This window comes from Robertmurraya mangrovi (assembly GCF_034427655.1).
GTDB lineage: Bacteria > Bacillota > Bacilli > Bacillales > Cytobacillaceae > Robertmurraya_A > Robertmurraya_A mangrovi.
On sequence record NZ_JAXOFX010000002.1, the window covers coordinates 57,672 to 173,014 of the forward strand.

107 protein-coding genes, 1 other RNA gene, 1 pseudogene and 3 other annotated features (2 of these 112 cut by a window edge) are annotated in these 115,343 nt (G+C 36.6%); of the genes and pseudogenes, 98 read left to right on the plus strand and 11 right to left on the minus strand.

Going from position 1 to position 115,343, the window contains the following annotated elements; translation table 11 throughout:
• The 8 genes from hemA to ysxE all read left to right on the plus strand — a co-directional run.
• A protein-coding gene (hemA, locus tag SM124_RS03360) for a glutamyl-tRNA reductase (protein WP_322445327.1) crosses the window boundary here: on the plus strand, positions 1 to 581 show its 3' end. It extends 766 nt beyond the left edge of the window; the window shows 581 of its 1,347 coding nt (coding positions 767-1,347); its start codon lies beyond the left edge, outside the window; the stop codon is at positions 579 to 581.
• A 15-nt stretch (positions 582 to 596) separates the two neighbouring features.
• Entirely contained in the window at positions 597 to 1,430 is an 834-nt protein-coding gene (locus SM124_RS03365; RefSeq protein WP_322445328.1) for a cytochrome C assembly family protein, read from the plus strand.
• Between the two features lie 19 nt (positions 1,431 to 1,449).
• The gene (hemC, locus tag SM124_RS03370; protein WP_322445329.1) at positions 1,450 to 2,385 is read left to right on the plus strand and encodes a hydroxymethylbilane synthase; all 936 of its coding nucleotides are present in this window, start codon (positions 1,450 to 1,452) and stop codon (positions 2,383 to 2,385) included.
• Positions 2,382 to 3,161, plus strand: coding sequence for a uroporphyrinogen-III synthase (locus SM124_RS03375; protein WP_322445330.1), 780 nt, complete (start codon positions 2,382 to 2,384; stop codon positions 3,159 to 3,161). Before hemC ends, SM124_RS03375 begins: the two co-directional genes overlap by 4 nt.
• Positions 3,162 to 3,173: 12 nt before the next feature.
• A complete protein-coding gene (gene hemB / locus SM124_RS03380; RefSeq protein WP_322445331.1) occupies positions 3,174 to 4,151 on the plus strand; it encodes a porphobilinogen synthase in 978 nt (325 codons plus the stop codon).
• Positions 4,152 to 4,184: 33 nt separating this feature from the next.
• Complete coding sequence (hemL, locus tag SM124_RS03385; RefSeq protein ID WP_322445332.1) at positions 4,185 to 5,471, plus strand: glutamate-1-semialdehyde 2,1-aminomutase; 1,287 nt, start codon at positions 4,185 to 4,187, stop codon at positions 5,469 to 5,471.
• A 197-nt stretch (positions 5,472 to 5,668) separates the two neighbouring features.
• Positions 5,669 to 6,949 (plus strand): stage VI sporulation protein D, encoded by a 1,281-nt coding sequence (gene spoVID / locus SM124_RS03390; RefSeq protein WP_322445333.1) that lies wholly within the window; start codon positions 5,669 to 5,671, stop codon positions 6,947 to 6,949.
• A 164-nt stretch (positions 6,950 to 7,113) separates the two neighbouring features.
• Positions 7,114 to 8,181: a spore coat protein YsxE gene (ysxE, locus tag SM124_RS03395; RefSeq protein ID WP_322445334.1), complete on the plus strand. Its 1,068-nt coding sequence runs from the start codon at positions 7,114 to 7,116 to the stop codon at positions 8,179 to 8,181.
• A gap of 14 nt (positions 8,182 to 8,195) precedes the next feature.
• Here the strand turns inward: ysxE and SM124_RS03400 are convergent, their stop codons facing one another.
• A complete protein-coding gene (locus SM124_RS03400) occupies positions 8,196 to 8,387 on the minus strand; it encodes a YszA family small membrane protein (protein WP_322445335.1) in 192 nt (63 codons plus the stop codon).
• 250 nt (positions 8,388 to 8,637) lie between these two features.
• Positions 8,638 to 8,876: a binding site (T-box leader), on the plus strand.
• A gap of 48 nt (positions 8,877 to 8,924) precedes the next feature.
• On the opposite strand from SM124_RS03400, the gene SM124_RS03405 reads away from it, so the two are divergent.
• The 5 genes from SM124_RS03405 to SM124_RS03425 all read left to right on the plus strand — a co-directional run bounded on the left by SM124_RS03405 (position 8,925) and on the right by SM124_RS03425 (position 20,014).
• Positions 8,925 to 11,570 (plus strand): valine--tRNA ligase, encoded by a 2,646-nt coding sequence (locus SM124_RS03405; protein WP_322445336.1) that lies wholly within the window; start codon positions 8,925 to 8,927, stop codon positions 11,568 to 11,570.
• 72 nt (positions 11,571 to 11,642) lie between these two features.
• A complete protein-coding gene (locus SM124_RS03410) occupies positions 11,643 to 12,959 on the plus strand; it encodes a bifunctional folylpolyglutamate synthase/dihydrofolate synthase (protein WP_322445337.1) in 1,317 nt (438 codons plus the stop codon).
• Positions 12,960 to 13,239: 280 nt separating this feature from the next.
• A complete protein-coding gene (locus SM124_RS03415) occupies positions 13,240 to 14,958 on the plus strand; it encodes a sensor domain-containing diguanylate cyclase (protein WP_322445338.1) in 1,719 nt (572 codons plus the stop codon).
• A gap of 156 nt (positions 14,959 to 15,114) precedes the next feature.
• Positions 15,115 to 15,969, plus strand: coding sequence for an ankyrin repeat domain-containing protein (locus SM124_RS03420; RefSeq protein WP_322445339.1), 855 nt, complete (start codon positions 15,115 to 15,117; stop codon positions 15,967 to 15,969).
• Positions 15,956 to 20,014, plus strand: a complete 4,059-nt coding sequence (locus SM124_RS03425; RefSeq protein WP_322445340.1) for an Ig-like domain-containing protein — start codon at positions 15,956 to 15,958, stop codon at positions 20,012 to 20,014. Before SM124_RS03420 ends, SM124_RS03425 begins: the two co-directional genes overlap by 14 nt.
• 32 nt (positions 20,015 to 20,046) lie before the next feature.
• Here the strand turns inward: SM124_RS03425 and SM124_RS03430 are convergent, their stop codons facing one another.
• From SM124_RS03430 to SM124_RS03440, 3 genes are read right to left on the minus strand one after another with little or no spacing between them, the layout of a single operon-like run.
• The gene (locus SM124_RS03430) at positions 20,047 to 21,615 is read right to left on the minus strand and encodes a hypothetical protein (protein ID WP_322445341.1); all 1,569 of its coding nucleotides are present in this window, start codon (positions 21,613 to 21,615) and stop codon (positions 20,047 to 20,049) included.
• Positions 21,616 to 21,628: 13 nt separating this feature from the next.
• Positions 21,629 to 22,264 carry a PulJ/GspJ family protein gene (locus SM124_RS03435; protein ID WP_322445342.1) on the minus strand — a complete coding sequence of 212 codons (636 nt, stop codon included), beginning with the start codon at positions 22,262 to 22,264 and terminating at the stop codon, positions 21,629 to 21,631.
• Positions 22,257 to 22,742, minus strand: a complete 486-nt coding sequence (locus tag SM124_RS03440) for a type IV pilus modification PilV family protein (protein ID WP_322445343.1) — start codon at positions 22,740 to 22,742, stop codon at positions 22,257 to 22,259. The genes SM124_RS03435 and SM124_RS03440 overlap by 8 nt, the downstream gene beginning before the upstream one ends.
• A 148-nt stretch (positions 22,743 to 22,890) precedes the next feature.
• Here SM124_RS03440 and SM124_RS03445 point away from each other — a divergent pair, with 148 nt between their 5' ends.
• The 30 genes from SM124_RS03445 (at position 22,891) to pheA (ending at position 50,729) form a co-directional block, all read left to right on the plus strand.
• Positions 22,891 to 24,474, plus strand: coding sequence for a hypothetical protein (locus SM124_RS03445; RefSeq protein WP_322445344.1), 1,584 nt, complete (start codon positions 22,891 to 22,893; stop codon positions 24,472 to 24,474).
• 92 nt (positions 24,475 to 24,566) lie between these two features.
• Entirely contained in the window at positions 24,567 to 25,325 is a 759-nt protein-coding gene (locus tag SM124_RS03450) for a PRC-barrel domain-containing protein (RefSeq protein ID WP_322445345.1), read from the plus strand.
• A gap of 14 nt (positions 25,326 to 25,339) precedes the next feature.
• Positions 25,340 to 26,674: a VanW family protein gene (locus SM124_RS03455; RefSeq protein ID WP_322445346.1), complete on the plus strand. Its 1,335-nt coding sequence runs from the start codon at positions 25,340 to 25,342 to the stop codon at positions 26,672 to 26,674.
• Positions 26,675 to 26,698: 24 nt separating this feature from the next.
• Complete coding sequence (locus SM124_RS03460) at positions 26,699 to 28,360, plus strand: GspE/PulE family protein (RefSeq protein ID WP_322445347.1); 1,662 nt, start codon at positions 26,699 to 26,701, stop codon at positions 28,358 to 28,360.
• Between the two features lie 13 nt (positions 28,361 to 28,373).
• Positions 28,374 to 29,414, plus strand: coding sequence for a type IV pilus twitching motility protein PilT (locus tag SM124_RS03465; protein WP_322445348.1), 1,041 nt, complete (start codon positions 28,374 to 28,376; stop codon positions 29,412 to 29,414).
• A gap of 1 nt (position 29,415) precedes the next feature.
• Complete coding sequence (locus tag SM124_RS03470) at positions 29,416 to 30,627, plus strand: type II secretion system F family protein (RefSeq protein WP_322445349.1); 1,212 nt, start codon at positions 29,416 to 29,418, stop codon at positions 30,625 to 30,627.
• Positions 30,628 to 30,740: 113 nt separating this feature from the next.
• On the plus strand, positions 30,741 to 31,247 hold the full coding sequence (locus SM124_RS03475; RefSeq protein WP_322445350.1) for a prepilin-type N-terminal cleavage/methylation domain-containing protein: 507 nt from the start codon (positions 30,741 to 30,743) through the stop codon (positions 31,245 to 31,247).
• A 1-nt stretch (position 31,248) separates the two neighbouring features.
• Positions 31,249 to 32,013 carry a prepilin peptidase gene (locus tag SM124_RS03480; protein ID WP_322445351.1) on the plus strand — a complete coding sequence of 255 codons (765 nt, stop codon included), beginning with the start codon at positions 31,249 to 31,251 and terminating at the stop codon, positions 32,011 to 32,013.
• A 17-nt stretch (positions 32,014 to 32,030) separates the two neighbouring features.
• On the plus strand, positions 32,031 to 33,023 hold the full coding sequence (pilM, locus tag SM124_RS03485) for a type IV pilus biogenesis protein PilM (protein WP_322445352.1): 993 nt from the start codon (positions 32,031 to 32,033) through the stop codon (positions 33,021 to 33,023).
• Between the two features lie 2 nt (positions 33,024 to 33,025).
• Positions 33,026 to 33,670, plus strand: a complete 645-nt coding sequence (locus SM124_RS03490) for a PilN family protein (protein WP_322445353.1) — start codon at positions 33,026 to 33,028, stop codon at positions 33,668 to 33,670.
• Positions 33,667 to 34,431, plus strand: a complete 765-nt coding sequence (locus SM124_RS03495) for a pilus assembly protein PilO (protein WP_322445354.1) — start codon at positions 33,667 to 33,669, stop codon at positions 34,429 to 34,431. Before SM124_RS03490 ends, SM124_RS03495 begins: the two co-directional genes overlap by 4 nt.
• A 64-nt stretch (positions 34,432 to 34,495) precedes the next feature.
• On the plus strand, positions 34,496 to 34,948 hold the full coding sequence (locus SM124_RS03500; RefSeq protein WP_322445355.1) for a prepilin-type N-terminal cleavage/methylation domain-containing protein: 453 nt from the start codon (positions 34,496 to 34,498) through the stop codon (positions 34,946 to 34,948).
• A 113-nt stretch (positions 34,949 to 35,061) separates the two neighbouring features.
• Positions 35,062 to 36,171, plus strand: coding sequence for a stage II sporulation protein B (locus SM124_RS03505; RefSeq protein ID WP_322445356.1), 1,110 nt, complete (start codon positions 35,062 to 35,064; stop codon positions 36,169 to 36,171).
• Positions 36,172 to 36,432: 261 nt separating this feature from the next.
• On the plus strand, positions 36,433 to 37,005 hold the full coding sequence (locus tag SM124_RS03510) for a Maf family protein (RefSeq protein ID WP_322445357.1): 573 nt from the start codon (positions 36,433 to 36,435) through the stop codon (positions 37,003 to 37,005).
• Positions 37,006 to 37,074: 69 nt separating this feature from the next.
• A complete protein-coding gene (gene radC / locus SM124_RS03515) occupies positions 37,075 to 37,749 on the plus strand; it encodes a RadC family protein (protein WP_407691374.1) in 675 nt (224 codons plus the stop codon).
• A 235-nt stretch (positions 37,750 to 37,984) separates the two neighbouring features.
• On the plus strand, positions 37,985 to 39,007 hold the full coding sequence (locus SM124_RS03520; RefSeq protein ID WP_322445359.1) for a rod shape-determining protein: 1,023 nt from the start codon (positions 37,985 to 37,987) through the stop codon (positions 39,005 to 39,007).
• A gap of 65 nt (positions 39,008 to 39,072) precedes the next feature.
• Positions 39,073 to 39,957 carry a rod shape-determining protein MreC gene (mreC, locus tag SM124_RS03525; RefSeq protein WP_322445360.1) on the plus strand — a complete coding sequence of 295 codons (885 nt, stop codon included), beginning with the start codon at positions 39,073 to 39,075 and terminating at the stop codon, positions 39,955 to 39,957.
• Complete coding sequence (mreD, locus tag SM124_RS03530; RefSeq protein ID WP_322445361.1) at positions 39,954 to 40,472, plus strand: rod shape-determining protein MreD; 519 nt, start codon at positions 39,954 to 39,956, stop codon at positions 40,470 to 40,472. The genes mreC and mreD overlap by 4 nt, the downstream gene beginning before the upstream one ends.
• Before the next feature lie 324 nt (positions 40,473 to 40,796).
• Positions 40,797 to 41,477, plus strand: a complete 681-nt coding sequence (gene minC, locus SM124_RS03535; protein WP_322445362.1) for a septum site-determining protein MinC — start codon at positions 40,797 to 40,799, stop codon at positions 41,475 to 41,477.
• A 1-nt stretch (position 41,478) separates the two neighbouring features.
• Entirely contained in the window at positions 41,479 to 42,282 is an 804-nt protein-coding gene (gene minD, locus SM124_RS03540; RefSeq protein ID WP_322445363.1) for a septum site-determining protein MinD, read from the plus strand.
• A 157-nt stretch (positions 42,283 to 42,439) separates the two neighbouring features.
• Positions 42,440 to 43,237, plus strand: coding sequence for a peptidoglycan DD-metalloendopeptidase family protein (locus SM124_RS03545; RefSeq protein ID WP_322445364.1), 798 nt, complete (start codon positions 42,440 to 42,442; stop codon positions 43,235 to 43,237).
• Positions 43,230 to 44,096: a M50 family metallopeptidase gene (locus tag SM124_RS03550; RefSeq protein WP_322445365.1), complete on the plus strand. Its 867-nt coding sequence runs from the start codon at positions 43,230 to 43,232 to the stop codon at positions 44,094 to 44,096. Before SM124_RS03545 ends, SM124_RS03550 begins: the two co-directional genes overlap by 8 nt.
• Positions 44,097 to 44,143: 47 nt before the next feature.
• Complete coding sequence (locus SM124_RS03555) at positions 44,144 to 45,619, plus strand: Rne/Rng family ribonuclease (protein ID WP_322445366.1); 1,476 nt, start codon at positions 44,144 to 44,146, stop codon at positions 45,617 to 45,619.
• Between the two features lie 132 nt (positions 45,620 to 45,751).
• Positions 45,752 to 45,831 (plus strand) — a sequence feature (ribosomal protein L21 leader region).
• A 13-nt stretch (positions 45,832 to 45,844) separates the two neighbouring features.
• The gene (gene rplU, locus SM124_RS03560) at positions 45,845 to 46,153 is read left to right on the plus strand and encodes a 50S ribosomal protein L21 (RefSeq protein ID WP_322445367.1); all 309 of its coding nucleotides are present in this window, start codon (positions 45,845 to 45,847) and stop codon (positions 46,151 to 46,153) included.
• An 11-nt stretch (positions 46,154 to 46,164) separates the two neighbouring features.
• Entirely contained in the window at positions 46,165 to 46,509 is a 345-nt protein-coding gene (locus SM124_RS03565; protein ID WP_322445501.1) for a ribosomal-processing cysteine protease Prp, read from the plus strand.
• Positions 46,510 to 46,800 (plus strand): 50S ribosomal protein L27, encoded by a 291-nt coding sequence (rpmA, locus tag SM124_RS03570; RefSeq protein WP_077214115.1) that lies wholly within the window; start codon positions 46,510 to 46,512, stop codon positions 46,798 to 46,800.
• Positions 46,801 to 47,311: 511 nt separating this feature from the next.
• Positions 47,312 to 47,854 carry a Spo0B C-terminal domain-containing protein gene (locus tag SM124_RS03575; protein ID WP_322445368.1) on the plus strand — a complete coding sequence of 181 codons (543 nt, stop codon included), beginning with the start codon at positions 47,312 to 47,314 and terminating at the stop codon, positions 47,852 to 47,854.
• Positions 47,855 to 47,921: 67 nt separating this feature from the next.
• Positions 47,922 to 49,217 carry a GTPase ObgE gene (obgE, locus tag SM124_RS03580; protein WP_322445369.1) on the plus strand — a complete coding sequence of 432 codons (1,296 nt, stop codon included), beginning with the start codon at positions 47,922 to 47,924 and terminating at the stop codon, positions 49,215 to 49,217.
• Between the two features lie 118 nt (positions 49,218 to 49,335).
• On the plus strand, positions 49,336 to 49,791 hold the full coding sequence (thrR, locus tag SM124_RS03585) for a transcriptional regulator ThrR (protein WP_322445370.1): 456 nt from the start codon (positions 49,336 to 49,338) through the stop codon (positions 49,789 to 49,791).
• Between the two features lie 74 nt (positions 49,792 to 49,865).
• Positions 49,866 to 50,729 (plus strand): prephenate dehydratase, encoded by an 864-nt coding sequence (gene pheA / locus SM124_RS03590; RefSeq protein WP_322445371.1) that lies wholly within the window; start codon positions 49,866 to 49,868, stop codon positions 50,727 to 50,729.
• Between the two features lie 48 nt (positions 50,730 to 50,777).
• On the opposite strand, the gene SM124_RS03595 is transcribed toward pheA, so the two are convergent.
• Together SM124_RS03595 and SM124_RS03600 are read right to left on the minus strand one after the other, a co-directional pair.
• The gene (locus SM124_RS03595; RefSeq protein WP_322445372.1) at positions 50,778 to 51,314 is read right to left on the minus strand and encodes a transcription repressor NadR; all 537 of its coding nucleotides are present in this window, start codon (positions 51,312 to 51,314) and stop codon (positions 50,778 to 50,780) included.
• 36 nt (positions 51,315 to 51,350) lie between these two features.
• Complete coding sequence (locus tag SM124_RS03600; RefSeq protein ID WP_322445373.1) at positions 51,351 to 52,499, minus strand: IscS subfamily cysteine desulfurase; 1,149 nt, start codon at positions 52,497 to 52,499, stop codon at positions 51,351 to 51,353.
• A 180-nt stretch (positions 52,500 to 52,679) separates the two neighbouring features.
• Between SM124_RS03600 and nadB the strand changes: the two genes are divergently transcribed.
• The 13 genes and pseudogenes from nadB (at position 52,680) to yajC (ending at position 66,268) form a co-directional block, all read left to right on the plus strand.
• Positions 52,680 to 54,248, plus strand: coding sequence for an L-aspartate oxidase (gene nadB, locus SM124_RS03605; RefSeq protein ID WP_322445374.1), 1,569 nt, complete (start codon positions 52,680 to 52,682; stop codon positions 54,246 to 54,248).
• A gap of 223 nt (positions 54,249 to 54,471) precedes the next feature.
• Positions 54,472 to 55,308, plus strand: coding sequence for a carboxylating nicotinate-nucleotide diphosphorylase (nadC, locus tag SM124_RS03610; RefSeq protein WP_322445375.1), 837 nt, complete (start codon positions 54,472 to 54,474; stop codon positions 55,306 to 55,308).
• A gap of 15 nt (positions 55,309 to 55,323) precedes the next feature.
• Complete coding sequence (nadA, locus tag SM124_RS03615; protein WP_322445376.1) at positions 55,324 to 56,430, plus strand: quinolinate synthase NadA; 1,107 nt, start codon at positions 55,324 to 55,326, stop codon at positions 56,428 to 56,430.
• A gap of 405 nt (positions 56,431 to 56,835) precedes the next feature.
• Positions 56,836 to 56,989 (plus strand): annotated as a pseudogene (gene safA, locus SM124_RS24050) (SafA/ExsA family spore coat assembly protein); the annotation flags it as partial.
• A gap of 1,884 nt (positions 56,990 to 58,873) precedes the next feature.
• Positions 58,874 to 59,863 (plus strand): phosphotransferase, encoded by a 990-nt coding sequence (locus SM124_RS03625; protein ID WP_322445378.1) that lies wholly within the window; start codon positions 58,874 to 58,876, stop codon positions 59,861 to 59,863.
• Positions 59,864 to 60,000: 137 nt separating this feature from the next.
• Complete coding sequence (locus SM124_RS03630; RefSeq protein ID WP_322445379.1) at positions 60,001 to 60,759, plus strand: YhcN/YlaJ family sporulation lipoprotein; 759 nt, start codon at positions 60,001 to 60,003, stop codon at positions 60,757 to 60,759.
• Positions 60,760 to 61,035: 276 nt separating this feature from the next.
• Positions 61,036 to 61,593, plus strand: a complete 558-nt coding sequence (locus tag SM124_RS03635) for a BofC C-terminal domain-containing protein (protein WP_322445380.1) — start codon at positions 61,036 to 61,038, stop codon at positions 61,591 to 61,593.
• 164 nt (positions 61,594 to 61,757) lie between these two features.
• Positions 61,758 to 62,369, plus strand: coding sequence for a Holliday junction branch migration protein RuvA (gene ruvA, locus SM124_RS03640; RefSeq protein WP_322445381.1), 612 nt, complete (start codon positions 61,758 to 61,760; stop codon positions 62,367 to 62,369).
• A gap of 106 nt (positions 62,370 to 62,475) precedes the next feature.
• Positions 62,476 to 63,477 carry a Holliday junction branch migration DNA helicase RuvB gene (gene ruvB / locus SM124_RS03645; RefSeq protein WP_322445382.1) on the plus strand — a complete coding sequence of 334 codons (1,002 nt, stop codon included), beginning with the start codon at positions 62,476 to 62,478 and terminating at the stop codon, positions 63,475 to 63,477.
• A 20-nt stretch (positions 63,478 to 63,497) separates the two neighbouring features.
• Complete coding sequence (locus SM124_RS03650; RefSeq protein ID WP_407691375.1) at positions 63,498 to 63,680, plus strand: DUF2905 domain-containing protein; 183 nt, start codon at positions 63,498 to 63,500, stop codon at positions 63,678 to 63,680.
• Between the two features lie 26 nt (positions 63,681 to 63,706).
• On the plus strand, positions 63,707 to 64,735 hold the full coding sequence (gene queA, locus SM124_RS03655) for a tRNA preQ1(34) S-adenosylmethionine ribosyltransferase-isomerase QueA (RefSeq protein ID WP_322445384.1): 1,029 nt from the start codon (positions 63,707 to 63,709) through the stop codon (positions 64,733 to 64,735).
• Between the two features lie 78 nt (positions 64,736 to 64,813).
• Positions 64,814 to 65,953 carry a tRNA guanosine(34) transglycosylase Tgt gene (gene tgt, locus SM124_RS03660; RefSeq protein WP_322445385.1) on the plus strand — a complete coding sequence of 380 codons (1,140 nt, stop codon included), beginning with the start codon at positions 64,814 to 64,816 and terminating at the stop codon, positions 65,951 to 65,953.
• Positions 65,954 to 65,983: 30 nt separating this feature from the next.
• Positions 65,984 to 66,268 carry a preprotein translocase subunit YajC gene (yajC, locus tag SM124_RS03665; RefSeq protein WP_322445386.1) on the plus strand — a complete coding sequence of 95 codons (285 nt, stop codon included), beginning with the start codon at positions 65,984 to 65,986 and terminating at the stop codon, positions 66,266 to 66,268.
• A gap of 44 nt (positions 66,269 to 66,312) precedes the next feature.
• On the opposite strand, the gene SM124_RS03670 is transcribed toward yajC, so the two are convergent.
• A complete protein-coding gene (locus SM124_RS03670; RefSeq protein WP_322445502.1) occupies positions 66,313 to 66,705 on the minus strand; it encodes a TIGR04086 family membrane protein in 393 nt (130 codons plus the stop codon).
• Positions 66,706 to 66,900: 195 nt separating this feature from the next.
• Here SM124_RS03670 and SM124_RS03675 point away from each other — a divergent pair, with 195 nt between their 5' ends.
• A complete protein-coding gene (locus SM124_RS03675) occupies positions 66,901 to 67,542 on the plus strand; it encodes a DUF421 domain-containing protein (RefSeq protein ID WP_322445387.1) in 642 nt (213 codons plus the stop codon).
• 224 nt (positions 67,543 to 67,766) lie between these two features.
• Here SM124_RS03675 and spoVB read toward each other — a convergent pair whose 3' ends face one another.
• A complete protein-coding gene (spoVB, locus tag SM124_RS03680; protein ID WP_322445388.1) occupies positions 67,767 to 69,329 on the minus strand; it encodes a stage V sporulation protein B in 1,563 nt (520 codons plus the stop codon).
• 191 nt (positions 69,330 to 69,520) lie between these two features.
• On the opposite strand from spoVB, the gene SM124_RS03685 reads away from it, so the two are divergent.
• The 8 genes from SM124_RS03685 to dtd all read left to right on the plus strand — a co-directional run bounded on the left by SM124_RS03685 (position 69,521) and on the right by dtd (position 79,976).
• On the plus strand, positions 69,521 to 69,817 hold the full coding sequence (locus SM124_RS03685) for a post-transcriptional regulator (protein WP_322445389.1): 297 nt from the start codon (positions 69,521 to 69,523) through the stop codon (positions 69,815 to 69,817).
• Between the two features lie 413 nt (positions 69,818 to 70,230).
• Positions 70,231 to 72,504, plus strand: coding sequence for a protein translocase subunit SecDF (gene secDF / locus SM124_RS03690; protein WP_322445390.1), 2,274 nt, complete (start codon positions 70,231 to 70,233; stop codon positions 72,502 to 72,504).
• Between the two features lie 137 nt (positions 72,505 to 72,641).
• Positions 72,642 to 73,568: a cation diffusion facilitator family transporter gene (locus SM124_RS03695; RefSeq protein WP_322445391.1), complete on the plus strand. Its 927-nt coding sequence runs from the start codon at positions 72,642 to 72,644 to the stop codon at positions 73,566 to 73,568.
• 27 nt (positions 73,569 to 73,595) lie between these two features.
• Complete coding sequence (locus tag SM124_RS03700) at positions 73,596 to 73,922, plus strand: LapA family protein (RefSeq protein ID WP_322445392.1); 327 nt, start codon at positions 73,596 to 73,598, stop codon at positions 73,920 to 73,922.
• Positions 73,923 to 74,053: 131 nt separating this feature from the next.
• On the plus strand, positions 74,054 to 76,414 hold the full coding sequence (gene recJ, locus SM124_RS03705; RefSeq protein WP_322445393.1) for a single-stranded-DNA-specific exonuclease RecJ: 2,361 nt from the start codon (positions 74,054 to 74,056) through the stop codon (positions 76,412 to 76,414).
• Positions 76,405 to 76,917: an adenine phosphoribosyltransferase gene (locus SM124_RS03710; RefSeq protein ID WP_322445394.1), complete on the plus strand. Its 513-nt coding sequence runs from the start codon at positions 76,405 to 76,407 to the stop codon at positions 76,915 to 76,917. The genes recJ and SM124_RS03710 overlap by 10 nt, the downstream gene beginning before the upstream one ends.
• 412 nt (positions 76,918 to 77,329) lie before the next feature.
• Positions 77,330 to 79,525: a RelA/SpoT family protein gene (locus tag SM124_RS03715; protein WP_322445395.1), complete on the plus strand. Its 2,196-nt coding sequence runs from the start codon at positions 77,330 to 77,332 to the stop codon at positions 79,523 to 79,525.
• A 10-nt stretch (positions 79,526 to 79,535) separates the two neighbouring features.
• Complete coding sequence (gene dtd / locus SM124_RS03720) at positions 79,536 to 79,976, plus strand: D-aminoacyl-tRNA deacylase (RefSeq protein ID WP_322445396.1); 441 nt, start codon at positions 79,536 to 79,538, stop codon at positions 79,974 to 79,976.
• An 86-nt stretch (positions 79,977 to 80,062) separates the two neighbouring features.
• Here the strand turns inward: dtd and SM124_RS03725 are convergent, their stop codons facing one another.
• Complete coding sequence (locus SM124_RS03725) at positions 80,063 to 81,856, minus strand: N-acetylmuramoyl-L-alanine amidase family protein (RefSeq protein ID WP_322445397.1); 1,794 nt, start codon at positions 81,854 to 81,856, stop codon at positions 80,063 to 80,065.
• Positions 81,857 to 82,314: 458 nt separating this feature from the next.
• Between SM124_RS03725 and SM124_RS03730 the strand changes: the two genes are divergently transcribed.
• The 5 genes from SM124_RS03730 to SM124_RS03750 all read left to right on the plus strand — a co-directional run bounded on the left by SM124_RS03730 (position 82,315) and on the right by SM124_RS03750 (position 87,406).
• Complete coding sequence (locus SM124_RS03730) at positions 82,315 to 82,491, plus strand: hypothetical protein (RefSeq protein ID WP_322445398.1); 177 nt, start codon at positions 82,315 to 82,317, stop codon at positions 82,489 to 82,491.
• Positions 82,492 to 82,602: 111 nt separating this feature from the next.
• Positions 82,603 to 82,843, plus strand: a binding site (T-box leader).
• A gap of 94 nt (positions 82,844 to 82,937) precedes the next feature.
• The gene (gene hisS, locus SM124_RS03735) at positions 82,938 to 84,212 is read left to right on the plus strand and encodes a histidine--tRNA ligase (protein WP_322445399.1); all 1,275 of its coding nucleotides are present in this window, start codon (positions 82,938 to 82,940) and stop codon (positions 84,210 to 84,212) included.
• A 31-nt stretch (positions 84,213 to 84,243) separates the two neighbouring features.
• Positions 84,244 to 86,019: an aspartate--tRNA ligase gene (gene aspS / locus SM124_RS03740; protein WP_322445400.1), complete on the plus strand. Its 1,776-nt coding sequence runs from the start codon at positions 84,244 to 84,246 to the stop codon at positions 86,017 to 86,019.
• 62 nt (positions 86,020 to 86,081) lie between these two features.
• A non-coding RNA gene (ssrS, locus tag SM124_RS03745) (6S RNA) lies at positions 86,082 to 86,266 on the plus strand.
• 372 nt (positions 86,267 to 86,638) lie between these two features.
• Positions 86,639 to 87,406 (plus strand): tRNA threonylcarbamoyladenosine dehydratase, encoded by a 768-nt coding sequence (locus tag SM124_RS03750; RefSeq protein ID WP_322445401.1) that lies wholly within the window; start codon positions 86,639 to 86,641, stop codon positions 87,404 to 87,406.
• Positions 87,407 to 87,436: 30 nt separating this feature from the next.
• Here the strand turns inward: SM124_RS03750 and SM124_RS03755 are convergent, their stop codons facing one another.
• Positions 87,437 to 87,964 carry a Myb-like DNA-binding domain-containing protein gene (locus tag SM124_RS03755; RefSeq protein WP_322445402.1) on the minus strand — a complete coding sequence of 176 codons (528 nt, stop codon included), beginning with the start codon at positions 87,962 to 87,964 and terminating at the stop codon, positions 87,437 to 87,439.
• Between the two features lie 214 nt (positions 87,965 to 88,178).
• On the opposite strand from SM124_RS03755, the gene SM124_RS03760 reads away from it, so the two are divergent.
• The 5 genes from SM124_RS03760 to SM124_RS03780 are packed head-to-tail and all read left to right on the plus strand — an operon-like array spanning position 88,179 to position 91,906.
• Complete coding sequence (locus SM124_RS03760) at positions 88,179 to 88,946, plus strand: hypothetical protein (RefSeq protein ID WP_322445403.1); 768 nt, start codon at positions 88,179 to 88,181, stop codon at positions 88,944 to 88,946.
• 6 nt (positions 88,947 to 88,952) lie between these two features.
• Positions 88,953 to 89,333, plus strand: a complete 381-nt coding sequence (locus SM124_RS03765) for a GntR family transcriptional regulator (protein WP_322445404.1) — start codon at positions 88,953 to 88,955, stop codon at positions 89,331 to 89,333.
• Positions 89,326 to 90,018 carry an ABC transporter ATP-binding protein gene (locus tag SM124_RS03770; RefSeq protein WP_322445405.1) on the plus strand — a complete coding sequence of 231 codons (693 nt, stop codon included), beginning with the start codon at positions 89,326 to 89,328 and terminating at the stop codon, positions 90,016 to 90,018. The genes SM124_RS03765 and SM124_RS03770 overlap by 8 nt, the downstream gene beginning before the upstream one ends.
• A gap of 15 nt (positions 90,019 to 90,033) precedes the next feature.
• The gene (locus tag SM124_RS03775; protein WP_322445406.1) at positions 90,034 to 90,954 is read left to right on the plus strand and encodes an ABC transporter ATP-binding protein; all 921 of its coding nucleotides are present in this window, start codon (positions 90,034 to 90,036) and stop codon (positions 90,952 to 90,954) included.
• Positions 90,947 to 91,906 (plus strand): ABC transporter permease, encoded by a 960-nt coding sequence (locus SM124_RS03780; RefSeq protein WP_322445407.1) that lies wholly within the window; start codon positions 90,947 to 90,949, stop codon positions 91,904 to 91,906. Before SM124_RS03775 ends, SM124_RS03780 begins: the two co-directional genes overlap by 8 nt.
• Positions 91,907 to 92,014: 108 nt before the next feature.
• On the opposite strand, the gene SM124_RS03785 is transcribed toward SM124_RS03780, so the two are convergent.
• On the minus strand, positions 92,015 to 93,286 hold the full coding sequence (locus SM124_RS03785) for a replication-associated recombination protein A (RefSeq protein ID WP_322445408.1): 1,272 nt from the start codon (positions 93,284 to 93,286) through the stop codon (positions 92,015 to 92,017).
• A gap of 230 nt (positions 93,287 to 93,516) precedes the next feature.
• Between SM124_RS03785 and SM124_RS03790 the strand changes: the two genes are divergently transcribed.
• The 23 genes from SM124_RS03790 to SM124_RS03900 all read left to right on the plus strand — a co-directional run.
• Entirely contained in the window at positions 93,517 to 94,197 is a 681-nt protein-coding gene (locus SM124_RS03790) for a YczE/YyaS/YitT family protein (protein WP_322445409.1), read from the plus strand.
• Complete coding sequence (cymR, locus tag SM124_RS03795; RefSeq protein WP_322445410.1) at positions 94,194 to 94,613, plus strand: cysteine metabolism transcriptional regulator CymR; 420 nt, start codon at positions 94,194 to 94,196, stop codon at positions 94,611 to 94,613. The genes SM124_RS03790 and cymR overlap by 4 nt, the downstream gene beginning before the upstream one ends.
• Positions 94,614 to 94,697: 84 nt before the next feature.
• A complete protein-coding gene (locus SM124_RS03800) occupies positions 94,698 to 95,843 on the plus strand; it encodes a cysteine desulfurase family protein (RefSeq protein WP_322445411.1) in 1,146 nt (381 codons plus the stop codon).
• Positions 95,844 to 95,885: 42 nt separating this feature from the next.
• A complete protein-coding gene (gene mnmA, locus SM124_RS03805; RefSeq protein ID WP_322445412.1) occupies positions 95,886 to 97,001 on the plus strand; it encodes a tRNA 2-thiouridine(34) synthase MnmA in 1,116 nt (371 codons plus the stop codon).
• Positions 97,002 to 97,347: 346 nt separating this feature from the next.
• Positions 97,348 to 98,013: a tetratricopeptide repeat protein gene (locus tag SM124_RS03810; RefSeq protein WP_322445413.1), complete on the plus strand. Its 666-nt coding sequence runs from the start codon at positions 97,348 to 97,350 to the stop codon at positions 98,011 to 98,013.
• Positions 98,014 to 98,082: 69 nt separating this feature from the next.
• Positions 98,083 to 100,491, plus strand: coding sequence for an SF1B family DNA helicase RecD2 (gene recD2 / locus SM124_RS03815; RefSeq protein WP_322445414.1), 2,409 nt, complete (start codon positions 98,083 to 98,085; stop codon positions 100,489 to 100,491).
• A 102-nt stretch (positions 100,492 to 100,593) separates the two neighbouring features.
• Positions 100,594 to 100,791 (plus strand): hypothetical protein, encoded by a 198-nt coding sequence (locus tag SM124_RS03820; protein ID WP_322445415.1) that lies wholly within the window; start codon positions 100,594 to 100,596, stop codon positions 100,789 to 100,791.
• Positions 100,792 to 100,843: 52 nt separating this feature from the next.
• Positions 100,844 to 101,323, plus strand: coding sequence for a PRC-barrel domain-containing protein (locus tag SM124_RS03825; RefSeq protein ID WP_322445416.1), 480 nt, complete (start codon positions 100,844 to 100,846; stop codon positions 101,321 to 101,323).
• A gap of 49 nt (positions 101,324 to 101,372) precedes the next feature.
• Positions 101,373 to 101,564: a YrzR-like zinc ribbon domain gene (locus SM124_RS03830; protein WP_322445417.1), complete on the plus strand. Its 192-nt coding sequence runs from the start codon at positions 101,373 to 101,375 to the stop codon at positions 101,562 to 101,564.
• A 48-nt stretch (positions 101,565 to 101,612) separates the two neighbouring features.
• Positions 101,613 to 101,747 carry a YrzQ family protein gene (locus SM124_RS03835; protein ID WP_322445418.1) on the plus strand — a complete coding sequence of 45 codons (135 nt, stop codon included), beginning with the start codon at positions 101,613 to 101,615 and terminating at the stop codon, positions 101,745 to 101,747.
• A 207-nt stretch (positions 101,748 to 101,954) separates the two neighbouring features.
• Entirely contained in the window at positions 101,955 to 103,028 is a 1,074-nt protein-coding gene (locus SM124_RS03840; RefSeq protein WP_322445419.1) for an AI-2E family transporter, read from the plus strand.
• 341 nt (positions 103,029 to 103,369) lie between these two features.
• Positions 103,370 to 106,003, plus strand: coding sequence for an alanine--tRNA ligase (gene alaS / locus SM124_RS03845; RefSeq protein ID WP_322445420.1), 2,634 nt, complete (start codon positions 103,370 to 103,372; stop codon positions 106,001 to 106,003).
• Positions 106,004 to 106,080: 77 nt separating this feature from the next.
• Positions 106,081 to 106,350 (plus strand): IreB family regulatory phosphoprotein, encoded by a 270-nt coding sequence (locus SM124_RS03850; RefSeq protein ID WP_322445421.1) that lies wholly within the window; start codon positions 106,081 to 106,083, stop codon positions 106,348 to 106,350.
• A 4-nt stretch (positions 106,351 to 106,354) separates the two neighbouring features.
• Positions 106,355 to 106,771: a Holliday junction resolvase RuvX gene (gene ruvX, locus SM124_RS03855; protein ID WP_322445422.1), complete on the plus strand. Its 417-nt coding sequence runs from the start codon at positions 106,355 to 106,357 to the stop codon at positions 106,769 to 106,771.
• A gap of 13 nt (positions 106,772 to 106,784) precedes the next feature.
• A complete protein-coding gene (locus tag SM124_RS03860; RefSeq protein WP_322445423.1) occupies positions 106,785 to 107,069 on the plus strand; it encodes a DUF1292 domain-containing protein in 285 nt (94 codons plus the stop codon).
• A 230-nt stretch (positions 107,070 to 107,299) separates the two neighbouring features.
• Positions 107,300 to 108,430, plus strand: a complete 1,131-nt coding sequence (gene mltG / locus SM124_RS03865; protein ID WP_322445424.1) for an endolytic transglycosylase MltG — start codon at positions 107,300 to 107,302, stop codon at positions 108,428 to 108,430.
• A 241-nt stretch (positions 108,431 to 108,671) separates the two neighbouring features.
• A complete protein-coding gene (locus SM124_RS03870) occupies positions 108,672 to 109,310 on the plus strand; it encodes an O-methyltransferase (protein ID WP_322445425.1) in 639 nt (212 codons plus the stop codon).
• A gap of 5 nt (positions 109,311 to 109,315) precedes the next feature.
• A complete protein-coding gene (locus tag SM124_RS03875; RefSeq protein WP_322445426.1) occupies positions 109,316 to 110,245 on the plus strand; it encodes a peptidase U32 family protein in 930 nt (309 codons plus the stop codon).
• Positions 110,246 to 110,302: 57 nt separating this feature from the next.
• A complete protein-coding gene (locus tag SM124_RS03880) occupies positions 110,303 to 111,574 on the plus strand; it encodes a peptidase U32 family protein (protein WP_322445427.1) in 1,272 nt (423 codons plus the stop codon).
• A 5-nt stretch (positions 111,575 to 111,579) separates the two neighbouring features.
• On the plus strand, positions 111,580 to 112,215 hold the full coding sequence (gene udk / locus SM124_RS03885) for a uridine kinase (protein WP_322445428.1): 636 nt from the start codon (positions 111,580 to 111,582) through the stop codon (positions 112,213 to 112,215).
• 272 nt (positions 112,216 to 112,487) lie between these two features.
• On the plus strand, positions 112,488 to 112,964 hold the full coding sequence (gene greA, locus SM124_RS03890; protein ID WP_322445429.1) for a transcription elongation factor GreA: 477 nt from the start codon (positions 112,488 to 112,490) through the stop codon (positions 112,962 to 112,964).
• A gap of 106 nt (positions 112,965 to 113,070) precedes the next feature.
• Complete coding sequence (locus tag SM124_RS03895) at positions 113,071 to 114,840, plus strand: peptidoglycan D,D-transpeptidase FtsI family protein (protein ID WP_322445430.1); 1,770 nt, start codon at positions 113,071 to 113,073, stop codon at positions 114,838 to 114,840.
• A 197-nt stretch (positions 114,841 to 115,037) separates the two neighbouring features.
• Positions 115,038 to 115,343 carry the start of a YrrS family protein gene (locus SM124_RS03900; protein WP_322445431.1) on the plus strand. 351 nt of this gene lie beyond the right edge of the window, so the window shows 306 of its 657 coding nt (coding positions 1-306); the start codon lies at positions 115,038 to 115,040; its stop codon lies off the right edge, out of view.

Genomic DNA, 115,343 nt, shown 5'->3' on the forward strand with positions numbered 1-115,343 from the left:
TTGTAACGAAAGAAATGATGGTTCAAGTAGAGAAGCTTCGTAAAGGGAAGCCATTATTTATGGTTGATATTGCGGTTCCTCGTGACCTTGACCCAAAACTTGCGGAACTTGAAAGTGTATTTTTATATGATATTGATGATCTTGAGGGAATTGTTGAAGCAAACCTTCAAGAACGTAAAAAAGCGGCTGAAAAAATTATGCTTATGATTGAAGGGGAAATTGTTGATTTCAAACAGTGGCTGAATATGTTGGGTGTTGTTCCTGTTATTTCAGCGCTACGTGAAAAAGCATTAGCTATTCAAGCTGAAACAATGGAAAGTATCGAGAGAAAGCTTCCGAATCTTTCAGATCGCGACCGTAAAGTATTAAATAAGCATACAAAGAGTATTATTAATCAAATGTTGAAGGACCCAATTTTACAAGCTAAAGAGTTAGCTGCTAGATCTGATGCTGATCAGGCTTTAGATATGTTCATGAAAATCTTTAATATTGAAGAGCTAGTGAAACAACAACAAGAACCGAAAGCAGCCAATCACAAGCATGTAACTGTACAGTCAGCACAGGCTTCTTTTCAATCATAAGCGAGGTTGGAGTCCATGATTGATGTTTATATGACGAGACTTCACGAGTTGACTGTTGTCTTGTATGCATTTAGTGTACTTTTATATTTTATTGACTTTCTACATCATAACCGGAAGGCGAACCGATTTGCCTTCTGGTTACTTGCATTTGTGTGGGTATTACAAACGGCCTTTTTATTTTTTTATATGGTCAAAACAGGTAGATTCCCCGTGCTAACCATTTTTGAAGGGCTCTATTTTTATGCGTGGGTACTGATTACACTCTCATTAGGGATTAATCGCTTACTTAGAGTAGACTTTATTGTTTTTTTTACAAATGTACTAGGCTTTATTATTATGGCCATTCATACATTCGCTCCGGTTCAATTTGAATCTGAAGTGATGGCACAACAGCTTGTTTCAGAATTATTGTTAATACATATTACAATTGCCATCCTTTCTTATGGAGCATTCTCCCTTTCATTCGTTTTCTCCTTATTATATTTAATTCAATATGATTTGCTGAAAAGGAAGAAGTGGGGAACTAGATTGTTAAGAATCACCGATTTATCAAAGCTTGAACACATGTCATATGTTTTAAATGTTATTGGTGTGCCGATGCTAATGCTAGCGTTAATATTAGGAGTACAGTGGGCTTATATAAAACTTCCTAATATGATTTGGTACGACCCAAAAGTAGTCGGTTCCTTTAGTGTGTTACTGGTTTATAGTATGTATCTTTATTTAAAGGTCGGAAAAGGAATGTACGGAAAGTCCTTAGCCCTATGGAATATAGCTTCTTTCTTAATTGTTTTAATTAACTTCTTCTTATTTGGCAAATTATCATTTTTCCATTCTTGGAATTCATAAACGTACATAGGAGGCTCTCATGAGAAAAATTATTGTTGGTTCTAGACGTAGTAAGCTTGCATTAACACAAACAAATTGGGTTATTGATCAATTAAAAAAGTTAGATTCTTCTTTTGATTTTGAAGTAAAAGAGATAGTTACAAAAGGGGATCAAATTTTAGACGTTACTCTTTCAAAAGTTGGCGGTAAAGGTCTATTTGTAAAAGAAATTGAGCAAGCGATGCTAGATAAAGAAATTGATATGGCTGTTCATAGTATGAAAGATATGCCGGCTGTTTTACCGGAAGGACTTGTGATTGGAAGCATTCCATTTAGAGAGGACCACCGTGACGCTTTAATTTCAAAAAATCATGTTTCTTTAAACGACTTGGAAGCCGGTTCTGTTGTAGGAACAAGCAGTCTTCGTCGTAGTGCACAATTATTAGCTCATAGGCCAGACCTTGAGATTAAATGGATTCGTGGAAATATTGATACAAGATTGGGAAAACTAGAATCAGGTGAATACGATGCTATTATTTTAGCGGCAGCAGGTCTATCTCGTATGGGTTGGGCAAAGGACGTTGTTACTGAATTTCTAGATGATGAGATGTGTGTACCTGCTGTAGGGCAAGGCGCATTATCGATTGAATGTCGTGGAAGTGATGAAGAACTTCTACAGCTACTAGAGAAATTTACTTGTCAAAAAACAAGCCAAGCGGTTTTAGCAGAACGTGCCTATTTACATAAAATGGAGGGTGGCTGCCAAGTACCAATTGCTGGCTATGCTTATATCAATGAAGACTCTGACATTGTGTTAACGGCACTTGTTGGATCTCCTGATGGAAAAATCATCTATAAAGAACAAGTAAAAGGGCAAGACCCTGAACAAGTTGGTATTCAAGCGGCCAATGCTCTTATTGAAAAAGGCGCTAAAGATCTGATTGACCAAGTGAAAGCAGAGCTTGATGGAGAATGAGCTCATGCCTTCCTTTACAAGGAAAGAAAGTTTTAGTTCCAAGGGGAAAAAAGGAAGCAAAAGCTTTTTCTAATTTAGTTGAACAGTATGGAGGGATTCCGGTTGAAATCCCTCTCATTGCTTTTCGAGCCGTTCAAGAAACAACTGAGATTCAACATACGATTGAATCATTACATACATATGACTGGATTATTTTTACAAGCAATGTTACGGTAGAAACGTTCTTTCAGTTATTAGGAGAATTTGACCGTAATCATTTTCCCAAAATCGCTGTTATCGGAGAAAAGACAGAGCAGACATTGAATCAAAAAAGTCTTTATGTTGATTTTATTCCTGACGATTACGTAGCTGAAGGATTTGTTGAAAAGTTTTTACCCATTGTTCATAAAGGCATGAAAATTCTTTTACCAAAGGGGAATTTGGCAAGAGATTATATAGCCACCACTTTAAGAGCAAATGGAGTACAAGTCGATGAACGGATCATATATGAGACTTATTTTCCTGAAGAGAATAAAAAAAAATTAGTGGACTTACTTGTCAAGAAGGACTTAAATATTCTTACTTTTACTAGTCCATCTACTGTGGACCATTTGATTGAAGTGGTTAACGAACATGAACTACATCATTCAATTGAGCCATGCATCATTGGCTGTATTGGTCCGATTACAAAGAAAAAATTAGAAGCGCATGGATTGCGTGTTCATGTGATGCCTGAGGTCTATACAGTCAAACATATGTTAGAAGATATTTGTACATATATAACAAAGAATCAGTAGGAGGAATTTATTATGGATTATCAATTCTCTCGCCATCGCAGACTACGTTCAAGTGTGAATTTGCGTGCAATGGTTCGCGAAAATCACCTTCACCTAGAAGATTTAATTTATCCTTTATTTATTGCTGAAGGAAACGACTATAAAAAAGAGATTTCTTCTATGCCAGGAGTATTCCAAGTTTCTTTAGACAAGCTTCAAGCTGAAATGGATGAAGTTGTTTCGTTAGGAATTAAATCAGTCTTGCTATTTGGTATTCCACATGAAAAAGATGAGTGTGGCCAAGGAGCTTATCATGACCATGGAATTGTTCAAAAGGCAACACGCTTAATCAAAGAACATTACCCAGAAGTGATTGTTATTGCTGATACGTGTCTATGCGAATATACAAGCCATGGACACTGTGGAGTGATTGAAAATGGTAAGGTATTAAACGACCCTTCATTAAAATTGTTAGCGGATACAGCGGTTAGCCAAGCAAGAGCTGGGGCAGATATTATCGCACCTTCTAACATGATGGATGGATTTGTAGCTGCCATCCGTGCTGGTTTAGATGAGGCTGGATTCCACGATACACCAATCATGTCTTATGCGGTTAAATATGCTTCTTCTTTCTATGGTCCATTTAGAGAGGCAGCTGAAAGTACACCTCAATTTGGTGACCGTAAAACGTATCAAATGGATCCTGCAAACCGTATGGAGGCCTTTAGAGAAGCGGAATCGGATGTACTCGAAGGAGCAGACTTCCTGATTGTAAAGCCTGGCCTTCCGTACTTAGATATCGTTCGTGATGTGAAAAATAACTTCCAATTACCTGTTGTGATATACAATGTAAGTGGAGAATATTCAATGGTTAAAGCAGCTGCACAAAACGGCTGGATTGATGAAAGAAATATCGTTATGGAAATGCTTACAGGGATGAAACGTGCTGGAGCAGATTTAATTATTACGTATCATGCTAAGGATGCAGCACGCTGGTTAAAGGAACAATAATCGAATCGACAATTCAAACTGGAGGAGATTTTCATGCGCTCTTACGATAAATCAATAGCAGCTTTTAATGAAGCAAAAACATTAATGCCAGGCGGTGTAAACAGTCCGGTACGTGCGTTTAAATCAGTTAAAATGGATCCGATTTTCATGGAAAGAGGAAAAGGGTCTAAAATCTATGATATCGACGGAAATGAATATATCGACTATGTTTTATCATGGGGTCCACTTATTTTAGGTCATACCAATGATCGAGTAGTTGAAAGTATTAAAAAGGTGGCTGAACTTGGTACAAGCTTTGGTGCCCCTTCGTTAATAGAAAGCGAAATGGCGAAACTTGTTCGTGAGCGTGTTCCTTCTATTGAAGTCATTCGTATGGTTTCGTCTGGTACAGAGGCGACGATGAGTGCCTTGCGTTTAGCACGTGGATATACGAATCGAAATAAAATCTTAAAATTTGAGGGCTGCTACCATGGCCATGGTGATTCATTGCTGATTAAAGCAGGTTCAGGGGTTGCTACACTTGGTTTACCAGATAGCCCTGGTGTCCCTGAGGGTGTCGCTCAAAACACAATTACGGTTCCTTATAACGATTTAGAAAGCGTACGATATGCTTTCGAACAATATGGAGAAGATATCGCTGGAGTGATTGTAGAGCCAGTGGCAGGAAACATGGGTGTCGTTGTTCCTCAACCAGGTTTCTTAGAAGGTCTTCGTGAAATCACAACACAATACGGCACACTACTTATTTTTGATGAAGTAATGACAGGTTTCCGTGTTGGTTACCATTGTGCTCAAGGTGTTTATGGCATTACACCTGACCTGACTTGTCTAGGAAAGGTTATCGGTGGAGGCCTTCCAGTTGGCGCATACGGAGGAAAAGCGGAAATTATGGAGCAAATTGCACCAAGTGGTCCGATTTATCAAGCTGGAACGTTATCAGGTAATCCATTAGCGATGTCTGCAGGATATGAAACGCTAAGTCAATTAACACCTGAAAGCTATGTGGAATTTGACCGTAAAGCAGCTTTACTTGAGGAAGGTCTAGCTCTAGCAGCTCAAAAATATGACATCCCTCATTACTTAACGAGAGCTGGTTCTATGGTTGGCTTCTTCTTCACAAACGAAGAAGTAACAAACTACGAACAAGCAAAAACTTCAAACCTAGACTATTTTGCAACATACTATCGTGAAATGGCTGACCAAGGAATCTTCCTACCACCTTCACAATTTGAAGGAATGTTCCTATCAACCGTTCATAGCGACGAAGATATCGAAAAAACCATTCACGCTGCTGAAATTGCTTTTTCTAAGCTTAAATAATTTGTATGGCACTCATCAAAAGATGGGTGCTTTTTTACGATTAAAACAAAACTTGTCCTACCGATATGAACCCTCTATTTAAAAGGAAATTCAACATTCCCGAAAATAAAACGTTTTTATTCATAAAAATATTATCTGTTTCATAGAGTGTTAATGACATAGTGATTATACGAAAAGGAACGAAAGGAGGAATCGCTTTGTCTCAAGAGAATGAGTCATGCCTAAGATTTTCATTAGAGGAATCCGTGTGGTTTCAAAAAGGACAGGAAGTAGCGGAGTTAATCTCAATTTCGCTTGATCCAAATATTAAAATTCAAGAAAATGATCTATATGTAACCATTAAAGGCGCTTTACAATTAACGGGAGAATATAAGCGTTATGAAGACGAGGAAGCTGTAGAAGAACTATTATCTGCTCCTAAATTTATTCAAAATGTTGAAGACCGAGGAGAGGGAGTATACGAATTCACTCACCGTTTCCCTGTTGATATTACTATCCCAAATAACCGCATTCAAAGTGTATACGACATTGGGGTGGAAGTAGAATCTTTTGACTATGTTTTTCCAGAGCGCAGCTGCATGAAGTTAACAGCTGACTTGACCATTAGCGGATTATATGGTGACCAACAGCATGCACCTGCTAATGAAATTGAAGAAGAGCAAGTCGAGGTACAAGAGGTAACCCAATCATTTGAGCAAGAAGTAGAAAGACCAGTTGAAGTGGAACTGGTGGCTGAGCAACAAGTAGAAGAGCCACAGGAAATCGAGTTTGAACTTGAGCCGCTCTATCGTTCTTCGGCTGCAGTAGCAGAGGTAGAAGAAGAAGTAGAAGAAGTTGCTCAACAAGAGGAAGTTTCCGACGTTAAGCAAGAAGTTTTAGAGGAAAAAGAAGAAGACCTATATACTCCTTTTGAGGCAGAAGCTAGAAAACTGCCAGAATCAGAAGAAGTAACCAATACATTGAATAAAGAAGAAAACTGGGAAGCTCCAACTGTAACGGTAAATGAAGGAGCTAGTTCTGAAGCTGTAACAGCTGTTTCTGAAGTTCAAGAAGTTGAGCAAAAGAAGCCGGTTAGTCCTGAGATTTCGTTCTCGGCACAACGAAAAGAAGAAAGTGCTCCGGTTGAACCTAAAGACTATAAAAAGGAAGAAAGCTTTAGTTCACTTCTTTCAGAGAAAGAAGAAGTGGAAAGTGAATCTTCTTCATCATCTTCATCTTCAGAGGAAGTAGTGAAAAAGAAGAAAAAGCCATCTTCTAAAAAAGGTTTATCTTTAACTGAATTTTTTGCTAGAAAAGAAGAAGAGGAACTTGCGAAATTAAGGATGTGCATTGTTCAGCATGGTGACACTCTTGACACGCTAGCTGAGCGTTATGATATTAGCGTTCAACAATTGCTTCGAGTGAATCGTTTAGAAGTTAATCAAGATGTATACGAAGGGCAAGTATTATATATTCCTATTGTAGTTGCCCAGAACTAACAAGGAAACAGGCTGGGTAGGTATAAAAACACCTGCTCAACTGTTTTCTTTTATTTTTACCAGTTTAGAAAGTTGAAACTAGAAGCCATAATACTTCCCTGGCATTCATAGATATGTAGAAACAGCGTTTATGAAAATAGCCTGGACGAAAGAAGTGAACTGAAATGAATACGCAAAATCGTCTTCAACAATTTGCTCCGATTTTACAAAACTACTCCGTTCAACCACACTTTATTGAAGACTTTGGAAAAGTACAAAGAGTATATTCAGATAAAGGTGTTTTTGCATTAAAGAAAATTCCTATTCATCAAGGAACTGAATTTATAAAAAATGTTCATTTTTTATATCAAAAGGGTTTTAATCGAATCGTTCCCATCTATCCAACCATTGATGGTCGTTATGCCGTATTAGATAAGAAATATTTATATTATTTAATGCCGTGGCTTCCTAATGAAGAAAAAGAGAATAGAAGTAAGCGCCATGAGCAGCTATTCCGCGAGCTAGCAAGGCTTCATACATTATCAGTCAGTGAAGTGAAGATTAATAAAGAAGAAAAGGAACAACATTACGAGGAATCTCTTCATCATCTAGAAACACAAAATGAATTTATAGAGGGCTTTATAGATGAATGTGAAACTAGATGGTATATGTCTCCTTTTGAACTTTTATTCTGTCTTTACTACAATGATATTTTTCAGGCTCTAAAGTTCTCAAGAAACAAAATGAAAGATTGGTATGAGCAAACGAAAGAGGATGAAAAAGCTAGAGCGGTCATTATCCACGGTAAAATTTCAACAGAACATTTTTTATTTGATGAGAGAGGATATGGCTACTTCTCAAACTTTGAAAATAGCAGGAAGGGTTCTCCCATTCATGATTTACTACCATTTTTATCTAGATCCTTAAATACGTATCCCAAAAAACAAGAGGACTATATTAATTGGTTTTATACGTATTTTAAATACTTTCCGTTAAAAGATGAAGAGATGCTCCTGTTCTTAAGTTACTTAGCTCACCCTGGCCCTATTTTACGGACAGTAGAGCAATATCATAAGGCGGAAAAGAAAAATGAAAGAAAGTTTGTCCAACAATTGCAGCGAGATTATTGGCTCTTAAAAAACACGGAGTATATTGTGATGCGTATCGAGGAAATTGAAAGGCAGAAGAAGCAAGCACAAGCGGAGGCTCAGGCACAAGCGCAAGCACAGGCACAAAATGGAGCCCAAAGTTAATAGAAACTTGGGCTCTATATTACTTCTAATCGGAAAGCAATGGCAATCATAATAAAGATAGCTAAAAGAAGTACATCAAATGTAGTTGGAATCAATATGGTCCGGATTCCTTGAAACACACAGAAGGGTATAATAAACTGAGCGCAAACCGCTCGTGTTGTCCTCAACCAAGGTGGCAGTGTATAAGGGTTAAATCTCCTCTTCATGATCTCCCATCCTTTCTTCTTTCTTATTTCCACCAAATTAAAATAAAAAAGTCGTTAATGGCCTATATGTTAATCTTATGATTAGGTTTCTATGATTGTGTCTAAAATTTCACTCGTGCATAAACTAAGAGTACGAATAAGCTGAGGGTGATGAATCATTTTTGTATAGAAACAAAAAAATTCGGTTATCCTTATTGACGTTAGCAACTATTTTTAGGTAGTATTATGATTATAAATTAATCTATATAAGACAAAAGCCTTGATAGGGAAGAGTACTATGCTAGCCGACTTGAAGAGAGGAAAACCATTAGCTGGGAGGTTTTCTAAGCGGATCCATAGGAAGGTCGCCCTTGAGCTTCTTTTGCGAATGATATCTTATCTAGTAGTAAAAGACGGGAAAACCGTTATCTGATTTGAGAGCCAATCCAATATTTTATTTGGGCTGGAAAAAAAGGTGGTACCGCGAAGCAAACTCCATTCGTCCTTTTATGAGACGAATGGAGTTTTTTATTTTTTCGGAAATTGGAGGAAATGAAGATGGAAAACAATGAATTAACAATGCCAACGAAATACGATCCGCAGGCAATTGAAAAGGGTCGTTATGATTGGTGGTTAAACGGTAAATTTTTTGAAGCAAAAGATGATGAAAGTAAACAGCCTTATACGATTGTAATCCCACCACCGAACGTTACAGGGAAACTACATTTAGGCCATGCATGGGATACAACTCTACAAGACATCCTGACTCGTATGAAGCGTATGCAAGGGTATGATGTACTATGGTTACCAGGTATGGACCACGCTGGTATCGCTACGCAAGCGAAAGTAGAAGAAAAGCTTCGTAACGAAGGCATCAGTCGCTATGATTTAGGCCGTGAGAAATTCGTTGAAGAAACATGGAAGTGGAAAGAAGAGTACGCACAACATATTCGTCAACAATGGTCTAAATTAGGTCTTGGATTAGACTACAGCCGTGAGCGTTTTACTTTAGATGAAGGCTTATCAAAAGCCGTTCGTGAAGTATTCGTTTCACTTTATAAAAAAGGGTTAATCTATCGCGGTGAATATATCATCAACTGGGATCCTTCTACGAAAACAGCTCTTTCAGATATTGAAGTTATTTACAAGGATGTACAGGGTGCATTCTATCACATGAAATATCCTTTAGCTGACGGTTCAGGCTTTATTGAAGTAGCAACAACTCGTCCTGAAACGATGCTTGGTGATACAGCTGTAGCGGTACATCCGGAAGATGAGCGTTACAAACACTTAATCGGTAAAACCGTAATTCTACCAATCGTTGGTCGTGAGATTCCGATTGTTGGTGATGATTACGTTGATATGGAATTCGGTTCTGGTGCAGTTAAAATTACTCCAGCACATGACCCTAACGACTTTGAAATTGGAAACCGTCATAACTTAGAGCGTGTATTAGTAATGAATGAAGACGGTTCAATGAATGCTAATGCGGGTAAATATAAGGGCTTAGATCGCTTTGAGTGCCGTAAGCAAATTGTAAAAGACCTTCAAGATGCAGATGTATTGTTTAAAATTGAAGAACATATGCACTCTGTTGGACATTCTGAACGTAGTGGTGCTGTCGTTGAACCTTACTTATCAACACAATGGTTTGTAAAAATGCAGCCACTAGCAGACGAGGCAATTGCTCTTCAAAGTAAAGAAGAGAAAGTAAACTTTGTACCTGACCGTTTCGAAAAAACTTACCTACACTGGATGGAGAATATTCGTGACTGGTGTATTTCTCGTCAATTATGGTGGGGACACCGTATTCCAGCTTGGTATCACAACGAAACAGGCGAAGTACATGTTGACCATGAGCCACCAGCTGACATTGAAAATTGGACACAAGATAACGATGTACTAGATACTTGGTTTAGTTCAGCACTATGGCCGTTCTCAACAATGGGCTGGCCTGAAGAAGATGCACCAGACTTCAAACGTTACTATCCAACAGCTTGCTTAGTAACAGGTTATGACATCATTTTCTTCTGGGTATCTCGTATGATTTTCCAAGGCTTAGAATTTACAGGCGAGCGTCCATTCAACGATGTATTAATCCACGGATTAGTACGTGATGCTCAAGGTCGTAAAATGAGTAAGTCATTAGGAAACGGTGTAGATCCAATGGATGTAATCGACCAATATGGTGCTGACTCCCTTCGTTACTTCCTATCAACAGGAAGCTCACCAGGTCAAGACTTACGTTTCAGCATGGAAAAAGTTGAAGCAACTTGGAACTTTGCTAATAAAATCTGGAACGCATCCCGTTTTGCTTTAATGAACATGAACGGCTTGAAGTTCGAGGAAATTGATTTAACAGGTGAAAAATCAGTTGCAGATAAATGGATCTTAACTCGTCTAAATGAAACCATTGAAACGGTTACTCGTCTATCTGATCGTTATGAGTTCGGTGAAGTGGGCCGTGTTCTTTACAACTTCATTTGGGATGATTTCTGTGATTGGTATATTGAAATGGCGAAGCTTCCTCTATACGGAGAAGATGAAGCAGCGAAATTGACTACTCGTTCAGTTCTAGCTTACGTACTAGATAACACGATGCGTCTATTACACCCATTCATGCCATTTATTACAGAGGAAATTTGGCAAAACCTACCTCACGAAGGAGAGTCTATTACAACAGCTAAATGGCCAGAAGTAAATGCTGAACTATCTGATAACCAAGCTGCTACAGAAATGAAACTGCTTGTTGAAATCATTCGTTCAGTACGTAATAGCCGTGCAGAGGTTAACACGCCATTAAGTAAGAAAATTAAAATGATTGTAAAAGGGAAAGATGAAGCAGTAATCGCAACGTTAGAGAAAAACCGTGGCTATATTGAGAGATTCTGTAACCCAGAAGAACTAATTATTGCTTCTGACGTAGAAACTCCAGATAAAGCAATGACAGCGGTTGTAACGGGTGCTGAAATCATTTTACCTCTAGAAGGACTAATCAATATTGACGAAGAAGTGGCTCGTCTTAAAAAAGAATACGATAGATTAGACAAAGAAGTAGAACGTGTTCAGAAGAAACTAAGCAACGAAGGCTTCGTGAAAAAAGCTCCTGAAAAAGTAATTGAAGAAGAAAAAGCAAAAGAAAAAGATTACTTAGAAAAGAGAGCAGCAGTTGAAGCACGAATTAAAGAATTAAAAGGGGAATAATGTAATTTTTAGAGACGAATCCTAACTTGAGGATTCGTCTTCCTCTTGTTATAAAAGTGGAGGTGCAGTTAGATGTTTCAAACATATAAAGAAGCTATAGAATGGATTCATGCAAGACTAAGACTAGGTATGAAGCCAGGTTTATCAAGAATGGAATGGATGATGGAAAAGTTAAATCATCCTGAAAGACGAATAAAAACCGTACATATTGGTGGAACAAATGGAAAAGGTTCTACCGTTACTTATCTGCGCTCTATTTTACAAGAGGGAGGTTTTAAGGTAGGAACCTTTACTTCCCCATACTTTGAGCAATTTAATGAAAGAATTTCAGTGAATGGCCAGCCCATTAGTGATGAGGAGATTGTTCAATTAACGAATGTCATAAAACCATTGAGTGATGAACTAGAGAAGACAGACTTAGGTGCTCCAACTGAATTTGAAGTCATTACCGCAATGTCATTTTACTATTATGCTTTTGTTAACCCAGTTGATATAGTTTTATATGAAGTCGGGCTAGGTGGCCGATTAGATTCTACTAATATTATTCATCCACTGTTATCTATCATTACAAGCATTGGACTCGATCATACGAATATTTTAGGTGAGTCGTATGCTGAAATTGCTTATGAAAAAGCTGGAATTATCAAAAATGGTGTTGGGTTGATAACAGCAGTTAAGCAACCAGAGGCGTTAGAAGTTATTCGAAATCAAGCTAGGGAAAAGAAATCTGCCATGTATTTATTAGGGGAGCAGTTTTCGGTTAATAATCATCATTCTTTAACCGGTGGAGAGTCATTTAATTTTCAATCTATTTTCCAAGCATTTGACGAGTTAGAGATTTCAATGATTGGAGAGCATCAAGTTGAAAACGCATCGTTAGCAGTTATGGCAACATTGCTTTTGAATAAATATTATTCCTTTATGGTGGAAGAAGAACAGATTAAAGCGGGGCTGAAAAAGGCTTACTGGCCAGGGCGGTTTGAAGTTATGTCTGAATCACCATTAGTAGTAATAGACGGAGCTCATAATGAAGAGGGAATTACCACACTTGTAAATGAACTCGAAAAAAGATATTCCAATAAAAAGAAAAACATCATTTTTACTGCTTTAAGTGATAAAAAACTAGACAAAATTATTATGAAACTAGACCAAGTAGCAGATAAAATTACTTTTGTTGAGTTTGATTATCCAAGAGCATCCCGTGCGGAAGATTTGTTTTCTATGAGTCAATCTCCTAACAAACATTTGGGGAAAGACTGGAAGAGTGAGTTGGAACAACAACTTACTCAATTAGACGAAGAAGAAATGTTAGTGATTACTGGTTCTTTGTACTTCTTATCTGAAGTAAAACCTTCTCTATTAAATTTATTAAATAAAGCTTTTTTCTAAAATTTATCTAGTTCTAACTGAGTACTAACATCCATAATAAATTGAGTGCTTTCGGATTTTTTAAACAAATATATTTTAGAAAAAAGCATGCCATCCGCATTTGTAGCACTTACATTTGATACTAGGGGTAAAAATCGGATTTAGGATTTTTACGTTAAAACATTTCAAAAAAACAGTCTTAAAAAATAAAACGTGATAGTCAAAAGTTTGAAAATTTGATAAAATAGAAATATTGACTATGAAATTTTGTTGAAATAACTTAAGGGAGGGAAGAAAAAATATGAAACCGCAATTTAAACGCAATATATGGATAAGTTGGTTATTAGTCGTTCCACTTGGTATGTGGTTAATTTATCATTTCTTTCCTCCCGATTTTCATAACTTATCTTTAGATTTAGTCGCATTCTTTTTACTAATGAGCTTTGTGAGTTCCATGCCAATGGTTATCAATAACACGCCGATTTTCTTAGTTCAATGGGTTTCATTGGCGGTATTCTTAACTTTTGGGTTGTTTATAGAAATGATATTTATGCAGCTTATGATAATCATATTGCTAATCAGAGTGCGAATCCCTAAGGAACAGCTTTATCGTCTCCCTTTAAATTCATTGATGTTTTTTCTAATCTCTGTGTCTAGTGGTTTAGCCTTCTATGCGGTTGGTGGAACACATGGAATGAATTTAGTTGAGGAACCAAAATCGATATTATTAGTGCTGGTTTACGCCTTTGTAATATACCTATCAAACCAAATATTACTATCAATCATCTTATATGTAATCCATAAACATAAAAGATACCTTTTAGGGAAAGACTTTATTTGGGAAACAGCCACTACTATTTTAACGCTTCCTGTAGGAATGGTTCTCTATATTTTATACCTTGATGTAGGATTGCTAGCTGTTCTATTTATAGGAGTACCATTTGCTAGTTTATCTATTATCCTAAATCTCTATTATTCTAGTGATAAAATTAATAATTATTTACAAAAAGCAACGGAGATTGGTCATGAACTGGCAGAACGGTTAGAAGAGAAAGAAGTAATGAACCTTTTTATCCAGAAAATATCAACGATGTTGCCTGTAGACTTTGCTTACATTCTTGATGTAGTAAATGAAGAAGAACTTCAGTTGATTCGTAGAGTAGAAAAGGGCGAGGAAAAAGACCCTGGAAACATTAAGCCTTTGAAAAAAAATGAAGGAATAAGTGGCCTTGTTTGGTCTACTAAGAAAGCTGCTCTATTTACGAAAAAGAAAGAATGGAAAAATATCGTTGAAGGGTATATGCCTGAATCAGTTGAAAGTGTGCTATGCGTCCCTATCGTTCGTAACAACCAAGTGGTAGGAGTACTACTTTTAGCCTCATCTCAAAAAAGAGCATATGAAAAATCCCAGCTTATGATTGTAGACATCCTTTGTTCATCTTTTGCTGTGGCAATCGAAAATGCCCGTCATTACGAGAAAACAAAGGAACACAGTGAACGCTGTGCACTGACCAAACTCTATAATTATCGCTACTTTGATAACTTACTAAGTGAAGAGTTCAATAAACTTGAAGTAGGCGAAAGAAATTTACTCTCATTGATTATCCTAGATATTGACCACTTTAAGAGTGTGAATGATACTTATGGGCATCAAAGCGGGAATGAGATTTTGTTTGAACTTGCTGGAAGACTTAGAGCACTAATCGGCTCTAAAGGTACGGTCGCACGTTACGGTGGAGAGGAATTTGTTGTACTTTTGCCTGAAATTGATAAATATGAAGCACTTGAACTAGCTGAGCTTGTAAGAAGGTCCATTGCAGAAGAACCGTTTACTTTGGCCCAGCATTTAGATTGTATTGCTGGTGATTATGTTAAAGTGAACATTACGGCTTCAATTGGAGTGGCAACTGCTCCGGAAGATGCGGATGATTCGATGGCGTTGATTAGGCATGCGGATCGGGCGTTGTATGTTGGGGCGAAGCGGGCAGGTCGGAATCGGGTTGCAGAGTATATTAAGTGAGAATTCCCTGTGTAATTTCTGACACAGGGAATTTTTATTTTGTTGCAAAATAGTAATAAATAATGGTGTTGAAGACATAGGTAAATTGGTATAATTAAATATAGGAACAAATGATTAGTAGAACATATTTTAAATAAACTAATATGAGGTGTTTGAATGCGCCGATTAATAATGTTTATAACTATATTAATCTTGTTAACAGGTTGTTACAATAAATCTAGTATTGATAGTCAAGAAGATATTTACAAGTATATTCAAGAAGGGGACACTTCAAAAGTTATTGAACTAGTTACAAAAAAGAATATTAATGAGCAGATTAAAGATAAAGAACCCATAATTCTTTACGCTGGAAGTATTGGAAATGAAGAACTTACAATTTCATTGTTAGAAAAAGCACCCGACCTTAATATGAAGAATCATATAGGGAATAACCTTCTACACATAGCTGCAGAAAATAATATGAAAAAGTTAGTTGAAAAAATAATTATTAATAAATTAATTGATATAAATGATTTAAATAATTTTTCTATGACTCCTTTATATTTAGCGTTAACCAAAAATAATAATGATTTAGCTAAATTATTGCTTAGAAATAATGCTGACCCTAATGTTGCTAATATGGAAGGGTTTACTCCCCTACATGAAGCTGCTTCTAAAAATAATGAAGAAATAGTTAAGATCCTTATAAAAAAGGGTGCTTCTGTAGATACAGCTACCTCGACTATGTTAACTCCTCTTATGATTGCAGCTCAAAATGGACAAACAGAAATAGTTAAACTGTTAATAAATAAAGGTGCAGATATTAACGTAGTAGATGTTGACGGCTACAGCGCGTTAGCCTACGCTATCCTATCAAACCAAACCGAGTCAACTAAACTATTATTATCATATAATTCCAAACAAGATATAAAGGTGTCAGGAGACCACAGTTTAATTGATTTAGCTAAAATGAATAATAATAATGAATTGGTAAAAATAATTGAGGGGAGTGGAAAAAGTGAAAAAGATTAGCCAATTGACAATTGTTTTAATATTAATACTCTCAGTCATATTACAAGGAAGTATATCGGTTCAAGAAGTAAAAGCCAATACGTCAAAATTTCATATACTTGAAATTGTAGATAACGGTGAGAGTAAATTAAGGTCTATTCTAGATGTTAATTTGTATGAAGTCACTAAAATAAGGATGAAGGAATTTGTTTCTGAGCGTAACGATATAGATGGACTCTATGATGCCATTTATATAGGAGAAGGTACATATAGTCCAGCACTTCCAACACTAGACCCAAATCCCTTTACACAAGATACATCTAAGTTAAACTTGCTTACAAGTTCAACTACAGCAAGGGAAAAATCACATAATACATTAGGTGTAATGAACGATATAACTAAATTAAAAGCTGATGAAATATTAAGATATTATGTAAATAAGGGTCTGCCCCTTATCATGCATAGTAGCATAGCTAACCAATCTTCCGAATTCCTTAAACAGGAAGATAAAAAATCTATATTAAAAGATACTTTTTTCAAATCTGAGATTCTGTCTCAAAAAAATGTGTATGTGATTGACAACTTAACGAGTTTTCCTACAAAGCAAATAGAACCTCAAATGATTAAGCCTAAAATTTCAGATGTTACTGTAAGTACAACAAATAACGAAAACCCTAAAGTTAAAACGGAAATGAAATTTAAGTTTAAGATTTTAAAAGGTAACCCAGATCAACTAACCGCTAATTTTTACATTGACCTAGACTACAATAACCGATTTTCACAAGAGGAAATTCTAGTCTCCAAGAGTGCTAGAAGCTTAACAAGACTTCAAGATGAATACGAATTATCCTATCGACTTCCAAAGGGTTACTCTGGCCCTAGGTTTTGGAAATTAGAGTTAGTCAATGAGACAGATTTAAAGGACATTAGAAAAGGTTCATTCAATTTTCAAGGTGAGAAGGTTGAAATAAAAATCCTCCAGGTGTTACCTACTAATGGATCAGGAAATTTAATTAATGTCCTAAATTCAATTCCTGATAAAGCAAACAATATAATCGAGACAAATGAATTTAAGATGATAATTGATACTGTAACTATTGATGCATTTATAAAGCCTGATTCAAGTTCAAAAAGCTATAGCAAGATTAACGATGGCTACTACAACATGATTGTATTTGGATTTAAAGATCAATATGGAGATCAGTCAATAACGCCTGCAGCAGCTCAACAGTTAAGAAAATATGTCGAAACAGGACAAGGCTTATTCCTTACTCACGACACATTCAGGAGAGACCGGAGTTCTTCAAATAATGACGTACTACTAGCAACCAACAATTGGTTAAAATATTTATTTGATTTATCTGGTCAGAATTATGAACTTAAAACTGCTACAAACAGTACGACTTTAGCGGAAAAACTAGAGAACCCTGGTAAATATTATGTAGAACATAATTTTGGCCGTAGCGGCGTAGCTACTACAACAAAGATAAAACAGGTCAATAAAGGATTAATTACAGAATATCCTTATAAACTAAGTGAAGCAATTGATGTAGCAAATACTCATTCCCAATATTTTGCTATTAATCTTGAAGATCCTGAAGTCACACCTTGGTACAATTTAACTTCAAAGCATAGGGATAATGATGATAGCTGGAATCACTATTATATCTATTCATATAAAAATATTACTTATTCCGGTGCTGGTCATACAACGAATAATTTTAGTTCTGAAGAACAAAGGCTATTTGTTAATACATTGTATAGATCATTTCTGAGTTCTAATCACCAGCCAGAAATCTTGTTGCTAGATCCTAAGGAAAATGAAAAAATTCCATCATATCAAGACATTAACATTACTTATCAAGTAGAAGACTTAGATTTAGTTGATCGTTTTCTTGATACAAAATTATATATTAATAATCAACTTGTATTAGAGAAAAACAAGATTCCTAATGGATCAATTGTTCCTTATATGTATAAACATGGGCTAGACCAAGGTGGATCGATTGATATAAGAATAGAAGTTAGTGATCAAAAAGGAGCCAAAAGGTTTAAAAACTTTAGACTTCAAGTTGAAAAAGAGGAAACAGACTTTGGATTATCTAGACAGATTACACATAACCAACTTAAAGTTGGTGAACCATATAAGATTCAGTATGCTATTAATCCAAAGGTACTTAATTTACCTGAACAGACTTTCAATACAAAACTTTTAAAGCCAATTGCTCTATATGATGATCATCTGACTGAATCACTTGTAGGCTCTAACATTACTCTTCTAGAATCAACAGATTTAGTAAATGGAGAAGCAGTGTCCTTTGTTGGTAATCAGAGTGCTAATGAACTAGAGAGTCGCATTGCAAATGGAGTATATGAAGACATACAAAAAGAATACGTTTCCATAAAAGAGATGAATTTAATTTTAGAGGATCTCATAAATAAAAATAATAATCCATTTGTAAATGGAAAAAATCTAGGTCCGGTTATAAAAGGATTCGATTCTATAGAAAGTCACGAGACTTTCTATCTCCCAATCATAGATAACTACAAAAAAGTAATGAAAATTGCTCAGTTTTCCAATCTTCATTACAATGATCGTAATGGTACCAATGCAAGGATTACTGCTAAGTTAGTTGGCTTCATCGGTGGGGTTAATAAAAAAGTTAGATTATCATTTCAAGAAGAATTTCCAGCGGGAATTAAAATTGAAACAAATGACGTTTCAGGATTAAGTTTAGTAACTCGCAATCTTTCCAATGGTAAGACATCTATTAAAGGTGAAATTCCTGACATTTTATATACACAACAACCTAATGGAAGCTATATAGCTCAACCAGTAAACTTTGATATTTTTATAACACCTACAAATTCTGGTTTGTATGAATTGAATAATTCTAATGTAATAGAAAACACAACAACAAAAAAACAATATAAATTCCCTAACTTGCTTTTTGAAGCAAAGGATGGGATGAAAGGTTTTACAGCACCGAACAAAATGACCCTTTATGTTGGTGCTGACAGCAAAAAGGTTCCTTTAGTTTTTGACCCTGATAATGCTATTGAAGAACGATTAATTAAAGAAATAAGATGGGACCTTCTAGACACGAACATTGCAACAATAGATAATTCCGGGATTATTACCGGAAGAAATGAAGGTATAACAAAATTAAAGGTTAGGGTCGAAGATATTTTCGGAACTATACACCCTTCTAGAGATTCTTGGGTGGAGATTGAAATAGAAGTAATTAACCCGGTTAAGTCTATCTCGGCCCCGGAACAGATTAACCTATATGTAGGTGAAAAGGTTGATTATCGAATTGAAGTACAGCCAGAAAGTGCCAGAAATAATCTGATATGGGATTTAGGAAATATCTCTATCATAAATGTAGATAAAACAAACGGGAAAATCGAGGGATTGAAAGCTGGGGAAACAACAATTACTCTTAGAGGAATATCTGATAATGGTGAACCTATTACTAAAACAACTAAAGTAATTGTAAAGCAGAAAGTTACGAATATAACATTAAATCCAGCTACAGTTACATTAAATGTTGGTCAATCCTATAATTTAGGTGATGTAAAAGTCACTGTATCTCCTGAGGATGCATCGGACAAAGGATTTAAATGGATAAAGGATTCTAATCAATTTATAGAGTTTAGTGGAAATACGGTTGAGGCTGTTCAACCTGGTACCACATCGATTAAAGTTTTGTCAGACGATGGAAATGCACAAACAGATTTAAGAGTTATAGTACTTTCGCCGCTACAGGGGATAAAATTTGATCCGAGTACTAAACAAGTCAGAAAAGGAAGCACTCTTAATTTGAAAGGATATTTAAAGAAACTACCTAACAATACAACGACTAGAGTTGGTAGTATCTCATTTAGAGTAGATAATAATGACCTTGCATCCGTTAACGAGGATGGTCAATTCTATGCTAAGAGATTAGGTACAGTAACCGTTACAGCTGAGCTTGAAGCTGAAGGTAAAACATTCAAAACAGAAATGGAAATAAAAATAGTAAATCAAAACGACGATAAAAATAGTAATGGAGATTTGTACTAATACTAAAGGGTGCTTCCGTAGACGAAGCACCCTTAATTTTTTTCTATAGGATCAGTTAGGAATAATAGCTGATTTACTCTAGGTAGACCTTGTGATTGATTAATAAACAGTGTTTTATTATTTGAGATTACTAGTCGTGAATCATTTATAATTCTCGAAGGTGTAAAATTTAAGTCTTCACTACCTATGCTCACAGTTCCACGGAAGCTATTGACTTCTAAATCGCCTCTAGCAAATAAACCACCTGTAATTGAAATATAGGAACCAACTGCATATAATTGAGCATCACTAGCGGTATAGAAATAGGCATTAAGTTTGTAACTTGAAAAGTCTGGATTTGAAAATTTATTAATTTTAGCAATTTTCAAGGTCTTTTCATTAAGAAGTATTAGTTCACCTGTATTTCCATTATCGTAAGAAAAACCAGTAATATTGGCGTCTATCACATCAGCATTTCCTAATACATAGACCGTAGAATCAAACGCCACATCTCCTTTTATAGTGAGATTACCTGTAATAAGTAGATTAGCTTGTACATTTAATTTTTCTGTCCCTATATTTTCAATATGAGCATCACCATCAATAATTAGCCATTGGCCTTTTTCTATTTTAAATAGTGGCTCATTTCCGAAGGTTCTACTATTAGGCTCTATAAAAATATCTTTATTAATGTAATAACTTTTATTTGAATTTGTAGCTTCCGAAGTATTGAGTATGTTTTCTACCATGTAAGAAAGTTGATTGAATTGAATGCTATTACTAGTTTCAATGTATGTAGCACTCACTCCCAATTCAATTAGCTTATCAATCATTGTCCTTGGAATATTTACCTCGATATATTTTTCATCAGGTATAAAATACCTAGGTGTATACTCTTCCTTTTCAAAACCTTTGGACAACTCGTTAACTTGTATAGTTCTCCATGCACTAGGATGTCTTGGATTCATCTCTGAGTCCCTATAACAGGATGTAGTAGAACAATACTGAATAGGACCATAAATCTCAATGTTACTATTAGGACTTGCTATTGATAACTCCGTTTTTCTAGTTTTTCTCTCGCTATTAAATATATATCTAGCTTCATCACTTAAGAATAATGCTTCGTTAGCGTAGATATCTCCATCTTTTACATAAATGGAGCCATTCATAGTAAGATCTTTTCTAGAGCCCAGAGCATACTTTAAAAAGCTTGGCATTGCTGTAACATATAGCCTCTGAGTATATTTATTACCCGCAGAGTTATAGCTAGAGGACACATCAAAAACTCTTGTATAATCTACATTTAAATCAATATTAAAATTGGTACTTACATCGATTATTTCATATTTAGCTGGATTTGATAGAATCTCTTCTATAACCTTTTGATATTCTGTTATATCCATTGTCGCAGTATACTTTGAGTTGATAGTTGACTTAATGTAGGCAATACCTTCATTAACCTCTTTAATAGCATCTAGATTATGAGTCACTTCATCTTCTCTAATCGAAGTTCGTTTTGCTCCTCCAATACTTGCCGATAATATTGATATTCCCAGTACTGTGAAAGTTAGCATCATGAGCAATACCACTAATAGAGAAGAACCATTTTCATTTTTAAACATAAAATCACTCCAGTTAAAAGCCGAATGTACTTTTTAAAATTATAGGTTCTGTCTTTAATAGATTCCTTTGTTTAGAATCTGTTAAAACTAAATTTAAAGATATGATTCCGTGTTTACATTTACCAACCGAATCGTTTTTTGTACACTGGTTAATTTCTACATAGGAATGCTCAGTAACTCCATTTGCTGTTACTGTGCTGTTACTAGAATGTTCAGTGGAAATCTCTTGAATTTTTTCGGGAACGCCACTAAGGCCGCATTCTCCGCCGCATTTTTTTATAAAGAAGTTGTTCTTAACACTGTCAAAGTATATAACTATCTGAGTGTCAATCACGTTGGAGTCTTCCACGAGATAGCGATTGACTGTTTTCTCCCTTAGTCTTGTTAATTGAATCCCTTTATCTCCAGTAGATGCATTGGAATAGTTATCTACATAGTTTGGGCTATTTTCATATTGAACATTTAATAACATGGTTGCAATATAGTCTGCATCATCTCTTAATTTACCTTCTATCCCTATCTTCTGATAGAGTTTTATACCAGTGATAAATACACTATATATAACAGTCGAAATAATTGTCATGATTACTAACGTTATTAAAACTTCAATCAATGTCATACCTTGATTATTTTTTAATAATTTATTCATTTTTTATTAACCCCTCAGCTATTGCCTCTTGATCATGGTCACCCCATTTTACTCTAACTAGGGCAGAAATTAAGTACTCAGGATGTATAGGATGTTCCGATAAAATCACTTCAGTAGTAAAGGTAACGTTGTTAATTTTATTTGAGAAGAACCCATTACAAATATCAGCATCCGAAAAGTATAAATTATCGGGAGTATTCGAGCTTTTTTCGCTGCAACTTCTTATTGTAATTTTATCAACAGAAGGAGTTTCCAAGTAGTTCTTAAAGGTTTGGAAGTCCTGCTGCTCAACGTAATGCAAAACATTTCTGGCTACATTAATCCCAACGGTCTTATTTTCGTTTACTTTTGTATATGAATAAGCTTGATTAAAAAAAGCTAGGATAGAAATAAATAAAATTCCTAGAATGGATATAGACAGTAGTACTTCAAGTAAAGTTAAACCTGCATCATTTCGAAAAAAATTACTATTTATCATTTACTCGCCTTCTTTCAAAATACCTAATATTATTATACAATATTTAAGAGTCGAGAAATGTCTATATAGGACGAAAATAGTACTTTCCACGAAATTGTAGAAAATAGATATTAGTAGGTTTTTATACTTATTTAAAAGGGGTGAAAAAATGGAGGAATTCTTAATTTCAATTGCAGCACTGGTAATTCTAGTTCCTATAGTATACTTTTTACCTCTAGGGCTCTCGAAAAAAGGGAAAATAACCCTTATTGTTACTGCGTTATTTCTAGCAAACCTTGGTTTACTTACCAGAAACCAATATCCATTGTGGCAAGTAGTACTCATATTACTATTACTATTATCCTTAATTACATATGTAATAGATAGGAGATTTGGTAAGCAGGTTTACAAAGTATTAGTAGACAAAGAGATTACTAATTTTGAAGAATTTAACAACGTTAAAACCAAGGTAGAACCGAAACAATTAGAAATCAATAATAATCTAGAGCATTCATTAAATGAGATTAATTTGGAAGAATTTGAATCAATTATCGATAAAAATGAGCAGAAAAGTAATTTTAATTCAGCAGAAAACTTTGTAGATTTAGAGGGAATTAATATTGATGAAATACAAGTAACAGATTCAGTAGAACCAAAGGTTCCTAAGCAGGATGTTGTTTTAAATATTGCTGAACTTGAAGACTCCATTGAATTTTTTAATGACAAAGAGAGTACAATTCAAGAACCAATATCCACTATTGATATTAACCACGATGAAAGTGCTGAAAATGAAGTGTCTGGTTATATGTCTGATATTGAAAAATTACTAGAAGGGGATTTGGATTTAGAAACATTACTCTTAGAAGAAAATCAAGTTAACACTTCTAATCCAGAAGGTGAAGATAGAGAGAATATTCCATTGGATATTCAGGACTCCGACTATCATATAGAAGAATTAAATTTGGAAGAAATCAGCATGGGCATCATAGCTTCCAATGTTTCTGAGTTAGATTTTGATGTAATTGAGGAAATAAATATTGATAATGGAGAGAGCATTACCGATGCACTAGAGAACATTCAGATACCCATTTTAACTGATATAGAGGAAATTAAACAGGAGCATTTAAACTCAAAGGAATATGAGAGTGTACCTATATTAACAGAAGTTGAAATTGAAGAAAGTACTTTGGAAGAAGAAGGTTACAATATTGGAGAATTAGGAAAAATTAATAATAACGAGAAAGATTCTCGAATAAAAGATGTCCCATATATTGAGGTTTTAAATCAAGTTGCTGTTAGTTTTGATTCTAATAACGCATATAACGGGGAATTGAATCAGCCTCGAAGTGAACAAAATGACGAAATACATCATGTAATGATTACAGAAGAACTGCAGGAGGAAAACTTATTTAAATCACCTGTATTCGACGAATTAGAAGATATGGAAGAACAGACAAAACAAAGGCAAAAAACTTTACTTCAACAAAAGTTATTTCAGACAATGGTAGATCAATTATATGTAGCTAGAAAGACAATGTTGCTCGAAGAGTATGAAAGTCTTATTATTCAACACTTACACCCTGATATGTCAGTTCAAGAATATTACACTTTCGCAAGCTTACTTATTCAACATTATATTACACATAAAGAAAGACCTAAGTTAAAAGTCTTGTTAGAAGATTTGATAGATAAAATGGAAGATTATCCAGTATTGGAAATGGAAATTCAATATTTATACGAACAATATTGCTGAAAAAACACGACGATTTTCCCAGAACGTGATAAAATGTTCTACAGTAAAATAATGTTTCGTGAAATTTATAGTTAGGTGTGGTGACTTTATTAATGAAGAAAAGTACTCAAATAAATGGCTTACCTATTATTAGTATTGCAGATGGTAATCAGATAGGAAAAGTAAAATCTTTAGTTATTAATCCAGAAAAAGGAACTGTAGATTTCTTAACAATCGAACATGAAGACTTCCAAGTAAGTGTAAAAGCAATTCCTTTTAAAAAAGTTGTAGGAATTGGAGAGTATGCCGTAACTGTAGATAGTGAAAATGCAGTTATTGATTTAAATGAAATACCAATTGCTAACCAACTTGTAAATAAGAAAATAAAAATTATTAATACAAAAGTAATGACTAGAAAAGGCGAGTTAGTTGGAGAAGTTATTGAGTTCTTCGTCGATCAAGACTCTGGAATCATTCTTGGTATGCAGTTAAAAGTAACGGACAAAGAAGTAGCTCTAGCTTCAGATTCTGTTGTTACTTTTGGTAAAGATATTATTATTGTTAAGGAAGATGCCTCTTTGAATTTCCTAGATTCTGTCGAAGATTTAGATAGAAAAGAAAATGTAGAGGATGAACTAACTGATGTTCTTTCAACTGAAACAGGTTACAAGGAAGAAAAAGAAATTAAGGCACTAAAAGAAAAGCAAATTGAACTGCTAAACGGAAAAAGAGTAATGAAAGATATCCTAGATAAGGATGGAAAGATAATTTTTCATGAAGGAACTGTTTTAACTTCTGAATTAATTGAAAAAGCGCAGGCTGAAGGTCCAAGTCTAGTTGTTGAACTATCTATGAATGTTGAAGTCGTTTAAAGGAGGCCATAAATGTGAGGAATCAGCACGTAACTAAGCTGTTTCTAATTCTGATTATATGTACTACTTATATCTTTTGTTTCTCACATTTTGGTGCATTAGCTTATAGCTCAATCTTAGATAAAAACGATACCTTTGAAGAAAACACCAAGATTGGACCCTTATCCGTAGAAGGGAAAACTATAGGCGAAGTAGATTTGCTACTTGCTGATGAAATAAATAAATGGCTTTCAGAAACAACTATAGTGATCCAATATCGTGAAAAAAGTGTAGCTTATGATATAACTAATTTTGAGTTTGATATTGTAACAACCATTGCCCAAACCAATCAAAAAGAACAAAATAACCTTATAGTGTACGTAGACTCCTTTGAACATTTTTTACAATCTCTTTCTCCTTCTTTAGATCTGTCTATAATTGATATAGATAGATTAACCGAGGAGCTTCTTCTAAGTGCAGAAGTGTTACAACCTGGAGCTTATAAATTTAAGCTAGAAGAATTCTTAGTTAAGGATAAATTTAACGAACAAAGTATAATAACGGAAGCAAATTTGAAACTAAAAGCAGTACCTAGAGAGATTCGTGAACTAGGAGAGGTAACTATTGAAATCCCTCCTAACTCTCAATTTTCATTGTTAAGTTATCTAAAAGAGAATAAGACTAGTAAATTATCAACCTATTCGCTTAGCTTATTGGGTACAGCAATATATCAGGTAATTTTACCTACAAATTTTTCAATTATTGAAAGACATACAAGTCTAGAATTACCGAAATATGCTAATCTTGGTTTTGAGGCCAATGTTAATGCTGATAAAAATAAAGATTTACTGTTTGCAAATCCAAATGATTATGGTTATTCAATAGATTTGTTGATAGATAATACAAGATTAATCGTTCAATTAAAGGGTCCTCAATTCCTGAATAAGTATACTATTCTTACAGAAGGTAAGGAGAAATATAAGCCAAAAACCATAAAGCAGTATACTCCTCAACTAACTGGAGATAAATTTAAAATAGTAAATAAGGGAAAAGATGGTCAGTTAATTAAGGTTTATAGAGAGTATTCCGATGAAAAAGGTGAAATTCTAAAGAGAGAATTCATTTCAGAAGACTTCTACCCTCCAATCTACCGGATAGAATCTCACCCATTAGTAGGTAAAAATCCTATTAATAGTGTGGATGATTCTATTGAGAATGAAGATGACACAGAGTTAGATTATGAAGAAGATATAGAGACAGATAGTGAAGATAATATGGTAGAGGACTTTTACGAATACCTAAAAGATCTAAAGCAAAAGGAAATGGAAGAAGATGATCTTTGGGGGAAACCAAATGAAGAAGCAAAATAATCTCTATAAAGCGGGGATATGAATATGAAACAAACCCGAAAACGACTTGGGGATTTATTAGTTGAAGCTGGTCTTATTACTGAAGATCAGCTTCAGTCTACTTTATTAGAAAAAAGCCCTAGTCAAAAGTTAGGAGACGCATTATTACAAAGAGGGCACATTACCGAACAGCAGTTAATTGAAGTGTTAGAGTTTCAATTGGGCATTCCACATATAAGTTTATACCGCTATCCTTTTGAAACAAAGCTTTTTAGTTTAATACCAAAAGACATTGCAAAAAGAAACCTATTAATTCCATTAAAAAAGGATGGGGATAAGCTTTTCGTGGCTATGGCCGATCCAATGGACTTTTTTGCCATTGATGATCTTAGATTATCAACAGGTTTTCAAATAGAAACAGCGATTGCTACTAAAGACGATATTATAAGGGCTATAAATAAGTATTATGATATTGACGAAGGCTTTGAAGAAATGCTTGGTGACCTTCCTTCTATAGAAAATGGTCAAGAAGAGAAAATTACAGATCAGGATTCACCTATAGTCCGACTAGTTAATCAATTGTTATCAAACGCTGCGGCATTAAAAGCAAGTGATATCCACATTGATCCACAAGAGACGAAGGTTGTTGTGAGATATCGGATTGACGGTGTATTACGGGTTGAACGGGTTTTACCAAAACACATGCAAAGTGTGTTAGCGGCAAGAATTAAAATAATGGCAAATTTAGATATCACAGAACATCGTGTACCTCAAGATGGAAGAATTAAAATAAACCTCGATTTTCATCCGATAGATTTACGTGTATCTACACTTCCTACTGTTTATGGAGAAAAGATGGTTATGCGTATCCTTGATATGGGAAGTGCCTTAAACGATCTAAACAAACTTGGATTCAATAAGTTAAATATGAAAAGATTTACTGAAATGATTGAGAAACCCACCGGAATAGTACTAATTACTGGGCCAACAGGGTCAGGCAAATCTTCTACCCTTTATGCAGCTCTAAATAAACTTAACAATGAAGAAGTCAACATCATTACGATAGAAGATCCGGTTGAATATCAGCTAGAAGGAATAAATCAAATCCAAGTAAACTCAAATGTAGGAATGACATTTGCTAAAGGACTAAGATCTATTCTACGTCAAGATCCTAATATTATTATGGTTGGAGAAATAAGGGATAAAGAGACTGTAGAAGTTGCTATACGAGCATCACTAACAGGGCACCTAGTGTTAAGTACACTCCATACTAATGATTCATTAGGTACAATAACTAGGCTACTAGATATGGGAGTAGAACCATTTTTAGTGGCCTCATCATTAAGTGGTATTGTAGCCCAGCGTCTAGTCCGAAAGGTTTGTAGAGATTGTGCAGAGCAACAAGCCCCCACAAAAAGAGAAATTGATATATTTGCCAAACGTGGAATGAAAGTAGATACAATTACACGAGGTAGAGGATGCTCTTCCTGTAATATGACTGGCTATAAAGGAAGACTAGCCATTCATGAAATACTTGTAATAAACGATGAAATGCGCAGAGTGATTATGAATGGAGAATCTTTTACGAGATTACGAGAGCTAGCCATGAAATATAAAACCGTTTTCTTAATTGACGATGGATTACTAAAAATCAAGCAAGGCTTAACAACAACAGAAGAAGTACTAAGAGTTGCAATACCTGAGTAGAGGTGAGTAGAAAGTGAAGGAAAAGATAGACTATTTACTTCGTGCTGGATTTGAATTAAAGGCGTCTGATATTCATTTAACAGTTGGAGTACCACCTGTTATGAGAATTAATGGAACTTTAAAGAAATATGGTAAAGACATTATAAAACCAACTGATACTGAAGAAATGGCTAAATCAATTATACCTACACATATGTGGGAACGTTTTAAGGAGAATGGGGAATTAGATTTTTCATATGGTATCCCTGGCGTCTCTAGATTTCGTGTAAATACGTATTTTCAACGCTCTTGTATTGCAATGGCTGTTCGAGTAGTACCTACGAGAATTCCAACCATTGAGGAATTAGACCTTCCTCCGGTATTAAAGAAAATTACGGAAAAGCCACAAGGTCTTGTTCTAGTTACTGGGCCAACTGGAAGTGGTAAATCAACTACTCTAGCATCAATGATTCAATATATGAATCAACATAGTAGAAAGCATATTATCACCTTAGAAGATCCAATCGAGTATTTGCATAAACACAATCATTCTATCATTGACCAACGTGAAGTGGGCTTTGATACAAACAACTTTGCGAATGGTTTAAGGGCAGCTTTAAGGCAAGATCCAGATGTAATTTTAGTTGGAGAAATGAGAGATTTAGAAACGATTCAAACGGCTATAACGGCTGCAGAGACAGGCCACTTAGTATTTGGGACGCTACATACTTCTAGTGCTCCGGCAACTATTAACCGCATTATTGATGTTTTCCCTCCATCACAGCAGCCACAGATCAGAATACAACTAGCATCAGTGTTGGTATCCATTATATCGCAAAGACTTTTCCCATCCGTTGATCAGGCTGGAAGAAAGGCAGCGACAGAGATATTAATCAATAATTCGGCTGTTTCAAATTTAATTAGAAATGAAAAAATTCATCAAATTGTTAGTATTATGCAAACTTCTAGGTCTTACGGAATGCATACATTAGAAGCGAGCATAAAGGAACTGATTCAAAACGGTTATGTTTCGAAAGAAGTTGCTGAGCCATTTCTACAGGAGAAGTTAGACTAATATGGCACGTTTTAAGTATTCGGGCAGAGACCGTAAAGGAAAAAAAGATGGCACTATCAATGCTTCATCTAAGCGTGAAGCTATGGAGAGATTAAGAGCAGAGGGAGTAAGAGTACTGGATATAACTGAAGTTCCTGAATCAGTTTTTACAAAGGATATAACTATAGGAAATCCAGTGAAACTTCAACACTTCGTTATTTATTTGCGTCAATTCTCAACTTTATTGAAGGCTGGTGTATCTGTAGTAGATTCAACTAATATACTTGCTACTCAAACTGAAAGTAAGTACCTAAGAAAGGCGTTAAAAGATGTTGAACAGGAGCTTAGAGAGGGTAATCCCCTGTCAGATGCAACCGGTAAGCATCCGAAAATATTTTCAGCTATGTTCACTAATATGGTACGTGCAGGTGAAGCTGGCGGAAATATGGATGAAACATTAGAAAGATTAGCAGAGCATTATGAAAAGCAGCATCAAACTCGACAAAAAATGATCTCCGCTCTTGCTTATCCAGTTGTAGTCGGATTCATTGCCATTGCAGTTGTTATTTTCTTATTAGTTTCTGTTGTTCCAACTTTTGTTGATATGTTTGCAGATTTCGGCGGTGAACTCCCTACAATTACCGTATTTGTTTTATCGTCAAGTGAATTTATGCAAAAGTATTGGTGGTTATTTATTCTTATTTTTATCAGTTTTATTATTACCATAACTATTTTGAGAAAAAACAAGAACACAAAGTATTACTTAGATATGTTTATATTGCGTATCCCTGTATTTGGAAATATGCTTCAAAAAGCAGCATTAGCTAGAATGACTAGGACACTTAGTTCATTATTTACAAGCTCTGTACCAATACTTCAGGCAATGTCAATTGTCGAAAAAGTAGTTGAAAATGAAGTGATCGGAAGGGTAATACGCGAGTCAAGGGACTCCCTAGAAAAAGGACAGTCTATTACTACACCTATGAAAAAGCATTGGGCATTTCCTCCTTTAATCACTCAAATGATAGCAATTGGAGAAGAAACCGGTGCTTTAGATGCGATGCTTGGGAAGGTGGCTGATTTCTATGAGAAAGAAGTAGAAAACAGCACAGACCGAATTAAATCACTAATTGAGCCATTAATGATTGTCGTACTGGCAGGATTAGTCGGAACTATTGTTACTTCTATCATGGTTCCGATGTTTGAAATATTTAACCAAGTAGGAAATCATTAATAGTAATAAAATGTTAACATTTTACTGTATAGAAAAAGCTTTAAATATAATACAATTTTTGATAGAGTACAATTATCATAGTGAAATTTTACTAAGGAAAAGGAGAGGGTAAAATGTTTAAGACTTTAAAAGCACGTTTGAAAAATGAGCGTGGATTGACTTTAATCGAGTTACTAGCTGTTGTTGTTATTTTGGGGATTATTGCTGCGATTGCAGTGCCTAGTATTGGTGGGTTAATAGATAACTCTAAGAAGGATGCACATGTTGCGAATGCTCAGCAGATGATTAATTCCACTAAAATAGCTGTTACATCGGATAAGTCTCTTATTCCAAATGCTGGGAGCATGACAATAGTAACATTAAAATACCTTGAAGATCAAGGATATATAGAAACATTAAAAGATCCGGATGGAAATAGTACCACGTATTTAAGAGCAGGCTCAGATGTAACAAATCCTGCTACTACGGGTCCGGCTAATGAATCTTTTGTAGCGATAAATAGCGATAGTAATAACAAGTTAACATACAAGGTAAAGCTAATTAACTCAAAACGTGGTGTTAAGCTTGATACTGGAAATGCAGTATCAGAGGAAGATCTAAAGAGATCAAATGTAAGATAATATGGTTTCTTTAGTTAGTACTTGCTTATTCATATTGGGCATTTTACTCGGTTCATTCTACAACGTAGTAGGCCTTAGAATCCCAATTAAAAAATCAATAGTAGCACCAAGGTCAGCTTGTCCAAATTGCCATCATCAACTAACCGCAATCGAGTTGATCCCAGTGTTTTCTTACTTAATCCAAAGGGGGAAATGCCGTGTCTGCAAGACACGCATTTCGCCCATTTATCCTATTATGGAACTTTCGACTGGTATATTGTTTGCAACAGCACCACTTATTGTAGGGTGGTCTGGAGAACTTTTCATAGCACTAACTTTAATCTCATTATTTATTATTATATTTGTTTCCGATTTAACTTATATGCTTATCCCTGATAAAATTTTACTAGTGTTTACAGGGATTTTTTTAATTGAACGTTTTTTCTTTCCACTTAATCCTTGGTGGGACTCAATTCTAGGTGCCGTTATAGGATTTTCTACTCTTCTATTTATTGCTGTAATTAGTAAGGGTGGAATGGGTGGAGGAGATATAAAACTATTTGCTTTAGTTGGTTTCGTTGTGGGTATGAAGACGCTAGCTCTATCCTTCTTTCTAGCCACTCTATTTGGAGCAATATTTGGAATAATTGGCTTATCATTCAAATTATTAAAAAAAGGAGAGCCAATTCCCTTTGGCCCTTTTATTGCTGTTGGGACTTTGATAGCATATTACTTTGGTAGTGAAATTATTAACGCATACTTAAATCTATTATCATCAGGACTGTAAAATAAGGGGTAATTTATATGGCTTTCTCCCTCTTTCCATCTAAAAATCGTATTATAAATTTAATTATAAATGATCATTCTATACGTTACGTCGAATTAAAAAATTCGCGAATCCCTACTGTCCATCAATGGGGGGAGCGATTTTTGCCACAGGGTATTATTACTCAAGGGAAAATCAATGATTACGAATCGCTGTCTAATATATTAGAAGAGTGTATATATGATTGGAAAATACGTAAAAGACAAGTTAGGTTTTTAGTCCCGGATGCTTGTGTAATTATACGTAAAGTAAATATCCCTCTTGATGTAAAGGACGATGAAATTAAAGGGTATTTGTATTTAGAGCTTGGGTCTAGTATTCACCTTCCTTTTGAGGAACCAGTATTTGATGCTGTAGTATTGTCAAAGAACAATGATAAAAAAGAAATTCTTATATTTGCTGCTCCGGAAGAAAGAGTAATGGAATATTCTAATCTCTTTACCGAATTAAAATTAACACCTGTTAGCGCGGAGGTTTCACCGCTGGCTTTATATCGTCTATATTACCATTTAGGACAAACCAATATTGATGAGCAGATAATGGCTGTACAATTCGATATAACTACAGTAAATATAAGTATTTTTGATAAACATGTGCCTATCCTCATGCATCATCTACAACCTGAGTTTCTTGAAGAAAATTGGCATTTTAAACTGAATCAAGACGGAGTTTATGAATTAAATTATATTGGAAACACCAACACTTTTAATTATCAGTTTGAGGACATCTATAAGGAAATTAGTAAACTTATGGATTTCTATAGATATACATTAAATCATGGAAAAAAAAGTGTTACTAAAATACTAGTAATCGGTGACCACCCACTAATATCTCTGATAATTACTGAATTGGAAGGACGGTTTGATGTATCCGTTGAAACCGTTCAAAATGAAACCTTTTTAAATGATAAAAATGAAGCACTGCCATTATCCCACTACCTTGCTTTGGGACTAGCATTAAAAGAGGTGTAGCCATGCTTGTAGACATAAATCTCTTACCCACAAAGGAACCAAAAAATAAAACCCTCCTAATGCTAGTAATCTTATTGGGAATAATCCTAATTTCCGGAGTGACTTCATTATATTTGTTAAAAGGTTCTTATGATAAGGAAATTACTAGTATAACCAATGAAATTAATAGAACTCAGCAAGTGATTGCTGAGGAGCAGCAGAAAATAATTGAATTTGAAGAGTCAAATTCCGTTACTGAATTAAAAAATGCTGTAAATTGGGCAAAAGAATATCCGATAAAGACAATTCCTCTAATAAAACATCTTACTGGCTTACTACCAGAACGGGGGTTCATTCAGTCTTTTACTTATGAAGAAACTGGAGAGATAAAATTAACTGTACAATTTGATACTAGTAGAGAAGCTGCATTCTATTTAAAAAATTTACTAGATTCTAACTGGATTAATGAAGTTTTCCTAGAAACAGTTACTACAAAAGAATTAAATGAACAACAAGAAATGGATGATTTAGAATCTGACGAAATCATCAAATACACCCCACGATATATTGGGGAATATAAATTATTAATTAATAAACAAATCATAAAAGAAGAATTGGATAGTAGTGATAATACAGAATCTTCGGAGCAAGGAGGAGAAGATTCTTGAACAAGTTATCGTCTAGAGATAAAGTAATTTCGATTCTATCTATAGCATTATTACTATCTTTATTTGGTGGAGTATATTTTCTTTATATTCAACCGAAACAAAATGAAATTGATAATAAGGTAAAGCAGCTGAAGACAGAAGAACAATTACTATCGGTAATTCAGAATAAAATTAGTGAAACAAATTCTAGTACATTTGAAAGCACAACAGAGCTTCAAAAACTGGTACCAGTGAAGTTATTAACTGAAAAGCTATTATTACAAATAGAAAAGGCGGAAGTCATTTCCGATAGCTTTATTATTAATATGGACTTTGGGGATGGGGAGCTAACAGAGCTAACTGAAGAAGTAGACTCGGAAACTGAGATTGAAGTTGACCTTGAAGAAAAGGGAAATGAAAATGATGTATTGAATAATACAATCCCTCTTCCATCAGGGGTAAAAAAGGTTACAGTTAATCTAACTGTTGAGTCTCCAAGTTACTACGAATTAGAGAAATTTATCCAAGCTATTGAAGGAAATGAACGAATAACAGTTGTTGAAAAAATTGATTTTACAGGTACTGAAGAAATTACAAATTTGGAACAACCAGATGAACCGCTAACTTACACATTATCGATTTCAGCTTTTTATATGCCTATGCTGACAGATTTGATTAATGAGCTTCCACAGATTGATGCTCCAAAACCTAGCAAGAAAAAAAACCCGTTAAACAGCTTTAGTGATTTTACTGATAGTGAAGACACCGAAGAAGCTAATTGATTAACACCTAATACCCAGTGTAGCTAAAAGCTGAGAATAGCCTTTAGTGAGGGGAATGTTCTAGTTGAAATATTTAAAAAACCAAAAAGGTCTCACTTTAATAGAATTACTAGCGGTGATTGTAATTTTAGGAATAATTTCTGCTATTGCTGTCATTTCTATACTCAATGTCATTGGGAAAGCTCGTGATCAAGCAATAGTTGCTAATTCTTATACTTTAGTAGATTCTGCCCGTTACTATTTAAAGGAAAGAATGTTGCAAAATAAGTCAATTCTTGACAACAAGATAACCTATGAAGAATTATTCAATGAGGACTATATTGAAATGATTAAAGATCCAGACACGAGAAATCTCCTCGACCCGGAAACGAATGGTTCATATGTTATTGTTGAAGGAGAAACAGTACAAGCTGTCTGTTTTAAAGGAGAAAGGCGAAACCTATGTACTAAAGATGGAGAAGAGTCCCCCATCTTAATAGGTCATCTTTCAACGAAGCTAATTGTCAATAATGATTAAAAAATTTGACGAAATCATTCTATAACAAGACGACAAAAGTCTTGTTATTTTTTTTTGTCATTATGATAGGATTACATACAAACCAGCAATCGACACGGAGGGAGAGGACGCTCTTGGACAAGTCTGAACATAAAACAATTACAATTAAAATAAATGGTAAAAACCGTCCGATTGAGGAGAAAAACAAAGCGAAAGAAAATAGGAATGAAGAAGAAAGCATAAGAGCACAAGAAGATTTGGTAGAAAAGAAAGAAAAGGTTTCTCCAAAAATGGAGGAAACCCTCGCTTTCCAAGAAATCGCTGCTGCTCAAGAAGCTGAAGATGACCAATTTGATTGGATTTTACCAGAGCTAAATGATCAAGACGATATGGATATAAAAGAATATAAAATTGCTAGTAATAATAATAAACCACCAAAGGGGAAAGGTTGGAAAGGCCTCTCTACTTCTATTAAGAAAAAAAATCGCAATGGTATTATTCCTTCTATCTTTTTTGCTGTCTTTTTTGCTGTTTTATTAGGAACTAGTTTTGGGTTTATTATGCTTAAATTAGTCATCACGGAAAAAATAGTAGAGACCGCGACTCCTCCTGGAGTAGCTATTGATAATAATTCAGGTGATAAAGAAGAGAATAAGGGTGGAACAGCAGCAGAAACCTCTGAGGTTGAAGTCCCTACTATTACCTCATATATAGTTCAAGGTGGAGTTTTTAGTACGACAGATGCTGCGAATCAAGCAGAAGAAGCCGTTTCAAAAAAAGGAGTACCAACGAGAGTAATTAACATCAACAACCAGACAGCCCTATTCATTGGTCTCGCTGACAATATAGAAAATGCAAAAACCTTAGGTAAAGAATCTGGAATAGATTCCTTTGCAAAGGAAGTAGATTTCGGCGGAGGTACTTTGAAAAGCAGTAGTAAAGTAGAGAGCGAACTACTAAAACTAGCCCCCGCCCTGTATGAAGTGTTAATTGAAGGAACGGCAGAAATTAGCCTATCCAATAGTATCTCAAATGAATTATTAGCAACAATCAATGAACAAGCCAAAGCCTGGAGCACTATAGATAGTAAAAACATTAAAGTAAAAGAACTGCAACAGTTAAAACAAGAACTAGACAATGCCATCATTCATGTTAATAGCTATGGAAAAAAGAAAGAACCAAAAGTAGAGAAAGACCTCCAACAATCTCTATTAAACTTCTTAGCCATCTATCAAGCTTTATAATGTGCAAAATGTTCTAGTACTAAATTTCTACACCACTCGAATATTTTCCGGGAAATAGGACAAAGTACGAGAGTCTAGTCGATTGATTCGACAGGCTCTTTTTCGTTTTAACTGAAACTATCTATAGTCTTGATTCGTCTTAATATATGCGTAAATAATTTTTAGAAATAGCCCAGTTGGAAATTGTTTCATCTATTAAAGTCTGTTACGATAAAGTTGTATCTCCCTATACGATAGAAATAATAAAGGTAAGGTGATTTTATGCATTCCCTCATTTTAGCCTCTTCTTCTCCACGTCGAAAAGAACTTCTTGAAAATCTTCAAATACCATTTGAAGTCTCCAGTAGTGACGTTGATGAAAGCTACAATCCTGTGTTATCGCCAGAAGAAATTGTTATGGAGTTAGCTTCTAGGAAAGCAAAATTTGTGGCAACCTCATATCCAACTTCTTTTGTGATTGGCTCTGATACGGTTGTCGTTGCAGAAGGACAAGTTCTAGGAAAGCCTTCTAGTCATGCTGAAGCATTTAAAATGATTAAAATGCTCTCAGGCACCACCCACTCTGTATTTACGGGAGTTTCCATTGTAACACCAGATAAAGACATCCAATTTTATGAAAAAACCGATGTGGTGTTTTGGGAGTTAACGGATGAAGAAATCAACAGTTACGTTAACACCGGTGAATCGTTTGATAAAGCTGGAGGGTACGGTATTCAAGGTTTTGGAAGTACACTTGTAAAAGAAATTTCCGGAGATTACTTTGCTGTCGTAGGACTACCAGTGTCAAGAACGGTTCGAGAATTAAAGAAGCTAGGTTTTCCTTTTCCTATTTAGTTGATTTCAAAAAGGAGACTTCCCTTCCACTAGTCGGTAAGGGAGGAATTTTATTTGCAGACAGAATTGATGATGATTAAAGATTTTCCTGAGGAGGATCGTCCGAGGGAACGGTTTGAAAAAAATGGTCCAGAAAGTTTATCGAATCACGAATTAATTGCTCTACTGCTTCGAACAGGAACAAAGGATGAGTCTGTACTACAATTAGCCAATCGTCTTTTAGCACACTTTGAAGGCTTACGCTTGTTGAAAGATGCTACCTTAGATGAAATAACTGAAATAAAAGGCATTGGAAAGGCTAAAGCTATACAAGTATTGGCTGCAGTGGAAATAGGTAGAAGGGTTGCAAACTTAGCATATAATGACCGTTACGTAATCAGGTCTCCAGAGGATGGAGCAAATTATGTGATGCATGATATGAGATTCTTATCTCAAGAACACTTTGTTTGTATTTACCTTAATACAAAAAATCAAGTATTGCATAAGAAAACCGTTTTTATTGGAAGCCTGAATGCATCTATCGTTCACCCGAGGGAAGTTTTTAAAGAAGCTTTTCGTCGGTCGGCTGCTTCGATCATTTGTGCCCATAATCATCCATCCGGAGATCCAACTCCAAGTAGAGAGGACATTGAGGTAACGAAACGATTGTTAGAGTGCGGAAAACTTTTAGGAATTGACCTATTAGACCATATCATCATTGGTGAAAACAAATTTGTCAGCATGAAAGAAAAAGGATATGTATAACACTATGATTTTAACAGGTGTTACGTTATAATGATGTTTGTGATTTTTACCACAGAGAGTTTATCCACATAGAGATTATTACTTCAAATTGAGACTACCCATGTAGCATCCTTCGAAGTCAAAAGGCTTTAAACTCTTTTATTTTCAAATAAAATTACCATTTTTACTATAAAAACTGATTAAAGCGGGTATAAATACCTTATCTTTGAATCGTATCAGAAAGGGAGATACAACTATGTTTGGAATTGGTACTAGAGATCTTGGTATTGATTTAGGAACGGCAAATACACTTGTTTACGTGAAGGGGAAAGGGATCGTCGTACGAGAACCTTCCGTTGTTGCGTTACAAACAGATACTAAGAATATCGTTGCTGTCGGTAATGATGCGAAAAACATGATTGGTCGTACACCAGGAAATGTAGTGGCATTACGTCCAATGAAAGATGGAGTTATCGCGGATTATGAAACAACGGCTGTAATGATGAAATATTACATAAGACAGGCTTTAAAAAATAAAAGCATGTTCTCAGGGAAGCCATATGTGATGGTTTGTGTTCCATCGGGAATTACAGCTGTTGAAGAGCGCGCTGTTATTGATGCTACTCGTCAAGCGGGAGCAAGAGATGCTTATACGATTGAAGAACCATTTGCAGCTGCTATTGGAGCTAATCTTCCGGTATGGGAACCTACTGGTAGTATGGTTGTTGACATTGGTGGAGGTACAACAGAGGTTGCCATCATTTCATTAGGCGGGATTGTAACAAGCCAATCGATTCGAGTGGCTGGCGACGAAATGGATGATGCCATGGTAAATTATATTAGAAAAACATATAATCTGTTAATTGGTGACCGTACAGCAGAGGCTATTAAAGTTGAAATTGGTAGCGCTGGAGACCCTGAAGGCATTGAAAACATGGAAATCCGTGGACGTGACTTGTTAACAGGATTACCGAAAACCATTGAAATTAGCGCAAAAGAGATTTCTCATGCTTTACATGATACGGTGTATGCGATTGTTGATGCCGTTAAGGTTACATTAGAAAAAACTCCACCAGAACTAGCAGCCGATATTATGGACCGTGGAATTGTTCTAACGGGTGGCGGTGCATTGTTACGTAACTTAGATAAAGTAATCAGTGAAGAAACCAATATGCCTGTATTAATCGCTGAAAATCCACTTGATTGTGTGGCAATTGGAACAGGTAAAGCACTAGATCATATTCACTTATTTAAAAATAAAGCTAGAGATTCTCGCTAACATATGTGAGGGCGCCTTGATCGTAAAAGGCGCCTAAACGGACAAAATTAAACGAGGTGTTAGAAATGCCACAGTTCTTCTTGAACAAACGCCTGATTATTTTGCTCGTCAGCATCATTATTCTCGTGGCATTAATAGGTTTTTCTTTAAGAGATCGAGATCGGTTAACCTGGCCGGAACAGTTTGTAAAAGATACAACGGGTTGGGTTCAAACTATATTTTCAAGGCCTGCACATTTTGTTGCTGGCTTTTTCGAAAATGTTACAGACTTGCAAAATACTTATGATGAAAATAAACAATTAAAAGCAAGATTAGATGGTCTAGCTAAGCTAGAAGCTGATGTTCAACAATTAACAAAAGATAATAAAGAACTAAGAGAAATTTTAGATAAACAAGATACCTTGAGTGCTTTTAAACCAATTCAAGCTACGGTAATTGGTAGGAATCCAGATCGTTGGCATGAGTTGTTAATTATTGATCAAGGTGAAATCAATGGAATTAAACGTAATATGGCTGTTATTACAGCTAATGGATTGATAGGAAAAGTAAAGAGTACTCGTCAATTTACTTCAACGATTCAACTTTTAAGTGCAATGGATCCTACCAATCGAATCTCAGCTCGCATTGAAGGTGGAGCGAAAACGTATTACGGAACAATTGAGGGATACGATAAAGACCGTGAACTGTTAAAAATGAAACGTATTCCTTATGAAGCGAAAATAGAAAAAAATCAGCTAGTTATGACATCAGGACTTGGTGGGATTTTTCCAAGAGGACTTCCTATTGGAAAAGTTGTTGAGGTTGTTCCTGACGAATACGGCTTAAATCAAACAGCTTATTTAAAGCCAGGGGCCAACTTCTATGATATTGAGCACGTTATGGTCGTTAAAAGAGAGATGCTTCAACCAGATTTAGGAGAAATGATTGATGAGAAGGAGGAGGAACTGTGAGGAAATTTCTTCTTCCTACCATATTCCTAATCCTTTTTATAATAGAAAGTATTTTCGTAGAGTTGTTACCGGCTGAGTTGTTTAATAGTGCCAATATTTTAGTTCCTCGATTTTTAATCATCGCTATCCTGTTTTTAACGATATATGGAATTAGAAATCAAGGAATTATCTATGCTTTTATTTTTGGATTATTGTTTGATATTGTTTATACAGAAATTATAGGGATATATTTATTTATGTTCCCTTTAGTGGCTTATATCGTTTCAAAGATTATGAAGGTTTTTCATTCTCATATTGTTATTGTTACTGTCGTTTCTTTAATTGGTGTAGCCTTACTGGAACTAAGTGTTTATGAGATCATTTATTTAATTAAGCTAACAACGATGGACTTCACCTCATTTTTACAGTTGAGATTGCTACCTACTATTATTTTAAATTTGGCTTTTGCCATTATTTTTGCGTACCCTTTAAAGCGTACATTTGAGAAATATACGGCTGCCATTACCAATGAATAATAGTACCGAGTAAAAATAATGAGGATCTTAACTGATTTATCTAGCTTGTAGTTCATCATTCCTGATAAAATATAATTGTAAGAGGATTTTTTCTAGTGAATGTCGAATTCTAATTAGGTAAACTCAGATTCGTCTAGCTTGCGCCTAATATAACTGGAATAAGAAAGCAATGTGTCAATTTAGTGTTCTTACGGCTGCTTGTTTATAAATCGCTCATAGGAGGGTATTTATACTCTCTTAGAGCGGTTAACTTTATCCTTGCCATTACGGGCGCAGTCTTCACTAAAGAGCACAATGGGTTTCTATTGAGGTGAACATCTTGAAATGAAAAAAACACAAAACGTGCTAATAAAGGGAACGAAGTCAGGATTAACACTACATCTAGATGATATGTGTTCCTATGATGAGTTAAAAAAAGAATTGGACGCAAAACTAACGGAAAACTCTCGTTCACATGAGGATACTCCGTTAATTACTGTGAATGTACAAGTAGGAAACCGTTATTTAACAGAGGAACAAAAAGAAGAGCTTAGTCAATTAATTAGAAAGAAGAAGAATCTAGTAGGCGATTCTATTCATTCTAATGTTCTGACCTATGAAGAAGCGGAAAAAAGCAAAGAAGAAACGGAAATTGTTTCCGTTAGTAGAATCATTCGTTCTGGACAAGTCTTAGAGGTACCTGGTGATTTATTACTTATCGGTGACGTGAATCCAGGGGGCACCGTTGTAGCTGGCGGGAATATATTTGTTATGGGTGCTTTAAAAGGAATGGCCCATGCAGGATGTAAAGGAAACACAAGTGCAGTTATAGCTGCATCCATCATGAAGCCTTCACAATTAAGAATTAGTCACTGTCTGAATCGAGCTCCAGATATGATGCAGGATGATGATAGACGAGAAATGGAATGTGCTTACATAGACGAAAATGAGCAAATTGTAATTGATAGATTACAAGTTTTAATGCATCTTAGACCTAATTTAACTAGATTGGAAGGGGGACGCTAAAGTGGGAGAAGCAATTGTTGTTACTTCTGGTAAAGGCGGTGTTGGTAAGACGACAACATCGGCAAATATTGGTACGGCTTTGGCCCTTCAAGGAAAACGTGTTTGTTTAGTTGATACAGATATCGGACTTAGAAATTTAGACGTAGTAATGGGGCTTGAAAACCGTATTATTTATGATTTAGTAGATGTAGTAGAGGGAAGATGTAAAGTTCATCAAGCTTTAGTAAAAGATAAACGTTTTGATGATCTTCTCTACTTACTTCCAGCAGCACAAACAGCTGATAAAACAGCGGTTCAGCCAGAACAAATGAAAAAACTAGTAGACGATTTAAAGCAAGAGTACGATTATATTATAATCGACTGTCCAGCAGGGATTGAACAAGGCTATAAAAACGCCGTTGCAGGTGCAGATCGAGCGATTGTTGTTACAACTCCTGAGGTTTCAGCTGTACGCGATGCTGACCGTGTTATTGGTCTTTTAGAAAAAGAAGAGGGAATTGAACCTCCTCGTTTAGTCATCAACCGTATTCGTAGCCATATGATGAAAAACGGTGATATGCTAGATGTGGATGAAGTGACTACCCATTTATCAATTGATTTAATTGGGATTGTTGCCGATGATGATGAAGTAATTAAGGCCTCCAACCATGGTGAGCCAATTGCTCATAATCCGAATTCAAAAGCATCGATTGCCTACCGTAATATTGCCAGACGTATCTTAGGAGAGTCTGTGCCTTTACAACAATTAGAAGACCAAAATAGTGGAATGTTTTCGAAAATTAAAAAGTTTTTTGGTGTGAAATAACCGAGTGGAGATTAACCTCCCTCGGTTTTTGTTTTCTAGTTTTTTTGTCTGATTGCGTCTTTTACGTCCAACTCGATATTTTATCAATCTCCTAGTCATATTCCCCTTGGACAACTCATAGACTTGTACAAAAGGTTAATGGATAGGTGGGGGAAAGATGCGTTCTAGTAGAGATGATATTCGGAGAAGGATCGAAAAGCGCAAAAGGGAAAGAGAGAGACTGGCTGGAAATTCTTCTAGACCGAGAACCGTAAATTATAAACAGATGCTCTGGGCGGAGGAAGAAGAGAAGCATGGTTTTGATAGAATATCTTCTTATGAAGGAGGTCCTGATGAGGGGGCCCATCCTTTATTCCGAAAAGAGATTTTTCTATTTAAAGTGTTAGCTTCTGCTTGCTTATTTTTAGTAATTGCTATTATTTTTCGAAATGAGGGTGAATCGTTAAATTCGGTACGTAATTTTGTTACAAGCTCAATGGAAAAGGATTTTCAGTTTGCTGCTATTTCGGATTGGTATGAAGATCAATTTGGTAAGCCACTGGCATTGCTACCTTTTACGAAAGATAAGGAAGCAGAAGAGGAGCCACAGTTAACACAGCAGTATGCTTTACCAGCTTCCGGAAAGATTCTAGAGGAGTTTGGCTCAAACGGGCAAAGAATTACCATTGAAACGGCTAAAGGGTCTCCTGTTGAAGCGATGAATGAGGGATTTGTACGATTTACTGGAAGCAAGGAAGGATTTGGTAAGACCGTTATTGTTCAACACGCCGACAAAAGTGAAACTTGGTATGGAAACTTAGACTCTATTGACGTTACTTTATATGAGTTTATTGAAAAGGGTAATAGTGTTGGAAAAGCATCCGATGGTGCGGATGGAACAAAAGGGACTTTTTATTTTGCTATAAAAAAAGGTGATGACTTTATAGACCCGATCCAGGTGATACAATTTGACTAACATCGTTCAAGTTTTGAGAAAAATTCATATCCATCCACTATTGTGGTTAGTTGTTGCTCTAGCTGTTGCAACCGCACATTTTATTGAACTTTCCCTACTTCTTTTGATTATTTTCATACATGAAATGGGACATGCGGTTGCAGCATCTTTTTTTTCGTGGAGAATAAAGAAAATTTCCTTTCTTCCTTTTGGTGGTGTAGCTGAAATGGATGAGCATGGGAATCGACCACTTAAGGAAGAAGCAATTGTTATTTTAGCAGGACCACTCCAACATATATGGATGATGGGTCTTGCTTTTGCCTTGTATGAATTTTATCTTTTGCCAGAAAATCTTTATCATCTGTTCATCCAATATAATTTAATGATCCTCATTTTTAACTTGCTACCTATATGGCCATTAGACGGTGGGAAATTAATCTTTTTATGGCTTTCTTTAAAGGATTCCTTTCCTGCAGCTTTTAATAAGACCCTTATCATTTCAGCAAGTTCTATTGCTGTTTTTATTATGGCTGTTCTTCTGACAGAGCCGCTCAATTTAAACGTATGGATTGTACTCTCTTTCTTAATTTTTTCTTTATACCACGAATGGAAACAAAGTCCATATGTCTTTATTCGTTTCCTTTTAGAAAGGCATTATGGTAAAAACAATGATCTTCGTGCTTTAAAGCCGCTAAAAGTCAGGGAAGACGAATTAGTGATTCAAGTGTTAGAACGTTTTCAACGAGGCTACAAGCACCCTATTATCATTGAGAAAAATGGTAAAGAAAAAGCGACCATTGATGAAAATGAGCTGCTGCATGCATACTTCACGGATAAGCTTTTAACCACAAAAGTAGGAGATTTGATTTACCAATATTAAGAGGGGATAATAGGAGGGAGATAAGCGGATAAAGCGAGGATATTAAAGTGGATCGACTAGTAGTCAATTATGTTGGAAGAGAAAAAAGGTATGCATTACTGAAAGAAAATAAAATAGAGAAATTAGTGATTCAACAACCAGAACAGCAAACGTCTGTGGGCAATATTTATTTAGGTGTTGTGACGAAGGTTCTTCCTGGCATGAATGCTGTTTTTGTTGATATTGGTGAAGAGAAAAATGGTTATTTGCATCGTGATAAGCTGGCTTCATTTGTTACATCAACTGAAGCAAGTAAAGCCTCAAAAGGAATTTCTTCCTTCGCTCACCAAGGGGAAAAAATCCTAGTTCAAGTGGAAAAAGATGCTACTGGGAATAAAGGCCCAAGATTGTCTGGTATCATTGAGTTTAACGGTTCTTCCGTTGTCTATATGCCTAATGGAGCTTATATTGCCGTTTCCAAAAAAATTCAATCCGACACTGTAAGGGAAGCCTGGAGACAATTTGGACATGAGCAGAAAAGAGAGCACGAGGGGTTTGTTTTTAGAACTTCTTGTGAGAATCAGACGCCAGACGAAATAATGAATGAAATCACTGAATTAAGGCATGAGTATGAAGAAATCATTCAAATGTCTAAAACGATGAAAAAAGCTGGTATTCTCCTTGAGAGAAATACATTTATAGAAGAAATCTTAGAAGTAATGAGTAAAATGGATACTGGTGAAGCCATCGTTGACCAATTAGATTTAAAAAATCAGATAACAAAACATAATAACAGAGAAGACGTCACCGTACAATTTTATCAAAAGAAAGAAGATTTATTCTCATCACTTGGTTTAAATTTAGAATTAGAAAAAGCACTGAAAAAAATAGTCTGGCTTTCCAATGGTGCTTATCTTATTTTTGATGAAACAGAGGCACTTACAGTGGTTGATGTCAATACGGGAAAATTCTCTGGAAAAAGTGATTTAAGAGATACGGTTGTAAAAACGAATGAGCTTGCAGCAGAAGAGATTGCTAGACAAATTCGTTTAAGGGACCTTGCTGGCATCATACTTATCGACTTTATCGACATGAAAGAGAATGAAGACAGGCAAAGAGTGCAGCGGAGGATGGAATCAGCCCTTTATAAAGATGATAGAAGAACAAGAGTGGTTGGATTTACTAGTCTAGAAATTCTACAATTAACAAGGAAAAAAACAAAGAATTCCATATCTGAAACTTTAACGACAAAGTGTTCCGTTTGTGAAGGAACAGGTAGGGTCATGAGTCCTGAAACGATCGCCTTTCAGTTAGAACGAGAACTGTGGGAGTATCGGCAAGGGGAGTATGAAGCTGTGCTGATAGAAACAACGGCAGAAGTTGAACATATTTTCTCCGGTGAACAAAATATTCATCTTTTAAGGTTACAAGAGATACTGGGAATGAATATTTATTTTTATATAATGAATCACAGCAAACCTTATTACACCATTTTACAGTTAGGGAATATTAAGGACATTGAATCTAGAATGAATAAAGGGTAGAATAAACATTAAAGTTAGCCTCCATTCCTACAAATGGGGGCTAAAACCTTTTATTATCATACATTTGTTATTGATTTTCTTATTGACATCATTAGCCTAATTATGATAGTATTTTCATGTTATATTGTAGCACCCGTGCTACAACCGCACAGAACAGGTCTTAAGCTTTTGCCTTTGCAAAACGCCTGGGGATGGCGAGTCTGAGTCTAAGAGGAGGTGCAGTTCATGTACGCAATTATCGAAACTGGTGGTAAGCAAGTACGTGTAGAAGAAGGTCAAGCTATCTACATCGAAAAGCTAAACGCTGAAGCTGGTGAAACAGTTACTTTTGACAAAGTTTTATTCGTTGGTGGCGAAAACGTTAAAGTTGGTAGCCCTGTAGTAGAAGGTGCTTCTGTTACAGCTAAAGTTGAAAAGCAAGGTCGTGCTAAAAAGATCATTGTTTTCAAATACAAAGCGAAGAAAAACAACCGTAAAAAGCAAGGTCACCGTCAGCCATACACTAAAGTTGTTATTGAAAAAATCAACGCTTAAGGCGGTTTATGATGATTCAAACGACTATTTATCGTACTGAATCTGGACGTATACAATCGTTCACTTTGAGTGGTCATGCACTTTTCGCTAATCACGGTAATGATATCGTGTGTGCGGGAGTTTCTGCTGTTTCATTCGGAGCTATTAACTCTGTTATCGCTCTAACAGGAGTGGAACCAGGCATTGAGCAAGGTGAAGGTGGCTTTCTCCGATGTGTCATTCCGAGTAATCTCTCTTCGGATACACAAGAGAAAGTTCAGCTTTTGCTTGAAGGCATGGTTGTTTCATTGCAAACGATTGAGAGAGATTACGCAAAACATATAAAACTAACTTTTAAACAGTTGGAGGTGGAATAAATGTTAAGATTAGATCTTCAGTTTTTCGCTTCTAAAAAGGGAGTAGGTTCTACAAAGAACGGACGTGACTCTATCGCTAAGCGTTTAGGCGCTAAGCGTGCAGATGGTCAATTCGTAACTGGTGGTTCTATCCTTTACCGTCAACGTGGTACTAAGATTTATCCAGGTGTAAACGTTGGTAAAGGTGGCGACGACACGCTATTCGCGAAAGTTGATGGTGTTGTTAAGTTCGAACGTTTAGGACGTGACCGCAAACAAGTGAGCGTATACCCTACAGCTCAAGAAGCTTAAGCTTATGGAGAAAACTCTAACCATTAGTGGTTAGAGTTTTCTTTTTGATATAATTTGTTTACTCATACATACTTATCATTCAGTTTTTCGTTCATAATGTAATTAAGTGTTTTGTTATTTAAGTTATCATACATAATGATCTATTTTCCCACATTTATGAAAAATAGCTTACGCATTCATACATTTTTGATATACTAACACCATGTAGTCTTCTGAAATTATTGGTAGAAATGGCAGTAGAGCAATCTTTTTATATAAATAAGACCGTTTTTGATTAGTTATTTTATTGAGATTTGAGCCCGATATTTTGCCCGTTGATTTCCGCTCCAGGCACTTGCTTTCCGCAGGGAGGGATGGGAGCCTCCTCGGCGTACCGCCTGTGGGGTCTCCCATTCCCTCTAATCCTGCAGGAGTCAAGTGCCCTCCGCTACAATCAACTCAGACTATTTACAATTAATAACTAAATAAAAAATAACATCCATTTTTCAGTAGTAAAAGTAGGAGTGCATATATGAAAAAAAACTGGACAACGGTTGAGGTGTTAGGTCACGCTCGCCATGATTGGTTAAATAAAATTCAATTAATTAAAGGTAATCTTGCTTTAAATAAAATTGATCGAGCTAAGGAAATTATTAATGAAATCGTAGTAGAAGCTCAAGAACAATCCAAGCTTTCTAACATGAAAATCCCTCAGTTTGCCTCTTTGCTTCTCACCTATAATTGGGAAAGTCACTCGTTTCAGGTAGAGTTTGAGGTTCTGGATGATTCAGCTAACCGCAATCGTTTGATCAGTGATGACATCATTACGAATTGGACATCTTCATTTTTTGAAATTCTCAATTCATGTGTAAAAACTTTCCATGAAAATTACTTATCAGTGACAATAGAACAGCAATCAAATGGAACCCGTTTCTTTTTTGATTTTAGAGGAATAATAACAGAGAAGGAACAATTGATGGAATTCTTAAGTAGAGAATCATCTATGGAAGTAAATGTTCATGAAGTCTCAGAACAGGAACTCGCACTAGAAGTGTTTTTGCCATTCAGTGAGTAATGGCAACAGAGCGATTCTCGTCATGTGATATTAAACTTCTACATACTACAGACGGGAGGAACAAAGTATGTTCGTCGATCAGGTCAAGATTTATGTTAAAGGTGGAGACGGTGGTAATGGAATGGTTGCCTTCCGCCGTGAAAAATATGTTCCAAAAGGCGGTCCAGCTGGTGGAGATGGCGGTAAAGGAGCAGATGTTGTTTTTGAAGTAGAAGAAGGTCTTCGTACTTTAATGGACTTCCGCTACCAACGTCACTTTAAGGCACCACGCGGAGAGCATGGAATGTCTAAAGGTCAACATGGTAAAAACTCAAAGGATATGATTGTAAAAGTTCCACCAGGTACCATTGTAACAGATGCAGAAACGAAGGAAGTTATAGCTGATTTAGTTGAACACGGACAACGAGCAGTCATTGCTAAAGGTGGAAGAGGCGGAAGAGGAAACTCTCGCTTTGCTACTCCAGCTAACCCTGCTCCTGAATTATCTGAAAATGGAGAGCCAGGTCAAGAAAGAGATGTTGTTCTTGAACTAAAACTACTTGCCGATGTTGGTTTAGTAGGTTTCCCTAGTGTTGGTAAGTCTACTCTACTATCCGTTGTATCAGCTGCAACACCTAAAATTGCTGAATACCATTTCACAACAATCGCACCTAACTTAGGGATGGTAGAAACAGATGATGGCAGAAGCTTTGTTATGGCTGATCTACCTGGATTAATCGAAGGCGCACACTCTGGGGTTGGACTTGGACACCAATTCTTAAGACATATCGAAAGAACAAGAGTTATTGTCCATGTAATTGACATGGCTGCAATGGAAGGAAGAGATCCTTACGAGGACTACTTAACCATTAACAAGGAATTAAAAGAATACAACTTACGTTTAACAGAAAGACCACAAATCATCGTGGCAAATAAAATGGATATGCCTGAAGCGGAAGAGAATTTAGAGAAATTTAAATCCCAGCTACAAGAAGATTATCCAATTTACCCTATCTCAGCTATTACTAGGCAGGGATTAAGAGACCTACTATTTGCTATCGCAGATAAAATCGAAGTTACACCTGAATTCCCTCTTATCCATGAAGAAGAAAATGAAGAAGAAGGAATTAATCGTGTAGTTTACAAACACGAAGGTGAGCAAAGAGAGTTCATCATCACAAGAGATCCTGATGGAAGCTATGTTGTTTCAGGACAAGCCATTGAGCGTCTATTCAAAATGACAGACTTCTCAAGAGACGAATCCGTAAGAAGATTTGCTCGTCAGCTGCGCGGAATGGGCGTAGACGATGCACTTCGTGAAAGAGGAGCAAAACACGGGGATATCGTAAAACTGTTGGAATATGAGTTTGAGTTTATTGATTAAGCTCTTTTCATGAGCCCAAAATAAAAGGACGTGGATCTTAGTCCGCGTTCCTTTTTCTATATTTTTTTCGTTACTTATTCACAACAAAAATACACGCTTTTTCTAATGGGGTGGAGAAATGCGAAATGATAAATATGATAAAAAGTTTTATTTAGTCAGAGAAGATGTTTTGCCTGAGGCGATGAAAAAAACGATTGAAGCGAAGGAAATGCTTGATCGGGGGAAAGTAGATTCTGTTTGGGATGCTGTTCAAAAAGTAGACTTGAGTCGAAGTGCCTTTTATAAATATCGAGATACCGTATTCCCTTTTCATACGGTAGTAAAAGAACGTTTGATTTCATTGTTTTTTCATCTTGAAGACCGTTCTGGAACACTTTCACATCTATTGAGTGTGGTTGCTTCAGCAGGCTGTAATGTTTTAACGATTCATCAAACGATTCCTCTACAAGGTAGAGCGAACGTGACCCTTTCTTTAAATACTGGAGATATGTCTATGGAAATTGATGAATTACTTACCTTACTTAGAAAATTAGAATTTGTTGAAAAAGTAGAGGTGCTAGGATCAGGAGCTTAAAACTACTGGTTTCTAGCCCAAATTTTTTGTTTATACATAACTGAATTTTTAAATAATTAGATGGAGGGGAGATTATGAAAGTAGCATTCCTGGGGCCAAAAGCTACATTTACTGATTTAGCTGTGCGCGAAATGTTCCCTAGTTTTGAGGCTATTCCTTACATGACTATTCCAGACTGTTTAGATGCTGTCATGGAGGAAAAGACAGATTTAGCCCTAGTTCCTGTTGAGAATGCTTTAGAGGGATCAGTTAATATCACGTTAGACTACCTGGTTCATGAGATGAAGCTTCCAATAGTGGGGGAAATTACTGCCCCAATCAAACAACATTTACTCGTCCATCCAAACCATAAAGAGAATTGGGAAGATGTAGAGATTATTTATAGCCATTCTCATGCCATCGCTCAGTGTCATAAATTTTTACATTCAACATTTAAAGGCATTCCTTGTGAAAATATGACATCAACGGCTGCAGCAGCTAAATATTTGCTTGAGCACCCTGACAATAAGATGGCTGCCATTGCAAATGATTTAGCGGCAAAGGAATACGGATTGACGATTGCAAAATCCAATATCCATGACTTTAATTTTAACCATACCCGCTTTATCATCTTGGCGAAGGATACCTTTGAGATAACGGATACCCATCTTCCCCAAAAGGGCTATAAGACAACCGTTATGGTTACATTACCTTCCGATCGTTCTGGTGCTCTTCATCAAGTTTTGTCTGCTTTTGCTTGGAGAAAGCTGAACTTGTCTAAGATCGAATCTCGACCAATGAAAACAGGTCTAGGAAACTACTTCTTCATAATCGATATTGAAGGGCAAATGGATGATGTATTAATTCCTGGTGCAATGGCTGAATTAGAAGCATTAGGTTGCGGGGTAGAAGTGTTAGGCAGCTATCCATATTTTCAAATAGAGAAAGGATCCGAGTAAAGGATCCTTTTTACATGGCTTGTTTTTGAATTAAATGTTCGTAAAAAGTCATTGTTCAATTAAAAAATTTGCGTTTTTCAAAGCTAGTTCTGCTCGGTTAAGTGTTTCTTCTGAATACGCTGATATCGTATGAAGATGGATTCCATCAGTAAGTTCTGATAAGAAAGAAGCTTTTGTTGATCGAACTTTTTCCATAAACTGTTGAACTTCACTGCGATTCGATACCATAATGGATGCGGTTAAATCTCCGTAAACAGGGTGTTCAATTTTAACATCCTTAACTATAACTCCATGATCTACTAATAAATTTAATTCGTCCTCTGTTTTATCAGGAGTATGAAAACATGCGATCGTCCGTTCAAAAGTGGTTTTAGGAGATGATTGTTTCAAATAAATGTAGCCTTGACTTGTTGCAATAATAGGCTCATTTTTTGCCTTTAGCAAAGTAATATCTCCAACAATCACTTGTCTGCTCACATTTGTTTTTGCAGCAAGCTCACTACCAGTAATGGGTTCTTGATTCGTTTTAAGCCAATGAAGAATCAGTTCCCTTCTTTCATCACCTAGTATTTTTTTATCTGTCATTACAAACTCTCCCTTTATATCCCCATTCGTTATGGCTTATTTTATCACAATGTGCAGGTGGGTCTGAATGATTTCTAGTATAGTATGGCCCAATTCAGTAATATCTTCCTCGGTTGTATCTCTTCCAAATGAGATTCGGATGAACTCTTTTGCTTCTTTTTCCGGTATGTTTAGCGCTCTCATTGTCTTTGAAGCAGACTGTTTTCCTGTTTGACAGGCACTTCCTGTTGATATGGCATAGCCATGTCGATTACATTCTAGCATAACAAACTGACCTTCTAGTCCCTTTAATCTTAGGCCAAAAGTAGATGGTAGTTGACGGTGACAATCCGCATTATAGAAGGTAATCTGTTCCGCCATTGGTTCAAGAACGGATAGGAGCTTCTCTCTTAATTGAAAAAATTGTTCATGATATTCGTTTAAAGATTGATAAGCTTTCTGAGCTGCAACTGTCATTCCTACTATGGCAGGAACATTTAGAGTTCCAGGTCTAAATCCGTACTCATGAGAGGTTCCAGGATAGAAAGGTAGCCAATTCAGCTTTGGATTTAAATAAACTGCTCCAATTCCTTTTGGTCCGTAAAATTTATGACCTGAAATGGAAAGAGCATCTACCTGTTGACTTAAGTTTTTTAACTCTAATTTGCCAAAAGACTGAACAGTATCGCTGTGAAAAAGAATGGAATGCTGCTTGCAAAGGTTACTAATTTCGTCAATCGGTTGGATGGTACCAATTTCGGGATTCACGTGTTGAATGGTAACAAGAACCGTATCTTCTCTTATCTCTTTTTTTAGCTCTTCTATGTCAATAAACCCTTCTTGATCAAAAGAGAGAAGAGTGATTTCATATCCATCTTGTTTTAAAGATTCAAGCGTGCTTTGAACGGATGAATGTTCGGCAACACCCGAAATGATATGCTTACCTTGTTTATTTTTACCTGATAAGAGAGAATGAAGGGCTAGGAAATTACTTTCAGAACCTCCACTTGTAAAATAAATTCCGTCTTTCTGAACCCCTAGTAAACTTGCTATTTCTTGACGACAGCTTTCTAATAATTGATTTGCGGCACTTCCTATATCATGGAGACTTCGGGAGTTTCCGAAATATTCTGTAGCCGCTTTAATATAGGCTTCTCCTGCATTTTTATCTAATGGACACGAAGCCGCGTAGTCAAAATATTTCATTCTATCTCCAACTTTCTTCCGTCTATTTAAGAATCTATCTTTCTATTTTACATAATAATTCCATTTTTTAGGACTAATATTAATTCCATTTTAAACATCAGCACAATAAAAACTCTTGTCATAAGTTTAATTCTATGTAATTATAAGTGTCAAGACACCTGTTAAGCAGGAGGTAAACAAATGGTGAGACATTCGAATGTGTTAATTGTTGGAAGTGGGATTGCTGCTTTGCAATTTGCTACTAAACTACGTTGTGATATAAATGTGATTATTCTCACAAAGTCTCATGTTAAAAAAGGTAATTCCTATTTAGCCCAGGGTGGAGTGGCTGCAGCGATGTCTAATAGTGATAGCGCTTACAAGCATTTTAAAGATACCCTCGAAGCTGGAAGATTTCATAATAATCCAGATCCAGTTGCCATGATGACAATGGAAGCACCTAATTTAATATCTGAAATGTTAGAGGATGGCTGTTCGTTTGATATGGACCCTTCTGGAAATATCCTTTTAGGGATGGAAGGGGCTCATAGTGAGAAACGAATTGTTCATGGTGGCGGAGATGCTACAGGAAAAATGATTATGGAGTATTTTGCTCAAAAGGTGAAAAATAGCAACATTGAAGTAATAGAAGATTGTACCGTTTATGAATTAATGGTTAATCAGAATCAATGTTTTGGTGTAAAAGGCAAGCACATGGATGGAAAAAAAGAAATGTATACGGCTGACCACATTGTTTTAGCAACGGGCGGTCTAGGCCAGATATATAGTTTTACTTCAAACGCTGAAACCGTAACGGGAGATGGTATCGCTTTAGCTTATAAAGCGGGTGCTGAAGTAACGGACATGGAGTTTGTACAATTCCATCCAACCCTCCTTTCTGTCGATGGTAAAGGGATTGGACTTGTTTCCGAAGCAGTGAGAGGTGAAGGGGCAAGGCTTGTTACCTCTTCAGGGAAAGAAATTATGAAGGGTGTCCATCCTCTTGAAAATTTAGCACCAAGACATATCGTATCTCAAACCATCTATGAGTATATAAAAATAGGGGAAACCGTTTATCTAGACATTTCTAATATAGAAAACTTTGAATCTAAGTTTCCGACCATTACGGCCTCGTGTAAACAACATCATATTGACGTAATTGGTGGGAAAATTCCTGTTGTCCCAGGATGCCATTTTTTAATGGGAGGCATCAAAACAGATTTAGAAGGTAGAACAAGTATTGAAAGACTTTATGCAATCGGTGAAGTGGCGTGTACGGGAATACATGGTGCCAATAGGTTAGCGAGCAACTCTTTATTGGAAGGATTATATTTCGGAAAGAAGTTAGCTGAACATGTAAATTCTTTCTCGAGAGAGACGGCGGCTATTCCGTGCCCTCAAGATTTTTCAATGGATATAACTCCTGTGCCACTAAATTTGCCGGAGAGAGAAATCCTACAAACAAAAATGATGGAGAACACCGGAATCGTTCGAGACAAAAAAGGATTAACGAATCAATTTAACTGGCTAGAAGCTTATCAAATTAGCCATCTCTTAGATAGAAATCTCGAGAACTTATCAATAGAAGAAATAAATAGGGTGTTTATGACCATCACTGCCTGGCTTGTTACAAAGTCTGCTCTAGAACGAACAGAAAGTCGTGGCGGACATTTTAGAGAGGATTACCCCTTTGAAGATGACCATAAATGGGCTAGAAAGCAAATTGTTCACAAGAGAGTGGGATCTTATTTACAGTTATCGAATTTCTAGATTAATAGGATTTGGTAGTTGTAAGGTGTTCGCGGATAAACATTAGTTTTTCGCGGATAAATTCAAATTATCGCGGATAACTTCTGTTTTTCGCGGATATATTGAAAATTTCGCGGATAAGTCCTGTTTTTCCGCGGATAAGTCTTATTTCACAGGTTAAGGTCTATGGTTTTCATAGATAAATGCATAGCTTTCAATACAATTTTAAAAAAGGGTGGTAAAAATGAACAAATTAAAGCTGCGATTATTACTTGAGCAGTTTTTTCTTGAGGATATTGGAGAAAGAGATGTTACGAGTGAGTTGATTTTTGGTGAAGAGGAACAAGGTGAAATCGTGTTCATTGCCAAGGATAATGGTATTTTCAGTGGGGAAGAAATTATCCGAACAGGCTTTGCCATATTAGATGAGTCAGCTGAAGCAACCCTTTATGTAAAGGATGGCGACCAAATTGAAAAAGGTCAAAAGCTGGCTGTCGTTCAAGGGGCTGTTACTAACCTTCTAAAAGGAGAAAGAGTCGTTTTAAATTTAGTTCAAAGAATGAGTGGGATTGCAACGAAGACCAATGAAGCGGTAAAAATCCTCAACAGTTCCCACACAAAAGTGGTTGATACAAGAAAAACAACTCCAGGGTTAAGAATGCTAGAGAAATACGCAGTACGATGTGGCGGGGGATTCAATCATCGATTTGGATTATATGATGCGGTCATGATTAAAGACAATCATATCTCTTTCGCTGGCGGAATTCAGGAGGCTATCTCAAAAGTTCGTTCCAACTTAGGACATATGGTGAAAGTAGAAGTAGAAATTGAAACAAAAGAACAACTGCTCGAAGCAATTGAGGCTAAAGCAGATGTGATTATGTTTGATAACCGAACACCAGAGGAAATTAAAGAGTGGCTTAGCTTAGTGCCTACAGGGATTATGACGGAAGCTTCTGGTGGAATCACCTTAGACAATTTGGCTTCATATAAGGATACCGGTGTTGATGTAATTTCTCTAGGGTTTTTAACACATTCAGTAAAATCATTAGATATTAGTGTAAAAGTAAATATTCATTAATGGGGGAGCGAGAATATGAATATTTTTGATGTTGTTGAAACAAATACGAACCTTATACCTGAACGATATAAAAATATGTCTACACAAGAATTAGAGGATCGGGTTAGGGCCATTAAAACTAAGCTCGGTAAAAAGTTATACATTCCGGGACATCACTATCAAAAGGATGAAGTCATTCAATTTGCTGATGATACGGGGGACTCTTTAAAATTAGCTCAGTTATCTGCTGAAAACCGTGAAGCTGAATTTATTGTCTTTTGCGGAGTTCACTTTATGGCAGAAACGGCTGATATTTTAACGACGAAAGAACAAAAAGTGTATTTGCCTGATATGAGAGCAGGCTGTTCCATGGCGGACATGGCAGATATTTATCAAACAGAAAGAGCTTGGACAAAGCTTGAAGAAATGTTTGGTTCAAGCATCATTCCGCTAACGTATGTAAATTCAACAGCCGCTATTAAAGCTTTTGTTGGAAAAAATGGAGGAGCAACGGTAACATCATCGAATGCAGAGCAAATGGTTTCATGGGCATTTACACAAAAAGAAAGAATATTATTTTTACCTGATCAACATTTAGGAAGAAATACGGCATTCAACTTAGAAGTAAGCCTTGATGAAATGGCGGTTTGGAATCCGATAAATGATACATTAGAGTATGATGGGGCAATTGAAAACGTAAAGGTAATCCTCTGGAAAGGGCATTGCTCTGTCCATGAGAACTTTACCGTAGCAAATATTAAAGATGTTCGTGAACAATATCCTGATATGAAAATCATCGTTCATCCAGAGTGCAGACGTGAAGTTGTTGAACTTTCTGACATGAACGGATCTACAAATTATATCATTAATGCCATAGAAAAATCTGAACCTGGTTCATCATGGGCCATAGGAACAGAAATGAACCTGGTCAAACGAATCATTCAACAACATCCTGACAAGCACATCGTTTCGCTCAATCCACATATGTGTCCTTGTTTAACCATGAACAGAATCGACTTACCTCATTTATTATGGTGCCTCGAATCAATAGAAAGTGGGCAACCGCACAATATCATTGAAGTAGACGAGAAAGTAGCTGTAAATGCTAAAAAAGCATTAGTGGCTATGTTAAATCAGTCATAATTGGTGGCTATTTTTAACTTTTTTGATTAATCTGAGTTGATTGGAGCGGAGGGCACTTGACTCCTGCAGGATTAGAGTGGATGGGAGACCCCACAGGCGTTCACGCCGAGGAGGCTCCCACCACTCCCTGCGGAAAGCAAGTGCCCGGAGCGGAAATCAACGGGCAATATATAGTCTAATAAATAAATTTTTAAAGGTAGCTTCCATCCATTTTTGAGCTGCCTTTTTATTTTTTACAACTCAAGAAGCCTGATAAATCAACGTTGTTTGGGTGTTATTTTCATAAAGTGTGCTAGACAAATATCATAATTTTTGTAAAAAGAGCATAAGTTTTTGTGTAGATTATTAGCAATTTGCCCATTTTCACATACACTATATGGACTTATGCATAGGAGGGAAATCAGAGTGAAGATCCATATCGTACAGAAAGGGGATACTCTTTGGAAAATCGCTAAGAAATATGGCGTGAATTTTGAAGAGCTGAAGAAAATGAATACCCAGCTCTCAAACCCTGATATGATTATGCCCGGAATGAAAATAAAAGTTCCAACTACTGGAGGAAATATTGTTAAAGAAGCACCAAGCGGAAAAGAAGCAAAAATTAACTTTGGTGCGAAAAAAGAGATGCCTAAAGAGGAAGTTTCTCTATCACCTATAGCTAAAGAAGCACCAAAAGTTGCTCCAGATAAGGAGGCACCGAAAGCAGCTCCAGTAAAAGAGGCACCTATCAAGGAAGCGCCAATAGTGGAGGTTCCAATTGAGATACAACCTATAAAAGAAGCTCCTATTGCTGAGCTACCAAAGTTACCGATAAAAGAAGCACCAGCAGTAGAGCTACCTAAAGTGGAAATTCCAAAGGCAGTAGCCCCAATTGTAGAACAACCGAAGAAGCCTTATACACCTAAAATGCCTAAACCAGTTGTACCAGAAATTGATATTAACAATTATTATATGATGAATATGGCAAACTTATCGATACAGCCGCAGCAACAGCCACAACAACCACTCAAGCCAACACCGAAGCCAACGCCGCAATTGAAGTCAGACTATAAGCCGCTACCACAACTTCCGCCTAAGCCGAAGAACATTCTTCCACAAGTAAAGCCAGTCGCAGAGGAAAGTTCAGAATCAATGGAATCATCTATTCATCAAGGAGGTTTAACACAACAAATGTACCCATATCAAATGCCTTATAATCCAGTAATGCCAGGTGCGGGTTACCAAGCTCCTGGAGGCTTTGCACCGCAAGCACTTCCACATATGCACGGAGGAGCCATGCCAGGAGCACACGCAATGCCATATGGTGCAATGCCAGGAGCACATGCAATGCCATATGGCGCAATGCCAGCAGCGCAAGGAATGCCATATGGGATGATGCCTGGGGTAGCCGGTGCAAGCTATGCGCCAGGGCAATTTGACGATGAATCTTCATCTTCATTTATGCCAAACATGCCTTTAATGCCCCAAGGAAATCAACCGTTAGCTCCAGATGTAATGGGAGTACAAGATGCACAACTTCCTTTACAGCCAACACAAGTCGCACCTGCTATGATGGACCCTTGTTATCCACAACAAACAGCACCTATCATGCAGGATCCTTGCTACCCAGGTGCAATGGCTCAACCATACTATGGATATCCGATGGGGATGCCACAAGTCCAAGGAGCCATGACAGGCAATATGCCGCATATGATGCCACAAGTCCAAGGTGCTATGATGGGGAATATGCCGCATATGATGCCACAAGTCCAAGGCGCAATGGATATGGGGAACATGCCACATATGATGCCACAAGTCCAAGGGGCAATGGATATGGGGAATATGCCGCATATGATGCCACAAGTCCAAGGTGCAATGGATATGGGGAATATGCCGCATATGATGCCACAAGTCCAAGGCGCAATGGATATGGGGAACATGCCACATATGATGCCACAAGTCCAAGGGGCAATGGATATGGGGAACATGCCACATATGATGCCACAAGTCCAGGGTGCCATGATGGGGAACATGCCACATATGATGCCACAAGTCCAAGGCGCAATGGATATGGGGAACATGCCACATATGATGCCGCAGGTCCAAGGTGCAATGGATATGGGGAACATGCCGCACATGATGCCACAAGTCCAAGGCGCAATGGATGCTGGGAATATGCCACATATGATGCCGCAAGTCCAAGGGGCAATGGAGTCACCTGATATGTATGGTGGAGGATATAAAATGCCAATGGCTCCAAATCAACCTCTTCCAGCCGTTCAGGGAGTTCAGGATGATTGTGGTTGCGGTTCACCGTTTATCCCTGGAACGACTTACGGACCAACACCAGGAATGCCGCCAGTTTTCACTCCTTATGGAGGAGGGTATGGTCAACAGCCATTTATGGGAGCACCATACGGGTATGGACCAATGGGAGCAGGCTTCGGCATGCAAAGAGAGCAAAATGAAAGTGAAGAAAATGACGACTAAAAAAAAGGGAGACGATTTATTTCTAAATCGTCTCCTCTCCTATTTAAAGGATCAGTTTGAAACAAAGAATGTGAAAGTAACCATGATTAGAAAAAACGTCTATCTTGTTGAATTAAATAAAGATACTTTTATCATGAAAGGATTCTCTTCCTATCACCGATTAAAGCTTCAGGATACTTTTACAGCTTCTTTAAAAAAAGAGGGATTTATAAATACTTATTCTTTTTTAGAGTATGGAAAAGACCTTCCCTTATTTTTTGATCAATCGTATTTTGGGTGTTTGGAATACATTAAACCAGCAAAAAAACCGTTTAATTATTACAATGAGAGAGACCGTCAAGAAGGACTACTAACTCTGCAACAGTTTCATCAAACCACAGAAAAGTTAGTTGACCGTTACCATACTCTTTTAGGGAATTTTAAACTATTAGAAAAATGGAGAGAAAGAACAGGCTCCTTTCTAAATAACCTATCTGTTATACAGTTTTTTATCCAAAAAGAGATGGTTGATGAATTTTTAAACTGGGCCGATTGGTCTTTAAAAGGGATGGAAAAGGAACAAGGTTACTTTGTAAAGCCTCCGAAGTCCATCTTACATGGAGATGTTGCTAACCATAATTTTTTACGTTCGAAACAAGGGGACCTTTATTTAATTGACTTTGATTTAATAAGTATTGGCGGTCCTTGTATTGATTATTTGCAATACGCAAATCGAATTTTACCCTATATTAATTGGTCTTTAGAAGAACTAAAGGGTTACGCAGAGTTACGACCATTTCTAGATGAAAAAGCGTTTTTATATGCATTAGCCTTTCCTACTGACATTTTCAGGGAGTGGAATCGGATTGTAAGAGAAAGACAATACATGAATGTGTCAAGGGTCCGTCAAGTATTGGACTTAACGGTCGGGCAGTTTAAAGAAAGGCAATTATTTTTTTATGAGATTAATGCTTTAGTCGATTAACACATAGTAAAGATTAAATCGTGAACTAGAAACACCACGAATTTACTCCGCCCTAAAACGCATGAAAAGACCTCTTCCCTCACAACCTAATGATGAGCATATTTTTCTGCTCGAAATTAGCGGAGGAGGTTTTTCGCTTGAATAAAAAGTATGTGACACTTCCTATTGCTGCTCTAATGACTGTTGGTTTAGTGGGATGCGGGTATAATGATGGTACAAATCAAACTAGAAACGCAAATGTAACACAACCAATGGGATACTATTCTGATGAGAATACCCGTACTGGTGGAAATGTGACTATCTTGGATGATAATGATGGGCCACTTGTTGAAATCATGGACAGGAATTATCTCGATGGATACCAAAGAGACAGACAAGAAAGAAGCCGACTTCTTCAAGTAAAGGATGAGAATGGAAATCCAGGAAATCCTTCAAAACCTCTAGCTAAATATGATAAAAACTTTTATCAAAAAGATAACCGCTTTAGTCGTGGAGACGCGAACTATCATGGACATCTGGATGATAATACCCGACAAGCGAAAAGTTCTTACTATACTGCCTATGAAGGTGACCTAGCTGAAAAAATTGGCGAAGTTGCTGCATCAGTAAATAACGTTGAAGATGTGCGTGCCGTTGTTTATGGTAGTGACGTTCTGGTTGCTGTTGATTTAACTGACGATAGACGAGAAATTGATACCATTGTTGAAATCCGTGAAAAAGTTCAGCCTTACTTAAGAGGTAGAACTTGTACCGTTGTTGCGGATGAAGGAACATTTAGTCGAGTAAGAAACTTGGATAACGATATGCGTGACGGTGGTCCAAGAGAGCATATAAGCTTAGACGTTAAAGGAATGTTCCAAAACTTAAAAAACCAAATATACGGTGGAAACAGGTAACAATAAAGGAAGAGTAAGCTTAACCAAAGCTTGCTCTTCTTTTTGGTTGGCTCTTTTCGAAAACGGTTGCTTCAACAACATTTGAATCACTGAGCGGAAAGGAACGGGCATAAAACATAGGAAAAACTGTAATCGTTAGGTGTTAAAACCATTCTAAATTACGGTTGTTTAACAAATACCAAACACACTAGGATAAACTTGAAATATTTGGTCACAATATAAATGGAATGAAATTTAGCCTTTTCGGGCTCTTCGACTTATAAGGGGTGATCAGACATGAGAACGAAATGGTATAGTAAACCATGTATGATTGTTTTGCTAACTGTAATATCATTTTTTCTGCAAAATGGCCTGTATGCACATCAAGGTAAACATGTAGCTTTAGCAAACGAAATAGATAATCACAATAACTTTAAACCCTTTAAAGTAAAAGTGACCTTAGAAAGAGTTTATCTAGACGGGGAAGTTAGTCAGGAAGTCATTAAAGAAACTGTTTGGTCCATGGAAGAATTTTGGGCTAAATATGAAAATTGGGTACTGATTGATATGGAAGATAAAAAAGTATATTTTAGAAAACCAGTCGATGATATTTCTCCACTCTTAAAAGCGAACGGTTATTTTGGTATAACAGATGATGGAACGCTAACGATTTTTAATGGTAAGCCTAGAAGGTATAATATTATTCAATCCTTTTTTCAAATAGATATGGGTAGGCTTGAGAGTACGAAGAGAGAACAACTGCTTCATGGAATCCCTATAAAAGATAAAAGTCATTATGTTGAAGTTTTAGAAACGTTCAAGATTTATACTGTACAAGAGAAGCAAGCTAATTGACTTCACTTAATAGGCCGGAATTTCCGGTCTATTTTTGTTCCTAAAATTAGGAGGAGCTTTTATGTTAAAGTGAAAAAAGCCTTCACAAAAACTACAAAATTGACGAAAAGAGATTCTATTGTATGATACAATGAGGTACAGCAAAATTAGGGGAGAGAAGAGATTTGTACGAGTTTATTAGAGGAAAAGTAGATTTTGTAGGGCCAGAGTACATTGTCATTGAAAACAATGGAATCGGTTATCAAATTTCTACTCCTAATCCATTCTTATTTTCTAAAAAACAGGGTGGAGAAGTAAAGATTTTCACTTATCATTATGTAAGAGAAGATATTATGGCATTGTATGGTTTTCAGTCACGTGAAGAGAAGATGCTATTTACAAAGCTATTAAATGTATCAGGGATCGGACCAAAGGGTGCACTTGCTATTTTAGCTTCGGGTGAACCTGAGCAGGTAGTCCAGGCAATAGATAATGAGGATGAAGGATTCTTAGTTAAGTTTCCTGGGGTTGGAAAGAAGACAGCAAGACAAATGATATTAGATTTAAAAGGAAAGCTTCAAGATGTAGTACCGGATTTCTTTCCGAATTTGTTCTCTCCTGAACGTGGCGAATTGATCGTAAATCATAAGAACCATGATTTAGAAGAAGCGATACTTGCCCTTAAAGCACTTGGTTATTCGGAGAAAGAGATTAAGAAGATTACACCAGAGCTAGAAAAGGAAAGCTTATCTACGGATCAATACATAAAAGTGGCTCTTCAAAAGTTATTGAGATAGGTTCTTTTTAATCCTAGTTGCTATAAGCACATTGACTGTTTTTATTATTGGTAACTTAAAAAGTTAAAGAGTGCTACAAATATAGATGGCATTTGAGGTGATGAACATGGAAGAGCGAATCATTTCCGGTGAGGCTGATATTCAAGATTTATCCTTTGAACAAAGTTTACGTCCCCAAACGTTAAGGCAGTACATTGGGCAGGACAAAGTAAAGGAGAATCTTGAGGTTTTTATAAAAGCTGCAAAGTTAAGAGAAGAAACTTTAGATCATGTTCTGTTATATGGTCCTCCTGGTTTAGGGAAGACTACCCTTGCAACAATTATCGCCAACGAGATGGGTGTCAACATTCGAACGACTGCGGGACCAGCGATAGAACGTCCTGGAGATTTAGCAGCTATATTGACAGCTCTCGAGCCGGGAGATGTTTTATTTATTGATGAAATCCATCGTCTTCCTCGGTCTATTGAAGAAGTATTATACCCTGCGATGGAGGATTTCTGTTTAGATATTGTGATTGGTAAAGGGCCAACTGCAAGGTCAGTACGTCTTGATCTTCCACCATTCACTTTAGTTGGAGCGACAACTAGAGCGGGATCTCTTTCTGCCCCACTTAGAGACCGTTTTGGTGTTCTTAGCAGACTAGAGTATTATAATGAAGAACAATTAAGAGAGATTGTCATGAGGACCTCTGAGCTGTTCGAGACAGAGATTAATCCACAGGCAGCGGGTGAGATTGCTAAGAGATCTAGGGGGACACCAAGGATTGCTAACAGGCTCCTTAGAAGAGTTCGAGATTTTGCTCAAGTGAAAGGGAATGGAGCAATTGATTTTGAACTAGCTGAAGAGTCATTAGAATTACTTCAGGTGGACCGTTTAGGACTTGATCATATTGACCATAAATTACTAAGAGGGATCATTGAAAAGTTTCGAGGTGGCCCTGTTGGTTTGGAAACCATAGCTGCGACGATTGGAGAAGAGGCCCACACGATTGAAGATGTATATGAGCCTTATTTGCTTCAGATTGGATTTCTTCAACGTACTCCAAGAGGACGCATCGTAACAGACTTAGTCTATCGACATTTTAAGATGGAGGTGCCTGCTGATTGACAGGTATTTCAAAATGGCTAATGACGATTGGTGCGATCATTTTTGTGGTTGGTTTTTTAATGCAGTTTATTAATATAGGCAAACTTCCTGGAGATATTGTAATAAAGAAAGGGAGCACAACCTTTTATTTTCCGATTGTTACATCAATCCTATTAAGTGTTGTGCTATCTGCCATTTTCTATTTTCTTGGAAGGTTTCGTTAAAAGTTAGATAAAGATAGGGTGACAACATGAAAGTAGATTTATTTGATTTTCATCTACCTGAAGAATTAATCGCACAAACTCCATTAGAGGAGCGTACGAAAAGTCGATTAATGGTATTGAATAAAAAAACGGGTGAGTTAGCCCATGAGACATTTGGGAATATAACAAACTATTTAAAGCCTGGTGATTGCCTTGTGTTAAATGATACGAGGGTCCTTCCAGCTCGCCTTTTTGGTGAAAAAGAAGATACAGGTGCTAAAATTGAAGTGCTTTTATTAAAGCAGGTAGAAGGGGATACATGGGAAACCCTTGTGAAACCTGCCAAGCGTGTAAAGGAAGGCTCAACGATTAGCTTTGGAAATGGCATTCTTCAAGCAGAGTGTGTGGGCACTTCTGACCATGGAGGACGCTTACTTCAGTTTAAATATGAAGGTATTTTTTATGAAGTGCTTGAACAATTAGGAGAAATGCCTCTACCACCTTATATAAAAGAACAACTGGATGATAAAGAGAGATATCAAACGGTTTACGCAAAAGAAAGAGGCTCTGCCGCTGCTCCTACAGCTGGCCTTCATTTTACGGAGGACTTGCTTGAGGAAATCAAGGCAAAGGGTGTACATATCGCATTTATCACACTTCATGTCGGATTAGGAACGTTCAGACCGGTGAGTGTTGATGATATAAATGAACATGAAATGCATGCAGAATTTTATCAAATGTCAGAAGGTACAGCGAGACTTTTGAACGAAGTCCGTGAAAATGGTGGGAAAATCATTTCTGTTGGTACAACTTCAACTAGAACGTTAGAAACCATTGCTACAGCTAACAAGGGCAAATTTGTTTCTGAAAATGGCTGGACAAGTATTTTTATCTATCCTGGATATGAATTTAAAGGGATTGATGGAATGATTACTAATTTCCATTTACCAAAATCTACGTTAATCATGCTTATTAGTGCATTAGCTGGACGTGACCATGTTCTTCATGCCTATCAAACCGCTGTAGAAGAACGGTACCGCTTTTTCAGCTTTGGAGATGCCATGCTTATTATCTAAGCGATAATAGTAAAATCTATAAAATAGATTAAAAAACATAAGGATTGTTATTGTTACAATCGGGAGGTTAAGAAATCATTGACTGCAATACGTTATGAATTAATAAAAACATGTAAGCAAACAGGAGCTAGACTTGGTCGTGTTCATACACCGCATGGCTCATTTGAAACACCTGTGTTCATGCCAGTAGGGACACTTGCAACGGTTAAAACGATGTCACCTGAGGAACTAGTTGAGATTGGTGCAGGGATTATATTAAGTAATACATACCACTTATGGCTACGTCCTGGACATGACATTATTGAAGAAGCTGGTGGTCTTCATAAGTTTATGAATTGGGACAGAGCGATTTTAACAGACTCTGGTGGTTTCCAAGTATTTAGTTTAAGTAAATTCCGCCAAATTGAAGAAGAGGGCGTACATTTCCGCAATCATTTAAATGGAGATAAATTATTTTTATCACCGGAAAAAGCAATGGAAATTCAAAACTCTCTTGGTTCAGACATTATGATGGCTTTTGATGAGTGTCCACCATATCCCGCTAGCTTTGAATATATGAAAAAGTCAGTAGAAAGAACGTCACGTTGGGCGGAAAGATGTTTACAAGCACATAAGCGTCCGAACGATCAAGGACTATTCGGTATCATTCAAGGTGGAGAGTATGAGGAATTAAGAAAGCAAAGTGCAAAAGATTTAGTTTCTCTTGATTTCCCTGGTTATGCTGTTGGTGGATTATCAGTAGGTGAACCAAAGGATGTCATGAACAGAGTATTAGACTTTACTACACCATTAATGCCTGCAGATAAGCCAAGATATTTAATGGGTGTAGGTTCCCCTGACTCATTAATTGACGGTTCAATTCGTGGAATTGATATGTTTGACTGTGTCCTTCCTACGCGAATTGCTCGTAACGGTACATTAATGACTAGCCATGGCCGTTTAGTCGTAAAAAATGCGAAATATGCAAGAGATTTTGGGCCGATTGATGAGAATTGTGATTGCTACACATGCCGTAATTACTCAAGAGCTTATATTCGACATTTAATTCGCTGTGATGAAACATTCGGAATTAGGCTTACAACTTATCATAATCTTTATTTTCTGGTAAAATTAATGGAGCAAGTCAGACAAGCGATCCGTGAAGATCGTTTAGGGGACTTCCGAGAAGAATTTTTCGAGCAATATGGTTTCAACAAACCAGATGCGAAAAACTTCTAAAAGATTTTAGTTTTGAAAGGAGGTAACTAAATGGAGCTAATTAGTACAGTTGGACCACTTATTTTAATGTTTGTTCTTTTTTACTTTTTATTAATTCGCCCTCAGCAAAAGCGTCAAAAAGCTGTTCAGCAAATGCAAAGCGATTTGAAGAAGGGTGATAAAATTGTAACAATCGGTGGCCTTCACGGAATCGTTGATGCAATTGATGAAGGAAAAATCGTTATCAAGTGTGGAGATGGTAGCCGCCTTACATACGACCGTGCTGCTGTTCGTGAAGTAACTGAAGCATCAAGCAACACGTTAGCAAAATCATAAGAGCTAGAAGAAGCGCCTCCAATTGGAAGGCGCTTTTAATATCATTAGGCATTTCTCGTCTTAGACGAAGATAAATTAACTCCTAAAATACCACCCATCATCGCAATTAAGATGTAGCAAGTGTGATAAATAATTTGTTCAACGTCGAATAAACTGTTATGTCCTAAATACTGGAACATGAAGACGATAATGGAGTAAACTAATCCTGTAATACCCCCGAGTAACCATCCCTTTTGCTTTCCTTTCCCACCTGAGATAAATCCACCTGCAAAAAGCGTAACAAAAGAAATAGCTGTAATAATAAACTGCACTGAAGATTCCTGTGTAGAAGTAAATCTTAAAATGAGTGAGAAAATTAAGCTACTAATAATAGCTAAAAGAAAAATACCAATAACCCCAAATAGAATGGCACTACCAAAATTTTTAGATTCTTCTATTTTGACCCTCTCCCTTCATTACTAAACCACTGTTAATACAGCTTGTATTTTACTTAGTACATGCATATTCAAAGATTACAAAAAATAGAATAAATATTTTTTATGTTGAACGATTATTGGAAAAACCTTCCCATCATGAATATGAAAAGATAGGCAGAAAATAATTAGAAATGAAAAATGAAAGGGGAGGGGAATTTGCCAGAGTATACGCTCATCATTCTTAGAACCTTGGGTCTATATGCGATTATTTTAGTGATTTTTAGAATTATGGGTAAAAGAGAAATTGGAGAAATAAATGTACTCGACTTTGTTGTTTATATCATGATTGCGGAGCTAGCAGTAGTTGCGATAGAAAACACGAAGGATCAATTCTTTCATTCTGTATTGCCTATGGTTTTATTAATGGGCGTGCAAATTATTTTGTCCTTCTTTTCCTTAAAAAGTAAAAGTTTCAGGGATATAGTAGATGGACAACCGACCATTATTATTAAAAATGGACAGATTGATGAAAAGGAAATGAAGAAACAAAGATATAATTTTGATGACCTTCTCTTACAGTTAAGGGAAAAAAATATTAGAAACATTGCCGATGTGGAATTCGCTATTTTAGAAACCTCGGGTAAGCTTTCTATCATTGAAAAAGAAGACCAGAAAAGCGGCATAACCATTCCATTAATCATTGATGGAGAAATCCAAGAGGAAAACCTAGCATGGATTAATAAAAATAATTTATGGTTAAGGCAACAGCTTAGGGATCTCGGGTATAAGGAAATAAAAGACATTTCTTTTTGTAGTTATCAAGATGGAAAGTTCTTTATTGATTTAATCGACCGATAAAGGAAAAAGGGATTCAGCGATGAATCCCTTTTTTCTTATTAAGATTAGATAGTATAAGTTTCTGAAGTTAGACTACTGTCTAGCTCCAGCGCCCAGCGACTAGTGTACTTCGCTCCTCTCCCTACGATAAGTCAACATCGAATCGCTCACGCTCTTCGTGTTTCCTTTATCTCAGTCGAGGCGCTCCAGTCCATACGTCGCTAAACGGGACGCTTGCGCTTTTCTTATCTGAAAACAAGTTTTGATAGAGGTCCACCAATACGTGGAATACGTTTAACATCATCTTTTTTAATTAAACCTAACATTAAAATTAAGATCAAATACACAAAGGATATTAGTAATGTCGCAATTAGTACTTTAATCGAAATCGACATATTACTTGAGAGTTGGTGAAACAACCAATATCCACTATAGCCTGAGGCGCCCATAACTAAAAATGTTTTTATATAGTCTCTTATATAGAATGTAAAGGAAATTCTTTTTAAGACCGTTGCAAAATGTAGGAGCGTAGTTAGTAAAATCCCAACTACAATGCCTAATGCTGCTCCGTTTATTCCAAGACTGGCTTGAGAAGCTAATGCAAAGATGACAGCTGTTTTTACAATATTTCCGATTAAACTATTGATCATGGCAGCCCTAGCTAAGTTTAAAGCTTGTAAGGTCGCTTGTAAGGGGCCTTGATAATAATAGAACAAGAAGAAGGGAGCCATAATTTTAATGAAAATTGCCCCACTAGTAGATCCATACATGACATTCATTAATGGATCTGCAAGTACATAAAGAATCACTACTGCTAAGCCACCCGTTAAAAATACAAACTTTAAAGCTTGTTGAAGGCGATATTCAATTAATTTTTTATCATTTTTTGAATTAGCTTCACTAATCGCTGGTACAAGAGAAGTTGATAGTGAATAGGTGACAAACGATGGTAGAAACAATAAGGGCATGGCAAATCCAGTTAATGAACCATACTGTTTAGTAGCTTCTACAGCTGCCACTCCTGCAATGGCTAGTCCATGGGCAACAACAATAGGCTCGAAAAACCAGGAGATGGAACCAATCATTCTACTTCCGGTTGTAGGCAGAGCAACATTCATTAATTCTTTAAAGGTGGATTTACCTTCTTTAACCTGTTTAAAAAACTTTTTTCTTAAAGGGAATTTCTTCTTTATTTTAAAAGTGGTCATTAAGTAAGCCAATGAGATTAATTCTCCAATAACCGATGCAAACATAGCACCCGCTGCTGCATATTCCACCCCATAAGGTAGAAACATTTTAGTCATGACCGCAATTAGCGTAATTCGTGCAACTTGCTCTAGTACTTGTGAGTAAGCAGCTGGTTTCATATTTTGTCGACCCTGGAAGTACCCTCTAATAACAGAAGATATGGCAACAATCGGCACAATTGGAGCAATCGCTAATAAAGGTAAATGTGTTCTAGGGTCTGTAAATAATGTTTCAGCTAAATATGGTGCAAGTATAATTAACGCTGGTGTAAATACAAGAGAGAGAGAAATGGTGGTAGCTAACGAGACAACAAGTATTTGTTTGACCTTTTTGAAATCCCCTCTTGCTTCAGCTTCTGCTACGTTCTTTGAAATAGCAACCGGCAAGCCTATTTGGGTTATTGTGATGACTAGAATTAGGGTCGGAAACGCCATCATATATAAACCGACACCTTCTTCCCCAATAAAACGGGCAATCACAATGCGGTTAATAAATCCTAGTACCCTAGTTACTAAACCGGCAATTAATAATATAATGGTCCCTTTTAAAAACTTAGACATCCCACTCCCTACCTTCTACGAACATACAAATTTCGGGTGAATTTTATACCAGTATGAAAACTAATCACGTATTCATAAAATAAGAGCCTTTATGAAATGGCCTCAATCATATACAATTAACTATATGCATCTATGTGGACAAAGCATGACAAGTTAAATAATTTTTTTATCTTAAGTAGGAGGGGCTGAACATGAAAATCGGCCATAAGTACGATTGTTTTCGCGATACGGTACAACCTGCATTAGTAAGTAAGTTAGAAGAGTTTCGTCTGCTTGGATATGACACCATAACTGAAACGTCATTATGGGAGTTTTTAATGAAGAAAAAATGGAAGAAAACTCAGGAGGATAAGAAGCTTTTTGAAGTGGTTCAAGATATTATGTCTGTAGATATTGGGGAATTTATGAATTTCACTACCATTCAAGCCTTTAAAATGGATGAATTCTCTTTTGCTAATGAAGAAGAACGCAGAGAATTATTGAAATAATCAAATTTTTAAAAAATATTCTTTTTTAGTATTATATTCCTGTGGTTTTTTCGAGATTTATTTGTAAATCTAGTGAGAATAGACTAAGAATAATAAAGTTTTATCAACTTGGATCGGTTTGTTGTACTAATTTCTTCCTTTTTTCTAGTATAGTAATTTTATTTCTTAAAAAGACAAATTGACAGTATTTCCAAACTGTTTCATAATGAGAATATTGGCCATGTCTAGTCATTATAATAGCTAGACAATGTTATTATACTAATAGGCATTATTATTCATTGTTACATCTAAATCTTATTTCTAGTTACACAATAGAGCTTGAATGTACATATTTAGTGACAGTGAATCGCTCATTAGTTATTTATTTAAATTTTTGAGAGTCATGGGATAAGTTTAAGGAGGATTTACGCATAATGGTAAAGCGCAGTCGGATTGTTGCCTTCTTGTTAATCATTCTTACTATTGGAAGTATGATGGGGCTAACAACAAATAGCATCTTGAACAATATTAAACTTGGATTGGATCTTCAAGGTGGATTTGAAATACTTTATGAAGTTTCCCCAATACAAGACGGTGGTAAAGAGCAAAAAATAGACAAAGAAATGCTAGCAGCTACGGCGGAAGCCCTCGATAAAAGGATTAACGTTCTAGGCGTAAGTGAGCCAAATATCCAAATTGAAGGTGAAAATCGTATCCGTGTTCAGCTTGCTGGAGTGGATGATCAAAATAAAGCTCGTGAAATTCTTTCTACAGAAGCAAACCTTTCATTTCGTGATGCAAATGACGTAAAAAAAATGGATGGAGCTGACCTAGTAGAAGGTGGAGCGAAGCAAACGTTTGATGAGCAAGGTAAACCAAGTGTTTCCCTTAAATTAAAAAGTGCTGATAAATTTAGAACAGTAACTGAAGAAATTGTTAACATGGCTCCAAATAATCAATTAGTTATTTGGTTAGATTTTGAAGAAGGTAAAGATTCTTATCAACAAGAATTAACAAAACAAAAACCTAAGTTTATCTCTAATCCAAATGTAAGCCAAATCTTTAATCAGGATACGGTTTCCATTGTTGGTAACTTTACTGTAGATGAAGCAAAAACGTTAGCTTCATTATTAAATGCTGGAGCTTTACCAGTTAATTTGGATGAAGTGTACTCTACATCTGTTGGAGCAAAATTTGGTGAACAAGCGATGGAGAAGACCATCCTAGCTGGTATCGTGGGAATCGCAATCATCTTCTTATTCATGATTGTGTACTATCGTTTCCCAGGTTTCATTGCTACCATTACTCTATCGATTTATATTTATTTAATTTTACTAGTATTTGATTGGATGAATGGTGTCTTAACTCTACCTGGTATCGCTGCCCTAATTCTAGGTGTCGGGATGGCCGTTGATGCGAACATCATTACGTATGAACGTATCAAAGAAGAATTAAAGGTTGGTAGGTCAGTCAAAGCTGCATTCCAAGCGGGTAGTAAAAACTCTTTCTCAACAATTTTTGACGCTAATATCACTACGATTTTAGCTGCGGTTGTATTATTCGCATATGGGACAAGCTCTGTTAAAGGGTTTGCAACGATGTTAATTCTTAGCGTATTAGCTAGTTTTATCACAGCCGTATTTGGCTCAAGACTACTCCTAGGCTTATGGGTAAACAGTCGTTTCCTAAATAAAAGAGTTTCTTGGTTTGGTATAAAGCAAAGTGAAATAAAAGATATTGCAGAGAACTATGATACACTTGATTTGCCTACTAAATTTGATCGCTTTGACTTTGTAGGCTCAAGAAATAAATTTTTCATCATATCAGGTGTCTTAATTACATTAGGTTTCATTCTGTTGGCTGTATTCCGATTAAACCTCGGAATTGATTTCACAAGTGGAACTCGTATCGAGTTATTATCTGAAAAGGCTTTAACTACCCAAGAAGTTAAAGATGAATTAACAAAAGTGAATCTTGAAACAAATGACATCGTTATTTCAGGTGAAAATAAAGAAATTGGTGTTGCTAGGATTAAAGACGTAATGACTAAAGAAGAAATCGCTACTTTAAAGCAGCATTTCAAAGATGAATTTGGAGCTGAACCTAACGTAAGTACGGTATCTCCTACTGTTGGTAAGGAACTTGCTGAAAATGCTATCTATGCTGTTGCTCTTGCAGCTATAGGGATTATTATCTATGTAGCCTTTAGATTTGAGCTTTATATGGGATTAGCAGCAGTAATTGCTCTACTCCATGATGCGTTCTTTATTATTGCATTCTTTAGTATTACAAGACTTGAAGTGGACTTAACATTTATCGCAGCAGTATTAACGATTGTTGGTTATTCGATAAACGATACGATTGTTACGTTCGACCGTATTCGTGAGAATTCACAACGTAAAAAACGTTTCAAAACGGTTGAAGATATCGCAGAAGTAGTAAATGTTAGTTTACGTCAAACATTAGGTCGATCAGTAAATACTGTTTTAACAGTTATTATTGCTGTAGTTGGCTTACTAGTACTAGGTAGTGAAACCATTCAAAACTTCTCGTTTGCCCTATTAGTAGGTTTAATTGCTGGTACTTATTCTTCATTATTCATTGCAGCCCAATTATGGTTTGTATGGAAAAAAAGAGAGTTAGCAAAAAAAGGTACGATTGTTACTGTTAAAGAAAAAGCAAAAATTTCAGACGAACCACAAGTCTAACCGTAGGATTTCCTACGGTTTTTTCTTTTACCTTAGGAAAAACTATCTTTAAAAGCGGGAGAAATAATGCCAAATTATGTTCAAGATGTCTTTTTAGGTTACACTATATGTATCTACACTTGAAGGGAAGGTTTCATTTGGAGAAAGATGTGCGTTTTAAAAAGGCAGAGTTCGCCGCAATGGTTGGTGTTGTTGTAAATATTGTTTTAACAATCATTAAATGGGGAGTCGGAGTTTATTCCGGAAGCCGAGCTTTAGTGGCAGATGCCGTCCATTCTGCTTCTGACGTTGCTGGTTCACTCGCGGTTTACATAGGATTAAGAGCAGCTAAACAACCACCTGATGAGGACCATCCATATGGTCATGGAAAAGCTGAATCTATTGCTGCCATCATTGTGGCAGTACTTTTATTATTAGTTGGAGTTGAAATAGGAAGATCATCTTTCGAATCATTTTTCCATCCGATCGAACCTCCAAAGACCATTGCGGTGGCAGCAGTTATTCTATCTATTGTTTCAAAAGAAATTTTGTTTCGCTATAAATTCAAATTGGGTAAGAAGTTAAATAGTGAGGCATTAATAGTAAATGCTTATGAACATCGGTCGGACGTTTACTCCTCGATTGCAGCGTTAGTTGGGATTGGGGCTGCAATTATTGGTGGTAAGTTAGATATTGAATGGTTAGAATATGCGGACCCGGTTGCTGGTTTACTCGTTTCCATTTTAGTAATTAAAATGGCATGGACCTTAGGAAAAGAATCGATTCATAATACGATGGATCACGTTCTCCACGAAGAGGATACATTAGAGTTAAGAAAAATAGTCGAAGAAGTGGAAGAAGTTAAGAAACTGGATGAACTGCATGCTCGTGAACATGGACACTATGTGATTATTGATTTGAAGATATCAGTTGATCCGCATATGACTGTAGAAGAGGGACATCGAGTAGGTAAAAAAGTTAAATCTAAATTAATGGAACAAAAACATGTAGAAAATGTATTTGTTCATATTAATCCCTATAATCCTAACAATGGAAATACGAACGATGAAATTGATATTACTTAATCCATTGTGAGTTAGGAGAGAAACATCATGAAGTTTCAGTGGACACTTATCTTTGGGATTGTTTTTGCATTAATTGTAGCGATTTTTGCGGTTATTAATGTAGAACCTGTACAAGTTAATTATCTTTTCGGTCAAAGTCAATGGCCGCTTATATTAGTCATATTAAGTTCCGTTTTAATGGGTGGTTTAATTATAGGTTCAGTCGGATTAGTGCGGGTGTATGCATTGCAAAAAAATCTAAAGGCATTATCAAAGGAAAATCAACATTTAAAAGCGGAGTTGAAATTACAGGCTACAAAAGGAGATTCAAATAAACCTTCTCCTAACAAAGTTGATGAAAAAGGCAGCAGATAAGCTGTCTTTTTTATATAATTGAAGTTTTTTTCTCTAAAAATTAACTATTATGCTACAGTGCTTTTTTCAAATATCTTTCATTGAAACGGTGAAACACCTCTTGTATAATAGAAAAGCTAAGGGGTGAACGTATGTTAAAGGCAAAAACACGTTGGGTCGTTCGACAAACCAACCAAGAATTAGTCGGTCAACTCGTTAATGAATTAAACATAACTCCTCTTGTAGCTTCGTTACTTGTAAATCGCGGAATTAATACTGTCGATTCAGCACGGTATTTTTTATTTGATAAAGATCAGACCTTCCATGATCCGTTTCTATTATTATTTATGGACGTGGCAGTTGAACGAATAAAAGAGGCGATAGAAAAGCAAGAGCCTATCCTCATATTTGGGGATTATGATGCGGACGGAGTAACAAGTACCTCAGTTATTATGATTGCACTGCAGGAGTTAGGAGCAAACGTGCAGTTTTATATTCCTAACCGTTTTACAGAGGGATATGGACCAAACGAAAATGCTTTTAGACTAGCTGCAGAAAATGGAATCCGTCTAATTATTACTGTTGATACAGGGATATCAGCGATACATGAAGCAAAAATAGCGAAAGAACTTGGAATAGATTTAATTATTACAGACCACCATGAACCTGGTCCTGAACTTCCTGAGGCGTTAGCAATCATTCATCCTAAGCTTGAAAATAGCCCTTATCCTTTCCGTGATTTAGCAGGCGTTGGGGTGGCTTTTAAACTAGCACATGCATTATATGGAAAAGTTCCGGAACATTTGCTAGACCTTGCGGCAATTGGAACAATCGCTGACTTAGTTCCTCTAAATGGTGAAAACCGTTTAATTGCCAAAAGAGGCATTAGAAAGTTAAAAAGCACGGAAAGAGTCGGATTAAAATCTTTGTTTAAGCTAACAGGAGTCGAGGCAGGATCTGTTGATGAGGAAACAGTAGGTTTTATCATAGCTCCTAGACTTAATGCTGCAGGAAGGTTAGATCATGCCGAACCAGCCGCTCGTTTACTTCTAACACAAGATGTTCTTGAAGCAGAATTGATTGCTGAGGAAATTGATCAACTGAATAAAGAGAGACAAGCTATTGTTAATGCAATTTCTGAAGAAGCGATAAAAATGGTGGATGAGCATTATCCTATTGAGAAAAATCCGGTCATTGTTATTGGTAAACAAGGATGGAATCCAGGGGTCATTGGAATTGTTGCATCAAGACTTGTAGAAAAGTATTATCGTCCTGCCATTGTGTTAAGCTTTGATGAGGAAAAGAATTTAGCTAAAGGGTCAGCCAGAAGTATTGCAGGTTTTGATTTATTTAAAAACTTGTCTACTTGTCGTGAGATTCTCCCTCATTTTGGAGGACACCCAGCAGCTGCGGGGATGACCCTTCAACTAAGTGATGTGGACGATCTTCGTAATCGTTTAACGGTTCTTGCTAATGAGCAGCTAACCGAGGACGATTTTGTTCCTATTACTCAGCTAGATGGAGAAGTGGAACTCAAGGATATTCCGATTAGTGCAATTGAAGAAATGCAATTGCTCTCTCCATTTGGTATGAATAATCCCAAACCAAAAGTTTTAGTAAAAGATACGAGTATTTCCCAAATCCGTAAAATTGGTGCAGATCAAAACCATTTAAAAGTGGCCATTGAGAAAGAAGGAGTCACACTTGATGGAATCGGGTTTGGACTAGGGTATGTATTTGAACAAATATCTCCTTACTCAAAACTCTCGGTAATTGGAGAATTATCCATCAATGAGTGGAATAATATCCGTAAACCACAAATCTTTCTTGAAGACTTAGCTGTCCAAGATTGGCAGTTATTTGATTACCGTGGTCTAAAACGTACCCAGAAATTGATTGATATGGTTCCGAATGGAAAATGGATTGTTTTTAATAAAGAGTTTAATCAAACTATTTTCCATACGTTATTAGATCAAATCATTCTTGTAGAATCGGAGGAAGATGCAATCAAGTTAGACTTAGCGAATGAACATGTTGTGCTACTTGATTTGCCTCCGTCAAAAAAAATAGTAGAACTACTGTTTGAAGGGAAAACTCCAGGTAGAATCTACGTGCATTTTTATAAAAAAGACAGTGATTTCTTTAGCACAATGCCTACTCGAGAACATTTCAAATGGTTTTACGCATTTCTGTCCAAAAAGGCTCCTTTTGATATAAAAAGGTATGGAGATGATTTGGCTAAATATCGTGGATGGACAAGGGAAACAATCGACTTCATGTCCGAGGTGTTTTTTGAGTTGGATTTTGTTAAAATAAACAATGGATTTATTTCCTTGAATACTGGTATGAATAAACGAGATTTAACAGAGTCAATCACATACCAACAAAAGGTTGCACAATTTACTCTTGAAAATGATTTATTATATTCTTCCCATCAGCAATTAAAGAGTTGGTTTGATGGATTATTTCAAGGGTCGGTTAATATTGAGGAGGCAGTTGAAGAATGGATTTAAAGCAGTATATTACAATCGTTGAAGATTGGCCAAAACCAGGGATCAAATTTAAAGATATTACGACATTAATGGACAACGGGGATGCATATAGATATGCAACAGATCAAATTGTGGCATATGCTCGTGAAAAAGATATCGACTTAGTTGTCGGACCAGAAGCACGAGGATTTATCATTGGATGTCCGGTTGCTTATTCTTTAGGCGTTGGCTTTGCACCTGTAAGAAAAGAGGGCAAGCTTCCTCGTGAAACGGTTAAAGTAAATTACGGTTTAGAATATGGGAAAGACGTTTTAACCATCCATAAAGATGCGATAAAACCAGGCCAACGTGTCTTAATTACAGATGACCTATTAGCAACTGGTGGTACGATTGATGCAACAATCAAGCTAGTAGAACAACTAGGTGGAGTCGTAGCTGGAATTGCATTCTTAATCGAGCTTACTTATTTAGATGGTCGTGACAAACTAGACGGTTATGATATCCTAACATTAATGCAATACTAATTTGAAAAAGCGCTCTCGGGCGCTTTTTTGTTTTAGGTTTTTATATGTTTTCAATTTCCTTTCTGGATGCATAATATAGTAGCCAAAGGTTTCAAGCTGAGTCTAAGGCTAGAATACTCATTCAAAATAATTAGAATACTCTTTTTATAGGTATAAAAAGCTAGGTAATAGACACATTTCGACAAGTTTTTTGATTTTCCCAGAAAAATAACAACCAATCTCTTTACATATCCACTTTTTTTTTCGATAATAGTAACAATCGTTCTAATTTAATAGAAGCTTTTTTCTAATGATAGGTATAAAAAAAGACTCAATTAATTTAGAATGATAAAAGAATAGAGGTAGAGGAATTCTTTCCTGAGAATTCATTAATATAGTATGAAATAAAAAAATGGGAATAAAAGGTGATTACATGGCGAACGATCAGGTGTTGACCGCCGAACAAGTCATCGACAGGACGAAAAAGTATTTGAATGATGAGAATGCCAATTTTGTTAGAAGAGCATATGAATTCGCTAAGCATTCCCATCGTGAACAATACAGAAAATCTGGTGAACCGTATATCATCCATCCTATACAAGTTGCTGGTATACTAGCTGACTTAGAAATGGACCCATCAACGGTTGCAGCTGGTTTTCTTCACGATGTCGTTGAAGATACAGATGTCACTCTAAAGGATATTGAAGATGCTTTTGGAAAAGAAGTGGCAATGTTAGTCGATGGTGTAACAAAGCTTGGAAAAATTAAATATAAATCTCAAGAAGAACAGCAGGCAGAAAACCACCGTAAAATGTTCGTCGCAATGGCTCAGGATATTCGAGTAATTTTGATTAAGCTTGCTGACCGTCTTCATAATATGAGAACGTTAAAACATCTACCTGCTGAAAAGCAACGGAGAATTTCTAATGAAACGCTTGAAATATTTGCCCCATTAGCTCATAGATTAGGGATTTCAAAAATTAAGTGGGAGCTTGAAGATACAGCTCTTCGATATTTAAATCCACAGCAATACTACCGCATTGTTAACTTAATGAAGAAAAAGCGTGCGGAACGTGAGCAGTATTTAGAAGATGTTATAGAAGAAATGAAAAACAGTATGAATGAAGTTTCTATTAAGAACGAAATTTCAGGTAGGCCAAAGCATATTTATAGCATTTATCGAAAAATGGCTATTCAAAATAAACAATTTAATGAAATCTATGACCTACTAGCTGTGCGAATTATCGTTAATAGTATTAAGGATTGCTATGCTGTATTAGGAATTATTCATACATGCTGGAAACCAATGCCGGGTCGTTTTAAAGATTATATTGCGATGCCTAAACCAAACATGTATCAGTCTTTACACACGACTGTTATTGGTCCAAAAGGTGATCCACTAGAAGTTCAAATTCGAACGTCTGAAATGCATAAAATTGCTGAATTTGGTATCGCCGCACACTGGGCTTACAAAGAAGGCAAAACGGTTAATGAAAGTGCATCATTAGAGGAAAAGTTAACTTGGTTCCGTGAAATTTTAGAATTCCAAGATGATACAGCGAATGCAGAAGAATTTATGGAATCGCTCAAGATCGATTTATTCTCAGACATGGTCTTTGTTTTTACACCAAAAGGTGATGTAATTGAACTTGCCTCAGGTTCGGTACCAATTGATTTTGCCTACCGAATTCACTCTGAAATTGGTAATAAAACGATCGGTGCTAAAGTAAATGGAAAAATGGTTACCCTGGATTACAAGTTAAAAACGGGTGATATTGTTGAAATTTTAACTTCAAAACACTCTTATGGACCTAGTCAAGACTGGTTAAAACTAGCTCAAACTTCTCAGGCGAAAAATAAAATCAGAGCGTTCTTTAAAAAGCAGCGTAGAGATGAAAACGTTGATAAAGGACGTGAAATGGTAGAAAAAGAAATTCGCAATATGGAGTTTGATTTAAAAGAGATTTTAACACCAGATAATATTAAAAGTGTGGTAGAGAAGTTTAATTTTGCTAATGATGAAGATATGTACGCCGCAGTTGGCTATAATGGTGTAACTGCCCTTCAAGTTGCAAACCGCTTAACAGAGAAGTGGCGTAAAAAACGTGACTTAGAACAAAATACAACGATTACGAACGCAGTATCCGAACTTAAATCGTTCCCAGCTACGAAAAGACGCGAGTCAGGGGTTCGTGTTTCTGGTATAGATAATTTACTAATACGTTTAAGCCGTTGTTGTAATCCAGTACCTGGTGATGAAATTGTTGGTTTTATTACAAAGGGTAGAGGGGTGTCTGTTCACCGTGCTGATTGTACGAATATTGATACAGCAGATGCCCAGGCTAGACTCATTCCTGTTGAATGGGAAACTGGTTTAAATGACCGCAAAGAATACAATGTAGATATCGAGATTACTGGTTATGACCGCCGCGGTTTATTGAATGAGGTACTACAAGCTGTAAACGAAACAAAAACCAATATTTCAGCAGTAACAGGTCGTTCTGATCGTAATAAGATGGCAACCATTATCATGTCTATTTCTATTGTTAATGTTAGCCATTTGCAAAAAGTGGTTGAAAGAATTAAACAAATATCTGAGATTTACTCAGTAAGAAGAATGATGAACTAAGGAGCTTCACATGCGAGTTGTTTTACAAAGAAGTAAAGAGGCTAGTGTAACGGTTGCTGGTGAAATCATTGGGCAAATTTCAAAGGGCTTTGTATTGTTAGTTGGGGTCACTCATGAAGACAAGGTAGAAGACGCGGACTACCTAGCAGATAAGATTTCCAATCTTCGTGTTTTCGAGGACACTGAAGGTAAAATGAATCTCTCTTTACTAGAGGTTGGAGGCGAAATCTTGTCCGTTTCTCAGTTTACTTTGTATGGTGACTGCCGAAAAGGGAGAAGACCAAACTTTATGGATGCCGCCAAGCCAGACCACGCTGTTCAGATTTACGAGGCTTTTAACCGTGCTTTAGAAGCTAAAGGCATTCACGTCGAAACAGGTGAATTTGGGGCTATGATGGACGTTAAATTGACCAATGATGGCCCAGTAACGTTAATTTTAGAAAGCAAGTAATGAATGCAGTCCTTTTTGGGCTGCTTTTATTTTTCGATTTTTTTAGTGAAAAATGGAGCTTGCAAAATACAAGCTCCACCAAAGTACTAATTATTATTCCATTCTTTGAAATAGGTAACCAATCCTTGATAAATTCCTTCAGCTGCTCGTTCTTGATATTGGGAAGAGATTACTAATGATTCCTCACTAGGATTACTCAAATATCCAAGCTCAAGTAGAACAGAACTACGACTGTTTTCTCGAAGTACATAGTAATCACCGAAGCGAACATTTCGGTTATTCAGTTTGACTTGAGAAACCGTTTGATTGTGTATATGTGTTGCTAAGGACTTTTGATAAGAGTGATAATAGTAACTTGTCATCCCTTTTACTGATGAATCGCCGATGCTATCGTAATGGATACTAATGAAGGCATCAGCATTGTGATAGTTTGACATATTCACTCTTGAATTTAGTGACAAATACGAGTCACTGTTTCTAGTTAATATGACTTTTGCACCTGTCCCTTTTAATTTCTCATAGAGTAAAGTAGCTGTTTGAAGTGTTAAGCTTTTTTCAATTGTACCTTTCACTCCAGTAGTTCCGTTGTCTCTTCCACCATGTCCAGGATCAATCACAATGGTTTTATTCTTCAAGTAACTACTTGCGCCAGGCTTTTCTACTTGTGGGGCTGGCCCGTTCACAGAGACAATCCATCCTGCAACATAACCAGACTTACCATTCTCAAGCTTAATCTCATACCACTGATCTTTTAAGCTAACAACCGGAAAAGTCTCACCACTACTAGCAATTTTACTAATAATCGTGTTAGTATTAGGACCCGTTCTGATGTTAGTCCCATCATGAAGAATAGTAATCGTACTCTTCTGAATTTGATCCTTGGAAGATGAGGATTTTGGATAAGCTTTGTCCAAATACCAACTAGCAATCCATCCGTATGTACCTGATTTTATTTCAACTTTTGCCCAACTATTGATTTCTTCAACTATTTTAAAGGATTGGCCCTTAGAGACTGTCCCTATGACTTTTGCATTCAATGAACCGCTTTGTCTTACATTGATTTTATTAGCTGTCACTGTGCCGTATATTCCTGAAGGATTTTTCTTTTTAGGTTGAGTAGTTTCCTCTTGGATGGGATTATTAATCTTGTTTGAATCCCCCGACTCTATTTGGACATACTCTCCACTAATCCAGGCTTTGTTGCCTTGATATTGGATTTCAATCCATTGAGTTTGAGTGGAAATGATTTGGATTGTGTCACCTTTATTTAACTTTCCAACGATAGAACCCTGTGTGGAAGGAGTACTTCGAACATTAAGTGAATCAGTTAGTATGGTACCTTTTTTGGTGGTACTTGTACCATTTTTCTTCGTACTAGGCTGTGCAGAAGTTTCTATTGTTAAAAACTCTTTAGCTACCCAACCTTGTCCATTTTTCGTGTCAACTTTAACCCAGTCCCCGTTTGTTTGGATTACTGTTACTTGCTCACCAGTTGTTAGCGTAGTAACAACATTATATGAGGTTCCTGGACCTGAGCGTAACCTTAAACCACTTGTACTCACCGTGGCATTGGTTGAATTTCCGCTTGTAAAAGTAGGAGCAACTGTTTTCGTCACTAGCCAGTTTGCCACCCACCCTGTTTTTCCCGGAGAAACTTGAACGTAAAGCCAGTCTCCTTCTTCCTTTAGCAACTTCAATTGATCGCCCTTCTTCACTTTACTAACCACTTTGTAGCTAAGCCCAGGGCCTTCCCTAACATTAATTAAATCAGAGCTAATCGCTACCGTCCCACTTACCGCATGTGTAGAGGTCGGAAATCCAATCATAGATAAACCCAAAATCAAACATAGTAGAACTAATAATTGTTTTCTTTGAAACAAGCAGTTCCCTCCTTTCGTTCATCTAAGGGGTTCAAAAGGGAATGTCCAACTCACTTAATCCACTCCAGCTGGACAAGCTGACTATAATCTTTTCGCTACTAAAAACCATATCCCTTCTAATCATAACGTTTTTTTCTCTTCAAGTTTAGACAGACTTTTTACTTAATTAACGTTTTTAATTAATTTTTTTACTAAAATGCCTACAATCTAGAGTGCACTGAGTTGATTGGAACGGAGGCCACTTGACTCCAGCGGGATGTAGAGGTAATGGGAGACCCCACAGGCGGTACGCCGAGGAGGCTCCCATACCTCCCCGCGGAAATCAACGGTCATTATACATAGAACCAATAAAAATAATTCTGTTTAGCCCTAAAAAGAAATTAACTATAAAACCCTGTAAATTTTATTGAATTGTGGGAACAATAGTTAAGACTAAAAGAACGAAAGGTGATCAAACGATGAGGTTTAGTGAAAAAGGAACATCAATTCAAGGTGGAGACAACCAGCTTTTTGGAGTAGACTTTCACGATTTTATTCAAAAAGAACAAAACTTAGGAATGGTAGAACTAGCATCAGAATTCGGACTTTCCATCGGTGATGTTAGAAAACTAAAGAAAAAGCTTGAACGCAATTAATTCAGACAAAACAAAATTAGACATGATTAGTTAATATCAGACTTTTTATAAAGTTTTCTTGACATTATAAAAGATGGTTCGTATTATTATATAAATAATAAACACGATTATTTATAACCGATGATGGAGAAGAGTAGTTTTGACCCACGTGACAAGAGAGGAAATGTCGTTGGCTGAAAGCATTTCTACATGTTGACTAAACGAAAGAACACTCCGTAGGCTTCTCTCTGAAAAAGAACTTATTCTTTAGTAGGAGAAGGACGTTCACAGGCGTTAACTGTTTAAGTGGAAATAGGTTTTTTACTATTTCAATTAGGGTGGCACCACGGGAATCATAACTCTCGTCCCTTGTATGTTAAGTACAAGGGATGGGAGTTTTTTTATTGCTCTTTTTACCTTAACACTTAATGAAACATACATAGATCGTATTGTATAGGAGGATTTTCATGAATATTCATATCCCTAGAGGAACCCAGGATATCTTGCCAGGAGAAGTAGAGAAATGGCAACTTATTGAAAAAAAAGCACGTGAACTTTGTGAGAAATTTCAATACAAAGAGATTCGTACACCCATTTTTGAACACACGGAACTGTTTTTAAGAAGTGTTGGGGATACAACAGATATCGTTCAAAAGGAAATGTATACTTTTCAAGACAAGGGGGACCGCAGCTTAACACTTCGCCCAGAAGGAACGGCTTCAACCGTTAGATCCTTTGTGGAAAATAAAATGTTTGGCTATGCTGATCAACCTGTAAAGCTTTTCTACATGGGACCTATGTTCCGTTATGAACGTCCTCAAGCCGGTCGTTACCGCCAATTTGTTCAGTTTGGTGTAGAAGCATTAGGAAGCGCAGATCCGGCAATCGATGCTGAAGTAATTGCTCTTGCAATGTCTATCTATCAATCACTAGGTTTAAAACAATTAAAACTGATTGTTAACAGTCTGGGAGATAAAGAAAGTCGACAAGCTCATAAAGATGCATTAATTAACCACTTTAAGCCGAGAATAGAGGAATTTTGTTCTGATTGCCAAAATCGATTAGAGAAAAATCCAATGCGTATATTAGATTGTAAAAAAGATCGTGAACATGAATTAATGAAGTCTGCACCATCCATCCTTGATTTCTTAAATGAAGATTCGAAAAAGTATTTTGATAAAGTTCAAAAATACTTAACAGACTTAGATATTAAGTTTGAAGTCGATCCAAATCTTGTTCGTGGCCTAGATTACTATAACCACACTGCATTCGAAATTATGAGTGAGTCAGAAGGTTTTGGAGCGATCACGACACTTTGTGGTGGAGGCCGCTACAACGGACTAGTTGAAGAGCTTGGGGGACCTGAAACTCCTGGAATTGGCTTTGCCTTTAGTGTGGAAAGGTTTATTGCGGCATTAGGTGCTGAAAAAATTGACCTACAGATGGATGAAGGAATTGATTGTTACTTAGTTTCCCTAGGAGAAGAAGCGAAAGATTATACAGTAGGCTTATTACACAAACTTCGCAGAGAAGGATTTTCGGCTGAAAGAGATTATCTTGACAGAAAAATTAAGACTCAATTCAAAGCAGCTGATCGTCTAAAAGCTAAGTATGTAGCCGTTTTAGGTGAAGACGAATTAAAAGCAAACAAAATTAACTTAAAATCGATGGAAACTGGTGAGCAAAAAGAGGTTCCATTAGATTCTTTTGTAGAAGAATTCAAGTCTATTGTTAAACATTAAATTGAATAAGGAATTAGAGGAGGGTCACACAATGTACGGCAGAACGTATTTTTGCGGGGAAGTTACTGAAAAAGCAATAGGTGAAAAAGTTATTTTAAAAGGTTGGGTACAAAAACGACGTGATTTAGGAGGACTTATCTTTATCGACCTACGTGACCGCACAGGAATCGTCCAAGTCGTTTTTAACCCTGAAGTATCGGGAGAGGCTCTTGCAACAGCAGAGAAAATCAGAAATGAATACGTTCTAGATATTGAAGGCACAGTTATTGCTCGTGAAGGTGCAACAGTAAACGAAAGCCTTAAAACAGGTAAAGTTGAAATTAAAGCTGAAAAAGTGACGATTATTAATGAGGCAAAAACACCTCCATTTGTTATTGCAGACAAAACAGACGTATCAGAGGATGTACGTTTAAAATATCGTTATTTAGATTTGCGACGTCCAGTAATGTTTGAAACGTTTAAAATGCGCCATCAAGTAACAAAAGTAATTAGAAATTTCTTAGATCGTGAAGGATTCCTGGACGTTGAAACACCAATCTTAACAAAAAGTACTCCAGAGGGAGCTCGTGACTACTTAGTACCAAGCCGTGTTCATCCAGGTGAGTTCTATGCACTACCTCAATCACCACAAATTTTTAAGCAGTTAATGATGGTTGGTGGATTTGAACGTTATTATCAAATTGCACGCTGTTTCCGTGACGAGGATTTACGTGCAGACCGTCAGCCTGAATTTACACAAATTGATATTGAAACAAGTTTTATGAGCCAAGATAACATCATTTCATTAATGGAACAAATGATGAAGGAAATGATGCTAGAAGTGAAGGGGCTAGAAGTTCAAACTCCTTTCCCACGTATGCCTTACCAAGAAGCAATGGCTAGATATGGTTCTGACAAACCGGATACTCGTTTCGAAATGGAGCTAGTTGACCTTTCTGAAATCGTGAAAGACTCAAGCTTTAAAGTCTTTGCTGGAGCAATTTCTTCAGGTGGTCAAGTAAAAGCAATCAATGTAAAAAATGGAGCGGCTAAGTACTCACGAAAAGATATTGATGCCCTAACAGAATTTGTAGCAAGATATGGAGCAAAAGGTCTTGCTTGGTTAAAAGCGGAAGAAGATGGACTAAAAGGACCTATACTTAAGTTTGTGACTGAAGAAGAGCAAGAGGGAATTACAGCTGCTTTATCCGTTGAGCAAGGTGACTTACTACTATTTGTTGCAGATAAAACTAATGTAGTGGCCGATGCTCTTGGTGCACTTCGCTTAAAGCTAGGTAAAGAGCTAGAATTAATTGATCTTTCGAAGTTTAACTTCTTATGGATTACGGATTGGCCGTTATTAGAGTACGCTGAAGAAGAAGGTAGATACTATGCGGCACACCATCCTTTCACTATGCCAGTAAGAGAAGATTTAGAAATGCTTGATTCTAACCCAGGAGCTGTTCGAGCACAAGCTTATGACTTAGTATTAAATGGTTACGAACTTGGTGGGGGTTCTCTACGTATTTTTGAAAGATCGGTACAGGAGAAAATGTTCAGCGTATTAGGCTTTACTGAAGAGGAAGCAAGGGAACAATTTGGATTCCTTCTTGAAGCATTTGAATATGGAACCCCTCCACATGGTGGAATTGCACTTGGACTAGATCGTTTAGTCATGCTACTTGCAGGTAGAACAAACTTACGTGATACCATTGCATTCCCTAAAACAGCAAGTGCGAGTGATTTATTAACTGATGCTCCAGGTGAAGTAAGTAACGCTCAATTAGACGAACTCCATCTTTCACTAAATATTAAAAAAGATGAGTAATTACCTATTTTTGCAACCTTGATTTAGGTAAGTCTCATATGCTATTATACAGTCAATAGAAAAGAGTCCTGATGTGTTCGTAGTACCACCTAAAGTTTTGACCAACATTATTTCTACGGGAGTTCGAGTTTCTGAAGCAGCGTAAATGCCTTTGGCTTAGGAATTACAAAAGCTCAGAACAGAACACCCACCTGCTGAGTGCGGGTTCAAAACTAGGAACAAAAACGACGGCACAATTGGGACTCTTTTGTTACATACGTTAACTAAAACCATGCTACTAAAAGCGTGGTTTTTTTGTATTATTATAAGGATTGTTGCTGTTACCAACCTTTGAAGCACTGAGTGTATTGCAGCGGAAGGCACTTGACTCCTGCGGGAAATAGAGGAAAGGTCGAGACCCCACAGACGGAACGGCGAGGAGGCTCGACTTCCTCCCCGCGGAAAGCAAGTGCCTGGAGCGGAAAGGAACGGACAAACTATAGAAAACAGTCAAATAAAAAAAGTCACTAATTCCTATAGTGATACTTGTTTTTAAATGAAAGTATGATATATTCATTATCGGGTAATACATAAGAAGAATTAAAATAGAAATAATAATTCATTTGGAGTTGATATATAGATGTTGCATCAGTTTTCAAGAAATGAACTTGCAATTGGTGAAGAAGGCTTAAATAAGCTGAAAGGTTCTACCGTAGCAGTCCTTGGGATTGGCGGCGTAGGTTCCTTCTCGGCTGAGGCTTTAGCTCGCTCTGGAGTAGGTCGCTTAATTTTAATCGATAAAGACGATGTTGATATTACCAATGTAAATCGTCAAATTATCGCGTTGCTTTCAACAGTCGGCAGACCGAAAGCTGATTTAATGAAAGAACGCATTATGGACATCAATCCTGAGTGTGAAGTTATAGCACTAAAAATGTTCTATACAGAAGAAACATACGAGCAAATTTTTGAATATGGATTAGATTTCGTTGTTGATGCTTCCGATACGATTTCTTATAAAATTCACTTAATAAAAGAATGCTTAAAACGTAATATCCCAATGATCTCAAGTATGGGTGCGGCAAATAAAATGGATCCAACTCGTTTCCAAATAGCTGATATCTCAAAAACACATACGGATCCAATCGCAAAAGTGATACGTACTCGTCTTCGTAAAGAAGGAATTAGAAAAGGAGTTCCAGTTGTTTTTTCTGATGAGAGCCCAATTGTGATTCGAGAAGATGTAAGAAAAGTAGTTGGTAAAGATGAAGCCGTAATTAGAAAGGCTAAGATGCCACCTTCATCGAATGCTTTCGTCCCTTCTGTTGCTGGTTTAATAATGGCCAGTCACGTTGTAAAAGAAATCCTCAGTGATATAAAAATTAGTCGAGTAAAAGACGAAATCTAAGAAGGTCGGACTTTAATGTCCGACCTTTTGCTAATGCACCATATTCCCTCTAAGTAGCTCATCATCCATACCTTTAAACAATTTCGCTAATGCCTCATATTTCTCGCGTAACTGTTTGAAAGAAAGTAACTTTTCCTCATAAAGTTGTTCAAGTTCCCTCTGTTTGTCGGAAAGCAATTGATGCTCTTCCTTTAATCCTTTATTTTCATATTCCATTTGGATGCCTTCGTTTTGCTTATTATAGTCAATTAAAAATTGAATGACATCATCTAATTGAATAGACTCAAGCTCACTATGATTGGTTTCTATAACCATGAGTTCTGTGCACAATGATTCTTCTTTCTGGTCGGAGCTTACTTCCTTAATATGATTTATTTTCATTTTATGTTTTAACTGTCTATTCCAACGGTACGCACAAGCCGTTACGGTTCTACCTAATACATCACTAGCTTTCCTATAGGCTGAAGCTTTGCTATCGCCATTTTGTGTATATTCCATTACGGTTTCGTATAAAAATTGATCATCTTCCTCTGTCCATGCATCTTTCCTAGTTTTCAAGGTATCACTTCCCCTAGGCTTTTTTCTTATCGTCACCGAACAGCATAAAAGTATACGATGTTAAAGCTTTGTAACTACTGGAATCGGTGGAGGAGGTTGACAGATAATTAAAATTCAAAAAAATGTAAAATGGGGTTTGCGTTTTGTTTTGTATTAGTGTACTATCTAACTAGAACACTAAAACAGTGATACGGTATGTTTGGAGGTTATAGAGATGGATGCTTTTAAAGGTCTATATAAAAAGGAATTACTTATTTCTAGGCATTTATTTTTTACCGGGTTAGGTTTGTTAATATTAGCGTTTATAGGAGGAATTGGATTAGGAAGGTTATTTGAAGAACCAACTGTATTTTCAGTTGTTACATTCTTAACCCTTTCTGTTCATGTTTTATATATCCCGGGATTTTTACTATCAACATTAACTATTGAGGGTAAAAGTCAGCTCTGGCTTCATAACCCAAATAGTGGAGTGACTTTATTCATGGCTAAGCTTGCTGCAGCGATTACTTACTTCATTATCTCAATCGTAATAAACATAGTTATTTCAGGAATTGCCATATCAAGAGTGGATTTTAATGATGAATACTTTTTCTTTAAGGGAAGTATTTTTGGGCAACTAAGCTTTATGGGTTGGGGAGTCCTTTTAACATCTATATATTTAGGGATTTGGATGATCTTTTATTGGACTTTATTTCAGACGATGAAAAACATCCCCATTATAAATAAATTCCGTTGGTGGGTCATTATTATCATCTGGTTTGGTATTAGCAGTATAAGTCAATATATTCGCAATCTTCCTTTTTACAAAAACATAAGTGAACTTAAGGTAGTAGATATTACTACGATTTGGGGAACAGGACCTGGAGGATTGTTCAACCAAAGCATTGAAATCTCGATTATAACCGTTCTGTTATATGTACTGGTAGCAGTGGGAGTATTTTTTTCAGCAGTAAGGTTGTTGGAACGGAAAGTTGAGGTGTAGGTATAAATGGGAGAAGAATTCCACGCTTCAAAGCCGATTTATCTACAAATTGTTGATAAAATAAGTCAACAAATTGTAAGGAACGAGATAAAACCTGGGGATAAACTTCCATCTGTTCGAGAGATGGCTGTCCAAACGGGGGTTAATCCCAATACCATTCAAAGAACTTATAGTGAGCTAGAAAGGATGGCTATTGTGGAGACTAAACGAGGGCAAGGGACGTTCGTATCAGAAAAAAGTGAAATTATTACTGAATTAAAAAGTCAAATGCAGACTGACATTATCGCGGATTTTGTAAACAATATGCGGGAACTTGGCTTTACGGAAGAGGATATGATTGCTGGCTTAAAGCGGTACATGCTTGAAAAGGGGAATCGTCATGATTGAATTCGTGAATGTAAGCAAGAAATATGGAAAGGATTTGTCTTTATCAAATGTTTCATTTTCATTGGAGAAAGGAAAAATCTACGGACTGCTAGGACCTAATGGGAGTGGAAAATCGACAACACTAAAAATGATAGCAGGATTAGTTCTACCATCGAGTGGTACGGTTACCGTTAATGGTAAGAAAGCAGGTAGAAAAATCGCAAATGAAGTGGCATATTTGACGGAACTTGATATGTATTATGAGCCATTTACTGTTCAAGATATGATTGATTTTACCGCTTCTCAGTTTAAAGATTTTGATATGGAAAAAGCAAACGAATTAATGGGTTTTATGAAACTGGATACTAATAAAAAATTAAAACAGTTATCTAAAGGAAACCGCGGCCGATTAAAACTAGTTTTGGCATTGGCACGAAAAACCTCTGTTCTTCTTCTTGATGAACCTTTTTCAGGGTTAGATCCATTGGTAAGAGAATCGATTGTAACAGGGCTTTTAAAATATATAGATTTTGAAACTCAAACAGTTATTATCGCTACACATGAAATTGATGAAATTGAATCACTATTAGACGAAGTTCTTGCCATAAAAGACGGAGAAATTATTGCGATGAAACATGTTGAGCAAATAAGAGAAGAGCAACGATTGTCTGTTCTTGAATGGATGAAACAAACATTTAAAGAGTGAGAGGGAGCTGCTTTTATGAATGGAGTAGTAGAAATACAGAATGTTACAAAGAAAATTAAAGGTAAAACGATCATAGATAATATTAGCTTTACAGTAAATAAAGGTGAGGTATTTGGATTTCTTGGCCCAAATGGAGCAGGGAAAACAACAACCATTCGTATGATTGTTGGGCTCATCGGAATGACTGAAGGAGACATTAAAATTGCTGGTCATAGTATAAAAAAGGATTTTGAACAGGCTGTTCGTCACATTGGAGCGATTGTTGAAAATCCAGAGATGTATAAATTTTTAAGCGGCTATGAAAACTTAGTTCATTTTGCAAGAATGTCTAAAGGCGTCACAAAAGAAAAAATTGATGAAGTGATTAAACTAGTTGGGTTAACCAATAGAATACATGACAAAGTAAAAACCTACTCACTAGGAATGAGACAACGTCTTGGTTTGGCTCAATGCTTGTTGCATGACCCTGAGGTGTTAATTTTAGATGAGCCGACTAATGGCCTTGATCCTGCCGGAATTAGGGAAATAAGAGACCATTTAAGGATGTTAGCTAGAGAAAGAAATATGGCGGTAATTGTTTCTAGTCATCTATTATCTGAAATGGAAATGATGTGTGATCGAATTGGAATCATTCAAAATGGAAAGTTAGTAGATGTTCAACTAATGACAGACTTCGTACAGGGAACGGGTAAAGCTTATGAGCTAGAAGTAGATGTTAAAGAAAAGGCAAAGGCAATCATTCAGACTATCTACCCTGATTTAGAGATTATGTTCTCTGAGAATGGTATTGTCTGTTCCTTTAGTAAAGAGGAAATTCCACGTATCGTTAAAACATTGGTTGATGGGGAAATAGCAATATATGGAATAAAAGAAGTGACAAAAACACTAGAGGATCGTTTCCTAGAAATTACTCAGGAGGACGCAGCATATGTTTAATTTGATTCGTAACGAATGTCTAAAAATATTTAAGAGGACTGGAACTTATGTAATGGTTGGTCTTCTAATCTTGTTGGTAACGGTAATGGGAGCATTTTTTAAATATCAAGATAGTAAAGGTGATGTTCCTGATAATGAGAATTGGCAACGTGGGTTGCAAATGGAAAATGAAAGTATTAAGAAAGATATAAAAGAATTGGAAGGTAACATTCCTCAAGGACAAATCAATTACTTAAAAAAGCAAGTTGCTATAAATGAATATAGAATTGAAAATGATTTATCGCCAAATTCAGAATATGCAGTTTGGGATTTTGTAAATGATGCATCCGTATTTATTGAGTTTGCGGGACTTTTTACCATTGTTATTGCTGCTGGGATAGTCGCCAGTGAATTTAACTGGGGAACCATTAAACTGTTATTAATACGCCCAATCAACCGTTCTAGGATATTAATAGCCAAATATGCTACTGTTGTTATTTTTGCTTTTATCGTTTTAACTGTTCTATTTAGTTATTCTGCACTGCTCGGGGCCCTTTTATTTGGAATACCTGAGACATCTGTTCCTTATTTAGTTTATAAAGATGGTTTAGTAACAGAACAAAACATGGTTTCACACTTAGTTATCTTCTTTGGACTAACATCCATTAATATGATTATGCTAGCTACGATGGCATTTATGATATCAGCCGTATTTAGAAGCAGTAACTTAGCTATAGGATTATCAATATTCCTTATGTTCACTGGTGGACAAATAACGTCAATGTTGGCTTCAAAATATAGCTGGGCAAAGTATATATTGTTTGCCAATACTGATTTAATCCGTTACTTTGAGGGAGTTCCTCTCGTTGAAGGAATGACCCTTACTTTCTCCATTATCATGTTATTCATTTACTTTGCCCTATTCCAATTTTTGGCGTTTTATATCTTCAAGAAGAGAGACGTGGCTGCATAATTTTTAAAGAGTACGTCCTCCCTTATAGAGGGAATTTGGATTGGGTTTGGTAAATAAGAAAGTTTAATAGAAAAACAAAAAGACCCGATATTCATATGAGTATCGGATCTATTTTCTTTTTAATAATTTCTCATAAATACCTGCTAGGGCTTGTTCAAACTTTCCTGTCTTTTTCGGCTCATAGTAAACTTTATTTTTTAGCTTATTAGGTAAGTATTGCTGTTTAACCCAACCTGACTCATAGTCATGTGGATAGAGATATTCAACACCACGCCCGAGTTCTTTTGCTCCTTTGTAATGAGCATCCTTTAAATGGTCTGGAACTTCACCGCTCTGTCCTGAGCGGATGTCAGCGATTGCAGCATCCAGGGCTTTATAAGCCGAATTAGATTTTGGTGACAAACAGAGCTCAATGACTGCGTTTGCTAATGGAATTCTTGCCTCTGGGAAACCCAGTCTCTCTGCAGACTCGATGGCTGCAAGGGTTCTTGCGCCTGCCTGAGGGCTAGCTAAACCGATATCCTCATAGGAGATGACTAGTAATCTTCTATTAATGCTGACGAGATCACCCGCTTCAATTAAGCGACCTAAATAATGAAGAGCGGCGTTGACGTCACTTCCTCTGATAGATTTCTGGAATCCAGATAAAACATCATAGTGAGCGTCTCCATCTTTGTCATGGGAGAAGCTCTTTTTCTGGATACATTCTTCCGCAACAGATAAGTCAATTTTTATTAAGCCTTCAATATCTGGTTCTGTTGATATGACCGCCAGCTCTAAAGCATTTAGTGAACTTCTAACATCCCCTCCTGACATGGTAGCGAGATGGGTTAATGCTTCATCTGAGATATCAATCTTATGTTTACCAAGCCCACGTTCTTCATCTTTAACTGCACGCATGAGCGCCTCTTTTAGTTCATTGGTTTCTAAAGGCTTTAGCTCAAAAATTTGACAGCGGCTTCTAATAGCTGGATTAATGGCATGATACGGGTTACTTGTTGTAGCTCCAATTAATACAACAGAACCATTTTCTAGGTGTGGAAGGAGTAAATCTTGTTTTCCTTTATCCAGTCGATGAACCTCGTCAAGTAGGAGGATAACCTTACCTGACATTTTTGCCTCTGCAAAAACAATTTCAAGATCTTTTTTGTTATTCGTGACCGCATTTATTGTGCGGAAAGCATATTTCGTACTTCCAGCAATGGCACTGGCAATTGATGTTTTTCCGACTCCTGGTGGTCCATATAAAATCATTGAAGAAAGTTGTTTCGCCTTTACCATACGGTTAATAATTTTTCCTTCATCAACCAAATGTTGCTGCCCGACGATTTCATCAATAGTGCGCGGTCTCATACGAAAAGCTAGTGGTTTATTGCTCATTCAAATCTCTCCAAACTTTTCTCTTAAATCTATATCAGCGAAGTATTTGTAATAAGAACCTACTCTCTAACATAACACGTAACTGGTTTTGGTTCAAAAAGATTATCCTAATCAAAACCCTACCAAATTACTAAGGATTTTGTTAAAATTTATAAAGGCTGTTTTTATATTTAATTGAGAATTTTTTAAAAGCAAATATGATTGAATTTGAATGACAGGGGAACTACAGCATGAACATTAAGAAGAAGGGTCAAGTTGGACCGAGATTTTTCATTTACTTTATTGGTTTGTTAGTTATGGCGCTGGGAATTGTTCTCCTAATAAAAGCTGATTTAGGTGCGACACCTTGGGATGTGCTCCATGTTGGTCTCTACTATCAAGTAGGACTAACGATTGGAAGCTGGTCTATAATTGTTGGAATTGTGATACTGACGATTGCTGCACTCATATCAAAAGAGTTTCCTAAAATTGGAGCATTTTTAAATATGGTGCTAGTAGGAGTATTTATTGACATGTACTTCTTAATCCCCTTTTTACAAACTCCAGACCAATTATTAGGTAAAATGCTCATGTTTTCAATAGGATTACTACTTAGTGGATATGGAATGGGTCTATATATTTCAGCACAATTTGGAGCGGGACCTAGGGATAGCTTAATGATTGCCCTAACATCTATAACTGGTTGGAAGATTAGAAATGTGCGCGCTATGATGGAACTAATTGTCCTTTTAATCGGTTGGCAACTTGGTGGCCCTGTATTTTGGGGAACCATCCTATTTAGTCTGTTCGTTGGACCGATTGCTGGTTATGCTTTACCACAGTGCCAACGCTTTACGGACAAATGGCTAGAAAAACTAAGTAAACACAAGAATATAAAAATAGAACAATCAAGCAGAGGAGCAAGTTTATGAAGATATCTACAAAAGGCCGTTATGGCTTAACGATTATGATTGAACTAGCGAAAAAGTATGGCGAGGGTCCATTATCGTTAAAAACGATTGCTCAATCAAATGACCTTTCCGAACATTATTTAGAGCAGCTTATTGCCCCACTAAGAAATGCAGGATTAGTGAAGAGTATTAGAGGAGCGTATGGTGGCTATATTTTAAGTGAAACCCCAGAAAAGATTACAGCGGGAGATATTATCCGTGTCCTTGAAGGCCCTATCAGTCCGGTAGAAGGAATTGAAGACGAGGAACCGGCAAAAAGAGAACTATGGATTAGGATACGCGATGCGGTTAAAGAGGTATTAGACAATACAACATTAGAGGATCTTGCTAGCCATTCCGATGATGGGGAGACCGATTCATATATGTTTTATATCTAGGATAAAAAATAGTTTTAGCTGTTTATGAGAAACTAGACATCAATAGAACTATTTCATAAGAAACCAATCAAGAAGGTGAAGTTTTTGGAACGGATTTATGTCGACCATGCAGCTACTTCTCCCATGCACCCTCAAGTGATAGAAAGAATGACCTCGGTGATGAAAAATCAATTCGGAAATCCTTCGAGTATTCATTCTTATGGGAGAGAGGCGCGTCATATTATAGACGAAGCTAGGGATGTGTTAGCGAAAAGCATTCATGCTAATCCAAATGAGATTATTTTTACAAGTGGCGGGACAGAGGCAGATAATTATGCCATTCTTGGAGTAGCGGAAGCCTATAAAGATAATGGGAAACACATTATAACAACAAAAATAGAACACCATGCTGTTCTACATACATGCGAGCAACTAGACAAACAAGGCTATGAAATATCCTATTTGTCAGTAGATGAAAACGGGGTTATATCTATTGAAGAACTGAAAAAAGAACTTCGTGATGATACGATTCTTGTGACGATGATGTATGGCAACAATGAAGTGGGTTCAATTCAACCAATTAAAGAGGTTGGAGAAATTCTTTCAAACCATCAAGCCATTTTTCATACAGATGCGGTTCAAGCATACGGTGTAGAACAGATTGACGTTGCAGACCTGAAAGTAGATCTACTTTCTGTTTCGGCTCATAAAGTGAACGGCCCTAAAGGTATCGGTTTTTTATATGCGAAAAAGGGAATTAAACTTTCTCCAAGAACTTTTGGCGGTGAACAGGAAAGAAAACGTAGAGCGGGTACAGAAAATGTTTCGTCAATTGCAGGTTTTCAAGAAGCAGTCAAAATAGCAGATCAGGAAGCAGAAACGAAGACTAAACAATTCATGGAATTTAAAAATCGTTTTATTCAAATTCTTGAAAATGAAGAAATCACTTTTCACCTGAACGGATTACTTGAAAATTCTCTTCCTCATGTTTTAAACTTAAGCTTTCCGGGAACTGATGTTGAGTCCATGTTGGTCAACTTAGACTTAGCGGGTATTTCTGCTTCAAGTGGTTCAGCTTGTACAGCTGGCTCTATAGACCCCTCCCACGTTTTAGTAGCAATGTTTGGGAAGGATTCAGAAAGAATTAGAAATTCTATTCGTTTTAGCTTCGGTTTATATAATACCATGGAGCAAATCGAAAAAGTTGCCGAAGAAACAGCTAAAATCGTCAAAAGGCTTACAAGAAGCTGAAAATAGATTAGCGAAGAATATAAAAAGCGAGGTGAATCTTTTATGAAAAAAGATCCTAAAGACACACGTGTAGTCATTGGTATGTCTGGGGGAGTTGATTCCTCAGTCGCTGCTTTAGTTTTAAAGGAGCAAGGCTATGATGTTATCGGTATTTTTATGAAAAACTGGGACGATACAGATGAGAATGGTGTATGTACCGCAACAGAGGATTATAATGATGTCATCCGAGTATGTAACCAAATTGGTATTCCATACTATGCCGTTAACTTCGAAAAACAATATTGGGATAAAGTGTTCCAATACTTTTTAGATGAATATAAAGCCGGTAGAACACCTAACCCGGATGTAATGTGTAATAAAGAAATTAAATTCAAAGCTTTTTTAGAGCATGCTCTAAGTTTAGGCGCGGATTATTTGGCGACTGGCCACTATGCGCAAGTTGAATTCCGTGATGGTGAGTATAAAATGCTTCGTGGTAAGGATGAAAATAAAGATCAAACTTACTTCTTAAATCAATTAACTCAAGAACAGCTTGAAAAAGTTATGTTTCCAATTGGAAATATAGAAAAATCAAAGGTTAGAGAGTTAGCTAAAGAGGCGGATTTAGCTACTGCTACGAAAAAGGATAGTACAGGTATCTGTTTCATAGGAGAACGTAATTTTAAAGAGTTTTTAAGTAACTACTTACCTGCACAGCCTGGAAATATGGAAACGATGGAAGGGCAAGTAGTTGGAAAACATGATGGATTAATGTACTATACCATTGGTCAACGTCACGGTCTCGGTATCGGTGGAGCGGGAGAACCATGGTTTGTCATTGGAAAAGACTTAGAACGAAATGTATTAATTGTAGGTCAATCCTTCCATAATGAATTATTGTATTCAGATTCCCTAACAGCTACCAATATTAGCTGGGTTACAAACAAATCAGTTGCCGAAACATTTGAATGCACAGCAAAATTCAGATACCGTCAGCCAGATAATAAAGTGACAGTACAAACACTAGGTAATGGAGAAGTAAAAGTAATCTTCCATGAACCAATTCGAGCAATTACACCTGGACAAGCAGTCGTTTTCTATAGTGGAGACGAGTGTTTAGGCGGAGGCACCATTGACAAAGTATTTAAAAATGGTGAGCGTTTAACTTATGTAGGATAAGAAGAAAGCCTCGATTCAATAAGAGTCGAGGTTTATTTCATTATGATTGAACTTGATGTTCGAGACATGCGTAGTTAAACTGAAAATCAGTTATGATATAATTAAGCTTTAATAACTTACTTTTTTTGTTATGGAGCAATGTTGATTACATAGCCGTGTTGATTGGAGCGGATGGTGCTTGACTCCTACGGGAGCAGCGGTACAGGGGAGACCCCACAGGTGCGATAGCACCGAGGAGGCTCCCCGACCGCCCCGTGGAAAGCAAGCACCAGGAGCGGAAATCAGCACCCAAACTTAACAGAGTTCTATTAGAATACATATTTAATTTATATACGGAGTGTGACTTATGGATAAAAATCAACAAGGAATTGAACTAATGAAAGAAGGAAAATGGGAAGAAGCAGCTAAATTATTTAATGAGGCTATTCAAGAAAACCCAAACGACCCAGTTTCTTATATTAATTTTGGGAATGTTCTATCAGCTGTAAACGAAAAAGAAAAAGCATTGAAATTTTTTGAAAAAGCCATTGAAATGGATGAAAATGCTATAGTGGCTTATTATAGCGCAGGAAACCTCTACTTTGAAGAAGAGAACTTTGTAGCAGCTAAAGATATGTTCGAAACGGCATTAAAAAAGGGTCTAAACTCAAGTGATAATTACTTTATGCTTGGTTTAACTTTAATCCAATTAGAACAACCGCGTCTAGCTCTACCATACCTACAACGTAGCGTTGAACTAAATGAGGAAGATGTAGATGCAAAATTCCAATATGGCCTTTGCCTAGCACAACAAGAATATCTAGACGAAGCAATCGAACAATTCGAAAAGTGTATCGAACTAGACCCTCAACATGCAGACGCTTTCTATAACTTAGGAGTAGCTTACGGATACAAAGAAAACGGCCCAAAAGCACTTGAAATGTTCGAAAAAGCACTAGAAGTCCAACCCGACCATCTACTAGCAGGCTACGGTAAAAAACTAATTACAAAAGATGAGTCAAAACCGCATTAAGAATGTATTAGTCAAATACATTCTTAATATATAGTATTTTAAATATGATAAAAGAAAGGAGGCGAGATTTTGGAAGGACAAGAAACTCTAGATCTTTTTAATGATCAAGGAAAATTTATAAAAGGCAAACATTTAGTTACAATATTTCACAACGAAAGCAACCTTTATACGGTTATGAGAATCCGTTTGGAAGAGACAAACCTTGACTATGACGATAAAGAGGCTGTTATAACGGGCTATCTTCCTAAAGTACATGAAGGGGAAACATACATATTCTATGGGGAAATGAAGGATCATCCTAAATTCGGTCTACAGTTTCAAGTAGAGCACTTTAGAAAAGAACTACCTCAAACAAAGCAGGGCGTTGTGGCGTATCTCTCTAGTGACCTTTTTAAAGGCATCGGCAAGAAAACGGCAGAATCCATTGTAGATACATTAGGTGAAAATGCCATTACGAAAATATTAAATCAACCTTCCCTACTCGATAATATTCCAAAACTCCCTCCTGAAAAAGCAAAAATTCTCTATGATGCTTTAATGGAACACCAAGGGCTGGAGCAGGCAATGATTGCCTTAAATCAATATGGCTTTGGTCCACAGTTAGCAATGAAAATCTACCAGGTATATAAAGATCAGACAGTACAAATCATTCAGTCGAATCCGTACAAACTAGTAGAGGATGTTGAAGGAATTGGTTTTACAAGAGCGGATGACTTAGGCTCCCAATTAGGAATTTCAGGAAATCATCCTGACCGAATTAAAGCAGCTTGCCTTTATACACTTGAAAATGAATGCATGCAAAAAGGACATGTTTACATTCATGCTAAGAATCTTCTTGAGTTAGTTAAAGTTCTGTTGGAGGAAAGTCAAAGTGCTTTAATTGAGTTTAAAGATATATCAAACGAAATGATCAAGCTACAAGAAGAGGGGAAAGTGGTAATTGAAGAAAGACTAATTTATCTCCCTTCTCTGTATTATGCCGAAAAAGGTTTGGTTACAAAAATTAAACGTCTTTTGGATCAAGATCAATATGATGATCAATTTCCTGAATCGGAATTTTTGCTAGCCCTTGGAAATCTTGAAGAACGTTTGAAAGTTCATTATGCTCCAACCCAAAAAGACGCTATCCAAAAAGCATTAATGTCTCCAATGTTGATTTTAACAGGTGGACCAGGAACAGGTAAAACAACAGTTATCAAAGGAATCGTGGAGCTTTATGCTGATTTACATGGTTGTTCGCTAGATCCTAAAGACTACAAAGAAGATGAACCTTTCCCGTTTCTTTTAGCAGCTCCAACCGGACGAGCCGCTAAGCGAATGACGGAGTCAACCGGGTTACCAGCAGTCACGATTCATCGATTGCTTGGATGGAACGGTACAGAAGGGTTTAACAAGGATGAAGATAACCCTTTAGACGGTAAAATTATTATTGTGGACGAAACATCCATGTTAGATGTTTGGTTAGCAAACCAGCTATTCAAGTCGCTTCCAGAAAATATCCAAGTTATCCTCGTTGGTGACGAGGACCAACTGCCATCTGTTGGACCAGGACAAGTTCTGAAGGATTTATTGCAATCGGAACGGATTCCATCGGTACGATTAACAGATATTTATCGTCAAGCAGAAGGGTCCTCTATCATTGAATTAGCCCATGATATAAAAAAAGGGATGCTGCCAAATGAGGTTTCAGCTCAGCAAGGCGACCGTTCTTTTATCAAATGTACAGCTAATCAAATTGCGGATGTCGTCGAAAAAGTAGTAGTTAATGCTAAGAAAAAGGGTTATACCAAAAAAGATATACAAGTGTTAGCTCCAATGTACAGAGGGCCTGCTGGTATTGATAAGTTAAATGGCCTCATGCAGGAAATATTTAATCCTAATCCTGATCGTTCCCGTAAGGAAATTTCCTTTGGAGATGTAAAGTACAGAACAGGTGATAAGGTCCTTCAGCTAGTTAATCAACCGGAAAATAATGTGTATAACGGAGATATGGGAGAAATTGTTTCGATTTTTTATGCAAAAGAAAATACGGAAAAAGAAGACATGATTGTCGTTTCTTTTGATGGAATAGAGGCAACATATACCCGTCAGGACCTAAATCAAATCACACATGCATATTGCTGTTCGGTACATAAATCACAGGGAAGTGAATTTCCCATTGTCATCCTTCCTGTTGTCAAAAGCTACTACCGGATGCTTAATCGTAATCTAATTTATACAGCTATTACTAGGAGTAAGAAGTTCCTTATTTTATGTGGAGAAGAAGACGCTCTAAGGATGGGAGTAGCAAGAGCGGAAGAACAAGCCCGATTAACTTCTTTAAAAATAAAACTTCAAGAAACACTAAATCCGACTAACAAGGTTAAAATCGTCATAGAGGAAGATGATCATATCCCTTATGAGGAAAAAATTATGGATGTTGATCCGATGATTGGTATGGAGAATATAACTCCTTATGATTTTATGCTGAACAAATAAACCAACATGACGAAGAAAGTGAAGGAGTACCATTTTTGGTGCTTCTTTTTACGTTTTATAGGGCATTTTTTAAAGAAACTAATAGTAGCGAGGTGATATTTGATGTCTAAATTAAATCATGAAGCTGCGCCAAACTTAAATTTAGGGTCAAAGGTTTTACGTACTTCAAACTTAATTTCAGATAAAGCAAACCATGAATTTTTTCTGAGGAACTTTCTGACGGTGGAGAAAGAAACGAAATCATTTCCCGCCAAAAGAAGCAAAATCGAAAATAAAGATGGAAAGAACAACAGAGTTTAAGAAAATCCCTTAAGTAAACACTATTAATGTTCGGAAAGGTGGGAGAAATCTTTTGCGAACATTTTCTTTATTAAAAGGGCTCCCAGTATATGTAAAGAGTAGAGGAACTAAAATTGGTGAAGTGAATGATCTAAATATTTCCTGCGATGGAATGGTCAAAGGGTTATTATTAAAAAAAGGTGCATTCTTCAAGAAAAATTATCTAATTGATATTAAAGATGTAACCTCTTTTGGTTGGGATGGGATTATGGTAGAGAGTAAAAGAGTGCTCCGGCACATTAAAAAGCCGGAAGACTACACATTTTCTAGTACCCAGCCTTTGACAGGGAAGATGCTGATTACAGCTGAAGGTGAAAAGTTAGGATTAATAGAAGATGTATATTTTCTAGAAGAAATGGGCACAATCGTAGGGTATGAATGTTCGGATGGCTTCTTTTCAGATATTACGGAAGGGAAGCGGGTCGTAAAGACCGATGAGCCACCTGCGATAGGGAAAGACGCCATCATAGTAAACGTTAAAAAGCAGTCATAGTTAGAAAAGGATTTGTACTGCTCAAATATCAACGTGAGGTGTCTTTTGCATGTTAAAGTGTCCTAACTGTCAAAGTAAAGATATTGGTAAGATTGGTATAAACCAATATTATTGCTGGAATTGCTTTATTGAACTCTCTTTAACAAAAGGAATTATTAACACCCATCAAGTAGAAGAGGATGGAACATTGAGTTCATTAGATGATTTGTTTGACGAAGAATTGCGAAAGTTTAGTTCATAACCTTTGGTCCATTTCTTCCTGTTCAAATTTGAGATAGGGGTGAGCCATATGCGTAAAATGATTACATCTGCAATTGCCTTCGGAGCAGGTATGGCAGCTTATAATTATATGCAAAAAAATAACATGATGTCTAACCGACAAATGAAGAAAATTCAAAAGCGAATCACTAAAGCCTTAGGATAAACTTTAAACCCCTCTAAATCAGAGGGGTTTATTTATTAGGTAAGAAAGTATATGTTTTCTGAAGTTAGACTACTGTCTAGCTCCAGCGCCCAGTGGACTTCGCTAAACGGGGCGCTTGCGCTTTTCTTAGCGATAACAGAAATCATCTATTGTTTCGCATAATTTTTTCTGATGCACTCACAATAAGAGGGAAGGAGGCGGGAGTATTTGGATATTCGTATGAAATGGTTTTATCGACTGGGATTTCTACTTCTCTTGCTTGTTGTATTTTTTGTGTTTTTTAAATTACAAGATATATGGATGCCTGCTTTAAGGGTTTTTTATGCGATATTAACTCCATTCTTAATTGCAGCATTCATTACATATTTACTCCATCCCGTAGTTGAAAAGCTACATGAAAGTAACTTACCAAGATGGTTAGCAGTCCTTATCATATACACCATTTTCTTCGGAGGTATTGGAATGGCGTTGTATAAAGGGATTCCAGCCTTTATCCTTCAACTTCGAGATCTAACCGAAAATGCACCTAATTTTACGAACCAATATAGAGAGTGGATTAAGTTGATACAGCAGCAGACATCGACTTGGCCAGATGGTGTACAAAGCCAGATTGATGAAAGTATCATTGCGCTAGAAAAAGCATTAAATCAAGTATTAGAAAACGTTTTAGATTTATTGATGAATAGTCTAAATTTGCTTTTTTTAATGGCAATCATTCCGTTTATTGCCTTTTATATGTTAAAAGATTTTGATGTGATGAAAAAGGCTGCCTGGTATTTAACCCCGAGAAAATGGCGTCACGAAGGAATCCTTTTTCTAAGAGATGTGGATCAATCTCTTGGGAATTATATAAGAGGACAATTATTAGTTTGTGTCGTCATAGGTGGTATATCTGCTCTTCTATTCTGGTTAATCGGGATGAGATATCCTCTCTTACTGGGATTGATAGTTGGACTTACGAATATTATCCCTTACTTTGGTCCAATAATTGGTGCAATTCCTGCTTTGATTATTGCTGCGACCATTTCAGTTAAAATGGTGATTTACTCATTGATTATTATTTTTATCTTGCAGTTTTTAGAGGGCAATATCCTATCTCCTTTAATTGTCGGTAAAAGTCTTCATATGCATCCGTTAATGATTATGTTTGCTTTAATAGCAGGAGGGGAAGTTGGCGGTATTATGGGGTTAATTTTGGCCGTACCGATTTTAGCGATTTTGAAAGTAAGTCTAGTGCATGCGAAAAATCATTTTGTAAAATTGAATGCACAACAACATTGACAAACCACTTTTTAAATCGCTATAATTCGTTCTATAAGATTATAGTTAAACATGATGAAGGACCAAGTATGTTATAGTCCATCTAAGTGCAGAGCACGCTAGAGAGGAATTTCCTAGGCTGAAAGAAATTCTAGATGAAGGATAACAGAAAGCTATTCCAGAGTGCAGTTAATTCCTGCCGTCTAACCGCGTTAAGGTGTATTGAGAGGTGAATGTTGTTTCTTAACATTCATAATCAGGGTGGTACCGCGAGTCTAGTCCTCGTCCCTGTTTTGGGATGAGGGCTTTTTTGTGTCTAATTTTATGTAAAAAATGGTTAAAAAATAGGGAGGCTAATGAAGTTGAAAAAGCTTACAGGTTCACAAATTCGTTCGATGTATTTAGATTTCTTTAAAGAGAAAGGGCATGCGGTTGAACCAAGTGCACCACTAGTTCCGCACGATGACCCTTCATTACTATGGATTAACAGTGGAGTAGCGACTCTAAAAAAATATTTTGATGGTCGTATCATTCCTTCTAACCCAAGAATCACGAATGCTCAAAAATCAATCAGAACAAATGATATTGAAAACGTTGGGAAAACAGCACGCCACCATACATTCTTTGAAATGTTAGGTAATTTCTCTATTGGAGAGTATTTTAAAGTTGAGGCTATTGAATGGGCATGGGAATTCTTAACCGACAAAAAGTGGATTGGATTTGATCCAGACCGTCTATCCGTAACTATTCACCCAGAAGATGATGAGGCTTTTGAAATTTGGAGCAAGAAAATTGGATTACCTGAAGAAAGAATTATCCGTCTAGAAGGGAATTTCTGGGATATTGGTGAAGGTCCAAGTGGTCCAAATACAGAGCTATTCTATGATCGTGGTCCTGAATACGGTAATGATGAAAGCGATCCTGAATTATATCCAGGAGGGGAAAACGAGCGATATCTGGAAGTTTGGAACTTAGTTTTCTCTGAATTCAACCATAATTCAGACGGTACATATACTCCACTTCCTAAGAAAAACATTGATACAGGTATGGGTCTTGAGCGTATGGCGTCAGTTGTTCAAGATGTACCAACAAACTTTGATACTGATTTATTCATTCCTATCATTCGTGCAACAGAAGAAATCTCAGGTGTGAAATATGGTAGCAATAAAGAAACAGACGTTGCTTTCAAAGTAATAGCTGATCATATTCGTACGGTTTCCTTCGCAGTAGGAGATGGGGCACTTCCATCAAATGAAGGTCGCGGTTACGTTTTACGTCGTTTATTACGCCGTGCTGTTCGTTATGCAAAGCAAATTAATATTAACCGTCCTTTCATGTTTGAATTAGTACCTGTTGTTGGAGAAATCATGGTGGACTTCTATCCAGAAGTAAAATCAAAGACTGATTTTATCCAAAAGGTAATTAAAAACGAAGAGGAAAGATTCCATGAAACTCTTCATGAAGGCCTTGCGATTCTTTCAAATGTTATTAGTAAAGAAAAGGAAAAAGGTAGCAGCGTTATTCAAGGGGAGGATGTATTCCGCTTATACGATACGTATGGTTTCCCTGTTGAATTAACAGAAGAATATGCTGAAGAAGAAGGAATGACTGTTGACCATGAAGGCTTTGAAAAAGCAATGGAAGAACAACGTGAACGTGCTCGTGCAGCTCGTCAAGATGTTGATTCCATGCAGGTACAAGGCGGAGTTCTTGGAGAAATCAAGGTTGCAAGTGAATTTGTTGGCTATGATAATCTGCAAACGGAAAGTAAAGTTGTAGCGATTATTAAAGACGGTCAATTAGTAGAAGAAGCAAACAGTGGAGAAGAGGTACAATTTATTTTAGATCGTACACCATTCTATGCTGAGAGCGGCGGACAAATTGCTGATGAAGGAACTCTAGTAGCGGATGGCTTAAAAGTTTTAGTTAAAGACGTTCAAAAAGCACCAAATGGGCAAAATCTACATGGGGCTGTTGTTGAGACTGGTACATTAAAAGTCAATTCTACTGTTGTGGCAACGATCGAAGAAGAGAGCAGAGGGAAAGTAATCAGAAATCATACTGCTACACACTTACTTCACCAAGCACTAAAAGATGTACTAGGAACTCACGTAAACCAAGCTGGTTCATTAGTAGAACAAGATCGTCTACGTTTTGACTTCTCTCATTTTGGTCAAGTGAAGCAAGAAGAACTAGAACAAATTGAATCTATTGTTAACGAGAAGATTTGGAAGAGTCTTGGAGTAAACATTGACTATAAAGGAATTGCAGAAGCAAAAGAAATGGGAGCAATGGCTCTATTCGGTGAAAAGTATGGAGATATCGTTCGTGTCGTTCAAATCGGTGATTATAGCTTAGAGCTTTGCGGAGGCTGTCACGTACCTAACACTTCTGTCATTGGCATATTTAAAATCATCTCTGAAAGTGGAATCGGAGCTGGTACTAGACGTATCGAAGCGGTAACAGGTGAAGGTGCTTACAAACTAATGAATGAACAAATTGCTGTATTAAAAGATGCAGCTAGCAAGCTTAAAACAAAACCAACTGAAGTTTCTAGCAGAATTGAAGCACTTCAAGCTGAAATGAAGCAACTTTTAAGAGAAAATGAATCTTTAACAGCTAAATTGGGTAACATTGAAGCAGGAAACCTAGTTGATAAAGTACAGGTAATCGACGGAGTTAACGTTCTATCGGCAAGGGTACAAGGTGCTGATATGAATAACCTTCGTAACATGATGGATGACTTAAAACAAAAACTTGGATCCGCTGTCATTGTATTAGGTAGCCCAAGCGAAGATAAAGTTAACTTAATTGCGGGTGTTACGAAAGATTTAATTGATAAAGGTTACCATGCTGGCAAAATCATTAAAGAAGTAGCAACACGCTGTGGCGGAGGCGGCGGTGGCCGTCCTGATATGGCTCAAGCAGGAGGAAAAGATCCAAATAAGCTTGATGAGGCACTTCAATTTGTTACTGAATGGGTAAAATCCGTTTGATATTAGGACAAAGTAGTGTAAAATGAAGGTAACAATTAACATTTGTCGCGCTTAAACGAAAGAAGCGAGGTGCTTAAATGAGCTCATTTGATAGAACAATGAGATTTAGTTTTCCGGAAGAACCAATCGAACATGATGTAAAGGAAGTTTTATTCCAGGTTCATGAGGCCCTCCAGGAAAAAGGGTATAACCCTATTAATCAAATTGTTGGTTACCTACTGTCCGGAGATCCAGCTTATATCCCAAGGCATCGCGATGCACGGAATATTATTCGTAAGCTAGAGAGAGACGAAATAATTGAAGAGCTTGTGAAGTCATATTTAAAACAACAGCGAGAGGGTTTCTAAACATATGCGGGTATTAGGTTTGGACGTTGGCTCGAAGACAGTGGGAGTTGCCGTAAGCGACGCTTTTGGTTGGACAGCCCAAGGACTCGAAACCATCAAAATAAATGAAGAAGAAAAAGTGTTTGGTTTTGAGCAAATTGGTAAAATTATTAAAGAGAATGAAGTAAGCAAGATTGTCGTAGGTTTGCCAAAGAATATGAATGGCACAATCGGTCCAAGAGGGGAAGCTAGCCAATTTTACGGGCAAGAACTAGAAAAGATGTTCGGCTTGCCTGTTATTTATTGGGACGAGCGTTTAACGACCATGGCCGCTGAACGAGTTCTCCTTGAAGCAGATGTTAGTCGCAAAAAGCGCAAACAAGTCATTGATAAAATGGCAGCGGCACTAATTTTACAAGGCTACTTAGATAGTCAAAAATAATGAGGTGAAAGATATGAACCACGGTGAAAACAATATTACTGTAGTAGATGAAGATGGAAACGAACAATTATGTGAAGTACTATTTACTTTTGATTCTGATGAATTTAAGAAATCTTATGTACTTTACTACCCAATCGGTGACGACAATGATGAAGAAGAAATCGAAATTCATGCTTCAGCATTCATGCCAACTGAAGACAACACAGATGGCGAATTAATGCCGATCGAAACGGAAGAAGAGTGGGATATGATTGAAGAAATGTTAAATACATTTCTTGAAGAGCAAGACGAAGAGTAAAATATTTGGGGGACCGACAATATGTCGGTCTCTTTTTTCTGTTATTTATTAGACGAATAAATTGGATTACTTTCATTGCAAAATATGACGAAGAGGAACGTTAAAAGCGGTTTTATGACATTTTTTGCGACTACATATTGAAAATATAGTATAATAATTCGAGATGCACTAAAAAAGGGTTTGCACAACTCGAGAAAGTCTCAAGCCGTTTTGACAGGAGGGAAAGATTTTTGTCAGTGGAAAATAATCATGATAAAAAAGAATACATTCGTCAAAAAATGTTAGAAAAGCAAGGCGAAGCAAGAATTGTTCGTAGAATAGTATTTATTGTTTCAATTATCTTATTTTTAGGAGTAGGAGCCTCTGTAGCTGGTGGATATTATTACATTCAATCTGCGTTAAAACCAGTAGATCCTACTAATACGAAGGATAAAAAGGTAGAAGTACCGATAGGATCTTCCGTAACAGGTATTGCAAATATATTAGAAAAAAACGGAATTATTAAAGATGCACGTGTTTTTAAATATTATGTAAAGTTAAAAAACGAAGCAGGTTTTATGGCTGGGGAATATGCCTTTAATCCTGCAATGACCTTACCCGAAATTATTAAAAGCTTAAAGACAGGTAAAATTATTACTGAGGAAGTTGTTTTTAAAATTACCGTACCTGAAGGAAAACAACTTGGACAGATTGCTGCCATTATATCTAAACATACAAAGGAAAATGAAAAGCAAGTTTTTGAGAAATTAAATGATAAAGAATTTATTGATAAATTTATGAAAAAGTATCCAAACCTATTAACGGATGAAATCCTTGCAGAAAACATTAAATATCCGTTAGAAGGGTATTTATTTCCAGCAACCTATTCATTTTATAAAGAAGATCCTACTCTTGAAGAAATCGTTAATGAAATGATTAAAAAGACATCGAAGGTTGTAGAGCAATATACAGGTCAAATGGAAGAATGGGAATATACACCGCATCAACTTTTGACGATGGCTTCACTAATTGAAGAGGAAGCTACTGAAAAGCTAGAAAGAGACCAGATTGCCAGTGTTTTTTACAATCGTATGGAGATTGGGATGCCACTTCAAACGGACCCAACCGTACTTTATGCTAAAGGAGAACATGCTGCAAAGGTTTATAAGAAGGATTTACAAATAGATGATCCTTATAATACTTATCAAAATGTTGGGCTAACACCTGGACCAATTGCTAATGCCGGCACAGTATCGATTGAAGCAGCTCTAATTCCAGCAGAAACAGACTATTTATATTTCCTTGCAACAGCCTCCGGAGAAGTCTTATTCTCTAAAACACTTGAAGAGCACAATATTAAGAAAGCACAACACATAAAATAATTTAAACAAAATATTTAGGGGGAAGAAATATTAGCTTTCCCCTTTCATTTATGTTAAAATACTTTAAGTGTCTAAAGGAAGCGACGATAGCGTCTACCACAGTCTACATGATTCCAGCATTTATTTGCCTTAAACGAATCTATCCTGTGAACGCTATTTTTTCATGTCTAAAAGAACATGATAAGAATATAAAAAATTTTATTAAAAGGTTTCACTTTATACAGATTTGAGGTGAAGCAGCTTGATTAACGATAAGCTGCACAATTATATAGAAAAGTTAATTCCAAATAGGACAGAGCTTTTTACGGAAATGGAACAATACGCCCTGCAACACGAGGTACCTATTATGGAGTTAGCTGGTATTGAGGCCATGCTTCAGCTATTAAGAATTCAGCAGCCCAAGAAAATTCTAGAAGTTGGAACAGCCATAGGTTATTCCGCTCTAAGAATGTCTTTTGCAGTACCAAACGCAAACATCGTTACGATAGAAAGAGATGTGGAGCGCTATGAGGTTGCAGAACACTATATTTCTAAGGCTAATAAACAAGAGTACATCCAACTTATTAAGGGAGATGCTCTTGAAGTAGAAGACCGAGTAAAATCTCTTGCTCCATATGATGTTATTTTTATCGATGCAGCAAAAGGTCAGTACAAGCGTTTCTTTGAACTATATTCTAAATATCTCCAACCAGGAGGAATGATTATTACGGACAATGTCTTATTCAAAGGGCTTGTTTGTGATGATGATATAGAGAATAAACGAATTCGTAATCTTGTTCGTAAAATAGATGATTTTAACCATTGGCTCATGAATCATTCTGATTATGATACGGTCATTCTGCCAGTTGGTGATGGAGTTGCCATTAGTAAAAAGAGGTGAAAGAGATGAATAAACCAGAATTGTTAGTAACACCGAAAAGTGTAGATGATATTATCCCGTTGATTGAGGCAGGCGCTGATGCTTTCGTAGTAGGTGAGCAGCGTTTCGGCTTAAGACTTGCTGGAGAATTTACAAAAGAAGAGGTAAAAAAAGCGATCGACTTAGCTCATTCAAAAGGAAAAAAAGTATATGTTGCTATGAATGCCATTTTTCATAATGAAAAAGTAGACGACCTTTATGAGTATGTAAAATACGTAAATGATGCAAACGCGGATGCTATTATTTTTGGAGACCCAGCAGTCCTTATGGTTGCACGTGAAGTGGCTCCTGAAATGAAACTACATTGGAATACAGAAACTACAGCAACGAACTGGTATACATGTAACTACTGGGGTAAAAAAGGCGCTAAACGTGCTGTCCTTGCTCGTGAAATTAACATGGATGCCATTATTGAAATGAAAGAAAATGCTGAGGTAGAAATCGAAATACAAGTACACGGCATGACTGCCATGTTCCAATCGAAGCGTTCTCTACTTGGAAACTATTTTGAGTACCAAGGAAAGGCATTGGAAATTGAAAATCGTAAAGAGAATACCAATATGTTCCTACACGATAAAGAGCGTGAAAATAAGTATCCGATCTATGAGGATGCAAACGGAACTCATATTATGAGCCCTAATGACATCTGCATTATTGATGAGCTTCAGGACATGATTGAAGCAAACGTTGATTCCTTCAAAATTGATGGAGTATTGAAAAGCTCTGAATATATAGAAGCAGTAACAAGATTATATCGAAAAGCAATTGACCTTTGTGTGGAAGACCCTGACAAGTATGACGATGAGAAGGAAGAATTACTAAGTGAAATTGAGAAAATTCAACCAGATAATCGCCCGCTTGATACTGGATTCTTCTTCAAAGAAACAGTCTACTAATTATAAATTTATATAGAACGTAAAATCAGTTATGGAATTAAGGGAGGGTTAAACATCATGACAGTAACAATTAACGAAAAAATTTCACAAATAGTGGACGGTAAACGTGTAATTGTGAAAAAACCAGAGTTATTAGCACCAGCTGGTAACTTAGAAAAGTTAAAAATTGCTGTGCAATATGGCGCAGATGCTGTTTTCATTGGTGGACAAGAGTATGGACTACGCTCGAATGCCGGAAACTTTACATTTGAGGAAATGAAAGAAGGCGTAGAATTTGCAAAGAAATATGGTGCAAAAATTTACGTAACGACAAATATTTTTGCTCATAATGAAAATATTGATGGGTTAGAAGACTATATCCTAGGATTAAAGGACGCAGGAGTTGCCGGAATTATCGTAGCGGATCCTCTAATTATTGAGACATGCCGTCGTTTAGCACCTGAAATCGAAGTACATTTAAGTACACAACAATCTCTTTCAAACTGGAAAGCTGTACAGTTCTGGAAAGAAGAAGGTCTTGAGCGTGTTGTTTTAGCTCGTGAGACAAGTGCGGAAGAAATTCAAGAAATGAAAGAAAAAGTGGATATTGAAATTGAAACGTTTATCCACGGAGCAATGTGTATTGCTTATTCTGGACGTTGTACACTAAGTAACCATATGACTGCTCGTGATTCAAACCGCGGTGGCTGCTGTCAATCATGTCGTTGGGACTATGACTTATATGAGTTAGAAGGAAACAATGAAGTAGCTCTATTTAATGAAGGTGACTCACCTTTTGCTATGAGCCCAAAAGATTTAAAATTAATTGAGTCTATCCCTCGCATGATTGAATTAGGAATCGATAGCTTAAAAATTGAAGGGCGCATGAAGTCTATTCACTATATAGCAACAGTAGTGAGTGTGTATCGTAAAGTAATTGATGCGTACTGTGCTGACCCAGAAAACTTTGTTATTAAAAGAGAATGGTTAGAAGAGTTAGATAAATGTGCTAACCGCGATACTGCAACTGCCTTTTTTGAAGGAGTTCCAGGGTATAAAGAGCAAATGTTTGGTAATCATAGCAAAAAGACAACATTTGACTTTGTAGGACTAGTTCTTGACTATAACGAAGAAACTCAAATGGTAACACTTCAACAAAGAAACTTCTTTAAGCCAGGTCAAGAGGTTGAATTCTTTGGTCCAGAAATTGAAAACTTTACATTTGTAATTGATAAAATTTGGGACGAAGATGGAAATGAACTAGATGCAGCAAGACATCCATTACAGATTGTTAAATTTAAGATGGATAAACCGGTATATCCAAACAACATGATGCGAAAGGAGATCTAGTCAGCATGAACCGCAAACCAGTTGTTATTGGAGTAGCCGGCGGATCAGGATCCGGTAAAACGAGTGTGACTAAATCGATTTATGATTATTTTAAAGGCCACTCTATTCTAATGCTAGAACAAGACTATTACTACAAAGATCAAACACATCTTCCTTTTGAGGAACGCCTTAAAACCAACTATGATCATCCGTTAGCTTTTGATAATGATTTACTGATTGAGCATATTAAAATGCTTCAAAGTTACCAGTCCATTGAAAAACCTGTATACGACTATGCGGTTCATAATCGTTCTGATCAGGTGATTCATGTTGAACCTAAGGATGTTATCATTTTAGAAGGAATTCTTGTATTAGAAGATGAACGACTGCGCAATTTAATGGATATAAAGGTATTTGTTGACACAGATGCGGACATTCGTATTATCCGTAGACTATTCAGGGATATCAAAGAAAGAGGAAGAACAATGGAATCCGTTATTGAACAATACGTGAGCGTTGTTCGACCCATGCATAATCAGTTCATCGAACCAACGAAAAGATATGCTGATGTGATTATCCCAGAAGGTGGTCACAACCATGTGGCTATTGACCTAATGGTAACAAAAATTCAAACAATTCTTGAACAAAAATCATTTTTATGAAACAATAGCATAGAAAATGTAATATATTGAAAATAAGAACTTATTTTCATAAGGTAACTTTTTCGAATGGTTGATATGCAACGATTGAAAAGGCCTAAAGTTTAATTTAAAAAGGTCCATATTGGACATTCAAATGCGCGCCCTTGTAATAAGGACGCGCTCCTATGCATTTACCACTTTAGCGATACTTTTATGCTTTGGAGTAAATGCCATTACATACTTAATTTCCGCAATCTAATTTTGGGGTTGTGAAACTAGAAGGAGTGATTGTTTTGAGTACAGAAAAAGTGTTTCCAATGACATTGGCTGGAAAAGAAAAACTAGAGCAAGAATTAGAGAACTTAAAAACGGTTAAACGTAAAGAAGTTGTAGAGCGTATTAAGATTGCTCGTAGCTTTGGAGATTTATCTGAGAACTCTGAGTACGATTCAGCTAAAGAAGAACAAGCATTTGTTGAAGGACGCATTACAACTCTTGAAAATATGATTCGCAATGCTAAAATTATTACTGAAGATGAAATGGGTACAGATACAGTTTCTTTAGGCCGTTCTGTAACTTTCGTTGAACTACCACAAGGCGATGAAGAAACTTATACGATCGTAGGAAGCGCAGAAGCTGATCCTTTTGAAGGAAAAATTTCTAATGACTCTCCAATCGCTAAAAGCTTAATGGGTAAAAGAGAAGGCGATGAAGTAACGGTTCAAACCCCTGGTGGAGAAATGCGTGTTAGAATTACTAGTATTAAGTAAGTTTATCAATGAGTAACCAATCATAAGGATTTCATTCGTTCAACTTTGTTATTTTGCGTTTGAAATCATTACACCTCGTCAACACTTATGACGAGGTGTTTTTATTATGTGGAGAAAACGAGCGATGGCTTGGCTGATGATTAGTTTAATAATGCTTGCAATGTTGATGGCACGTTTAGTCCAAATACAATTAGTAGCTACAGAAAATTTTACTAGTCATAAGGTGAATTTACTTGAAGCAAGTGTAAAACAGCGATCACAAGAAATGGTTATTGACAATGGGAGAGGGAGTTTTCTTGATCGAAACGGTGAACCCCTTACTCATACCCGTGTTCCTGTCTTAATTCTATTTCCATTTTTAAAGAAAATGGATTGGGATTTAGACAAAGTGGCAAATGTTATCGGAGTCAGTTCATATTCCTTAAAATATGCTGTAGACAATGCAAAGGACCCTTTTGCTTATGGAGATCCAAAACCCCTTCAGTTAACCGAATATCAGATGAAGCAGATTAATGATTTAAAGATTCCTGGTGTGTTTGCAGTTGAAAGAAAATATGCCTTATCTGAATATCCGGCCGAACAGTTACTTGGTATCATTGGGGAAAATGAAAAAGTGTTAAAATCTCGCTACCCAGATAAAGATTTATCACCTCAAACTCTTGTAGGGTTAACAGGGCTAGAAAAAAGTTTTGATGAGTTTCTTCTACCAGATGGTAAATCAAAATTAGTCTATCATGTAGATGCAATTGGTGGCCCTCTATTTGGGATTGATGTAAAATATGTTGAACCAGCCAATCCTTTCTATCCTGTTAATATTAAAACCACAATAGATAAGGACATGCAAAGCCTAGCAGAAAAACTAGTGGATGAACATCACATTGCTAGAGGCGGAATCGTTCTTTTAGATATAGAAAACAATTCTGTTCTTGCTATGGTATCACGTCCAAAAATCAATAAAGAGTCACCTTTTGAAAAAGAAAAGAACGGAATAAAAAACTTAATGTTATCCCAGCAGATTATTGGATCTGTTTTTAAAACAGTAATGGCTGCAGCTGCTATTGACCATGAATTAGATCGTCCTAGTCGGGAATTTGATTGTAGTCGAAAGATTAACGGTGAACCAGACTCAAACTATCAACACGGAATGCTAAACTTTACAGAGAGCTTTGCTAGAAGTTGTAATAATACTTTTGGAACAATAGCTAAGGAGCTAAAAGATATTGATCCAAATATAATAGAGACGTACGCTACAAAATTATCTTTAGTTGGTAAAGTTGGTTGGGAAGGGAATGTCTATCATTTTGAAGATTTTAAACAGTTTTCAGATGAAGACATGGGAAGAGTTTTTTTATCGGAAGATGCGAAAAAAGATAAAAACTTTGTGGCGATGACTGGTATCGGACAACACGAAGTCCGTGCCACTCCGCTTGCAGTGGCTAACATGATGGCTACGATTGCAAGAGGAGGAGAAAAGGATATGGTAAAAGTAGCTTCAGAAGTGGAATATAAGAACGGTACCTCCCTCATACCATTCCCGGACCAGAAGCTGCCTGGTGATAAAATTAAACCTTATACAGCAATGAAATTACAAAAACTACTACGAGAAGTAGTCGTTAACGAAAACGGAACAGGCCGATGGTTTAAAGACCTTCCATACAAGGTTGCAGGGAAATCAGGTACAGCCGAAACAGCCATATATGTGGATGACAAGCAACTGCACAATAAATGGTTTGCGGGGTACTTTCCATACGATCAGCCGAAATATGCACTCGTCACCGTAAACTTAGGTACGCCCATTGATCAGGGTGGAGTAAACCCGTTATTCGCGGATATGGTAAAAGGACTATATGATTTAGATAATGGAAAACAGGAATAAGCTCTCGTCAATAGACGGGAGTTTATCTTTTGAAGACCTAACTGGAAGTAGTTTATCCTTCATGTTTTCATAGAGTCATGGTAGAATGTTGACAAACTGATAAAAAAATATAAAACAAGCTGTATAGTATGAATATCTCAAAACGAAGGTCAATATGATAACTTGTGGAACTCTGAGATTTTAGGAGGTACTTTTTAATGAAATCTGGATATGGTCAATCACGTTTCGATCAGAGAACAAAAAAGCGAAAAGTAAATTTAGTATTAAATACTCTAATCGGAATTGTATTACTTTTAATTATCGTTGTATCAGCAAATATTTTTTTAGGTGATAACGAAGCAGCAGACGAGTCTAAAAAGAATGTGGAAACAAAAGAAGCGACAAAAGAGTCTAATTCATCAGATAACAGTGGATCCGTAGTAGAAGAGGAAGAAGAATCAACCGAAGAGACTGCTGGTGAAGAAACAGATACTCAAGCAGACAGTTCGGAAACAGAAGAAACA

Bases quoted from the DNA above. Each gene is read 5' to 3' on its own strand.
- hemL (WP_322445332.1), top strand. From the start codon at position 4,185: ATGCGCTCTTACGATAAATCAATAGCAGCTTTTAATGAAGCAAAAACA.
- SM124_RS03875 (WP_322445426.1), top strand. From the start codon at position 109,316: ATGAATAAACCAGAATTGTTAGTAACACCGAAAAGTGTAGATGATATT.
- mnmA (WP_322445412.1), top strand. From the start codon at position 95,886: ATGAAAAAAGATCCTAAAGACACACGTGTAGTCATTGGTATGTCTGGG.
- SM124_RS03565 (WP_322445501.1), top strand. From the start codon at position 46,165: ATGATTCAAACGACTATTTATCGTACTGAATCTGGACGTATACAATCG.
- SM124_RS03415 (WP_322445338.1), top strand. From the start codon at position 13,240: ATGAAACCGCAATTTAAACGCAATATATGGATAAGTTGGTTATTAGTC.
- dtd (WP_322445396.1), top strand. From the start codon at position 79,536: ATGCGAGTTGTTTTACAAAGAAGTAAAGAGGCTAGTGTAACGGTTGCT.
- rplU (WP_322445367.1), top strand. From the start codon at position 45,845: ATGTACGCAATTATCGAAACTGGTGGTAAGCAAGTACGTGTAGAAGAA.
- SM124_RS03810 (WP_322445413.1), top strand. From the start codon at position 97,348: ATGGATAAAAATCAACAAGGAATTGAACTAATGAAAGAAGGAAAATGG.
- udk (WP_322445428.1), top strand. From the start codon at position 111,580: ATGAACCGCAAACCAGTTGTTATTGGAGTAGCCGGCGGATCAGGATCC.
- ruvX (WP_322445422.1), top strand. From the start codon at position 106,355: ATGCGGGTATTAGGTTTGGACGTTGGCTCGAAGACAGTGGGAGTTGCC.
- SM124_RS03850 (WP_322445421.1), top strand. From the start codon at position 106,081: ATGAGCTCATTTGATAGAACAATGAGATTTAGTTTTCCGGAAGAACCA.
- SM124_RS03490 (WP_322445353.1), top strand. From the start codon at position 33,026: ATGCTTGTAGACATAAATCTCTTACCCACAAAGGAACCAAAAAATAAA.
- hisS (WP_322445399.1), top strand. From the start codon at position 82,938: ATGAATATTCATATCCCTAGAGGAACCCAGGATATCTTGCCAGGAGAA.
- SM124_RS03545 (WP_322445364.1), top strand. From the start codon at position 42,440: ATGCGTTCTAGTAGAGATGATATTCGGAGAAGGATCGAAAAGCGCAAA.
- SM124_RS03730 (WP_322445398.1), top strand. From the start codon at position 82,315: ATGAGGTTTAGTGAAAAAGGAACATCAATTCAAGGTGGAGACAACCAG.
- SM124_RS03835 (WP_322445418.1), top strand. From the start codon at position 101,613: ATGCGTAAAATGATTACATCTGCAATTGCCTTCGGAGCAGGTATGGCA.
- queA (WP_322445384.1), top strand. From the start codon at position 63,707: ATGAAAGTAGATTTATTTGATTTTCATCTACCTGAAGAATTAATCGCA.
- SM124_RS03480 (WP_322445351.1), top strand. From the start codon at position 31,249: ATGGTTTCTTTAGTTAGTACTTGCTTATTCATATTGGGCATTTTACTC.
- SM124_RS03435 (WP_322445342.1), bottom strand. From the start codon at position 22,264: ATGAATAAATTATTAAAAAATAATCAAGGTATGACATTGATTGAAGTT.
- SM124_RS03880 (WP_322445427.1), top strand. From the start codon at position 110,303: ATGACAGTAACAATTAACGAAAAAATTTCACAAATAGTGGACGGTAAA.
- SM124_RS03470 (WP_322445349.1), top strand. From the start codon at position 29,416: ATGGCACGTTTTAAGTATTCGGGCAGAGACCGTAAAGGAAAAAAAGAT.
- obgE (WP_322445369.1), top strand. From the start codon at position 47,922: ATGTTCGTCGATCAGGTCAAGATTTATGTTAAAGGTGGAGACGGTGGT.
- SM124_RS03375 (WP_322445330.1), top strand. From the start codon at position 2,382: ATGAGCTCATGCCTTCCTTTACAAGGAAAGAAAGTTTTAGTTCCAAGG.
- nadC (WP_322445375.1), top strand. From the start codon at position 54,472: ATGAACAAATTAAAGCTGCGATTATTACTTGAGCAGTTTTTTCTTGAG.
- mreC (WP_322445360.1), top strand. From the start codon at position 39,073: ATGCCACAGTTCTTCTTGAACAAACGCCTGATTATTTTGCTCGTCAGC.
- pheA (WP_322445371.1), top strand. From the start codon at position 49,866: ATGAAAGTAGCATTCCTGGGGCCAAAAGCTACATTTACTGATTTAGCT.
- SM124_RS03430 (WP_322445341.1), bottom strand. From the start codon at position 21,615: ATGTTTAAAAATGAAAATGGTTCTTCTCTATTAGTGGTATTGCTCATG.
- rpmA (WP_077214115.1), top strand. From the start codon at position 46,510: ATGTTAAGATTAGATCTTCAGTTTTTCGCTTCTAAAAAGGGAGTAGGT.
- SM124_RS03365 (WP_322445328.1), top strand. From the start codon at position 597: ATGATTGATGTTTATATGACGAGACTTCACGAGTTGACTGTTGTCTTG.
- SM124_RS03450 (WP_322445345.1), top strand. From the start codon at position 24,567: ATGAAGAAAAGTACTCAAATAAATGGCTTACCTATTATTAGTATTGCA.
- SM124_RS03760 (WP_322445403.1), top strand. From the start codon at position 88,179: ATGGATGCTTTTAAAGGTCTATATAAAAAGGAATTACTTATTTCTAGG.
- SM124_RS03710 (WP_322445394.1), top strand. From the start codon at position 76,405: ATGGATTTAAAGCAGTATATTACAATCGTTGAAGATTGGCCAAAACCA.
- SM124_RS03475 (WP_322445350.1), top strand. From the start codon at position 30,741: ATGTTTAAGACTTTAAAAGCACGTTTGAAAAATGAGCGTGGATTGACT.
- SM124_RS03460 (WP_322445347.1), top strand. From the start codon at position 26,699: ATGAAACAAACCCGAAAACGACTTGGGGATTTATTAGTTGAAGCTGGT.
- SM124_RS03770 (WP_322445405.1), top strand. From the start codon at position 89,326: ATGATTGAATTCGTGAATGTAAGCAAGAAATATGGAAAGGATTTGTCT.
- SM124_RS03405 (WP_322445336.1), top strand. From the start codon at position 8,925: ATGGAAAACAATGAATTAACAATGCCAACGAAATACGATCCGCAGGCA.
- SM124_RS03775 (WP_322445406.1), top strand. From the start codon at position 90,034: ATGAATGGAGTAGTAGAAATACAGAATGTTACAAAGAAAATTAAAGGT.
- SM124_RS03410 (WP_322445337.1), top strand. From the start codon at position 11,643: ATGTTTCAAACATATAAAGAAGCTATAGAATGGATTCATGCAAGACTA.
- secDF (WP_322445390.1), top strand. From the start codon at position 70,231: ATGGTAAAGCGCAGTCGGATTGTTGCCTTCTTGTTAATCATTCTTACT.
- SM124_RS03575 (WP_322445368.1), top strand. From the start codon at position 47,312: ATGAAAAAAAACTGGACAACGGTTGAGGTGTTAGGTCACGCTCGCCAT.
- SM124_RS03820 (WP_322445415.1), top strand. From the start codon at position 100,594: ATGTCTAAATTAAATCATGAAGCTGCGCCAAACTTAAATTTAGGGTCA.
- SM124_RS03780 (WP_322445407.1), top strand. From the start codon at position 90,947: ATGTTTAATTTGATTCGTAACGAATGTCTAAAAATATTTAAGAGGACT.
- minC (WP_322445362.1), top strand. From the start codon at position 40,797: ATGAAAAAAACACAAAACGTGCTAATAAAGGGAACGAAGTCAGGATTA.
- cymR (WP_322445410.1), top strand. From the start codon at position 94,194: ATGAAGATATCTACAAAAGGCCGTTATGGCTTAACGATTATGATTGAA.
- SM124_RS03420 (WP_322445339.1), top strand. From the start codon at position 15,115: ATGCGCCGATTAATAATGTTTATAACTATATTAATCTTGTTAACAGGT.
- pilM (WP_322445352.1), top strand. From the start codon at position 32,031: ATGGCTTTCTCCCTCTTTCCATCTAAAAATCGTATTATAAATTTAATT.
- aspS (WP_322445400.1), top strand. From the start codon at position 84,244: ATGTACGGCAGAACGTATTTTTGCGGGGAAGTTACTGAAAAAGCAATA.
- SM124_RS03625 (WP_322445378.1), top strand. From the start codon at position 58,874: ATGAAAGTGAAGAAAATGACGACTAAAAAAAAGGGAGACGATTTATTT.
- SM124_RS03445 (WP_322445344.1), top strand. From the start codon at position 22,891: ATGGAGGAATTCTTAATTTCAATTGCAGCACTGGTAATTCTAGTTCCT.
- SM124_RS03520 (WP_322445359.1), top strand. From the start codon at position 37,985: ATGTTTGGAATTGGTACTAGAGATCTTGGTATTGATTTAGGAACGGCA.
- ysxE (WP_322445334.1), top strand. From the start codon at position 7,114: ATGAATACGCAAAATCGTCTTCAACAATTTGCTCCGATTTTACAAAAC.
- SM124_RS03600 (WP_322445373.1), bottom strand. From the start codon at position 52,499: ATGAAATATTTTGACTACGCGGCTTCGTGTCCATTAGATAAAAATGCA.
- nadA (WP_322445376.1), top strand. From the start codon at position 55,324: ATGAATATTTTTGATGTTGTTGAAACAAATACGAACCTTATACCTGAA.
- SM124_RS03860 (WP_322445423.1), top strand. From the start codon at position 106,785: ATGAACCACGGTGAAAACAATATTACTGTAGTAGATGAAGATGGAAAC.
- SM124_RS03715 (WP_322445395.1), top strand. From the start codon at position 77,330: ATGGCGAACGATCAGGTGTTGACCGCCGAACAAGTCATCGACAGGACG.
- radC (WP_407691374.1), top strand. From the start codon at position 37,075: ATGATGATTAAAGATTTTCCTGAGGAGGATCGTCCGAGGGAACGGTTT.
- yajC (WP_322445386.1), top strand. From the start codon at position 65,984: ATGGAGCTAATTAGTACAGTTGGACCACTTATTTTAATGTTTGTTCTT.
- SM124_RS03750 (WP_322445401.1), top strand. From the start codon at position 86,639: ATGTTGCATCAGTTTTCAAGAAATGAACTTGCAATTGGTGAAGAAGGC.
- SM124_RS03685 (WP_322445389.1), top strand. From the start codon at position 69,521: ATGAAAATCGGCCATAAGTACGATTGTTTTCGCGATACGGTACAACCT.
- SM124_RS03400 (WP_322445335.1), bottom strand. From the start codon at position 8,387: ATGAAGAGGAGATTTAACCCTTATACACTGCCACCTTGGTTGAGGACA.
- SM124_RS03440 (WP_322445343.1), bottom strand. From the start codon at position 22,742: ATGATAAATAGTAATTTTTTTCGAAATGATGCAGGTTTAACTTTACTT.
- SM124_RS03635 (WP_322445380.1), top strand. From the start codon at position 61,036: ATGAGAACGAAATGGTATAGTAAACCATGTATGATTGTTTTGCTAACT.
- hemC (WP_322445329.1), top strand. From the start codon at position 1,450: ATGAGAAAAATTATTGTTGGTTCTAGACGTAGTAAGCTTGCATTAACA.
- SM124_RS03785 (WP_322445408.1), bottom strand. From the start codon at position 93,286: ATGAGCAATAAACCACTAGCTTTTCGTATGAGACCGCGCACTATTGAT.
- hemB (WP_322445331.1), top strand. From the start codon at position 3,174: ATGGATTATCAATTCTCTCGCCATCGCAGACTACGTTCAAGTGTGAAT.
- SM124_RS03895 (WP_322445430.1), top strand. From the start codon at position 113,071: ATGTGGAGAAAACGAGCGATGGCTTGGCTGATGATTAGTTTAATAATG.
- SM124_RS03510 (WP_322445357.1), top strand. From the start codon at position 36,433: ATGCATTCCCTCATTTTAGCCTCTTCTTCTCCACGTCGAAAAGAACTT.
- SM124_RS03790 (WP_322445409.1), top strand. From the start codon at position 93,517: ATGAACATTAAGAAGAAGGGTCAAGTTGGACCGAGATTTTTCATTTAC.
- SM124_RS03765 (WP_322445404.1), top strand. From the start codon at position 88,953: ATGGGAGAAGAATTCCACGCTTCAAAGCCGATTTATCTACAAATTGTT.
- SM124_RS03595 (WP_322445372.1), bottom strand. From the start codon at position 51,314: ATGACAGATAAAAAAATACTAGGTGATGAAAGAAGGGAACTGATTCTT.
- ruvB (WP_322445382.1), top strand. From the start codon at position 62,476: ATGGAAGAGCGAATCATTTCCGGTGAGGCTGATATTCAAGATTTATCC.
- spoVB (WP_322445388.1), bottom strand. From the start codon at position 69,329: ATGTCTAAGTTTTTAAAAGGGACCATTATATTATTAATTGCCGGTTTA.
- SM124_RS03830 (WP_322445417.1), top strand. From the start codon at position 101,373: ATGTTAAAGTGTCCTAACTGTCAAAGTAAAGATATTGGTAAGATTGGT.
- thrR (WP_322445370.1), top strand. From the start codon at position 49,336: ATGCGAAATGATAAATATGATAAAAAGTTTTATTTAGTCAGAGAAGAT.
- SM124_RS03700 (WP_322445392.1), top strand. From the start codon at position 73,596: ATGAAGTTTCAGTGGACACTTATCTTTGGGATTGTTTTTGCATTAATT.
- nadB (WP_322445374.1), top strand. From the start codon at position 52,680: ATGGTGAGACATTCGAATGTGTTAATTGTTGGAAGTGGGATTGCTGCT.
- recJ (WP_322445393.1), top strand. From the start codon at position 74,054: ATGTTAAAGGCAAAAACACGTTGGGTCGTTCGACAAACCAACCAAGAA.
- SM124_RS03650 (WP_407691375.1), top strand. From the start codon at position 63,498: ATGACGATTGGTGCGATCATTTTTGTGGTTGGTTTTTTAATGCAGTTT.